Below are 114,721 nucleotides of genomic sequence, written 5' to 3'. Positions count from 1 at the left end.
TTGCATGCAAAGGCGGAAGTTTTTTTGTTTTTCGCGAACAACCTCCAAAGGACAGACATCATCTAACCAAGTTGTAGGAGTGATTACCATGCTGCGTCGCATTGTTGTCAAAATTGGAAGCAGTTCACTGACTTCATCGGAAGGAGCGTTGAACCGAAACGCCGTGGCTTATTTTGCCGCTGAGCTCGCCAAGCTGATACAAAGCGGCTATCAACCGTTGCTCGTATCCTCGGGAGCCGTTGCTGCCGGCTTCCGCGAGATCGGTTACCCCGAACGTCCGAAGTTGTTGCATGAGAAGCAGGCCGCAGCCGCCGTCGGGCAAGCCCTTCTGATGCAGACCTATCGGGAAGAACTTGCAAAACACGGTATATCCGGGGCACAGGTACTGCTCACCCGAGCCGATTTTCAAAACCGGAAACGGACCGGCAACGCCAGCATGGCTATTGAAGAGCTGTTGCAGCGAAATGTGCTACCCATCATTAATGAGAACGATACCGTCTCCCTTGATGAACTGAAATTCGGAGACAACGATACCCTCTCCGCACTCGTCGCCAACTTGATTCGGGCCGATCAACTTTTGATCCTTACGGATATGGCTGGCTTGTACACCGGTGATCCCCGCAAAGACCCTACGGCAACACGGATTAGTCATGTTCCTGAAATTACGGGCGAAATCTATGCCATTGCGGGAGGGGCAGGCTCATCGGTGGGCACTGGTGGCATGCGTTCCAAAATCGATGCGGCCAAAATCGCCTCGATCGGTGGCATTCCCATCTTCGTTGGTAGAATGGCCAAGGAAGGTGACTTGCTTGCTGCCGTGCTTGGCAACGGAGAAGGAACCTACTTTGAAGCGCACGGAGCTGCCATTCCACGGAAGAAACAATGGCTGGGCTTCTTCTCTATCCCGATTGGCACGTTAACTATTGACGCCGGAGCGGAGGAAGCCATGATCCATGGGGGATGTAGCTTGCTGCCGGTAGGAGTAAAGGCTGCCCAAGGGCATTTCCAAACAGGCGACGTCGTTGAGGTGGTGAATCTGGAGGGTGAGGTACTGGGACGAGGAATCGTGAATTATGATACGGAGCAGCTTCTTGGTATCCTGGGACTGCCCAGTGCAGAAGTGGTCAAGAAGATGGAAGTCGTTCACCGCCTGGAGGTTATTCACCGGGATGAATGGATTTCATTGAAAGCCTGAATACATTAGAGGAGGTTATATCATGAGCGAAGTGAGACAAAAAGCAATATTGGCCAAAGGGGCCGTCGCGGAACTGAATAGATTAACAACAGCGCAAAAAAACGAAGCGTTGCTGGCAGCAGCCGAAGGCTTGGTGAATGGAACGGCTGCCATCATCGAAGCAAACGCCGAGGATCTTCAGCGCGGCAAAGAACAAGGCACCTCGGCTTCCATGTTGGATCGGTTGACATTGACCCCGGACCGAATTGCAGGCATTGCCGAAGGCTTGCGGCAAATCGTCGCCTTACCCGACCCTGTGGGCGACATATTGGAAACGCTGGATCGGCCAAGCGGTCTACACATCGTGAAGCGCCGCGTACCACTTGGCGTCATTGGAATCATATATGAGGCCCGGCCTAACGTTACCGTCGACGCTATGGGACTATGTCTGAAGACAGGCAATGCCGTTGTTCTTCGTGGCGGCTCCTCCGCCCTCTCCTCCAACCGTAAAATCGTGGAGATTATCCATCAGGCGCTGGCTGCAACTGCGCTTCCACCGGCTGCGGTGCAACTCATCGAGGACCCAAATCGTTCTTCCGTCGACGAGATGCTTAAGCTGAACGGCTTGCTGGATGTGATCATTCCACGGGGTGGCAGTTCCTTGATTCAGAATGTCGTGCAGAACGCTACGGTTCCTGTCATTGAGACAGGCGCTGGCATTTGCCACACATATCTTGATGCCACCGCCCAAGTGGACATGGCCACGGCTATCGCCCTGAATGCCAAGGTACAGCGGCCCTCCGTCTGCAATGCGATGGAGACTTTGCTTGTCCATGAAGCCTTTGCCAAGCAGCATTTAGCGGATTTGGCGGAACGCTTCAAGGAGGCCGCCGTTGAACTCAGAGGGTGTGAAGAGACCCTACGTCTGGTTCCTTGGGCTGTTCCCGCTACAGAGCAGGATTATGCGACAGAATATAATGACTATATCCTGAACGTCAAGATTGTTGGCAACCTGGAAGAGGCGCTGGAGCATATCTCAAGGTATGGCACCAAGCACTCGGAATGCATCGTGACAGAGGATCATGCTCTAGCCGAGCGATTCCAGCAGGAGATCGATGCTGCAGCCGTATACCATAATGCCTCCACTCGCTTTACCGATGGCTTTGAATTTGGCTTTGGGGCCGAAATCGGCATCAGCACGCAAAAGCTTCATGCCCGGGGTCCTATGGGGTTAAACGCTTTGACTTCAAGCAAGTACATCATTCAGGGGAACGGCCAGATCCGGCAATAATGCCCGGACCGCCCCTCTGTTCATATCTTACACCCGGGAGGTTATCCATCGATGAATTCCAATGAACCTCTAGCTTCTGCTTCAATCTGCTTCTATGGAGCGGGCTCCATGGCCGAGGCTATAGTACGCGGGCTCCTGCATAAGCAAGTGGCCCAAGCTGACCGTATTATCATGCTGAACCGTTCCAATCAAGAACGGCTAGCTTTCTTATCCGAGCAATACGGCGTTGTAACCCCGCAAGATGAAGAAAGCAAGCAGCAACAATTACGACAAGCCTCCATTATCGTGCTGGCCATGAAGCCGAAGGATGCAGGCGAGGCGTTAAGCGCTCTTGGACCGCTACTCCACCAGGACCAACTGGTCGTCTCCTTGATTGCCGGCTTGTCCATCTCCACGATGCAAGCTTTGCTGGGCAGCAAGGTGGCCATTGCTCGCACCATGCCCAATACGTCCAGTTCTATTGGTTATGGGGCAACAGGAATCTCCTTCTCGCCAGAAGCAACAGCCGTACACCGGGCCCAAACGCTTTCCATGTTTGAAGCCGTAGGCATCGTCAGCGTCATTCCCGAGCAGCAAATGGAAATTTTGACTGGCGTATCCGGTAGTGGACCAGCATATGTTTATTATATGATGGAAGCCATGATTGCCGCCGGGGTGGAAGGTGGCCTCTCGCCGGAACAAGCCCGCGAATTGACCGTGCAGACCGTGCTTGGCGCTGCATTGATGATGCAGGAGACCGGCGAAGAGCCCACGAAGCTTCGTGCGGATATCACTTCTCCGAATGGCTCCACACAAGCTGCTATCGGCGTACTTACCTCAGGCGGCTTCCAGACGAGTGTCAAAGCAGCCGTACACCGGGCTGCCGAGCGTTCCCTGGAAATGGGAGAAGCCGTGAAGCAGGCATTGCTATAAGCTGCCTATCACAGCAATGAGGGGAGGAGGGGACGGATGGAGTTCGAAGCCATAATGCTGGAAGAGAAGCTACAGGCTCTAAGAAATCTGGAGGACGCCAGGGAGCAATTAATGGCTTGCGGTCAGCTTCCGGCGGCTAGCGGAAGCCTGTCTGTTCGGGTTGGAGATTACAAGCCGGACGAGTTCTATTTCGCGGTTACGGCCCAGCAAGATATCCGGGAAGAAGCCAGTTGGCCCTCCCGGGGACAATTTCTATTTGCCGATTCCACCGGCTCTCCCTGCCAATCAACCCGTCTGCTTCCCAGCGATGATATATCACTTCATGCGAAGCTGTACCGCATGACGGGCTGTCAAGCAATTATCCATGCCCATAGCGTGTTCAGCAGCGTCATGAGTAATTATTACGGGGATAATGGCTACCTCCATGCTCAGGGCTTCGAGTTGATTCAGCAGCTTGGGATATGGGAGGAAGCGGCTGAAATCCGCATACCAATCTTGTCCAACCATAGCTCCCTTCCTGCTACAAAACAGCTCCCGCAAGTGGTAGATACCCGTATTCAGGTCTTGTTGTTGCGAGGTGGCGGTATATATGTTTGGGGAGATACCATTCAACAAGCCAAATTGCGGCTTGAAGCCATGGAATTTATTTGTGAGGTACTGTATCGCTCCCTGCTGCTACCTGCCAAATAAAGTGCAAGCCAAACAAGAGGTTCGTCTCAGGGTGCTGATTACCCGAGAAGCGAACCTCTTGTTGGTTGTATGGGCAAATCGGACCTAATTGATTATCTGTCCACAAATGCCGCATACGCTTTGGCATCCATCAATCTGGACAAGGCGATGTTCGGGTCCTCCTTCAGCCGGATATGCACCATCCATCCCCCATCATAAGGCTCCTCATTGACAAGCTCCGGTGCACTTTCCAGCTCCCCATTGATTTCAAGGACTGTTCCGCTAACCGGGGTGAACAAATCAGCCACCGTCTTGACAGATTCAATCGTTCCAATAACATCATCGGCCTCGATTTCTTGTCCCAGGTCCGGTAGTTCCACAAACACAATATCGCCCAGGCGATGCTGAGCCACATCCGAAATTCCGATCTTTACGGTGCCATCCCCTAGGTCCAACACCCATTCATGTTCGTCACTGTACGCTACCTGTTCCCTGATCTCATTAGCCAAGCAATTTCCTCCTCTACCGACTGGTCTCCTCCACCCTATGCCTATTTTACGTTCAGATTATGACAAACCCGGGCTTCGTGTCAAGAATATTAACACAATTTTAAGAGGTTGGCGTCCATATAAGATCAAATTAGGGATAACAAACTATTTTTCGTAAATTTACGACATATTTCTTAACATCCAATTCTATTTTTCGACAATTCTTTATTGTCGCTTTTCTTTTTCACTGCGCTCCCGGTTCCTTAGCGTAAGCAATACCTCATACGCCTCCTCCGGGCTTTGCATGGCCTTCTCCGCCTCTTGCGGCGTTACTTCAATAGTGCGATAACGAACGAACAAGCCTCCATCATCGTAACTAAGCAAGTAACGTCCGTTTTTCTTGGTAATGAGAATGCCGTATTTGGAAAATAACACACTCATATAAACTCCCCCATCCGTTTCTCGCGATGCGCTTTTATTTTTTGCAACAGCATGGCGGTCTGCGTATTAAATGATTGGGCTGGAATCTCCCAAATAGAATATACCCTTTTGCTTCACCTTCTGAATCGGCTTTTCCCAAAGCTCAATAGCTTCATAACAGATAACTCTCTATTTGCCTATGAAGCAACCCAACACTACGTTATTAAAATTGACACAATATAAGTTTCAAACTATGAAGAAAACGTTTCACTTGTAAATAAGAGATATTTTTTGATTTTTGTGATAAGTTTCTTGACATCAATAAGGAATTTAAGTATTAATGAGATGTATATACGTCGCGGTTGAAGGCAGAAGGAGAGATTACATGCAGCAGTGCATTGTAACGCCGAAGGAGCAAACCGTCATACGACGGTGAATCTCTCAGGCAAAAGGACTTCTGCCGGACGCATCTCTGGAGAGAATTCGCACAGGACGTTGGTTAAGAGCGAATCACCCAAGGGGTAACCTGTAAGCAGACCCGTTTTTTACGTGAGTCTGGAGCAGGGTAACTCTCAGGTACAAGGGACAGAGCCGAGAAAGACCGTCATGCTTCAGGCATGCGGAATTTCTTTGCCTGTCCTTTTTGCGTTGCAAGGTAATGACCGAAAATACGGCCTGCTGGCCCATGAGGTGATGAAAATGACTGAAGCCCAATTGCTGCGAACCCCGTTGTTTCCCCGCTATGCCCGTTACGAGGGGGTCAGATGCATCGATTTTGGCGGCTGGGAGCTTCCGGTGCAATTTAGCGGTATTCAAAAAGAACATGAAGCCGTGCGTGAGCGCGCAGGCCTGTTCGATGTTTCGCATATGGGGGAATTTTACGTCGAGGGTCCTGAAGCTGAAGGCTTCTTGCAGCAGTTGACGACCAACGATGTAAGCTTGCTTAAGCCGGGCAAAGCGCAATATACCTTCCTTTGTTACCCGAACGGTGGTGTGGTGGATGATTTGTTGATTTATAAGCTGGAGCAGGACCGGTACATGCTGGTCGTTAACGCCTCCAACATCGATAAGGACTGGGAATGGCTGGTGCAGCATGTTCCCCATGAAGGGGTGGCTCTCCATAACGCATCGGCCGACACCGCCTTGCTGGCCTTGCAGGGCCCCCTGGCGAAGTCCATACTGACTCCCCTATGCGAGGAAGTACAGCCTGGTTCCTTGCGGCCCTTCACCTTTGTCTCTGATGCTCTCGTGGATGGCATCCCCGCCCTATTATCGCGTACCGGATATACCGGCGAAGATGGCTTCGAGCTATATGTAGCTGCGGAGGATGCCCCGGCCCTCTGGGATGCGCTGATGAAAGCGGGCGAACCTGCAGGGCTGCTTCCCGCGGGGCTTGGTGCAAGAGACACGCTTCGCTTTGAGGCGGGCTTACCGCTTTACGGCCAGGAGCTGAGCGCAAGTATCTCTCCGCTCGAAGCCGGGCTGGTTCGCTTTATTAAGTGGAATTGTGGAGACTTTATCGGCCGCGAAGCCTTGATCAGACAACGGGAGGAAGGAGTTCCCCGAAGTTTGGTTGGCTTAGAGATGATAGAGCGCGGAATTCCAAGAGCCCATTACCCGGTTCATGCTGCCGGAACAGAAGCCGCGATTGGAGAAGTCACGACGGGGACACAATCTCCTACCTTAAGAGCCAACCTTGGCTTGGCCCTGATCCACCACTCTTACGCCGATATCGGTCAACTTGTTGAAGTAGAGATACGTGGACGACGGCTGCAAGCCAAAATTATCCCCCTGCCCTTTTATCAAAGAAACCGTGTTACTAAATAGTGCTGAAAGGAGTTGCTTTGAACTTATGCCTAAACATCGTTATCTGCCATTAACCGAGCAGGATCGCAGCGAGATGCTCCGCACCATCGGAATTGATTCCGTACAGACCTTATTCGCAGATATTCCGGAGTCAATCCGCTTTCAGGGAGAACTCCCCATATCCTCCCGTTTGGATGAGTATTCGCTGACCCGGCATATGGCTGCCCTGGCGGACCGCAATGCTGATAGTGACCGTTACGCCAGCTTTCTGGGTGCGGGAATTTACGACCACCATATCCCTTCTGTTATTCAGCATGTGGTCTCCCGTTCCGAATTCTATACCGCCTATACTCCCTATCAGCCGGAGATCAGTCAGGGCGAATTGCAGGCCATCTTTGAATTTCAATCGTATATCTGTGAGCTCACCGGACTCAAAGTCGCCAACGCCAGTATGTACGACGGGGCGACAGCACTGGCCGAGGCCGGATCGCTAGCCGCTACAGCTACCAAACGCAAGCAGTTAATTGTAGCCCGCACTGTGCATCCTGAAGCTCGCGAGGTGCTAGCAACCTACGCCCGTGGCCTCGGCCTGGACATTGTTGAGATCGGCTGGCGTAACGGAGTAATCGATCAAGAGGCCCTGGCTTCCGCCATCTCTGGCGATACCGCCGCGGTACTGGTACAGCACCCGAATTTCTTTGGCGCTCTGGAGGATATCCAGACGATCGGTCAATGGGTCCATGAGCATGGTGGCCTGCTGGTCGTCAGTAGCAATCCGCTCTCCCTTGGTCTGCTGGAAGCTCCCGGCAAACTAGGCGCCGATATCGTTGTAGGCGATGCACAGCCCTTGGGTATTGCTCCCTCCTTTGGCGGCCCAACCTGTGGATTCTTTGCCGTAGCGGAGCCGTATATGCGCCGCATCCCTGGACGAATCGTCGGCCAGACGACCGACCGGAATGGCAAGCGTGGCTTTGTACTGACACTACAAGCCCGCGAGCAACATATCCGCCGCGAGAAGGCTACCTCCAATATTTGCTCAAATCAGGCTCTGCTTGCATTGGCAGCCTCGGTATATTTGTCAGTCATGGGCAAGCAAGGTATGCATGATGTGGCGGAACTGAACTTGCAGAAGAGCCATTATGCCAAAACCCGTCTCACCTCTATACCGGGGGTGGACTTAGCCTTTCAAACTGCAACTTTCAACGAGTTCGTCATCCGGCTGCCTGAAGGAGTCAATCCCAAGCTACTTCAACGTAAGCTGCTTGAGGAAGGCTTCATTGGGGGCTATGATCTGGACCGCAGCTACCCTGAACTACCAAATCACGTTCTGATTGCCGTCACTGAAAAACGCAGCAAAGCGGAAATTGACCAATTTGCCAAGGTTATGGAGGAATGGATATGCTCAATATGAGAGAGAACCATTCGGAAGAAAGGCTGATTTTTGAACACAGCCGTTCCGGGCGGATCGGTTATTCCTTACCCCCTTGCGATGTTCCCGCCATGCCCAAGGAGAATCTGATACCAGAGGGTATGCTACGCCAGGAAGGTTTGGCTTTTCCCGAAGTCTATGAGGTAGACGTCATCCGGCACTACACGGCCCTCTCCCGTCGCAATTTTGGCGTGGATAACGGATTTTATCCTCTTGGCTCCTGCACCATGAAGTACAACCCCAAAGTCAACGAGGATGTAGCCCGTTATGCCGGCTTTGCCAAGATTCATCCCTATCAACCGGAAGAAAGTGTGCAGGGCGCTCTGGAACTGATGTATACCCTGCAACAGGACCTGGCCGGAATTACCGGCATGGATGCCATGACCTTGCAACCCGCCGCTGGTGCCCACGGTGAATGGACCGGATTGATGATGATACGTGCCTTTCATGAAAGCCGTGGTCAGCAGCAACGGTCCAAGGTTATCGTGCCTGATTCCTCTCATGGCACCAACCCGGCAAGCGCTGCTGTAGCTGGATTTCAAACGGTAACCATCCCTTCTACAGCCAATGGAATGGTTGATTTGGAAGCCCTACGGGCTGCCGCCGGCGATGATACCGCTGCACTCATGCTCACCAACCCGAATACGCTTGGTTTATTCGAGGAGCATATTATAGAGATTGCCGATATTGTGCACCAAGCCGGAGGATTATTATATTATGATGGTGCCAATTCCAATGCTATTATGGGTATTACGCGCCCTGGGGATATGGGCTTTGATGTGGTGCATCTCAATTTGCATAAGACCATGAGCACTCCGCATGGTGGTGGCGGACCTGGTGCAGGACCGGTTGGCGTGAAGCAATGGCTGATCCCCTTCCTGCCAGAGCCTTTGGTTGTCAAGGACGATCAAGGGCATTATGCTATCTCTGGGATCCGGGCGGAGAATCACAGCGCTGAAGGAGCAGGCAATACCTTATCTACGCACTCCATCGGTCGGGTGAAAGCCTTCTATGGCAACTTTGGCATTCTGGTCCGTGCCTATGCCTACATTCGCAGCTTTGGTCCGGATGGACTGCGTCAGGTATCGGAGGATGCCGTACTGAACGCCAACTATATGATGAAACGGCTGGCGCCGTATTATGACATGCCCTATCCCGAGCAACATTGCAAGCATGAATTCGTTATGTCAGGCAGCAGTCTCACGCCCTACGGCGTGCGGACCCTCGATGTCGCCAAGCGCTTGCTGGACTTCGGTTACCACCCGCCAACCATCTACTTTCCACTGAATGTAGAGGAATGCATCATGATTGAACCGACAGAAACGGAAAGTAAGGAGACACTGGATGGCTTTATCGAGGTCATGATTGCAATTGCCCAAGAGGCCAAGACGGCCCCCGAGATGTTGCACAATGCTCCACATACAACGCCAGTGACCCGCCTGGACGAAACCGGGGCCGCACGCAAGCCCGTACTGAACTGTACCTGCGGATAGTGTTATGGATAAATAAAGGCCCTCCCCGTCATCATGCACGAGGAGGGCCTTAGCCATAGCTGAAACTTAGAAGTAAATAACCCAGATCAGGATGGCAAGCACAATGCGGTAAATCGCAAAGGGCAACAGCTTGATTCGATCAATCAGCTTCAGGAAGAAGCGGATTGACAATAGCGCGAACACAAAGGCGCTAATAAAACCGAAAATAAAAAACGGCAGAACCTCCGGCGTAAAATATTGTAGGTTCTTCATTAATGATAATGCACTGGCTCCGGCCATAATTGGCACTGCCATAATAAAGGTGAAGTCTGCCGCCGCCCGATAGCTTAAACCAAGCAGCACCCCGCCTGAAATCGTCGAGCCGGAGCGGGAAAATCCAGGCCAGATGGATATACACTGGAACAGTCCAATCATTAAGGCCTGCTTGTACGTTATTTGATCCACAGTCTCCGTATGTATACGCTTCGGTCTAAACCGGTCTGCGGCAATCATCAGCAGTGCGCCGACCACCAGACCGATCAGCACCGTCGATGTAGAGAATAAATGCTCGTCGATGAAATCCTCGAATAGTAAACCAAGAATTCCGGCCGGAATCAGGCCGACAATAACCTGCATCAGCTTAAGCCGGGGCCCCTCGGATGGACGGCTTCCAGGCATAAATCGCGATAGGCCCAGCAAGTCGATAAATCGATTGCGAAATACGACCAGCACCGCCAAAATGGAGCCAAGTTGTATAACTACTTTAAACGTATTGGCTACATATTTAGATGCCAGCAGTTGCTCGGTTTGCAACCACATATCATCAACAATAATCATATGCCCTGTGGAAGAGACAGGAGCAAATTCCGTCAGTCCTTCGACCAGACCCAATATGATAGCCTTCATTATTTCCCAAAAACTCATTGTACCTGCATCTCCCTTGCCTATCCCTGATTTTCCTGGCTGCTATTTTGCTGGGCGATGGTATTCCTGCGTTTGCGCAACCATAACAGTAGCAGGCATATTCCGCCGATGGCAATGACAATATAGGCAAAGGTGGAATAGACGTCCATGAAGTCAACGATTTGTTCCCAGGAGCCTCCAACAGCCGCTCCAACCCACACGAGCGCAATATTCCAGATCAGCGTACCCATAGTAGTAAACAGCAGGAACAAGCCTAATTTCATTTTCGCCATCCCAGCAGGCACCGAGATCAGACTCCGAATCAAAGGAACCATACGGCAGAATAGCACCGTCCAATACCCGTAGCGTTCAAACCACCGGTCTGCCCGGCGAATATCTTCCTTCTTCAGTCGCAAGAATCGTCCATAGCGATCAATCCAGCCCTCTAGCCGGTCTACATTGACCAAATAACCAACACCGTACAGAATCACGGCACCCAGCACCGAACCTAATGTCGAAGCGATAATTACGCCCGGTATCGTCAGATTAGTGTAGGTGGTCATGAAGCCTCCGAATGTCAGAATCACCTCCGATGGAATCGGGGGGAACACATTCTCCAGTGCAATGAGCAGAAAAACGCCAAAATAGCCAAACTGCTCCATAAATTCCGTGATCCAGTTATTCATGGTGTACCTCCCATGGGATTTAGCAAAAAGCAGTCTATTTTGCAGTTACTGATCACCTGCAACGATTAACATACGGGTGACCTGGCGGATAAGTTACAAATATAGCAGCTAATTCACTTCTTGCGGTGTAATAAATATCCCATGGGCATCTTCTCTCTATGAAATCCAGCCTATTACAATTCCTACAATTCCTCGTCGTATCTGCTCCGACTTTGCCGCTTATGAACAGCAAGTAACTTGATGCCTCCGCCAATCAGCAATACGGATACAATGACGGGACGAAGATACTGGTCGATTCGGAAGTACAAGCGAAGCTCGGGATACCAGGAATTCAGCCAGGGTACCACTAGCTCCATCCCGACAAAATAAATTCCCAGAATAATAAGAACAACACCCAGCCAATGCTGGTAACGTCCCCGCATCTCCATTAACGGCTGATCCTCCATCGGCAGAATTCCATACCTGCTGGTCTGCTGCAGCCCATCAAAGAAGCAATAGAACCAAATGACCGGAACCACGAATAGAAACACGGATAGTCGCAGGACATCAATAATATAAAAGCTTCCCAGAAACAGTACCATCATTTGCAAGCCCCGCTTCTGGAGACCAAGGTACATCTGTCCCGCGCCGGGAAATGCCGACAATAGCGTGGCCAGCACCTTGCTACGCCGCCCTTCCACGCGTCCTTGCTCCCATTCATCAAGCAAGGATCGATCAAGCAACAACTCACCCGCCTGCTTCCGATGCACAAGCTGTACCACATCAAACATACAGTAAAGCCAGATGATCGGCAGCAAACCAAGAAGCAGGAGGAACACCGACTCCCCGGTCACTCCGGTAATAAAAAACATCATGGTAATGACACCGAAGAAGGAAATTAGAAAAGATAATCCCCGCTGCATCAGACCAAGTTGGAAATGACCCAGCCCCGGCACAAAAGACAGCAATATGGTAAAGAACTTCTCCTGCTCCATTCCTGCATGTGAAGGAGCAATCGCCGGATCATATCCTCCTGAGGGCACTTGCGGATCACGAAGCATGGTAATTGACAAATCCAGCATCGATATCCCCCATAGAATAGCTGCACAAATCAATGTAATAAAGAAAAGCTCCTCACTCTGTGCAAGCAAACTCACTACAACGCCAAACAGCAATCCTCCAAACAGCAGGATCAGGTAGGCCGCTCCCTTAAACTTTCTTCCCCAATATAAATGCCCGAAGCCCGGGATTAAATTTAATATACATGCCAGCATTCGGCTACGTTGATAAGGCATGGTTCATCCTTCCTTTCTATGTTCAAAACACTATGCTATAGATCTTGGTTAACGTCTCCAGGTATCTACCCATTGGACGGTTATATCCAGCATCCGTTCACTCAGTGGAGCACTCTGCTGAGGACGATGTATCCACTCACTCGTTCCTGAAGACAATTGGTCAAATAAGCCACATCCCATCAGCAGCCCGGTAATGGCTGCCGCCACGGCGTAATGAAACAATGGATGCCTGCTCCATGTTTTTTTGCGCTCCGCCTGTACAGGCTCAGCTTTCTCCTGTGGTATTGCGCCTAACAGCCTTTGCAAATAAAGTTCCTCATCTTCCGGCCCCGGCAGCGTTGATTCCTGGGAAGAAAGAACGGCAGCATAGGCCTTGAACGCCTGCTCATCCTGCAACAGCAACGCCTCCAGACGCTGCTCTTCTTCCGGGTCCATAGTTCCGCTGATATAGCCATCCCACAAGACTTGTTCGGTTACCTTCTTGCCACTCATCCCCATTCCTCCTTCGGCCAATGATCTCGGATATAAGCTCTAGCCCGATATAATTTCGATTCTACCGTCTTCAGCGTTACGCCTGATTCTTGAGCAATCTGTTCATGGCTCTTGCCTTCCAGATAAAACTCCGTAACAATGCGGCGGTGTCCCTCTGGCAATCGTTCGATCTTCTCACGAAGTTCCTGGTTCCGCTCGGCTTCCAACAACCCTATGATATGATCATCCACTTCTCCGGGTAACTGCATTTCAAGATCGGCAGGGTCCCATTGCTCCTCCTGACGGCGATCCCGCTTGCGCTTGATATCGATCGACTTGTTGACAGCAATGCGAGTCATCCACGTTTTCAACCCTTGGGAACGGTAACTCGGGAGAGATTTATATATTTGCAGGAAGGTTTCCTGGGCTGCATCCTCCGCCTCTTTCGCATCATGCAGTACGGAATAGGCAACCCGGTATATATAGGTTCCATATTCACGAACCAGCCACGGAAATACGGTATGCTCGCCCCGCTGGAATTTTAATATAAATGATGCTTCGTCGATGACTCTCCCCTCCTCCCAAATAAATAGACGACACTCCTCTGCCTTACCCCTGCATATCCCGTCAAACTTTTTTGAAGCTATTGCGCCGTTCCCGTACGAATCCGAAATAGATCACCACAAATAGCAACATGCTGGCTGGCAGGACCAGGAAGCTGCGTTCGTAACCAACCAGATCCACCATTTTACCGAAGAAAATGTTAAACCCGATATCAAATAACGAAGCTACACTAATGACAGCCCCCGTCGCGGTGGAGATCATACTTGCAGGGAAAATAGACTGAAGCATCATGACCATCGTTGGGTATAAAATCGAGAAAAACAATCCACTCGCACTTAGCAACCATAGGGTAGAAGCACCGCCTAAAATTCCGACTACATACAAAAGGCTCGCTCCCAGGGTAAATATCGTAATACTTCGGTGAATGCCTAATCTATCAATAAGCGGTGAGAAAATGAATCGTCCCGCCGTAATTCCACCAAAAAAAATCGCTAGCGCATTTGCTGCCGTCCCCTTGGATAAAGCCAAATGCTGCGTGCCATAAGCTACCAGCCAATTCATAATCCCATGCTCGGCTATAAAATAAAAGCCAAATAACAGCACCACCGGTATAAAGGAACGGTTGGCTAGTATATTCCTGAATCGGTACTCTCCCGATTCATCTGCTCCTGCTTGTCCATGAATGCGATGATCAGGAACCCGATTCAGCATAATAAGCAAGAAAGCCACCAGGCCCAGCACAAGCAAGAGCACATTGGTTAGCTTCCAATCGTGGAAATCCGATGCCAAATTCCCCGTGAGACCCTGACTTCCGCTTGTCCCCACACCTTGCACAAAGAACAAGAAGTTCACCGCGAGTCCAGGGGTGGTCGCAAACAATAAAGGTGTCACAATATTGATCGTCGTGCTCAGCAAGGTGGAGGCCCCCATAGCAAAGAACATCCCAATCAAGACAACATAGAAGTTATCGCTAAAAATAAACAATAATAAGGCCAGCATCCAGATTAACAGTATGGCTAGCATCGCTGTTTTGCGTGGGAACCGGTCTGTTAATCTACCGCCAATCAGCAAAAAAACAAGATTACCGGCATAGCTGACCGTCACAATTTGTGCCGCCTGATGTGTCGTCAGATGAAAGTGTTCAGCAAAGATCACAGAAAAGACGCCTCGCAGACTATCGCTGGCGCCCAGGGTCAACATCAATATAAGAAATCCCCAAAACACAACATTTTTTTGCTTCACTACAGTCTGTCTCCTATGAGCGTATCAAAAAACCTCTCTTATACGCGATGGTAATATTCGTCATTTATTGAAATACATTTAATCTTACTCTCAGAAAATTGTATATTTCTTCAGCGATATTAACTTGACAGCAGGACTCCAAGCCTTCAAATCCAGGAGACGAATTGGCTTCACAAATTTTATAATGATCGCCGTCAAAGAGTAGATCAATGCCGGCAATATCCAGATTGAGCAATCGTGCTGTTTCCAGAGCCAGCCATTCAATTTCCGGGTTAATCTCATAAGGCTCCACAAATCCACCCCGAGAAAAATTAGCCTTAAAGCTATCATTGCCAGAGCTTCTTTTCATTGCAGCTACGGCTCGTCCGCCAATCGTCAGCACCCGCAAGTCCATGCCTCGGCTGGATTCCACGAATTCCTGCAAGATCATAGTGGCATTTTCTTTGTAGGCACTGATCATTTCTAATAAGTCCGTAAATTTGGATTTCGTTTCGGCCAGAAATACTCCACTCCCCTGTGACCCCGATATCGTCTTCACAACTACCGGAAACCCCAGATGCTTCTCTACCAAATCAACATCCACCTTTGAGCGAATAAGCATCGTCTTTGGCACGGGCAAATTATATTCAGCAAGGATTTGCAACGTAAATAGCTTGTCCTTCACAGTGTCGATGCTTTGGGCAGAGTTAAAGGTACGTACTCCCAATCGCTCCAAATGGCGGATGAGTGCCAGACCAAAGTAGTTGGTGTTCGCCCCCATGCGAGGCAGTACAAAATCAGGAAGCTGCACAACTTCCCCATCAACCATCACACTTTTGCGATCATCTCTGGTCACAATTAGCTCTAACTGCTCGGGGGAAAGCACCCGTACATCAATATCTTGCTTGTTAGCCTCTTCGACCAACCGCTGCAGCTCATACGTTTCCGGCTTGACGTCATTCACCGAGCTCTTATAGATAATCCACCCTTGCATCAACAACTACCCCCAGCTTCAAATTCGCCTAACCTCTGATTTCTTCTCCCAGCATACGATGTTAATACGTGATTAGTATATTCTGAATTCCACAAGTATGTAAAATGAACAAAGAAAAAACCAGGAACCTCCACTGCGTATTACAGTAGTCATTCCTGGTTGTAGGGTTATCGATAATTGCTACGAAAACGTTGCGTATATGCCTTGGCATCCTCGGCAGTGCGCACCCGGTTGCGGCTCCACTCCAGCAAAATCCTGTCGATATAACGAAAGTGCACCTTGCCGGCAAATACCGCTTCCTTCAAGGCTAACAGAATTAGCTCCTCTGGGTAACGGTCCTGATCGACCCAGCCGGAGATCGTTTCGAACTCCATGGGAGATAGCGTACGAGCAAATTCCTTCTCAAATATCACAAACAGGTTGCGCTCCTGCTCTTCTTCCCGGCCAACATCCTTCACTGGTTCCGCTACTTTACGCTGCCTGGAGGAAGACGAGTTCTCGGCCAAGAAACGGCCAAGTTGATCATACATTCCCGTCAAATTATAGCGCTCTGAGCGAATGTCGGTCAGTTCATCGGTGTTCTCGTCAATGCTGAGCCACCCATCCTTCAATAAGCGGCGAAGGATGGGAGCGATCATACCGGGCTCGGTCTCCATCCGGTGCTCCAGTTGCTCAATAGATGGAAATTCATTATGCTCCGCCTGTTGAAAGGTCAACAATTGAATGAGCAGCATGGCCTCCATGTCGCTCAGGCCCAGCTTGCGGTAATGAAGCAGTAGTGGGAAGGGAACCTGAACCGTTCCCGCCGCCAACCCCAAGGCGATGCCTTTGGCCCATGACTGATTGCTCTCATACATAGGTTATTCTCCCCCTGTTATCCAAATCAAGGATACAGGCGATACAGCATCCGTGGGAACGGAATGGTCTCACGCACATGATCCAGTCCGCATAACCAAGCTACGGTCCGCTCCAACCCCAGACCAAAGCCTGAGTGCGGTACTGAGCCGTATTTACGAAGGTCAAGATACCATTGGTAGGTCTCCGGTGACAATTGATGCTCCTTGAAGCGAGCTTCCATCAGCTCGGGGTCATCGATCCGCTGGGAACCCCCAATGATCTCGCCGTATCCTTCCGGCGCAATCATGTCGGCACATAATACAACCTCCGGACGATTAGGATCTGGCTTCATGTAGAACGCCTTAATTCCCGCAGGATAATGCGTGATGAAGACTGGCTTGTCATAACCTTCGGCAATTGCCGTCTCATGAGGTGCTCCAAAATCCTCACCCCAAGGAATATCAAAGCCTTGAGTATGCAAGTAGTCAATTGCTTCATCATAAGTAATCCGTGGGAACGGTGTTTGGATATTCTCCAATTTGGATACATCGCGCCCTACCGCCTCAAGCTCAGCCCGGCAATTTTTCAGCACAGACTGCACGACAAAGGTAATGAAATTCTCCTGTACCTGAAGGCTTTCCTCATGATCAGTGAAGGCCATCTCCGGTTCAATCATCCAAAATTCGATCAGATGCCGACGCGTCTTGGACTTCTCTGCCCGGAAGGTTGGCCCAAACGAATACACCTTGCCAAGCGCCATTGCCGCTGCTTCCATATACAACTGGCCACTTTGCGTCAGATAAGCATCTTCCTCAAAGTATTTCGTGTGGAACAGATTTGTAGTCCCTTCCGCCGAGGTTGGCGTAAGGATTGGCGGGTCAACCAAGGTGAACCCGTTTTGATCGAAAAATTGCTGTACCGCGCGGATAATTTCGGCCCGAATCACCATTACCGCCCGTTGCTTGGCCGAGCGCAACCACAAGTGGCGGTGATCCATCAGGAAATCAACACCGTGTTCTTTTGGCGTAATCGGATAGTTCTCGGTCAAATGAAGGATTTCAATCTCCGTTACCGTCATTTCATAGCCCGATTGGCTCCGGGGCTCCTCACGGATAACACCCGTTACGTACATCGAAGACTCCTGAGTCAAGCTCTTGGCATTGTTCCAGGTATCCTCCGATACTTCGCTTTTCACCACAACTGCCTGAATATAGCCCGTTCCGTCGCGAAGCTGCAAAAATTGAATTTTGCCGCTAGAGCGTTTGTTGTTAAGCCAGCTACCGATAACTACCGTCTCTCCAACGTGCTCATTCACTTGACGAATCACAGTTTTGACCGCCATGCCTTTATCTCTCCTCTAACATCACTCTAAAATGGTTTAAAATTCTTATGCTTATAATTCGCCGCTACTAATTCGATTCCTGCACGATGTTCAGGGTATCACGGGCAATCATCAGCTCTTCATTTGTCGGGATAACCAGAACCTCTACCTTGGAGTTCGGGGTAGAAATGCGGCGCGGATCGCCGGAACGTACTTTGTTCAACTCTTTATCAATCTCAATACCCAGGTAAGTGAGGTTCTCAAGCACTTTCTCCCGCACAATGACCGAGTTCTCGCCAACACCCGCAGTGAAGACAATAGCGTCAACGCCGTTCATGGCTGCTGCGTAAGCACCGATATATTTGCGCAAGCGATATTCATACATTTCAAAAGCAAGCGTTTCGTTCGGCTTGCCTTCTTCCCAGCCATCCGTGATGTCACGCATATCACTGCTGCTGCCGGAAATCGCCAAAAGTCCACTATGCTTGTTCAGCATGGAATTGACTTCGCTGATCGACAAGTCTTCCTTGTTCATCACGAAGGTAACGACCGTTGGGTCCAGATCGCCACTGCGCGTTCCCATCATCAGACCTTCCAATGGAGTCAGACCCATGGAGGTGTCCACAGAAACTCCGCCCTTAACGGCTGTCAGGCTGGCACCATTGCCGATATGGCAAGTGATAATCTTCAAGTCTTCGATCGGACGGTCCAGATATTCTGCTGTTATCCGGCTGACATATTGATGAGAAGTACCATGCGCACCGTAACGGCGAACGTGATGCTTCTTGTATAGCACTCTTGGAATAGGGTACAGATAAACCTTCTCTTCCATCGTTTGGTGGAAGGCCGTATCGAACGCAACTACCTGTGGTATGCCCGGCATATTAATCTCTGCCGCGTTAATCCCCATGATGGCTGGCGGATTATGTAGCGGAGCCAAGTCGAACAGACGGCGAATCTCCGCTTTCGCCTCAGGTGTTACTAAGGCTGAGCCTTTGAAGTATTCCCCACCATGCACAACACGATGTCCGACGGCTTCGATCTCACCGATGGATTCAATCACGCCATGCTCTGGGTCCGTCAGCTTATCAAGCACTTTACGAATAGCCGTTGTGTGCTCCAGAATTTCACTAACTTCTGTCACTTCTTCCTTGCCAGTTGGCTTATGGTTAAGGATCGAAGAATCCATGCCAATTCGCTCTACTAGGCCTTTGGCCAATACTGATTCGTCTGTCATGTTGTACAATTGATATTTAAGGGAAGAACTGCCCGCATTGATTACTAATACCTTCACAGTCGATCACCATCCTTGTCGTATTTGAAGAACCCTTCACCCGTTTTTACACCCAGGTGTCCGGCACGAACCATCTTCTTCAGTACAAAGGAAGGACGATATTTCAATTCGCCAAATTCACGGAACATACGCTCCAGCGCGGCAAGCACGGAATCCAGACCAAAGCGGTCCGCCATTTCCAGCGGGCCATATTGAAATTGATATCCAACGCGCATAGCTTCGTCAATCTCTTCCGCTGAAGCCACGCCTTCTCCGAGCACATGCAAAGCTTCGTTGATCATAACGCAAATAATCCGGGACGTCACAAAGCCCGGCGATTCATAGACCATCACACCGCGTTTCTCCACTACTTCTTCTACGAAACGTTTCGTTTCTTCGAAGGTCGTTTCAGAGGTTTTCAGACCACGAATGATTTCGACCAGATTAATTTTGGCAACAGGATAAATAAAGTGCATGCCAATCACACGTTCCGGATAAATGGTTCCTCCGGCAATTTCGGTCAGACTCAAAGTCGAGGTGTTGCTGGCAAGAATAATATTGCTAGGACATACCTGATCCAACTGCTTGAATACCTCTTTTTTGGCATCCAAATCTTCCGAAATACTCTCGATAACCATATCGCAGGTACCAAGTTCGGCAAAATGAGTTACTTTATGGATTCGGGATAAGATCAATTTTTTCTCAGCCTTCGTAATTGCCCATTTCTCCAATTGCTTGTCGAGGCTTGTCTCAATCATGCTATAGGCATGGTTCAGCTTCTCGGTCGTTTCTTCCACGAGCAATACGTCCAGGCCCTTGGCCGCGAGCATCTCACTGATGCCTTGCCCCATTGTGCCGCCACCGATGACACCTATTTTTTTGTAATTCATGGTTCTCTCGCTCCATCCTTTCATCTTCTGTACATAATATGGTTCCCTGGATGTCGAATAATACATCTTCCTATACCCAACATATAATAATATCTTAGCACGAAGAAAAAGTAAAAAGAATAACCGGCATAGCGAATTATGCCGGTAAATCCATACTGTCACTAAATTGGCAACGGAACTGTTCCCCCGAAAGGCGTTCCTCCTGTAGCAAAATATGCAGGGATTTGTCGAATACGGCCGCATGCTTCAGCAGCATTTCCTTGGTTCTGCCCGCAAGCTCGTCCAAAATCCGTGAATTTTCGTTCATCAGGACTTCGGTTGTCACCATCTCCATATTCACAATTCCTAGTGAAGTCAGGCCCGAAGTCATCATCGTCTGGACGATATTCAATGCCTGCTCAAAGTCATTGCTGGAGCCCGTGCTACGTCCACCGTAATAGATTTCTTCTGCGGCTGCTCCTGCTAGGGCAATCATAATTTGGCCTTCCAAATAAGGCTTCGTATACAGGTACTTCTCGTCCTGAGGATTGTGCCGAACATACCCCAGCGCCCTACCACGTGGACTAAGCGCAACCTGGCTGACACTGCCCGGCGCTACAACCTCGGCAGCAATCGCATGTCCCAGTTCATGAACCGCAACCCGGCGTTTCTCTTCTTCCGCTGCTTGACGATCGGTCTTCTCGCCCATGAGTACCTTGTCGATCGCCATCGACAAATGCTCGGGGGCAATTTGCTCCAGCTTATCACGCATCGCATAAATCGCTGCCTCGTTCATGACACTCTCAAGCTGAGCCCCGGAGAAGCCAAAGGATTCTTCGGCCACCTTGTCCAAATCGACGTTGTCCTGCATCGGCTTGTTGGCCGCGTGCAGTTCCAGAATGCTGCGGCGCCCTTTCTTGTCCGGCAAGTCTACCTGAATATGCCGATCGAAGCGTCCCGGACGCAGTAAGGCACTATCCAGCATCTCCTTACGGTTAGTCGCGGCAACGAGCAAGATGCGTGGGGTATCCGAAGAATAAATCCCATCCATCTCGGTCAGCAACTGGTTCAAGGTCTGATCATACTCGCGTTGCTGTCCGCCTTCCCGCTTGCCACCAATGACTTCAATTTCATCAATAAAAATAACAGCGTTCTCTTTGTTTTCCTTAGCTGCACGAGTTCGGGCCTCCTTGAACAGCTCACGAATCCGGCTGGCCCCCACGCCAACATACATTTCCACGAACTCACTACCCGAGGCCGCTACGAATACAGCATTGGTGTAGTAAGCAGCCGCTTTGGCCAGCAACGTCTTCCCGGTTCCCGGAGGTCCGGTAAGCAAAATCCCCTTAATGGGGCGAATGCCAAATTTGCTGATTTCCTCATGCCGCACCATAAAATCCAGTGCTTCCCTCAGCTCTTGCTTGGCGCTCTCTTGACCTCCAATTTGATCAAACGTCAATTTGGCCGGAGCGCGCTTCTTGCGTTTTCGTTCCTGACCGGCTCCGATCGCCAGTCCGCCTCCGCGCATTTTAATCGCCATCAACAATGCGCCGAGCATCACCAGCGATAACAGGAGGGGAATCATGTTCACTACGCCGGTTATCCCTAGAAATATAAGCAGTACAGGGACAAAACCAACAGCAACCTCCACCATCCATCTACGCATTAGGCCATACCCCCATCCGCTGTGGCGTACGCGGCAAAATAATAAACTTACTGCTTTGCCCGTCCGTTAATGTGATATAGACATACTCATTGTCCATTTCCGCCGTGGCTTTGAGTTCTTTATGATCTTGTTCCATTTGCTCCAGAGCTGCCGTAATCTCCGTATATTGCTTGTTCTCCATCGCCTGAGCGACAGCAAACATGGCATTCTCCCATAGCTCGTTCAATTCCGGAGAAGCATTGTCCGCCACATCTATCTTCAATTCACGGGTGCCGATTTGCTTCTTCCCATCCTGCTCCAAATGCCGAATCACAGCTCCCAAATCGGTACCTGGTACCAAATCCAGCTTGACACCAAGCTCCTTAGGCTGTATATCCAGCTGCACCTGACTCACACCTTCAACATCCTTTAACAAGTTCTCCAGCGGGCGTTCTATTGCCCATTCTTGGTAAAGGAACCAACCGCCGAACAGTACAACTCCGGAAATGACGATACTGGCAGCAACTCGTCCAACACGCAGTTTCACGCGTTTGCCTCCTTTATCTGTAATAAATTATTCCGCCATAAGGCAGCTTCAAATATAGAATTAATTATATCTTTTTGTATATCATTGTTACAAACAATAGTATATCATACCGTATATCAAAATTCGAAAAAAAAGAATGGAAAACAAAAAAACAGTTTCGAAAGATCAGGTCTGCATCCTGAACTTCGAAACTGCTATGTCATGTCAACGATTAGGTAACGTAAATACCTCTGACAAAGGTTCGCCGGTACTGAAGCTGAAGAACCGATAATAATGATGGGCTTGCTGCTTGTAGAACAATTGCCAGACCAACTGGTCATTATAAATTCCCGGCAACAGACGGACCACCTCGATATCCGGCAACGTTTCCTTGATGATCCCTCTGATCTGGTCTTCGGACTTGCCTTCAGACAACAGGCGGACTTCCGGTTTCCCGTCTTGCGGTAACCAGACCATAATCTCCCGCCCATCCTCATCCTGTCCTTGAATCACAAAGCAAACCTTGTCCCAGACCGACTTCCATACCTCATCGCTGCGGACCAGTTCTGTCTCCTGTTTGGCTTGCTGAACCGCCGCCCTTTCGGCTTCCCAAGTATCCTCGTGAATATATATGTAGAACCGGTAGAGACCGATGAGCACTATCAACAGAATAATGATGGAGAGCAGGATCCATTGGGTTCGCTTCCTCAACCTTCTCTTCCTTTCTCTAAGCAGGCAACTGTAAGCCTCTTTTATCTTTCACCATGTATACTCACAGTGTACACCTGTATCTATATCAGTTGGACGGAACGATTAACGTGTCAATAACCCGTCAAATGCCTCTTGAGCCTCATAACGGATACGCTCTTCATCAAGTGTCAGGCAAGCCCCGTTCTTCACAACTTGCTTCCCATTAACCCATACATGCTCTACATCCCCTGAACCAGCGGAGTAAACCGCATGAGATACATAGTCCGTCTTCGGAACGAAATGTGCCTGTTCCGTGTTCAGCGCAATGAAATCTGCCTTCATTCCGGCAGCAAGCTTACCCGTCTCGGGCAAGAATACGGAACGCGCTCCGTATTCGGTCCCCATCTTCAGCGCTTCAAGTGCCGGAACAGCCGTAGGATCCCCAGATACTCCTTTATGAATCAAGGCCGCCAGACGAACTTCCTCCAGCATATCCAGATTATTGTTACTAGCCGGACCATCTGTGCCGAGGGATACGACGATGCCCTTCTTCAGCATTTCCGGCACACGGGCTACTCCGCTAGCCAACTTCAGGTTACTGCCCGGATTATGCGATACCGTCACTTGATGAGCCGCCAAAATATCCAGCTCCTCATCTGTTAAATGCACAGCATGGGCTAATAGAGTAGGCCGTGAGAACATGCCCAGATTCAATAAATGTTGAACCGGACGGACTCCGTAATCTTTAACATTTTGTTCAACTTCAGCCCGGGTCTCCGACATATGAGTATGCATCGGCAAATCCAGATCATGGGCCGCCTGTACGAATTTCTGAATGAACTCTGGCGGACAGGTATACGGAGCATGCGGCGATAACATCGTCGTAATCCGTCCATCCGCCTGACCCTGCCAATTACGAGCAAAGGCAATGGCTTCGTTCAGCTTCTGATCTTGTACCTCGGGTGGACATAGACCAATGGCCCCCCGCATAAGCACAGCCCGAATACCGGATTCCTGGGCGACCTTGGCCACCTCATCCATATGATCATACATGTCCAGGAAGGTCGTAGTCCCCCCCTTGAGCATTTCCAATACCGACAATGCCGTGCCAACACGTACATCCTCTGCTGTAAATTTGGCTTCCATCGGCCACATCTTTTCTTCGAGCCAGGTTTGCAGCACCATGTCGTCACCGTAACCTCTTAGCAGTGACATAGCAGCATGGCCATGGGTATTAATCAACCCGGGAAGAAACAGCAGGCCTTTACCATCAAAGCTTTCTGCACCCTCCACACCTTCGGGGCGTTCTTCCCCAATGTAAGTGATTGTATCACCCTCAACCAGCATATAACCTTGAATAACCGGACGCTCCTGATCCAATACCGCGAACGTCCCGTTCTTTATTAACCATTTTCGACTCATACTTCAGCATGTTCCTTTCCATTTTCCAGATAATAGGCCAGACTCAATAAGTCCGTTGTAAAGTCAGCCGCATGAATCCGTACTTCCGGCGGAACCTTCAATATGGTAGGGGCAAAATTCAATATTGCTCCGATGCCTGCGGCTACCAGTTGGTCTGCAACTCGTTGGGCTTCGAAATCCGGTACGGTAATGATGCCGATACGAATTTTTTCCTTCCTGACTGTATCCACCAACTCTTCAATCGGCCGGATCGTAATATTATTGATCTGCGTTCCGATTTTGTCTGGAGAAGCATCAAACACCGCCACAATCTTCATGTTATCCTTCAGATAAGCATTGTAATTGGATAACGCATGACCAAGATTACCAGCACCCACAAGGGCTACATTGATCTGTTGGTCGAGATTTAAAATCTGTTGAATCTTCTCAATGAGATAGGCAACGTCGTAGCCGATGCCCTTACGTCCAAAGTCTCCGAAATACGCCAAGTCCTTGCGAATTTGCGCTGGATTCAAATCCAGCTTCTGGCCCAGTTCCTGGGATGATACCGTAGGAACTTCCCTCCGGCTTAATTCATTCAAGAAGCGCAGATACACCGGCAATCGACGGACCACCGCATCAGAAATTTTATCTGATTTCATAATCATTCCCCCTCATCAACTTTACTTCATTTCATCAGCTTGATCAGCTTCATCAACCTGCAGCCATTCCGAGATACGTGAGACCATTTGGCCTAGCGGCATATGCTCCATCTTCGGTCCGGGCAAAGAATATAAGAAATACTTTCCGTAGTAGGATTCCAAGATACGTGTATCATAAACAATCACAATGCCGCGGTCCTGTGACGAACGTACCAGTCGTCCAAAACCCTGCTTGAAGCGGATGACCGCCTGCGGCACAGATAACTTCATAAATGGATTCTTCTTCTCGCGTTGTAATCGTTCGCTCTTCGCCTCCACCAGCGGATGGTTCGGCGGTTGGAAGGGTAAACGGACAATCGCCAGACTCGTCAGAGCCTCGCCAGGAATGTCAACACCTTCCCAGAAGCTGCTTGTGCCAAGCAGAACGGAAGCATCTTGCCCTTGGAAGCGACGCGTCAATTTGGTTCTGCTCCCGCTATCCATCCCCTGCCCAATCACTGTAATGCCCTTCTGGGCCAGCAAGGTCTTCAGCGGCTCATATACTTGTCGCAGCATCCGGTATGATGTGAATAACACCATCATTCTTCCCCGGGTTACTACTGCGGAGTCAGCAAGAGACTGTACCAGTGTATTGACGAAATGATCGTCACCTACTCCGCCCTTGACACTAGGGAAATCCCGCGGGATGACGAGCAGCGCCTGATCACGGTAATTAAACGGCGATGGGAGCATCGTGGTGACAAGCTTGTTCTCGCTTGCCGCCTCCGCTAAGCCCAGTTGTTCCACCATATACTGAAATGATTTATCGACCGACAAGGTAGCCGAGGTCATCACCACGCTCTTCTTCTTGTCGAAGAAATATTCCTTCAGTTGGGCACTGACGTCAATAGGTACCGCGTACATCTGCAACGAACGACTACGATAGTTACCGCTCGCTTCCATCCAGTACACCGTATCATCGCTCTCCAGCTTCATGAAGAACCGCAGTGCTTCCCGTTCGGTCGCCAGATCCTTGAACAAACCGCTGATGTCAGTCAGCAAGCTCTCAGACCCGTAATCATCCTGGTCCTCACGAATTTCGCTGAGCATGCGTTCACCCTTGCGGAGAACATCCCCCAACGCAACATATATTTGATTCTCCAGAGCGGTCAAGGTATCCCATTCCTTGGGCTCCTTACCTGGCAAGAGTCGATACACGAATTGCCCCGGATCACCAGGTGCCGCGTCACTACGATCCGGCATCAATGAGAACAATTGCTCGCTTAACTTGTCCCAGTTCTCCTTCACCTCAATCAGGTTCGGGTAGATACCATCAATGACCGTACACCATTCGCCTGACTTCTCGCCTGGCGAGGCTTGTAACGCAGCCCGCAAATTAGCCAGCTGACCGGTCTTGCTGTCCTTGAATAAACGAGTCAGAGTATGAACCACTGTAAAGTATTTCATATGGATACCCAAATGTTTGCCTGCTACATCCTCCAGATGGTGCGCTTCATCAATGACCAAATGCTCATAGCCCGGTAATAATTGATGTCCTGCCTGAATGTCAGTAAACAATTTGGAGTGATTCGTAATGACTACATCGGCTACTCCGGCCTCATGCTTGGCGCGGTGGTAGAAGCATTTACGGAACCAAGGGCACGATCGACCCAGGCAGGAATCCGATTCACTGGCCACCGTCTCCCAGAAATCACCTCCGCGATTTCCCAAGTTCAGTTCTTCATCATCGCCGTTACCCGTTTGAGTCAGCCACACAATCATCTGGGCAGCGATCATCACATCTTCTTTGGGAGTGGCGAAATCTTTCCTGCTTATTTTATGTTCAAATTTGCGCAAGCACAAATAATGCTGCCTTCCTTTAAATACCGCTGCCCGGAACGGGAACGGCACGACCTCTGTCAAGAGCGGGATGTCTCTCTCCCGAAGCTGCTCCTGCAAATTAATGGTATGGGTGCTGACCATAACCTTCTCATCTTGTTGAACACTGTGGTAAATGGCAGGCAACAAATAACCCAGCGATTTGCCCGTGCCTGTACCAGCCTCCACCATGAGGTGCTTCTCCTTAGCAAAGGCCTGCATCACTTCTTGCAGCATCAGGTTCTGTGCCTCGCGTTCCTCGTATTGTGGAAGGCGTTCCCGCAGCCGCTCACGTACTTGCTCCATAAATTGCTCGAAGCTGATGTTCTCAAGCGGGTTCCCCTCTATAGGATCCCGGGCTGGCTGAATATCCATCCAGTCCTCCGCTTGCAACGCGAATTGCCGGTAATACGTGAACCCGTCGTCAGCAGGCAACGTCTCGCGTTCCTTCTCCTGCACCATCGCGTCAAAAAACCAGCCAAGGTCGCTGTCCTCGCTGGCAAATAGATCATTCAGGCGCTGCAAGGTGAGCAAAGGAAGCTGTTCGCACTCCTCCAGACATTTCTGGAAGATGAGCGCGGTTGCCAAGGCATCGCTGTCCGCCCGATGTGGACGGTCATGCTGCACTTCGAATTCGGCCGAAACCATGCCGAGCTGATAGGAGGTCAAGGACGGAAACAGGATCTTTAAGAAATCCATCGTATCCAGTATTCGACCCGTGAACGGCAGATATCCCGTTTGGTCCAAAGCGGTCTGCAAAAAATTAAAATCGAACGCTACATTATGTCCAACAAGCACAACATCATTGAGAAGCGGCACCATCTCCATCATGACTTCATCCAAGTCCGGAGCGTCCTTCACTTCCTCCTCTGTAATTCCCGTAAGTCCGGTAATGAAGGGAGGAATCGGAACACTGGGCTTGACGAGGGATTGATATACCTGTGAAATGCTTTTATCTGGCTCTATAATGGCAAGTCCCACTTGAATAATTTCATCAGAGGACTGGTTACCCGTCGTTTCAAAATCAAGCACGGCATATTTCATTACGATTATAAGTCCCTTTCGTTCCAGTCTCTCTACAGCATAACAGAAGATTGCTCATTTGAAAATTAATACAAGACGGAATTTGTAATTTAAATCACAACAGAAAAACAAGCGACGCCCCGCTTCATACGGATAGCATCGCTTGATCAAACCTAGATATGAAGTACCTATAAATTCGGGTCCACTTCCGGTTTAAAAGCCCGGTTTTTCAGCATCCATTACAAGAGAGATGTCAATTCATTGCCATAAGAGAGCTTCCCCGTACTGTGAAGGCAAGCCTCCAGATTGGCCAGGGGTTCCGTCAGAGAAGGGTCACTATGGTGTGCCAAGGTAAAATACTCCTTCGCCTTGGCGAAGATCCCCTTCTGTGCTTCAATACAGCCCAAGGCATTATAGATGATCGAACGAAGCCGCTTACTCCCCGCCCGCTCCAGCACGAACCAGAAATGCTTCGCTGCATGCTCGCCTTGTTCCATGTGCAGATGGCACATCCCTAAGCAGGTGCGAGCCAACACACTGTCTGGATACTGCCTGATGACCTGCTCGAACTCTTCGAGTGCCTGGGGGAACATCAATAATTTATAATACCCCTGTCCCTTGATAAAACTTGGCGCGTCCATTTCGGGAAGCTCCGGCATATCCTTAAAATCAGGATTCCCCAGCTTTTGGCGTACATCCCCCATTTTCTCTTCGAAGCATAGCCATTCCTCAATAATTCCATCACTCATATGCTTGAGCAGATTCCACTGTTGTGCAAGCTCTTGCTTCTGGGCATCCCCAGCTAAATGAAACTTACGGGAAATATCCTCCAACATCTCATTCATTTCCGCAAACACATGCTGAAACATCATTCGCCATCCCACCCTTCACGAAAATGAAATCAGTCCGCGCCATACGTTCATTTTTTGTTTCGGACGGACTTTTCATTCCCGCAGGCAGGAATTGCATTAACGGATCATCGCGTGAAGCTCTTGCCGAGCCTTCTCAACAGGGTGATTACTCTCATCCACGAACACAATCGTTGGTTTATGACTGCGAACTTCTTCCGGAGACATCTGAGCATAAGAGATAATAATGACATTGTCCCCTGGCTGCACCAGACGGGCAGCAGCACCGTTCAGGCAGATTACGCCGCTTCCACGAGGCCCCGGAATTACATAAGTCTCCAGCCGTGCACCATTATTATTGTTAACGATCTGCACTTGTTCGTTCTCCAACAAATCGGAAGCCTCCATCAAATCCTCATCAATCGTAATGCTGCCAACATAATTCAGATTGGCTTCTGTCACCGTCGCGCGGTGAATTTTGGATTTCATCATCGTTCTATACATCAGACGTTCACCTTCTTCGTCAGAATTACATTGTCGATCAATCGCGTACTTCCAAATTTGACAGCGACAGCCACCAGAATATCTCCGTCTCTTCCTTGGTCGTCTACACGTTCCTCCGGTCCCAGCGGCTCAAGCCCCGGAAAGCTTACAACCTCTACATAATCGATTACTGCTATAGGCTCGGAGCTAATGCTATTTCGTAATTGTTCGCGCAAAGTGGAAGCCGTCAAAACCTCTGCTGTCCCCGTAGCCGCCTGTGCACCTAATAGGCTACGCGACAGCACCAGCGCCGCTTCACGTTCCTCAGCGCTCAAATAAACGTTGCGTGAGCTCAAAGCCAGCCCATCCTGCTCCCTTACAATGGGGCAAGGTACAATCTCCACATTCCAATTCAAATCCTGTACCATCTGAGTAATGACGGCAACCTGTTGAGCATCCTTCTGCCCGAAATAGGCCCGGTCAGGTTCCACAATATGAAGCAGCTTGCCCACAACCGTCGTAACTCCGTCAAAATGCCCCGGGCGCGATGCTCCGCATAAGAGTTCTGTCAGGCCAGATACCTTGATTTGCGTCTGGGTCGGCGCAGGATACATCTCTTCTACTTCAGGCAGGAACACCAGGTCCACACCTTCCTGCTCCGCTAGAGCCAAGTCTTGCTCCGGGTTGCGAGGGTACCGCTCAAAGTCTTCACCGGGTCCAAATTGAATCGGATTGACGAAGATGCTGAGTACGACCAGTTCATTCTCTGCCCGAGCCTTCCTTAGCAGACTGGCATGCCCTTCATGCAAATAACCCATGGTGGGTACCAACGCCACCTTGAGACTCCGCCCTTCCCGGGCCGCTGCAAACCGTGCAGCTTCCAGCTTAGCCCGAAGCGTATTTATTGTCGTTAAGGTCATCATGACCGTGCTTCCACCTTTCCCTTGCCGTACAAAGTGTCCAACGTATCGGTAACGCTCTGATCTGCCCGGAAGGCATGCTCTTCGGCAGGGAACGCCCGGCTCTTCACATCTGCCACGTATTCCGAAATCCCTCGGCGAATTTCAGCTCCAATATCCGCATACGTCTTTACAAAGCGCTTGTCACGATAATTCGCACTGTATTTCAACACATCATGGAATACCAGCACCTGGCCATCGCAGCCCCGGCCCGCTCCGATGCCAATGGTCGGAATTGACAACTCACGAGAGATCGCCGTAGCAACTTCCTCTGTGACCAATTCCAGCACCACGCCAAACGCTCCCGCCCGCTCCAGCGCCTTGGCATCTTCCATCAAGCGGCGGGCATCAGTTGCATCCTTGCCTTGGACACGGTAACCACCAATTTGGTTCACCGACTGCGGTGTTAATCCGATATGCCCTATGACGGGCACCCCGGCTTGAACGATGGCTCGTACGGTCGGCTCAATCTCCGTTCCACCCTCAATTTTGACGCCATGAGCATGGCCCTCTTGCATCAAGCGGCGTACGTTCCGCAGCGTCTCGTCAATACTTCCGTGATATGTCATGAATGGGAGGTCCGCCACGATAAAAGTCTGTTGTGCCCCGCGGGCCACAGAGCGAGTGTGATACACCATGTCCTCTAAAGTGACCGGAATCGTTGAATCATAACCCAGCACTACGTTGCCGAGCGAATCGCCTACCAGCAAAATATCCGCTCCCGCCTCCTCGGCCAATTGGGCCGAGGGATAATCGTAGGCGGTAATCATCGCCAGTGGAGTACCCTCCTGCTTCATTTTCTTCATCTTCACAATATTTACAGGTTGTTTCCCTGCCATTTCCGTCATCTCCTTCGGTTAAATACCGTTGTCCGCTTGAAGTTAAAAACTGCGCACAACAAAAAAACCTTTTAGTTTGGCACTAAAAAGGTCCGAAATCCAAAGAAGAGTCACTTTGCCCGTCCCTTCTGTCTCGGTCCTCTTCGGCTCAGAGCAGAATCCAACGCATACTAAAAACTATAACTACTAACGAACGCCCAGAGTGCAGCTCGAATCATTACCGATGCCGCCTCCTGAGCACATTATAACAAATTACGTTATTTTTTTCATCCTCCAAGTTGTACTTCTCCTGAGAAAATCATGCGTGTATTCCCGCTATCCTCCAGCAGAAGCAGCGCTCCGTTCTCCGCGAGCGCGGTAGCTTGACCGGAAATTTCTCCGTCCGGAGTACGCATAGTAATTCGTCGTCCCAATGTAACGGACAGGGCTTCCCACAAATGGGCAATTGGCGCAAAGCCTTTCTCCGTATATAGCTGATAAAGCTGCTCCATCTCCATCATAACTGCCCCTATTAATTCTGTTCGCTCAACTCGGCGACCGCTGGCGATTTGCACAGAAGTCACTCTGGGAAGCAACTCCTGCGGAATATCCTCCAGTTGCAAATTTACGTCAATCCCGATGCCGGCAATAGCATACCGGATCAATTCATCCTCGGCAATCGATTCTACAAGAATCCCGCACAATTTGCGCCCATCCACCAGAACATCATTTGGCCATTTAATCCCGGCATCCACCCCGAATTTGCGAACCGCACGGCAAACTGCCACCGCTGTCAGGAGCGTTAATTGCGGGGCAATGGATACAGGCTGACGATCGGGACGTAACAGCAAGCTCATCCAGATCCCCTTACCTGGTGGGGAATACCAGCGTCTACCTTGCCGTCCACGCCCGGCTGTTTGCTCTTCGGCCACAACCAATGTGCCATGCGGAGCCCCCTCTTCCGCCAGACGACGAACCTCTTCCTGCGTGGAAGTGACTGAAGTCAGAAGCTTGATGCGGTTACCCAGACTTTGATTCCCGGACAGAGCATGCAGCAAGGCGGTCTGACTTAACCGATCCGGCTGGCTGATCAAACGATATCCTCTGCGTGGAGCGGACTCGAATTCATAGCCTTGCTCCCGTAGCTTGGCGATTTGCTTCCATACCGCCGTGCGGCTAATGGATAGTCTGCGGCTCATCTCCTCGCCAGATATATATTGCCCCGGATGCTCCAGCAGCATGTTAATCAGCTCGCTTGTCCCCATCCTCTTCCACCACCGATTCTACATATTCCATGATCGACTGCCGTTCATTAGGCAACTCGCCAAGTGCAACGTGCAGCAGCAACCGCTTCATTAACTCCCCTAGCCATGGCCCACCGGAGCGGCCACTAATCTCCAATATGTCCCTGCCGCTAACAGCAAGCTCGGACAAGGTATGTACCGATACTTCTTGATGCCACTTCAGCGCAACGGACATTCGTTCTGCTTCTTCCTGCTCGGTCATATCCCCGTACGCCGAAACTTGCAGCAAGGCGGATTGCCGGTGCAACCACCCGTGAGCTATGTCACGACCGAACTCAATTTGTAAATAAATCCATTTACGACGAAGCGCTTGTTCTTCCAATAACTCTGGCTTGGTAGCTTCCCAAGCTTCGTCGAAGCGAACGATGGCGGCCGTTTCCTCCGCGATTTGATTAGGGAACGTCCAACTCTTCAGCAACCGCGATACTTCCTCACCGGGAACCTCTAGGCCCTGAAGGAGCAAGGACCAACGTAAGACAGGATCAGGTGGTAATAGCGGCAATGCGGTAAACCATTCAGGCCGCGGCGGATTACGGTGCAGTAATCTCCAGGCCAAAACCGTAGTCTCGTCGTGTGCATGTCCCTCGTCCTTGCCATCTGCATCCAATTTATTATCCTTTGGCAGTAAGGCTGCTTTGGCATACTGTAGCAATCCGCTGCGCTGAAGTAGCGCCAGCCCGCGGAGCGGATCAGGTCCCAGCACAATCTTCTCCAATTCCACGCGAATCCGTTCCATGGCAATGTATGACAGCTTATCTCTTCCGGCAAGCAAGGCAGCCCATAGACTCTTGACCGGGCGAAATCCAAAAGTCGACGCAAAACGAACCGCCCGCATCATACGCAAGGCATCTTCGTCGAAACGCTCCTCAGCCACACCTACACAGCGGAGGATACGGCGTCCAATATCGGACTGGCCTCCGAATGGATCCGTTAATGTACCATCCAGTTCCCGGGCAATAGCATTCATGGTAAAATCACGCCGACGCAAATCCTCGGCGACAGCGTCGACGAATTCCACCGACAACGGGTGCCGATGGTCCTCATATTCAGATTCCTTGCGAAAGGTTGTCACTTCATACGCATATTTATCCATCAGCACCGTAATTGTTCCGTGCTGTATGCCGGTAGGAACAGTGCGCTCGAATAAGGCAATGACCTCTTCCGGCTTGGCTGAAGTCGCAATATCCAGATCATGCACCGGCTGACTCATCAACTCGTCGCGTACGCAGCCTCCCACAAAGAAGGCCTGATGCCCCGCATTCAGCAACGTGCGCAGCACGTTTTCCCCCTGATGAAGCATCAAGGGGTCTACCTGATTCCAATGATTCATCTCGATGTATGACACCTCCAGATCTGGCCCTTGTTCAGGAGCAAGCCGGGTCCAACGCGGGCAACCTGCGATTCAACACGCGATAATAAATTTCTTCATAGGTGGCGGTTGTCAGTTCACTGCTGAATTCCGTTCTTGCCCGATCCAGGCAGGCCTCTCTCAATTTCGCGGCCAATTTTGGATCTTGAAACATTTGAATACAATACTGCGCCATTTGTTCCGTATCTCCAATAGGAGCCAGGAATCCGGTCTCCCCATGCTTCACAAGTTCAGGAATTCCACCGGCGACCGTCCCTACGGTAGGAACGCCACAGGCCATCGCTTCCAGAGCTACCAGCCCAAAGCTTTCCTTCTCCGAAGGTAACAGAAGTACATCTGCCATGGAGATGACATGGGCGATATCATCCTGCTTACCCAGGAAATGCACACGATCCTCGATCCCCATCTCCTTAATCTTGTGTTGAATTTTCGGCAGATCAGGCCCTTCACCAACGAACAGCATTTTTGCCGGCAACTCCTGATTCACGCGATAGAATATGTCAACAACATCGTTTACCCGTTTTACCGGGCGGAAATTTGAGATATGCATCAGGACTTTCTCACCAGGATCAGCAAAGTCGCTGCGACATTCCTTGGCATCGCGTGGGTAATATACCCGTTCATCCACAAAATTGTAGGTCAGATCAATATCGCGAACGATATCCAGCACTTCCCTGGTTTCCCGGGTCAAATCCGAAGATACAGAAGTCACCGCATCACTTTCATTAATGGCCAGACGAATTAAATCCTTCAAAGATTCATCTTGCGCCAGCACCGTAATATCTGTACCATGCAGCGTAGTTACAACTTTCAAAGAATCGCCAACCATTTGCTTGGCCAAAAAGGCACACACAGCATGAGGTACTGCATAATGGACATGCAAAATGTCCAGCCCTTCGTTCTTGGCCACCTGGGCCATCTTGGTGGCCAGAGACAAATCGTAAGGCGGATAGCGGAACACGTAATAGTCGCTTACTTGCACTTCATGATAGAAGATATTCTTATGGTAACTTCCCAACCGGAAAGGAACGCTATGAGAAATAAAATGGACTTCGTGGCCCTTCTCTGCCAACAATTTGCCCAGTTCGGTAGCCACAACCCCCGAACCGCCTAAAGATGGATAACAAGTAATGCCTATTTTCAAAAATGGTTCCATATGGTGGGGGCCTCCTTTATTTGATATAGTCCTCGGCTCAGGCTTATGAGCGTACTGGACCGAATAAATGCACAGGATATGCCGTCTTGCTCATAAAACCTTCAGCAAGCGGAAGCAACATGCGTTGTCCCATCAACGAGTCGCGGGCCTTTACACGCTCAACATAACCTTGATTCAGGGGCGTAGCGGCGATATCCTCACCGGATACGCTCTGCTCAAATTGCGAGCGGTAGCAACGAAGCGCCTGCTCCTTCCTGGTATAGTATGCACCAACCTCCACAACCAAGTCCGGCGCGGTCCAGTCGTTAATAAAATAGAAATAAAGCTGTGGGGCAGGTACCGCAGGCTTGTCCGGCATATAGCGGCGTAGCTTGGCATTAAATACCGCAGCCTCTACCAGGCGGCCGCAGTCGATATGATCCGGATGGCGGTCCTCCCAATAGGGTGCGAAGACAATGCTTGGAGCGAAGTCGCGAATCACTCCCACGACAGCGGAGAGTTGCTCCTCTGATCCCGTGAGCCCGCGATCCGGCAGTCCCAGATTCACACGGGCAGACAACCCGAGCACCTCCGCTGCAGCCGCCGCTTCCTGCTTACGTAATACAGGGTTGCCATTGGAGGACAACTCCGCCTCCGTTAAATCGCAGATACCCACACGAAGGCCGGACGCGACATGCTTGGCTATCGTACCAGCCATACCGATCTCGGCATCATCAGCATGAGCTCCGAAGACCAGAATGTCCAGCTTGTCACTCATTTCGACAGCCCCGGCTTATTAAGTTCTACCAGTTCCCGCCATCCGAAATCACCACGGTCCAGCGCACGGACAAGAATCTCTGCACTAGCCATATTAGTGGCAACCGGAATGCCGTGTACGTCGCACAAACGAAGCAAGGCCGTAATATCCGGTTCATGCGGCTGAGCCAGAAGTGGATCACGCAAGAAAATAACCAGATCCATCTCATTCTGTGCAATCATAGCGCCGATTTGCTGGTCTCCTCCAAGTGGTCCCGACAGGAAGCGATGAATTTGCAGTGATGTATTCTCCATGATTTGCAACCCGGTTGTCCCAGTGGAGAACAGCCTTTTACCCTTAAAAACATGTTCATAAGCAATGGCAAAATTGACGATATCCTCTTTTTTGCGGTCATGGGCAATAAATGCGATGTTTAACATAATCTTTAGTCCCCTCTACTCATCCATAAAGTGTTCAAATCCGTAAACCATGCCTTGGCATTCCAGCACTTTCTTAATAGCCAAATTCACGCCTGGCATATACGCGGCCCGCTCATAAGAATCATGGCGAATCGTCAGTGTCTGGCCGAAGCTGCCGAAGATAACCTCCTGCTGTGCAAACACACCAGGCAAGCGGACGCTATGTATCCGGAAGCCATTGTAATACCCACCACGCGAACCCTCGATGGTCTCTTCCTCGTCGGGGTTGCCTTGACGCAGCTCTTCCCGGTTCTGGGCAATCAACTCAGCCGTTTTTACCGCGGTTCCCGAAGGAGCATCCAGCTTCTGATCTCCATGGTACTCAATGATCTCCAGATGAGGGAAATATTTAGCGGCTTGGGCAGCGAAACGCATCATCAAGATAGCTCCAATTGAGAAATTCGGGGCGATTAAGCCCCCAAGCTTGCGAGCACGACACTGCTCGTCCAGTTCTTCGATTTGCCCTTGAGTAAAGCCCGTTGTTCCAACGATCGGCGATACACCATAACGAATGGCCAGCGCCGTATTTTCATACGCCGACTGCGGCGTTGTAAAATCAACCAGCACCTGGGGCCGGGTCTCCTCCAGAGCCCGCTCCAAATTATCCGTTAATGTAATGCCGCAAGCTGGCAAACCAACCAGCACACCGGCATCAAGGCCCATATCCGACAAATTCACAGCAGCGACGAGCTGCAGCTCCGAATCCTGGAGCACCATCTTGACGACTTCTCTGCCCATACGGCCGGCAGCGCCGGCCACGGCTACTTTAATAGGTTGCGACATCTGTAATCTCCTCACATTCTCTACTATGATGATTGTCTGAGCTTGGCCTTGAATCGTTGCTCCATTTCCTTTAATTGCGCAGCCACGGCAGGCTCCAGTGGAAGGGCAGCCGCTTCGTGTACCGCCTGCAATGCCTCAGAATAACGCTCCAGCTCGCCGTAAGCCACGGCAAGCCATACCTGCGCGTCTACCGATAGCGGGTCCAGTTCCACCGCCCGCTTCAGCATCCGCGATGCCGGCTCCGCTGCTGCTGGTCTCCGGCTCTCCGCCTCTTCAAGCTGCCGCTTGGCCATCCGGGTCAACTCCATGGATTGGAGCCGATCATAATGCAACCGATATTCCTCCAGCCCAGGGTCAAGGGCAGCCGCAAGCCGCGCATGCTGGAGCGCTTTATCCAGTCGACTGCTGCGGGCGCAGGTAATTGAATATCGGTAATGTATATCCGCATGATCCGGCTGAACGGCAAGTGCTCGCTCGAACCAATGCTGCGCCTGCTCGAAATCATTATCGTAAATGCTTCGGTAGGCCTTATGCAAATAATCCTCCGCCTTCATATGCTATCCCTCCTTACTGTAGGGATGATCCTGCTAACAGCATATGAAGAATACACCTATTCGGTGTTTTTTTTCGTCCAACGGTCCGCATCACGTGTGTTAAATTTATGCATGACCTTATTATGGGCCTCTGTCAGATCAATTCCCAAAGCGTTGGCAAAACAAATGGTAATGAACATAATATCGCCAAGCTCCAGCTCAATGGAATTATCCGGCTCATCCGTCTTCTTAGGCTTCTCACCAAAGGCGTGATTGACCTCGCGGGCCAATTCTCCGACCTCCTCAGTCATCCTTGCCAGCATGGCTAACGGACTAAAGTACCCTTCTTTGAATTGCGATATGTAACGGTCTACTTCGCGTTGCATCTCCGCGAGAGATTTGTCTTTGTCTGCTTCCAAGCCGAGATCCCTCCGTCATGTGTCCCGTTTTTCCCTATGTTAACGTAAGTAAGGGGCGAAAACAAATCATTTTTTAATCCACACGTAAAAAAGGTATACTAGGAAAGGTGGTTCCGATAGACCAGTTCACGCTGGCTGGAGGAGGCCAATTTTTTAACTTGAGATGGGTGTGAGAATGGATGAAGGCAAATCGAGTAACTGTTTTTCTAAAAACACTGCCACCTATTTTGCTGGGGACGGCCATCTACGCCTTTGGACTTCTCTACTTCATATTGCCCAACCAACTGATGGAAGGCGGTTTGACGGGCGTTACACTACTGCTCAACTATGCATTCGGGATTTCGCCCTCGTTATCAAACCTACTACTTAATATTCCTTTGTTCCTGCTTGGATGGAAGATCCTCGGGGGCAAGCAAATTGTTCTGACTGGCATCGGCATCGGCTCGTTGACCTTCTTTCTCTGGGTCTTTGAGCGCCTGATTAGGCAAGGCTGGATCGTCCCGTTCGCCACCGAAACGGATTATATTCTCGTCTCCTTATATGCAGGGGTCACGTTAGGGGCGGGGTTAGGGATCGTCTTTCGCTTTGGGGGCACGACCGGGGGCTCGGATATCATCGCAAGAATTTTTGGCCGCAAATATGGCTTTAGTATGGGGCAGGTCATCCTGACGCTGGATATTATCATCATTGGACTATCGTTGTTCTATATTAGGAAGGAAAATATTCTATACACGCTTGTAGCCGTATTTATCGCTTCCAGAGTCATCGATTTCATTCAGGAAGGGGCCTATTCAGCTAAGGCATTTACCATTATTAGCGATGAAGCCCCTGCTATTGCCGACATGATCACCAAAGAGATGGATCGTGGAGTTACGCTCATCCCTGCCATTGGCGCTTACTCCAAGCAAGCCAAGCATATGGCTTACTGTGTAGTATCACGTCAGGAGCTAAGGAGGCTGCAAAGCATTGTCAAATCCATCGACCCCAGGGCCTTTGTCATTATCAGCGATGTAAATGACGTGCATGGGGAAGGGTTCAGAGAAGAATAGCCGCCATATTAAACACCAATTCAACAGAGAGGGCCAGGGATTGCATACAATCCCTGGCCCTCTCTTTGACTTCCGGCTACTACGCAAGTCCCATACGCTACTACAGGCGATATTTAAAGCCTTCTTCCTTTGTACGCCTTACCGGCGTGACGTTCTGGTTACCCATGAACTTGCGAATTCCTGCATAGCCCAAAGCAAGCACGATCCACAAACCAATCATGCCGCTCCAATACCATGGGCTGTCCGGCCCTGTAATCGGCAAAAACACCGGCTCGTCACCCCGGCGACCAAACAACCCTTTGAGCGCACCTTCACCTTGTGCCAGCGCCTCGCGTAGTGCAGCCTCGTCCCAAGTCCGCTCTTGACTCAAGCGTCCCACATAAGACAACCACGAAGTAAATTGATTGATCTCGGGTGAGGAGCGCCGGATGATGGCTGCTGGACGGATCATTTCATAATGATGTTGCAGAGTTTGAAGCGCCGCACGAAGTGAGGCTGGTTTGCCTTCGGCGCGAGCTTTGCTCATTTGCTGCAAATCATGGGCCATCACCGTATAGTATTGCTGCCATAACGCATGCTCCGGGTGCAATAGACTATTGACGGCAAGACGCAGGCGAGCAGAGGATTCCGCCCATTCCTCGGGGTTCACCTCAGCCTTGGCCAATGTCGCCTTCGTGTCCATAATCGCTTCCGCTAGTGCGTGAATGCCTTCCACCGAGGTCAATCCCTGAAAGGACAAACCCTCTAGCGTAGCGATCAGCACCCCCATATCAGCCGCAGCCTCGCTGACACTGCCTTGCTGCATATGCGTGTACAGTTGCTCCGCTGCCGCTTCCAGTTGCTTCAGCTTCTCCCCGCGATCAGGCTCCTGGGCTAACGCCGATAGGCTCCATGTCAGCAGCGAAGCCAGCAGAATGAGTACGGCGGTCAGTCCCACCCTTCTCTTGAATTTCACGGACATCCCTCCCTTACCATCATGGTATGGCAGGCTGTCCCACGTTAGAACCGAAGGTCAGACCCTTTTGGACGCCCTTAACGCTATGAAGCCGGCTACCACGCTGGCAGCCGTTAATACAACCGTGAAGACTGCTACCGCAGGCACATCATCCCACAACGTTCTGGGCAACCACGGGTACACTCCGAAGGTGTAATCTACCCAATCGTTAAGGAAGGTCCACACGCCAGCACAAGCTAGCATAAACACTCCAAATTTATACAATCTGACGAACAGCAGAGCCTCCACAGCCATGGCCAGATGTGAGGCCACCAGCATTCCATCCTGCCACACCAGAGGACCTCCCTGAAAGGCACCGGCAAAGATCATGGCCACCGCCCAAACTCCATATTTCACGCTCGTTACCACCGCCAGACCTTCCAGTAAGGTGCGGATACGAACAAACTTGCCCAGCTTCCCCGGAAAGAGCAGGAACAGCAAGGTTAAGGTGAAGAACAAGCTTGCCGTTGGGCTATCTGGCACAAAGACAATCAGCCAGCGAGGATAATGATTCCACGTGTCTAACAATTGGGCATCATACCAGATGTAGCCATAAATAGTTCCCAGCAAATTACACAGGAACAAGGTCCATAACATCAAGCGCGAGGACAAAAAGGAGGTACTCCAAAAAGTGAATAGCTTCAACAACGTTCTTCCCTCTTCTTCTATAGAAATAGCCTGGCGTCAGCATCCACAGCAGACCTCAAGCTTAAAAAAACCTGACCGCAGACTACGATCAGGTTCTCACATATTTCCTATTTTACTGTTCTGATTTTTGTTTCGCAAGCCATTCCGCCAATTGGTCGATGTCCTGGTCTGTTAACCCTGCGCTGATCGCAGCATCATACACGGCCGGCATCTTGCCATTGTAGCCTTCCTTGATGATCGTCAGGATAGCTTCCTTGTCATGCTTATCGCCGACTCCACGCAAGGACGGAGCTCCTGCTCCCTTCAAATCAACGGCATGGCAGGATACGCAAGTGGCCTTCTTGTAAATCTCCATAGCTGGATCATCCGCATCGACAATAGCCACTTCCTCTTGCCGGATGGCACTGGAGGTCGGCAAGCCCTTCTCCCGCTTCTCACGCGCCTCTTCCTCACGCTGGATATGCTCCGGTAATTGTCCTCTCGCTTCCAACTCATGCTGATAATGCGTCCAGGCAAAGTTAGTCAGATACACGACGGCTGCGAGTGATAGAAGCATCAAGGATGAAGCAATCGGGCGTTTGTAGAAGCGCCGCTCCTTTCCTCGATCAAGGAATGGGGCGAGCATCAGCCCTCCGAAAGCAATCCCGGGAATGCCCATCGTCCCCAGTACAACAAAATCTCCAGAAGCATATGGATACTTCAAGTATTGATACAAAAATAAGAAATACCAGTCCGGCATCGGAATAACCGAAGCCGCAGGATTAGCGGGATAGCCTAGCGGAGCTGGCTCTGAAATCGTCAGCACCAGAAACCCTACCAGCACCACGACCCCTACCATCCATTCTTTCAGCAAAAAGTTAGGAATAAAAGCTTCCGATTTGCCGGGATATGCCGTGTAATCCGGTGGGGCAACAAACCCCTTCCCCTTACGGACACGCGAGTCGCCAACATATACGACCTTTTCCTTCTCTTTCGAGTTGTCCACATGAGCCATGTTCTTGTTCCCCTCCCTTCTTCATTCAGAGCTATAGAGGTTATTCAAAAAGTCATTTCGACTTTTGAACCCAGTCCTATAATGGACCGGAAATCCCTTGTCTGCGAATCATAATGAAATGGCCTACCAATAGGATTAATAGCACGGCCGGAAGGAAGAACACATGGATGGCGAAGAAGCGGGTTAACGTCTCCGCACCAACAATGCTGCCGCCCTGCAACAGCTCCTTCATCACCGGTCCAAGCACAGGCACCGAGTTGGCGATTTCCAGAGTTACCTTTGTAGCAAAGTAAGCTTTGTTGTCCCATGGGAGCAAATAACCGGTTAAGCCAAGCCCGATCATTACGAAGAAAATCAGCATCCCTACAACCCAGTTCATTTCACGCGGGGCTTTGTACGATCCGGTAAAGAATACGCGCAGCGTATGAAGAAACATCATCACAATGACCAAGCTGGCCCCCCAGTGATGCATTCCCCGTACAATTTGCCCGAAAGCGACCTGGGTTTGTAAATACTCCACGCTAGCATAAGCGTTAATGATGTCCGGGACGTAATACATCGTCAGGAACATCCCCGATAAAATTTGTATAACTGTGATAAAGAACGTTAATCCTCCAAAGCAATACACAAAAGCGGAGAAATGATGTGCCGGGTTAACATGCTCCGGAACCTCGTGATCGGCTACATCGCGCCAAATCGGCGTGATATCAAGACGTTCGTCTATCCAGTCGTATACGTTTTTAAACATCCGATTCTGCGCCCCCTCTTCATTTCACGATGGTGTTCGGGATAATATCCCCCAGATATACCCAGTCGTCCTTAATCATGACCTTATACTCGTCAAGCGGACTGGATGCAACCGCAAGTTGCTTACCTTCCTTGGTATAATGCGCACCATGGCAAGGGCAATGATATTCATCTGGAAAGTTGCGGTCACTGTCCCATCCCACTGTACATCCCAAATGCTTACAAATCGGTGAAAGCGCATAAATTTTTCCGCTCGCGTCTTTACGAATCCAGGCTGTGAGCTTGGACGTGCTCAAATACCATCCGTCCTGTTGTTTTAATTCAAAGTTAAATTCCTGTGGTTCATTCGTAATCTCCCGGGCCTCAACCACTTTGACGAAGTCGCCTTCCCCTTTCTTGTGCAGGATCGGATCAACCGCAAACCGAACCATAGGAAGTGCTACCCCGCCCATCATAAATGCGGTGGCTCCACCAAGCGTGTATGTAAGAAATTGCCGCCGGGACATTTCCTTGCGAGTAGGCGGTTTATGTAAAGATTCATGCGGGTCCTGCTGATGGCTCATAAGTCTTCAACCCCCTTTGCAAACAAAATTCCTGACGGTTCAATGACATTCATCACAAACCGCGGCAGACACATTTATCATATATTAGGCTTTTAAGACCGTCAAGAATTAGACACATTTTTTCCAAGTAACATTCCCAATCTATCACGAAATTGTCGTTAATTAGTCACATTTAAACATTGACATGCCCTTGCCATAATCGTTGGATTTCCGCCTTCACCCACTCTTCTGGTGTCCCGCCATCGATATCGGAAAAGCCGCGTGGGGACAAGATAAAATCGGCATCCGGCACAGCATCCTTAGGCCAATTCTCCTCCATGACAACCACGATGGAATAGACAAATCCGTTAGACTTGACATTTCGACAAATATCGTTAACGTTCTTCTCCAAATTTTCATTGCTGTATTGTACAGCCGGATAAGTAACAACTCTTCCCCTGAAAGGAATATCAATCATATCGATTAGCTTCTGAAGCCTTCTCAATTTCTCTGTGACTTCGGCGGGCGCCTCATGTCCCGTTAATCCAGTCACCGGAAGGAGACAAGTATCCAAGTAAGGCTGCAGCTCTTCCCAGGCAGCAGGCTCAATCTCGCTGAATTTCATAGGACGACCTCTTTTCTGATATATTTCTTCCCAAATTATATACATGCAGCCAAGACAATACCACCCGCTACCAAAAAAACCGCTCCAACCCATCACACATCATGATGGTCAGAGCGGTTCATTCAAGCTAACGTTCTTCCAATGTCTTCAGTTCATCCGTCAGGAGCCGGAAGGCAACCTCATCCCCCTGCGCCAAGGCGGAGTCAATCTCGCTGTAGATTTGTTCCGAGCGGTGTTTGCGAAGCGATTCGTCCCATATCATTTCCGCTGCCAAACTGAGCATTGCTTCATAAGTAACCTTCATTTGATCCATAGGATGCACCTCCAAACTATGGTTTAAGAGATTATGTCCGGCGCTGATAACCTGCTCCTACTAAAGCATATTCACCATTATCACCACCGTTTAGGGATAACCGCCCCCATTCTGACGAATATGCGCTTGCCCATCATAACGGTACAAACCTCGATATGTACTCAGGAAAGCCCTAGCTCAGCGATAACCGTCTGTCCAAAAGGAGTCGCCTGTACGTAACGCTCCCGCTGCTGATCCTCGCCAACGCGCACAATCCCCAAATGAAGCATCATCTGAATCAGGCGTTCCTCAAATATAGATGTAGGGGTATCGTAGAAGAAAGGCTTAATCAGGCATTCCACCCTCTCATACAACGAAGACAACGTCACCCAGTCCTTGGAACAGCATAAAATCCAGTAAATCAACGAAAGCAAGTTAGGGATCGGACCTTTGTATATTCTTAACCAAAAGCGGACGAATTGCATCATCGGCTCTTGGCGCTGCTCCGTTAAATACTCTCGGCCAGCCTCCGTTAACTCCAACGCATCAGCGTTCTCGCGAATCCAGCGGCAGTGATGGGCGTAATCGTATAACAGGGCCATGCGATTCGGGTAATCCCTGAACCTCCGACCGTAGCCAAACCGCCAACCTTTCCCGATTAAAGACTCGGATACATGCAAGGTCTCCATAAGCTGCAACTGATTTCTTCGATACATCACGCCTTCCCCGTTCAGGGGAATGTCATGACCCGCTACATACTGCAAGAGAAGTAACAAATCGGCAGCGAGCATATCAGGCTCCTCACGGTACATGAGCGGCTCCGGAGCCGCTTGTATTCCGCTGACAAAACGTCGTTCCAATACTTCGCGGAAGCGCCGCTTCAAATCCTCCGGAATTTCAAACAAGTAGCGAGTATGATGGGTGGTGCCGTTAAACAGCCAACCCCTCTGCCGAAACCGTGTAATCATATCTCTTGGACTTTCCCGCTCCTTGGCGTCTTCGGTAAACCGGGCTGCCTGAGCACAAGCTACCAGTTCCTCCAGACTGAATTGTCTGCGGCCATCAAATAACAACGTATTCAAAAAACGCAGGTCTTCCGGACTCATTTCACTCACATGACGGTCAATAAAATCTCTTCGGCTCACGGTCTGCAGGATGGACTGAATCAATTCATGCTTGGAATGTCCGCTGCATTCACATTGGTAATGATTAGCGATTCTACTAAGCTGTCCAATGTCCGTATACGTCAGCATATCTGCCAGATCCATCTTTCATCCCCTCGCGCCGTTTTAATCCCATTATGGGAAGCTTTTCCGGCATTTATTCCCAAACGGAGAAATTTCTATGCAGGATCAGGGTTAAATCGCTTTCGAACCTATAAAAAAACAAAAAAAATAAACCGGGCCACTGCCGATTTATTTCTTCTCCTCTATCATTTCCTGCAAATGACGGGTGCAATTGTATAACCGCATACCCCAATGCTCCGCTTGCTTCTCCAGAACGGTTAACGACAAATTGCCAATTCGCTCCATGTAAGTTTGCTCATACAGGGCAATGTATAGCTGGGCCAGCAAGCCACCGTGCGAGACCACAAGCACCTGCTTATCCGGATATCGCTGTGCCAGATCACTCATAAACGATAAGGCTCGCTCACGAATTGCCTCATCCTTCTCCTGCCCTAAATCCTGTTGATCCCAATCGATGCCCCAAAGCGTCTCACGTTCCGTATGAGTTAAGCCCTCAGCTTGACCAAACGCTTTCTCCATCAGACGTGAATCCGGGTCATACAACGGAATCTGCAATGCCTCGGCAATAATGCTTCCCGTCTCCTGTGCACGGGACAGGCCGCTTGTGATGACAAAGTCCCAGCGATACTCAGATTCTTCCTGCAATGGCCGGGCCAACCTTCTGGCTTGGCTACGACCTTCATCATTCAGCGGAATGTCACTTTGCCCTTGTATTCTCCCGGCCTGATTCCAATCGGTTAAGCCATGACGTACCAACCCTACCAACATAAGCATCCCCCTCAACATAAATAAACGCCCCTGCCGCCTCAAAAGCGGTAGAAGCGTCTAGCCTTCTTGGTTATCGTCTACTACGGCGCAATCCCTTCCATGAGACCAGTGCCAGCAGCATACCGCCCATGGATAACATCATCCAATATTGCGGGTAAGCAGGCCCCATCTGCACAGCAAACGGCTCTACGATTCCTCTTGATTCACCAGTTAACGAAAATGTTAAATCACCGTATATTTCGGCATTGCTCTCCGCAGCCGCTACCGCCGTCGGCAGTATGCCGGTTCTTGGTTCAGCCACTTGCTGCCCAGGCGTAACCTGATCCATCAGCATAAGCGCAGAGCTAAACAGGAATACGGCCAAGAAGCTTGCCGCCCAGATCATGACGCGCCTCCGGAATCGTCGGCTCACGCCACGCTTCACGTCAGGAGCGAGCCAAGGAGATTCGGCATAGATTCGATCCATAACCCGCCGATTAACCTCTTCTGCCTGCTCTTCCGTGACTCCCATTGGAGTGTACTGCAACATCTCCAGGCTTTCTTCCCATTGCCGATATTCCGCAGCACAGGAATCACAGCCCAGAAGATGCCACTCCAGCATCCGTCGCTGAGGATCTTGTTCGGGCAAATCTCGCATCAAGCCGAACAGTTCCTGGGCCTCTCTACAATTCATCTGCTTTTCATCCCTTCATATTGCTCGTAGATCGGTTCGTAAAAGTAGGGTTCAAGCTGACTCTTGACGCTGGTTCGCGCACGAAACAACAGCGACTTGACTGCACTGACGCTCTGTCCCAGGATATTTGCAATCTCCTGATAATCCAGTTGGTCATATTCGCGCAGAATCAAGGCGGAACGCTGCTTCTCCGGCAAATTGTTGATGGCCTCTCTCACCATACCAACCTTCTCGCTCCGCAGCACCGCTTGCTCTGGAACGGCCTCACTTGAAGCAACGGGTACATAACCGCTTTCGTCCAAGGAGATGTTGCCGCTTCTTTGCTTGCGAAGTTCACTTAATACGGTGTTACGAGCAATGGTGTACAACCAGGTCGAGAAAGAAGCATCCACCTCCCGGAAGGAGTGCAGGCTGCGAAATGCTTTGTAGAACGTTTCCGAGCATAAATCTTCAGCGAGCAGCTCCAAATGAGCGCTCTTCAACATGTGATAAACGAAGGCCAGTATCTTGCGCTGATATCTTCTCATCAGTTCCGAATAAAGCTCCGTATTGCCTTCCTTGATTTCACGAATCATTTGGGAATCCGTCATTTGGGTGCGATCCTCCTCGCGCTGCCATGGGCCTCTTCCCGTTCGATTCTTGTATCCATTATTACCGAACAGGGTCCGAAAAGTTGCGGTTTTCTATGTAATATCTATATAAATATTCAGATCATGGCGAAATTGAACTTACCAGCTTAACCAAACATTGCACATATTATACCACAGGACTTGGAATTAAAAAAACACTTCTCCGGGCTCAATTCAAGAGAAGCAGATTTTCCTGCTCTTTCCCCTTCATCCTAAAGCTTGCAGCAAAAGGCAGTTCTTGTTTCCACTCAACCAAGAACTGCCAATTAAATAGATAATTCACCGTGAGGCCCCTTGCAGGCGGTAAGCAAAATGGTTCGTAGGTCCTTGTCCCTGTCCCAAAGCCAGCTCATTCTCTATAGCTGCCTGAATAAAGGCCCGGGCAGTCATAACCGCCTGTAGATCTGCCACCCCCTTGGCCATTTCCGCCGTAATGGCTGCCGAGAAGGTGCAACCTGTGCCGTGCGTATGTCGCGTTGATATGCGCTTGCCAGCAAGCTCTGTAAATTCACTGCCGTCATAATACAAATCAATGACCTGCTCCCCGAGGTCGTCATGGCCACCCTTGATGACCACCTGCCGCGAGCCAAATTCGCAAATTCGCTTCGCTGCGTCACGCCGGTCAGCCATATTGTTGATCTCCATCCCGGAGAGAGCCTCCGCCTCCGGAATATTCGGTGTCACTATAGAAGCCAAAGGCAGCAGAGCTGTCTTTAACGCCTGCATCGCTTCCGGCTGCAGTAGAGATGCTCCACCCTTGGCAATCATCACCGGGTCCACAACCACACGGCTCCATCCAAAAGCTCCGATGCGCTCCGCCACCGCCTCAATGATCTCGGCGCTGAACAGCATGCCCGTCTTTACAGCGTCCACCCCCAAATCATGGCCAACGGCATCGATTTGCTCGGCTGCGGCAATAGGTGGTAACGGGTAGACCTTGGAGACACCCAGCGTATTCTGCACCGTAACAGCGGTTAGTGCTGACATGCCATACACTCCCAGCTCCTGGAAGGTCTTCAAGTCAGCTTGTATACCGGCTCCGCCACCGCTATCGGAGCCAGCGATGGTTAATGCTCGGGCAATCCGATTCATCCTACCCACCATCCTCCGGCGCCTGTTGCTTCATTCTCTCTCACCGCAGCATGCCCTTTCAGTGAATGTGGATGCAGCCTCGCCAGTTCATCCAGAAAAGCAATCTGGAAGCTACCCGGGCCGTATTGTGCCGTTCGCTCTGCCGCCCGGGAAGCAGCAGCTCCGTAGAAGGTTAACCCGGCGGTACCCGCGAGCAGCATATCTTGCTCTACCGCCGCAAAAGCTCCCAGCACCGACGTCAGAAGACAACCCGTGCCGGTGACCTGGGTCAACAAGACATCCCCCCCGCTGATGATACGGCAGCGTTGTCCGTCGGTAATGACATCCTCGAGTCCGGTCACGGCTACTGTTGTGTTCAAGGCCCTTGCAGCCTTTACCGCAAGCTCGGCCGCTTCTGTCCCTGAGCTATCACCGGCATCTACGCCCTTGATCTCGCGGGATTCCCCCACGAGATTGGCGATCTCTGCGGCATTTCCCCGCACCAGCGATACCTCCACTTTACGTAAAATACGCAGCGCTGATTCCGTACGGAAAGAGGTCGCCCCCGCCCCCACCGGATCAAGGAGCACCGGTACGCCATGGGTATTGGCTGATCGACCCGCAACAATCATGGCATCTACCTGTGGAGTGGACAACGTACCCAGGTTAAGCACGACTGCCCCCGCTATTTTCGCCATATCAGCCACCTCTTCCGGGGCATAGGCCATTACTGGTGAAGCCCCTAATGCATACAAGCCATTAGCTGTAAAATTAGTCACGACAACATTTGTCATATTGTGAACAAGCGGCTTTGCTTTCTGTACCTTTACGAGCAAATCCGAGCATTGCTTTTCCAGTGTATCCATAGGTTCCAACCTCTTTCCCGGTTTAGAGTTCAATTAACGCACAGTCAGGTTCTCCATCGACAATGACGCAGTCAGCGGCACCGGCCATTCCTCCAGCCTGTAGGCCATCTCCCAGAACTGATACTCCAGTTGGCAGCTTTGCAAGAAGTGCTCCGTCATCTTTCTCCGTTCCAGCGCATTGGAGGTCTCCGCCCAGCGGTCCAATGCCAGTCCAAAAGCTCCGGTCGCACCACCTGCCCGGCTGCCATAGAACTGCATCCAATCGTAGAAGGGATGCTCGGGAGTAGGCTGTACCTCGGCTAGCAATCTTTGACCGATCTCTACGTATGTCCATGGACAAGGGAGCAGCACAGCATAAATTTCTCCAAGACTGCCTTCATGAGCAACTGTTAGCATATGACGAATATAGTGATGTGCCGACGGAGCCAGCGGAAAGCCTTGCAAATCCTCGAACTTAGCCCCGGCCACCCGGCAGAAATTTTGATGCGGATGAATTTCACTGTTCAGAATAAATCCGATTTGCTCATGGAATATGGCCATCTCCTCACGGCTTGCACTCTTGGATATCGCAATACCGTAAATCCGCATGTAGGCATTCAGATATTCAAAGTCCTGTTTGACATAATGAATTAATTGCTCCCGTTCCAGTTGCCCTTCAGCAATTCCCGTCACAAAAGGGTGATTGAAAATAGCCTGAAAAATATCATCTGCTTGCCTGCGCAGTTCTTGGGCAAAGCTCATTCTTCCCCACCTCCAAATAAATGTTGTTGCATCCTATTCCAAGGGGATTTTAAAGCCCGACTTCGGCTGATACTCCGCTTCAAACCCAAGCAAAAAAGCCGCTCCCGTAGAGGGAGCGGCTTATAAATAGCAAACTTGGGATGAACTCCAAAGATGCATGAACGTCAAGACCGACTCCACTTTCCTACGCTAGTACGAACTAGATCAGGTTCAAAGGGTCCAAGATACTTCTTGTCTCAGCCGTTCACGGCTCCCCCAGTGGATTTGCTATGCAATTTAACTATTACTGTACCCATCTCTACACGGGATGTCAATCCTCTTCAGGCAAAATGAAAGCGCTAAAAAAAGTTGTTGACAGAATGAAAACGGATACATATAATAAAAGTACAGTATGGTTTCTCTCCACTCCTATCCAATAACTGCATGTTCTGAAAATGAACATGGGACCGCTCATAGAGCGGTCTTTTTTTTATCCCAATAGCCTTCTCCCTAGATAAAAACAGCGACTCTCCCGGATTGGAAGAATCGCTGTCCTGCGTGCCTGCTCATACATAAACGGTGTATCCCAACGACTGCAAATGCGCTTTGCCCCGCTCCATCTCCGACTCCTGACGGAAGGATAGACGCATCACGCCCGGCACGTCCTCACGGCTCTCAATAATTTGCATATTACTCAAGTTGATGTGACGAAGACCCAATTCCGTGGCAATCTGGCCGATAATTCCCGGGTGGTCAGGTACATCGATATAAAGATCGAACAAAGAGGTAATGGCCCCCTTACGACGTTCAGGCAGCTCCCCACGGAACTGATTAGCCGTTTGGAACGCCTCTTCAATACCTTCCCCGTTGCAATCCTCCAGAAGCTGAACAAAGCCTTCAATCTCACGATTCCAATCCTTAAGGAGCCCTAGCAGTACCTTGCGGTTGCTGAGCAAAATATCACGCCAAATCAGCGGATCGCTGGAAGCAATCCGGGTAATATCGCGGAAGCCACCAGCAGCCAGCAATCGATAAAGCTCGTTGTCTCCGTTGTAGCCACGCACTTGATTCACTAATGCTACGGCAATAATATGCGGCAAATGGCTAATCGCACCGACAATTTGATCATGCATGACCGGGTCAACGCGAACGATTTGGGCTTTGGTATACGATAACAACTGGGCAAGACGTACATAAGCTTCCTCCGGCACGTCCAGAGGTGGAGTCAACACATAGTAGGCGTTCTCAAATAATAAGGTTGAGGCCGCCTCCACTCCGGAGCGTTCCGAACCCGCCATCGGGTGTCCCCCAATGAAATGCACACTGGGGCTAACAAGAGTAGCCGCGCATGAAGCTACCGATGCCTTTGTACTGCCTACGTCCGTTACGATACAGCCCGGCTTTAGCGACATTCCGGACAACCTCTGCAAATATTCCTCCAGCTTCCCTACCGGTACACATAAAAAAATAAAATCGGCATCTTGCACCGCTTCTTCCATAGACAGGGTCGCCATGTCGACGACGCCACGTTCCTCCATCCGTTTCAGCGATTCCGGACGATGGGCATGCCCCACCACCGTAATCCCGGGCTTGCCCTTGAAGCAAAGCGCCAGTGAACCCCCGATTAGACCTACGCCAAAAATGGCAATTTTCATTGTCATATACGCTCACTCATTTTCTGCAAATAAAGTAGGATTACACCCGAGCCGCCGGCTTACCGAGCACTTGCTCCAGGGCGGTGACGAACTTGGCATTTTGTTCTGCGGAACCAACAGTGACCCGAACATAGCTTGGATATTTGGCAAATCCGCCGCGAATAATGATCCCCAGCTTCAACAAAGCATGGAACATTTCGCTTGCTGGACGCTGAACATCAACCATAATAAAATTGCCATGAGCCGGAAAATAGGATAAACCGAGGCGGTCAAACTGCTGATAAAGATAAGCGATACCTTCCCGATTTTTCTTCCGACATTCTTCAACAAATTGCTGATCGCGAAGCGCCGCCTTGGCCGCCGCCTGCCCAAAACGCGAGGTATTAAACGGCTCACGTACCTGGTTAATCAGTTTGATCACACTTGCCTGCCCAACTCCGTAGCCAATCCGCAACGATGCCAGACCGTAAATCTTCGAGAAAGTCCGTAGTACGACCAGATTTGGATATTTGTTCAGCAGTGAAATGCCACTTGGGTAATCCGCATCGGTCACATATTCCGCATAAGCCTCATCGAGCACCACCAGTACGTGCTCTGGCACCCGATCCAGGAATGCCTCCAATTCAGCACGAGTGACAATCGTCCCGGTCGGATTATTAGGATTGCATATCCAGACGACTTTGGTTTTTGCTCCGATAGCTGCCTGCATAGCTTCAAGATCGTGAGTACCTTCCTTCAAGGGAACTTCGATACTCACAGCACCTTCGATATCGGCATTGCTCTTATAAACGCTGAAGGTTTGATCAGCCATCACGTTCTCATCACCGGGCAGGAAGAAGGCCCGAGCAATCAGGGCAATGATCTCATCCGAGCCGCAGCCGAAAATAATCTGCTCCTTGGTTACACCTAGTTGCCCTGCTAGCAGCTCCGTTAGTTCGGCAGCACTGCCATCCGGATACAGGCTTATATTCGCCAGTTCCTGCGTAATTGCTGCCTGAACTTCCGGCGAGGAACCAAACGGATTCTCATTGGATGCCAGCTTGATGACTTCCTCAAGGCCAAGCTCTTTCTTAACTTCTTCAATCGGCTTGCCAGGTTGATACACCGGCAAATTCACGATCTGGGGTTTCGGTAGCATGGTAAATCCTCCTCATAACAATTCACATAAGTTGAACCCATGGTTTAGGCAAAGAAGCTTGTTATATCTTTTGAGTTCAACTTATATAACGCCTATAAGTTTTTATAGCTTTAATTGTGCCACAAAGTCGCGAATTTGCAATAAGGCCTGTGGTTTCGTGTCCCGGTTCTCCAGTAAGGAGATGCTATCCTCGATTTTACGGACAATAGCACTGCCGACCACTGCACCGTCACAAAGCTCCGCAAACCGCTGCACCTGTTCCCGGCTGGAGATGCCAAATCCGACCGCAACCGGCAGGTCAGTTTGTGCTTTAACAGAAGCGATAAATTCATCCACCCCGGTATGGAAGGAGGTCCGCTCTCCCGTTACTCCAAGCGACGATACGCAATAGATAAACCCGCGGGCGCGGTCCAAAATACGTGATATGCGTCCACTGGATGTCGGTGCGACCAGCGGAATAAGTTTAATATTTGCAGTATCCGCTAATTCCAGCATCTCCTCCGATTCCTCGAAAGGCAGGTCAGGGATAATGAGCCCGCTAATCCCCGCAGCCTTAACCTTCTGCAAGAAATCTTCTATTCCCATTTGCAACACGGGGTTGTAGTAAGTAAACAGGACGAAGGGCAAGGAAATGCCTCGCTCCCGGGCCTGCGCAGCCGTACGAATACAAGAAGCAATCGTAATCCCATGACGAAGCGCTCGCTCGGAAGCGCGCTGAATGACGGGACCATCGGCAAGTGGATCAGAATACGGAACGCCAAGCTCAACCACATCTGCCCCGGCCTGCTCCAATACCTCCAAAATGTCCAGCGTTGTTTCAGGATCAGGGTCTCCTACCGTAATAAAAGGGATTAGCGCCGTCCTTCCTTCCGCTTTTAGCTTGGCAAATGCAGCGTCCAGCCCATTCATCTTCTGGTTGCTCATCACGCTTCTCCCCCTCCCGTGTAGGCCATAATCGATTCCACGTCCTTATCGCCCCGACCGGACAAGCAGATGACGATGATGTCGTCAGCAGCCATTTTCGGAGCCAGCTTGACGACCTGAGCCACCGCATGTGCCGATTCTAGCGCAGGAATGATGCCTTCTGTCCGACTTAATAATTGCAGCGCATCCAAGGCCTCCTGATCCGTGATCGGGTAATACCGGGCACGCTGAATATCCTTCAAGTAAGAGTGCTCAGGCCCAATGCCCGGATAGTCCAGACCTGCGGATATGGAATGAGCCGGCTGAACCTGGCCAAATTCATCCTGCAACAAGTAGCTCATCGAGCCTTGGAAGACCCCCTTCGTCCCCTTGGTCATGGTCGCAGCATGGAACTCGGTATCCACGCCGCGGCCTGCGGCTTCTACGCCTATCAGTTGAACGTCCGTATCCTCGATAAACGGATAGAACATGCCGATCGCATTACTTCCCCCGCCAACCGCTGCAACCAACATCTCCGGCAGTCGGCCCTCGGCCTGAAGAATTTGGGCCCGGGTCTCATCCCCGATAATACGTTGGAAATTACGGACCATCATCGGATAAGGATGAGGGCCCGTTGCCGATCCGAGAATATAGAAGGTGTCCTGCACATGGCTAACCCAGTAACGTAGCGCTTCGTTACACGCATCCTTCAATGTCCGGGTGCCGGATACGACAGGAACGACTTCCGCCCCAAGCAGCTTCATGCGGAATACGTTGAGCTGTTGGCGCTTGGTGTCCTCTTCTCCCATGAACACCTTGCATTCCAGACCCAGCAGCGCCGCTACGGTAGCAGTAGCCACGCCATGCTGGCCGGCTCCCGTCTCCGCAATCACCTTCTGCTTGCCCATTCGCTTGGCTAACAGCCCTTGCCCGATGGCATTATTGATCTTATGGGCGCCGGTATGATTCAGATCTTCACGCTTCAAATAAACCTTGGCTCCACCCAAATGCTCGGTTAGCCGCTCTGCGTAATAAAGCGGCGTCTCCCGACCGGAATATTGCTTCAATAAGTAAGTGATATCCTGCTGAAAGGCGGGATCATCCTTGTATGTCAAATAGGATTGCTCCAATTCCATTAAAGCGTTCATTAAGGTTTCCGGCACATAACGGCCTCCGAAGGGGCCAAAACGTCCATGCTCGTCCGGTACTTGCTTCATCTTCCCTTCACCCTTTCCACGAATTGTGTAATTTTAGCCAGATCTTTGACGCCTCCAGTCTCAACGCCACTTGATACATCCACGCCATCAGGCTGAAGCGTCTCGATCAACAATTCAACATTGCCCGGATGAAGACCACCTGCCACAAACAACGGAATGCGCTGGGTCTTTGTCCAGTCACGGTAAGGGTTCACGGCTCTCCAATTGAAGCTATGCCCCGAGCCGCCGCCGTATTTCGGATCATACGTATCCAGCAGAACCCCGTCCAGTACATCAGCATAAGCAGCCAGTTCTGGCCTTCCATGCACCGATCCGTCCTCCTTGACGGAAAAGGCCTTCAGTACCTGTACGCCAAAGCGAGCTTTGACTTCCCGGCAGAAGGCTGGATCTTCCGTGCCATGAAGCTGTACAACGTCCAGCGGCGCTGCCCGCAGCACATCCTCCAGTTCATCCATGGAAGGATTGAGAAACACCCCAACGCTGCGTGGCGCTATCCCGGAACGGAATGCCCGGAGAAGAGGGAGCAGCTCTGCCGCCCGCTCACTGCTGATTTGACGCTTGCTCCTGGCAAATACAAATCCGATGTAATCCACGGGTAAGTTTATCATCGATTTTAGCACTTCAACGCTTTGAAGTCCACAAATTTTTACGGCGGTTTCCTTCATTACCTGACTTCCTTCCCAAGCCCGTAATTCGCCTTGCTCCCGGTAAACAGCGGACCCATCAGTTCCTGCACGGCCTCTTCGACATGCTCACGCCGCATAAAGGTTTCGCCAATCAGTACACCCTTCGCTCCCTTGTCGCTCAGGTATTCTATATCCTTACGAGAAGCAATCCCGCTCTCGCTAATGAGTGTCACATCCGAAGGTACCTGCTTAGCCAAATTAGCTGTAGTATCAAGCGATACCTCGAAGCTACGCAAATTTCGATTGTTGATGCCGATAAGCTTGGCCGTGCCTAGCGTAAGTGCCCTTTCCAGCTCCAAATGGTCATGAACTTCCACCAATACATCCAGGCCCAGCGCCTGGGACAAGGCCAGATAATCGCGTAGCTGCGAGTCGGTCAAGATGGCAACAATCAGCAGCACCGCGTCCGCGCCCAGTAATCGGGCTTCGTAAATTTGTCGTTCGTCGATGATAAAATCTTTGCGCAATAGCGGTATGCTAACCGCCCCACGAATAGCTTCCAGATAAGCACCGCTCCCCTGGAAATACGTCTCATCCGTCAATACAGAGATACAATCGGCCCCGGCCGCCTCATAGCTCTTTGCCAAGGCTACCGGGTGAAAATCCGGACGGATTAACCCTTTGGAAGGCGATGCCTTCTTCACCTCGGCAATTAGACCCATATCCCGCTTACGCCCTTCAGTCAAGGCAAGGTGGAACCCTCTTGTCGGGTCCAGCTTCGCAATACGCTGCTCCGCCTCTACTTGTGAGAAGGTTTCAGCCAAACGCTGAACCTCCTGCTTCTTCGTCTCTACAATCCGTTCAAGATACATAGCTCAATTCTCCTGTCGTTTGAATAAGCTGTTCCAGCTTGCTATACGCATGGCCCGAATCAATAGCTTTCGTGGCGATACTCACGCCGTCACGGATACTGTCTGCCAGCCCCGCCACATAGATGCAAGCCCCGGCGTTCGCCAGCACGACGTCGCGACAAGCCCCTTTCTCTCCTTGTAGAACCTGCCTTACAATCATAGCATTCTGCAACGGATCACCGCCGATCATTTCTTCCAGCGGATAAGAGCGCAGCCCTAACTCCTCGGGACGCAGATCATAAGTGGAAATGACACCCTCCTTAAGCTCCGATACCTTGGTGACCGAAGACAAGCTGATTTCATCCAGTCCCTCTTCGCTGCTCACGACCAGCGCCCGCTTCGAACCAAGCTCCCGCAGCACTTCGGCAATGGTCGTCGTTTTGCTACGATCGTAGATACCCAGCACCTGGCGGTCCGCACCGGCTGGATTAGTGAGCGGCCCCAGCATATTGAAGACGGTACGAATGCCCAACTCTCTGCGAGGTCCGGCAGCATGGCGCATGGAAGGATGGTATAACTGCGAGAACATAAAGCAGATACCGATTTCATCCAGACAACGCTTGGCCTGCGATGCATCCAGACTGATATTTACCCCCAGTGCCTCAAGCACATCAGCACTCCCTGAACGGCCCGAGGCGGAGCGATTCCCATGCTTGGCAACCCGAACCGAGACCGACGATGCCACGATGGCAGCCGTGGTTGATACATTAATTTTATGGATTCCCGAGCCACCCGTTCCGCATGTATCCAGCAGTTGCTGTGCTTCCGTATCCACCCGGCTGGATGCACCGCGCATCGCCTCGGCAAATCCGGTAATCTCTTCGACCGTTTCTCCTTTGATACGCAAGGCCGTCAACAAACTGCCGATTTGTGCAGGTGTCGATTCTCCGTCCATAATGGCCTGCATCATGCCTCGTGCCTCTTCGCGCCGTAAGTTCTGACCTTCAATCAAGCGGCTAATCCCCGCCTGTACCGTTTGCTGTTCCATCATCATGATTCGCTCCTCTCTTTATTTTCCTGGGGTATATTCATACAGATAATCCTGATTAATTACGTCATCACAGGAGGATGGTACCGGAAACATTTGCTCAGCCGTGCGAATTGCGGTTAACAGTGCCTTCGCTTTATTGACCGATTCCTGATACTCGTTCTCTGGAATGGAATCCCATACAATGCCCCCTCCTGCTTGCACATAGGCTTTGCCTCCTTTGAATACGATCGTACGGATCGTAATGCAAGAATCCATGTTGCCAGAGAAGCCCAGGTAACCAATCGCCCCGGCGTAGGTTCCGCGAGCTTCACGTTCCAGTTCCGCAATGATCTCCATCGCCCGCAGCTTGGGTGCACCGGATACGGTCCCGGCTGGCAGGCAAGAGAGGAAGGCATCGAAGAAATCTTTATCCTCGCGAAGCTGACCCGACACCTTGGACACCAGATGCATGACATGAGAGTAGCGTTCAACTTCCATATAAGACTCGCATTTGACACTGCCGAAGTCAGACACCCGGCCAAGATCGTTACGTCCCAGATCCACAAGCATCAAATGCTCGGCACGTTCCTTCTCGTCTTGCAGCAGTTCCGTCTCCAGTGCCAGGTCACTCTCCTCCGTCTCTCCCCGAGGTCTTGTGCCAGCAATTGGACGGGTCTCTACCCGACCATTCTCAACCTTGACCAGAACTTCCGGGGAAGTTCCGACGATGATCTCTTCACCCAGCTTGAGATAATACATATAAGGTGATGGATTCATAGTCCGCAGAACACGATACACATGCAGCGGGTCTACCTCTGTTTCGATATGGAAGCGCTGGGACAATACAACCTGAAAAATGTCCCCAGCGCGAATATAATCCTTCGCTGTCTCCACATTTGCAATAAATTGTTCCTTAGTCAGATTAGAGCGGACATCCCCAAGATCGGTTACCGATGGCACCGGACGACGATTGAAGCTCTCCCCGGCCCCCTCCTCCTGCAGCAAGTCAGCAGCTTCATCCAGCTTCCGCTCTGCCAGCTCATAAGCCTGGCGAATCTCTTCATCCCGGGCGCCTGGCTTCACATGCACGTTGGATACCAGCAATATCCGCTGTTTCACGTGATCAAATACAATAATTTGGTCGCAGAACATGAATTGCATATCCTGTAAATTCAGGTCGTCCACCGGGTGAGACGGAAGCTTCTCATAATATTGCAGCAGATCATAACCGAAAAACCCGATAGCTCCACCAGTAAACGGCGGCATTTCCGGAAGTTTAGGACTACGGTATCCACGTAAGATGGCTTTCAGCTCATCTAGAGGCTTATCGGAGCGAAGCCGTTCCTTTACTCCCTCCCGCTCGATCGTCACTTCCCCTTTCTTTGCTGATATCAGCAGAAACGGATCTGTACCGATGAAGGAATAACGCGCCCATTGACTGCCACCTTCTACACTTTCCAGCAGGAACGCCCGCTCCCGCTGGGCAATTCGACGAAATATCCGGATGGGAGTCTCCAGATCAGCGAGCAGTGTACGGGTAATCGGGATTAAATTATATTGACTGGCCAAAGCAATGACCTCTTCAACTTGCGGATTTGCCATGTCTTTCACTTCCTTTTCGGATAATGGGTTCGTTATGGACAAACAAAAAAACCTCTACCGAAGTAGAGGTTTTGGATTTGCGGTTTATTTGAAAATGCCTGATTCTACATAAGTCATGATAACTGAAGAAGCCACACTTGGACATTCTGCACAATTCTCCTCGCATACCCTGAAGAAACGCGCACAACTCCCCGCTGCGGTCAACATTCATAGTTCATCTACTTATGGAACCTGCACTTACTCAACTAAACTCAGCTCATCTCGGGCTCGGCTCTACTCAGCTCTAAACAAAACAATCATCTAATCTAAAACTCACTCAGCTAAAACTATCTTTAATATAACTTATTCTCTATGAATTTGGCAACCCTGCCTGTCAGCAAATTTCTCCGTATTAAGATGAGGACACGCCCAAATCAGGACGGAGAATTCTGGCTTCATTTAAATAGACATGCTTCATATCGCGCTGCCCCTTCGTCGTGTTCACATGAATCAGCAACCGAATGCACATGGGTAACGCACCCTTCACCGGTATCTCGGTAGAACACATTAAGGGCACCATATCCCAGCCCTTCAAATCCCGAATTGCTCTTGCGGGAAAGGTAGCATCCAAATCCGGCGTTACCGTGATCCAAACGCTGCTGATGTCCTCAGGGACGATTTGATTACGTTCCACGATTTCCTTCAGCATGTCGGCCGTTGCCGCCAACATATCCTGCTCCTCATTGCGGGTGACCGTCGTTGCCCCGCGAATGCCACGGTTATACATGTGGTTCCTCCTCTTTCAACTCGGCGATGACCCGGTGGACTTCCTCCAACGTAACATCATCCACGATTTCTACTTTTCCGATGTCTACCGGCAAAACAAACACCATCTGTTGCTCCTTGAACTTCTTATCATGCATCATGGCGTGAATCAATTCGTCGCCCTTTAACTGACCTGGCATAGCGGTAGGCAAGCCGTATCCACCAAGCAAGGCGACCGTATCCTCATAAAGCTTCGGCGAACGGCCCCTGTTCACCGCTAGTTTGGCTGCAGCAGCCATCCCGATGGATATCGCTTCCCCGTGCAGGAATTCACCATATCCGCCAATAGCTTCAATAGCATGCCCCAGCGTATGGCCCAAATTAAGAATTGCCCGCAGGCCCTGCTCGCGCTCATCCACAGACACTACCTGAGCTTTGACGGAGCAGCCTTGTATCAGGCCGTAGCCCAGTGCTTCCGGATCAAGAGCCAGCAGCTCAGAGGTGTGCTCACGGCACCAATCAGCAAATTCGGCATCCCAGATCAGGCCATGCTTGACCATTTCGGACAAACCGGCACGAACATCACGGAGAGGCAGGGTTTGCAGACTATCTACGTCATACAGCACCAACTCCGGCTGATGAAAGGCGCCAATCATATTCTTCGCCAGTCGGTGGTTGACGGCGACCTTACCGCCAACGCTGCTGTCATGAGCCAGAATGGTTGTTGGCATCTGCACGAAGGCAACCCCGCGCATATATGTCGCCGCCACGAATCCGGCCAAATCGCCAACAACGCCGCCACCCAAAGCAACCACGACAGAGCGGCGGTCCAGACCGCCCTCAATCGCTGCCGTCATCAGGTTCTCATAAACCTCCAGCGACTTGGACTTCTCTCCCGCCACAACGGTTACACTGACGGTACGATAGCCTGCCTTCTGGAGCGAAGCCTCTACCACATGGAGATATAGAGGTGCCACATTATCGTCGGTTACAATCAGCACGGGGCTCTTCATCGAAAGCTTGTGCTCTATGAAAAATTCTCCCGAGCGTGCCAGCAGCCCGCTGCCGATATAGATGGGATAAGATCGCTCGCCCAGATCCACCTGCAGCGTTCTCATCAATATTCCTCCAACTGTGCCAGGTACCCCTGCACGTTACGTTCAATCTCCTGAATCGAGTCACCGCCGAACTTCTCCAGGAAGGCCTTGGCTACTTCCCAGGCTACAACATGCTCAAGCACTACACTGGCGGCTGGCACGGCGCAAGCATCCGAACGCTCCACCTGTGCTGCAAAAGCTTCCTTCGTATCAATGTCCACACTTTGGAGCGGTTTGTATAAGGTTGGAATAGGCTTCATCACACCGCGAACCACCAGAGGCATTCCGTTCGTCATGCCACCCTCGAAGCCACCCAGCCGGTTGGTAGACCGGTGGTACCCACGTTCCTTCGTATATACAATCTCATCATGAACCTGCGATCCAGGAATCGTACCCGCCTCAAAGCCAATACCGATTTCTACTCCCTTAAAGGCGTTGATCGACATCACAGCCTGGGCAATTCTACCGTCCAGCTTGCGATCGTATTGTGCATGGCTACCCAGTCCCACCGGAACGCCTTCTACGATGCATTCCACGATCCCGCCGATGGAGTCGCCTTCTTCCTTGATTTTATCAATATAAGCTTCCATCTTCTTCTCGGTCTCGCTGTCCGCTACCCGCACCGAAGAAGCCTCGGTTACGCGCGCCAGCTCTGATAGCGGCAGGTTATGGGGCGGAGCCTCAATTTCGCCGATTCGAATAACATGACCGGCAATGCGAATGCCGAAATGCTCCAAGAACTGCTTGGCAACGGCACCAACGGCAACGCGAATCGCCGTTTCCCGGGCACTGGACCGCTCAAGCACATTACGCAAATCCTTATGGTTATATTTCAAGCCGCCGTTCAGGTCGGCATGGCCAGGACGGGGACGATGCACTCTACGCTTCTCCTCATCCGTACCTTCCATCGGCTCTATGTTCATGATCTTCTGCCAGTGCTTCCAATCGTTGTTCTCTACAATCAATGCCACAGGAGCACCCGTGGTATAGCCATGGCGGACACCTCCGGCGATCTGGGCAGTATCCTTTTCAATTTGCATGCGGCGGCCGCGGCCGTACCCTTTCTGGCGACGAGCCAGTTCAAAGTTAAGCGCCTCAAAATCGAGCTGCAAGTGGCTCGGCAATCCTTCAATAATCGCAGTCAGTTGGGGTCCATGCGTCTCCCCCGCTGTTAAGTAACGTAAACTCATGATGTTGCGTTCCCCCTTTAAACTGTTAAACTGTAAAGAGCTAAAATCTAATCATCTTTGCCCATTATAATATTGATCGCCTGCTTCTGTCACGTGATGTTTGCATTTTCCGGAAAAAAGTCGCTCTGTTTGATAACAGCCAGCTTGCGAATGCGGTGCTGTCCTACCTCTCGTACAGCGAATATATACCCCCGGTATTCAAATTCGGGCTTCTCCTGAATCGTAGGAATCCGCTTGAGTCGTCCGATCATAAATCCGCTTAGCGTATCATAATCCTCTATCGGCAAAGGGATATCCAATACGTCCTGAGCATCATGCAGCGACATGGTGCCACTGAACAAATAATTCCCCTCCGCCACTTGCTCGAATTCAAGCTCTTCACTGTCATGCTCATCATAAATATTCCCGACGATCTCCTCCAGCAAATCCTCCATCGTGACAATCCCCGCCGTCCCGCCATATTCATCAACAATGACAGCCATCTGGATGCGGTTCTGCTGCATTTCCTCAAATAATTCATTCGTTTTCCTTGACATCGGCACAAAGTGAGGTGGCGTTACCATTTCCTGCAAATTCCAGTTCTCTTGCTCTCCACCCCGCAAATAACGCAGCAAATCTTTACTATGCAGAATCCCAATCACATTGTCGATCGTCTCCTCATAGACCGGGAAGCGAGTATACTGCTCCTTGTCGGCCAGTTCAGCAACCGTCTGCTGATCCGCCTCTACAGGAATACCGACGACATGAATTCGATGGGTCATAATTTCATCAACCGTCAAATTATCAAAGTCAAAGATGTTGTTAATCATCAGCTTCTCAATCGGCTGAATCGTCCCCATTTCTGTGCCGGTATCCAGCATCATGCGAATTTCTTCCTCGGACACCTCTTCATCATTGGCATTCGGGTCGATTCCGAACAATCTGACAATCAGATTCGTCGAACCGGTAAGCAGCTTCACAAACGGCGCGGTCACCTTGGACAATACCATGAGTGTAGTGGCCGCAAGCATCGCCATGCTTTCAGCTCTCTTCATCGCTACCCGCTTGGGAACGAGTTCGCCAAGCACCAATTGGAAATAAGATAACAGCAACGTAATGACAATCAATGAAATTGTACTGAGTACGGAAGGCGCAAGCGGCACACCGAGCAGAATCAGATAAGCGGCCAGATCTCCAGCAAAGCTCTCTCCTGCAAAGGCACTGGCAAAAAATCCAGCAAGCGTGATCCCGATTTGAATCGTTGCCAGGAACTTGCTGGGCTCGCCGAGCAAGCCTAGAATAATCTTCGCCTTACGATGGCCTTGCTGGGCCATTGCCCTTATTTTATTATCATTCAGGGAGATCAAGGCAATTTCCGATGCTGCAAAAAAAGCATTAATCAAAATCAAAACAAGAATAATAAAAAGCTCAACCAATCCCACACACCTCCAAATATTTCCCCGTTATTTTGCCGTAACGAATCCTTAGATATACGCAAAAAGGCACAACCCGCCGTCAATCACTTGACGCAGATTATGCCCGATCATCCGTTAAAGACGGATGTTAAAGGATTCAGTTGTATTTGCTGGCTACTCTCGGGGTCGTCCGAAGCATTCATGGATGAAACCTCTTCCTGACATTAATTATAGATTATTATAGGAAGATCCTCACCCCGCTGTCAAGATGGACCCTCTGGACCTATCTGTTCAGCGTAACGTTAACTGCCTCTTCATAACCGCTTAGCCAGAAGCCGGCTGGTTATCCAAAGGGCAAGGGCGGCTGCCCTCAAGCGGAACGTCTTCCAGCATCCGCTTCAAGTGGGTGCTTTCAATCCCCAGCACTTGCGCACATTCCTGCGGCGTCAGAAATCCCCGCTGATAAGCTTCGATCACCTTTCGCTTGTCCATGACCTGACCTCCATTGACCGTATGCTTCAAGTATAGGAAAGTTCAGGAGATAATATACAATCAGGACTTCTTGCGATAGAAGAAAGTTTCCGCTGGCTCCAGCCCATATTGACTTGGGGAGAAGATCTGCTCCGTACTGCCCACGAATAGAATGCCACCGGGGCGAAGCGCATTTGCAAATTTATGATAGAGTACCTGCTTGGCTTCTTCGGTAAAATAAATCATGACGTTCCGGCATACGATCAGGTCAAACCCTTCTTCGAACGTATCCAGCAGCAGGTTTTGCTTCTTGAAGGTAACCGCCTTCTTCAGCTTGGCATCGAAACGAAACATCTGCCCCTCCGCCGTGAAATACCGCTCGGCCACCTCCTTAGGCACATCCTTCAACGAGCGCTCCAGATAAAGCCCTTCCTGTGCCTTTGCCAGCGCTCCCTCATCAATATCCGTAGCTAGCAGATAGGTTCCACTGAGCAATCCGGAATCAGCCAGAATCATGGACAGCGTATAAGGCTCTTCTCCGGTCGAGCAGGCAGCGCTCCATACCCGCAGCTTCGGCCGTCCAGCAGATAGCTCAGGCAGGGCTTCATCCCGAAGCACCTCCCAGCGATTCGGGTTTCGCCAAAATTCAGAGACGTTAATCGTCATTTTATCCAGGAACTCGTAAAACAACGTCTTATTGCCCATCATTGCCGTATAGAAATCTGTGAATTTGGTATATCCGTTCTTGTTACGCAGCGTAGTTAACCGCCGCTTCATCTGGGCCTCCTTGTATTGGGCCAAGTCGATGCCCGTGCTCTTCTTGATGCCATGAATAAATTCAAGATAATCGGGGTCTATACCCGTCTCTGCTTGGTCTGCCCGGGGAAGTTCGGGAAAGATGCGGTTCATATCCATGAGCTCACGCTTCTCGAATACTTTACGAGCTCCGCTTCCGTAAAGAAATTGGCGATTTCCCGTTCCGCGCTTTCGCTGCCGTCCGAGCCATGTATTAGATTGAACGGCGTATGTGCGGCAAAATCCCCGCGAATAGTTCCAGGCAAAGCCTCCGTCACCTTCGTCTTGCCGATTACCATACGAGATAACGTAATGATATCATCGCCCGTCCATACCATAGCAAACACCGGACCAGAAGTGATAAAGCCTACCAGTTCATCAAAGAAGGGTTTCCCCTCATGCTCGGTATAATGCTTCTTCGCCTGAGCCTCCGTCATCTGGGTCAGCTTGGCCGCAATCATTTGGAAGCCCTTATCTTCGAACCGGCTAACGATCTTGCCCACCAATCCGCGCTGTACGCCGTCTGGTTTAACCATCAAAAAAGTTCTTTCCATGGTTCCCCTCCCGAAAAAAGTCAACATTCTCCATTCGTTTGCTAGACGCCTCGCCCGATCTTACGGAAAGAAGGCGGTTTCATCTGCATTTTACCAGATACTCACGAAATAGGTAAAGATTAATAGGCACGCTTATTGATAAAACGGGCAATGTCCTGCAAATGTGTCCGTGAAGCCGTGTCCGCCAGTCCTTCCAACGCCTTGAGCGCCTTGTCAATAAAACGGTCCGCCAGTACCTCTGCTCGTTCAATTCCCCGGCTCTCCCGAATCATCTCAATCGCCCTCTTCTCGTGTCCGGTACCATCTCCCGCTTGAATACCGCGGATTTCTTGTAGTAGGGGCTCTCTTAGTTCCCCTTCCTGCAAGGCGAAGATTACGGGAAGCGTAATATTGCCCTGACGCATATCGCTGCCTGGCGGTTTGCCAATCGTCTTCTCCGTCCCGAACAAATCCAGCAAGTCATCGCGAATTTGAAAGGCCATGCCTACATTGTAGCCATATCGGTAGAGGGCAGCGCTTACCTCATGGGAAGCTTCTGCCGCCATCGATCCGAGCTGGCAGCTTATCGCAATCAGCAGAGCCGTCTTGCGGCGAATCCGCAGCAAATAGTTCCTGACGCTCTGCTCGGTATTGAAAAAGTCACGGATCTGCTCCATCTCACCGATGGACATCTCCACCATAGCTTTGGCCAGTATTTGATGTATGTATGGGTTGTCCAGCTTCGCTACCTGCTGAAGCGCTTTGGCGTAGATATAATCACCCGTGTACATGGCAATTCGATTATCCCATTTGGACTTGACCGTAGCCTTCCCACGCCGTGTGTCAGCATCGTCAATCACATCGTCATGCACCAGCGATGCCGAATGGATCATTTCGAGTGGCACCGCGATGTATTGCAGCTTCTGCAAATCGTAATTCCCAAACTTGCCGCCTAGCAAGACGAATACAGGACGCAGCCGTTTCCCTCCCGCCTTCAGCAAATGCAAGGACGTTTCGCTCAGCAGACCATCATCGTCTTCAATTGCTAGATAGAGCTGCTTCTCGATATAATCCATATCCTTCTTTAGTGATCCAAAAATATCCAATAGTTTCATTCTTTCACCCGTGTCAACGAATTATGATTCCATATTTCCATGTCTACCCGATGATTCAGCAAGCCCATTTCATAAGCGTAATCGAAGTAGAGCGACAGACCCTTACGGCGTTCCGGTCCAAAATCATAACGTAAATTGTGAAAATAGTGCTGCCAGTATTCCCTGGTGCCGCCCAATTCTTCGCAGGCCTTCATAACCAGAGGCATCACATCAGCAAGGCTTCTCTGCTTGCTGGCTTCAAAGGCCGACGTAATCTCCTCCAGAAAGTCTTCATGACTCCGGGCAAATGACTGCTGCACAGCCCAGACGGCAAAGGTCATACCGTAACCAGTCCATGCCTTCCAGATTTCCCCAAGGTCCGTCATGATATAACCGGGATGATGCCAAGAGGCTTGAATGGCCTGATCTCCAATCAGCAGCGCCGCATCGCTGTCTTCCATCATTGCCTCCAGATTAGGGTCGCTATCCCAATAGCTTGGCTTGCCACCATAGGCCTTTTCCATAATAATCTTCAACAAATTCACCGAAGTGGCTGACGTATTTGTCAAGGCAATCCGGCCATTCGCCACTTGCTCGGGCGGCTTCCGCGAGAAGAGCAGAATGGAATTTACCGGGCCGTCGGCGCTTACCGAGAGATTGGGCAACAATACTAACCGATCACTACCATGTCCATAAGCGAAGGAAGATACCGGCGATATATGGAGTGACCCCTCCAACATCCCGCGATTCAGCTTGGATGGCACCTCGGTCACCAGTCGGCTGGGTTGCGAGAGCTTAGCCGTCTCAAAATAGTGGAATACAGGCCACACGTTGCTATATTTGATTTTACCGATGAGGATGTCTTTATCGCTCCGGCTCTGCATCGTGATCCCCCCATCTATGAAATAAGGCATGCTCAATACCGAGATTGTCCAATACCTTGCCCACCATAAACGCCACAAGATCATCGATGGTCTGTGGACCAAAATAAAACGCTGGCATCGCAGGAATCATCCGAACCCCTAAGCGGGACAGCTTCAGCATGTTCTCCAGATGAATGGCATGCAGTGGTGTTTCGCGGGGAACCAGCACTAACGGCCTCCCCTCCTTGAGCATGACGTCCGCCGCGCGGGCCATCAAATTATCGGATGCCCCCGTCGCGATCGAGGATAAGGTGCCCATCGAACAAGGCATCACGATCATGCCGTAGGTAAGAAAAGAGCCGCTGGCGATCGAAGCGCCGATGTCGGCGATCGGATGGTACACGAGCTTGCCGGGAAGTGCACCGAAGCTCGTCCGCAGCACCTCTTCCCGATTTGTCGTATCCCAGCCGAGCTCTTCCTTGATCACCCGCCAACCCGCATTGGAAATAACCAGATGGACGGTAAACTGCATGCCGAGCAGCGTCTCAATCAGCTTGACACCGTAAATGGAGCCACTGGCCCCGGTTATGCCAATGACGATTGTTTTGGTCTTATTCATCTGTAATGACGCACCACCAAGTCGATCAAAGTAAAGGAGAAGACCACGATGCTAAGTACACCGTTCATCGTAAAGAAAGCAGTCTGCAGACGGCTTAGATCCCCCGGAGACACGATATGATGCTCATAGAACAATATCAAATAAGCGATAATCATACCTGCAATATACCACCAGCCCAAATCCATCATAAGCAGCATGGCGATGAAGCCTAACGCCGTGAGAATATGGAAGGCCTGGGCAATCTTTAAGGATTTGGCCACTCCGAAGCGCACCGGAATAGAATGAAGACCCTCTTTCTTATCGAATTCAACATCCTGGCAGGCATAAATAATATCAAAGCCGGCAATCCAGAACGTAATCGTAGCAAAGAAAATCATTGCCGTCCAATCGACCTTACCGGTCACCGCAGCCCAGCCTCCCAGTGGGGCCAGAGCAATCGTCAGACCTAGCACCACATGGCAAAGCCAGGTAAAACGTTTCGTGTAGGAGTAAAACACAAGCATCACTACAGCGATAGGCAATAATTTGAGCGCCAGTGGCTCAAGTTCGGCCGCAGCCCAGAACAATAGCACAAAGGAAACGATAATAAATATGAGGACTTCGCCAATCTTGAGTAAGCCTGCAGGGATGGCACGACCCGCAGTTCGTGGATTCTTGGCATCACTGACCCGGTCAATCAACCGGTTAAGCCCCATAGCTGCACTGCGAGCTCCAAACATGGCTAGTAATACCCAACCAATTTGTGCCCAGGAGGGCAGCGTATTATTGACGACCTCGGAACCAAGGAGCGCCCCCATAAATGCAAAGGGCAGTGCGAACACCGTGTGTTCAAATTTAATCATTTGCAGAAAAATACCGATTTTCTTAAACATGCCTACGTCTCCTTCGTTCCGATGTGCAGAGCGGCAATTCCACCGGTCAAAGGATAGGCTTCAACCCCGATTAATCCGGTCTCCCGGAAAATTTGGGCAAGCTCTGCGCGCCCTGGGAACTGAACCAGTGACTCCGGCAGCCACTTATATTGCTGATACCGCTTGGCCACTAGCTTGCCGACCATCGGCATAATTTGCTGGAAGTAAAAATAATAAAGTCCCTTGAAGGGCTGCCAGGTCGGCTTGGACAATTCCAGACAAACGACCATGCCGCCCGGCTTCACAACCCGCTTCATCTCCCGCAAGACTTGGCGCAGATCAGGCACGTTACGTAAGCCGAACCCGATCGTCGCATAATCAAAGGTATCATCCTCAAACGGCAATGCCATCGCATTTCCTTGAATCAAGGAGATTTGCGATTCCAACCCGCTCTCCTCGACCTTGCGGCGTCCAAACTCCAGCATATTCTCACTGAAGTCGAGGCCGGTAATCGTCCCTCCGCTGGCCTGAGCCATACTGATCGTCCAGTCGCAGGTCCCGCAGCATAAATCAATAGCTGTATCCCCAGGGGACATCTTCATCTTGGCCATCGTAAATTTACGCCAGGCCTTATGGCGTCTAAAGCTAATTAAATCATTCATCATATCGTATTTTGGAGCAATGCTCTCAAAGACGGAGTGTACAAACTGTTCCTTGTTCTCCGATGAAGTCGATGGACTCATTCGCAAATTACCTACCCTTCTTGCACGGAACGGCGCACAGGCGACAATACGGCGGCAAACGGCTCAACAATCGCCCGCAGTTCGGCCCGCACCGTTTCTTTGTTGCATTCATGGAGCAGTGATTGCACATGGTCCACCGATTGGTGGAGCATGGATGTCAGTTGCTCTCTGATGTTATATTTGGCTAATAGTAACGTCCAGTCGCGTTCCCCGATCTTGCGTTCGGAGAGCGTCTCCCGTTCCTCGGAGGTTGCGGCTTCCATGATTCGCAGGTAGGCGTAACCTTTGCGCTCCTGCGGCAATTGTCCAGCCAGGCGAATCTCGTCCATTACAACCTCGCAATGACTTAATTCCGCCAGTAAATGCTGCCACACGCTTTGGGCCGATTGGTCCAGCAAATGCGTGAAAGAAAGAAAAAGCCCCATCCTCACATGGACGCATTCCTTCACATATTCCTCCGCCGGAAGCACCATCCGCTTGAGCCGGCTATACAAACGTGCCTTCAGCCGGTTCACCTCGCAAATGGCCGCACTCATCCGGGACACCATACCAATCTCTCCGGCCTGGGCCAGCAACTGATAGAAGGCGCCGCTGAAGTAATCCCCCGCCAGCACCTTAAGCTGCCTTGCACGCATCTCAGGCGAAGCCTCGGCTAAGCCCTGCTCCAAATCAATCTGATCATGGGTATCCATGCCTAATTGCACGAGGAAAGCAGCGAGCGAACAAGTCTCCGCCGTCGAAGCCGAGCCCTCCTCCCGATCGTTTAGAAAGGTATAAAGCAAGCGAACACGGGGCACCGGAAATTCCGGAAGCGCCGTGTATGCGGTAATCATGTCATAGCTGACATATTTATGTGCCAATTCAGTTATGCGATAAGGTTTCATCCTTTGCCTCCGAGCCGCTAGTCCTTTATCATTCATTGATTCACAATAATTCTGTCACAATCTTGTCTATTATAGCATATGTTATTTCACTGCGCACAGAGGAGAACGGTGATCCGCAAGAGAAATATGGACACTACTCATTCAGAAAACGAGACTTCCATAGCTGCGTCTCCGTGATATGCATTTTTGACTGCAAATCCTCCGTTAATGGACCGTTTCCTGTATCACGCAAGCCGGACAATTCCTCGGTTGATACTTCCTCCCGCTTCACATCGGCGGCAATAAGCAGATATCTCGTTCCCAGCCAACGGTCCTCGGCTAGCACACGCAGTAACAATTGGTCTACGTTGCTAGTATGCTCGAAGGCAAAGGAGATCAACTCGGCCATTCCCTGGTAGACCTGTTCCGTGCTTGCCGCCTCATCCGTCACCTTCAAATCAACAGACAGGATGCCCGCATTCAAATCTACCTTGGCAAGTGGTAACGGAAGCGGCAGGGTGGACAACCCATCGACCAAATTATCCTCGGTTAACCTGGCAGGCTTTTGTCCGGCAAATACGGTGGTTGCATGTGATGTCTGCTCCCTTTGCGGATGGCCAAGTGCAGATATCGCTGCCCACAAAATAGCACAGCTCATGGCCAGCAGCACAGCGCGGAAGACTATTTTCCCATACATGGGGCACTCTCCCTTCTGATGCGCTCGGGCAGGCAGAGTTATCCTATCCTGTCCGAGAGTCCTATACCCCATTGTACATAGAAAAAAAGCAGGCTATGCCTGCGATTTAAAAAATCATTCTTCCGTATCGATAATTCCATGCTTGGTGTACACGAGTGCTTTGCCGCGGACCTTGACCGCCGACGTATGATCCGTGAATTGAGCGATTAACACTTCGCCTTTGTCCAGCTTCTCCGTATGGTGAAAGCGAGTATCTTTCCCCCGGGTCAGACCGATCACCGTAATTCCTTGCTCCTTGGCCTTGACGACGAAGTAATCCCCGCCCGTAACCCCCGGTTCATTGCCGCCTACGTTCTGATTGTCCACCATGGCTGCGCCTCCCTTTGCATATTTAATCAGGCTGCTCTCTACTCTACAACCTTCCGTGAAAAGAAAAAGCCGTGAACGGAAAGCCCACGGTCTTTTGCACGGAAAGATATATAGAAATCTTTATTTAATTCCGTCTTTGAGCGCCTTGCCTGGTTTAAAGGCAGGAATTTTGCTCGCAGGGATTTCGATTTCCTCTCCGGTTTGCGGGTTACGGCCTTTACGAGCGGAACGTTCACGAACTTCAAAGTTGCCAAAGCCAACGAGTTGAACTTTGTCTCCACTTTGGAGCGCTTCGGAAATAGCTTCGAAAACAGCATCAACCGCTCTCGTTGCATCCTTCTTGGACAATTCCGTGCTTTCAGCCACTTGAGAAATCAAGTCGGATTTGTTCATTTCTGATTCACCTCCCTGTCAAGGAAAATTATACCACTTGTTATTTGTGTTTCCGTTTTATCGCAGAATATACGCGAAATGAGCCCTATTGGCATATTTTATGGGGCGCGGAACAAACTTATAGTAATACAGCCAGGGCATAATTTCAAGTATTTCAACCCGGAGCGGTATTTTGGCAACAAAATAACCGCACGCGGCCAGCCTGGCACACGCACGGTTATTTAAAGAGGTTGCTCAAATGCACTTAAAGTAAAATCGGTTTTAAAGAATGATCGCGATCAGCCCTCCCGAACCCTCGTTGATAATGCGACCCAGTGTTTCCTGTAGCTTGTAGCGAGCGTTATCCGGCATCATGGCAATCTTGCCCTGAATACCCTCGCGTACAATGGAATGTAGCGAGCGACCGAAAATATCAGACTCCCAGATCTTGATCGGATCGTTCTCGAAATCTTGCATCAGATAGCGAACCAGTTCCTCGCTCTGCTTCTCGGTGCCGATAATCGGGGCAAATTCCGACTCCACATCGACGCGAATCATATGGATAGATGGTGCTGTCGCTTTCAGTCTGACGCCAAACCGCGAGCCTTGGCGAATGAGTTCCGGCTCATCCAGAGCCATCTCTGCAAGCGATGGTGCAGCGATGCCGTAACCGGTCGTCTTGACCATTTCCAGCGCTTCGGCGAACCGATCGTATTCCCGCTTGGCATGAGTGAATTCCTGCATAAGCTGGAGCAAATGGTCTTTACCGCGAATCTCAACGCCCACCACTTCCATCAGGATACTATCATACAGATCGTCCGGTGCGTACAGGTCGATTTCTGCTACACCTTGCCCCATGTTCAGGCCGCTAAGTCCCGCCCGGTCGATGAATTCATATTCCATAAAGTTGCCCACAACCCGGTCCACATCGCGCAATCGGCGGATGTCCTTAACCGTATCGCGAACCGAATTCTCATAATTACTGCGTAGCCAGTGGTTCTCATTCAGCACCATCACCCAGCTAGGCAAGTTAACGTTCACTTCATGCACAGGGAATTCGTAGAGCACCTCACGAAGCACGCCCGTTACATCTTCCTCGGTCATGGTTGCCGCGCTTAGCGTAATCACCGGAATATCATACTTCTCGGCCAGTTCGCCGCGAAGCTGCAACGCTTCCTCGCTATTAGGTCTTGTAGAGTTAATAACTAGGACAAATGGCTTGCCTACTTCCTTCAGTTCCTCGATAACCCGCTCCTCTGATTCCACATATGAATAGCGCGGAATATCGGCGATTGTACCATCGGTGGTCACGACAACGCCCAGCGTAGAATGCTCCTGAATGACCTTGCGCGTACCGATTTCAGCCGCTTCCTGGAACGGTATAGGCTCTTCGAACCATGGCGTCGAGATCATCCGAGGACCATTTTCGTCCTCATAACCTTTTGCGCCTTCCACGGCATAGCCGACGCAATCGACGAGTCTGACATTCACCTCTAGTCCTTCAGCCACCTTGATTTGCACCGCATTGTTAGGCACGAACTTGGGTTCCGTCGTCATGATGGTTTTGCCAGCGGCGCTTTGCGGAAGCTCATCCACTGCGCGAACCCGATCGGCTTCGCTAGCGATGTTAGGGAGCACAACCGTTTCCATAAAACGTTTAATAAAGGTTGATTTCCCTGTTCGTACCGCCCCGACGACTCCCAAATAGATATCGCCTCCGGTGCGTTCAGCAATGTCTTTAAAAATGTCCACTTTCTCCAATACCAATGATATCCCCTCCTCAAATTTCGCCGAAGGAAAAATGCCTTGAGAGCATCCGCTTCGTTATTCACCATTCCTTCAGAACCACTGCTACGAACAGGAGCGGCAGCCCCTCTTGCCCGTGTCCGCCGCCGCCATCCAAGGTGGAAAGAACCTGAACGAAGCGACGTTAACTCGTACATGCATTTGGACTAGTAACATCTTATGTACCAGATGCGCAAATATGACGGAAATAACCGTACAAGCCCACTTTTTTTGCAAAGCCGCTCGTTCAGCCCGAACCAGGCGGGCAATAAACGCCACATTTTCATTTGTATGACTCTAGTGAAAAGAGTATTCCGCCAATGGTATAACAACAAAAGCCCTTCGGATCTCTCCGAAAGGCAGGATTGAGGCAAATGGACAACATTTGCAGTCTATAATTATTGATCCGGAGTAAGCTGAGCCAGTGGAGCGCCATCTGCCCAACGGTAGGGCAGCGATTTTACCGGCACCTGAGATGAGCGGTCTGTTAACCATTGCCGCAAATCCTCTTCCCCTTGAGGCATACGTCCAGATTGATCGATGGCCTGCATGATATCATAGGCATAGTCTACATAGACATGTCCAGCTTGATCTACAAGATAAGGCAGAGCCTGGTTAGAATATACGCTTAGCAGCTCATATTGCGAGGCTTGGGCCAGTGATAGATCTACTTCGTACAGTCCGGGATAGGCCTCTCCTTCCGCCTGGCCTGGGAGCTGTCCTCCATGCTTGGAACGGTAGAGATCTACCTGACGCTGTACATCGTTAACCTTTTGCACCGTATTCAAATCCATGACTTTCACAGCAGGATCAATCTCTTCGTTGATGACCAGAAAATAAACACTGCCCCCTTGTTCGAAGGCGGCGGCCGGGATATCGTCCAGATAACCCAACTGCTTCATTTGGCTCAAATTCAGGCGAAACTTCTCATAACGTGGGGTCTCTTCCCCTGCAGTGAAGATGGGCAAAATCCCCCGTTCCTCCTGAAAGCGGTCCAAGGCTTGCTGAACACGTTCCACGCTCTCGGCATAGGATACGGGGCCGACCTTCTGCTGTTCCTCCCGGTACATACAACCGGTGGAGAACATCAATAGCAAAGTGGTCAGGCCAAGCCAGACGACAGGCCTGCTCCACTTGCGCATTAAACTGCTCACTGCCAGCATCACTAATCCTCCTACCACAAGCTATCCTCCTGCTGCTGCTCTAATTGTTTACGGATGGCCGCCTTAAGAGGGTCTTCAGGCACTCGCACCACGCCTTCTCCGCATACTTTCGCCTGGCAAGCCAGCCGATAACCCTGTTCGATCTGATAGCCAAGCTTCCGCCGCTCCGCCTCCGTAGGCGAGGTCAGTGCAGCAGCTTGATCGGGTTCCACCAAAATTTTGCACATCAGGCAACCCGCTTTCCCTCCGCAACGGGTAGAGATAGGAACTTTCGCTTCGCGCGCGGCCCCGAGGACCGTAGTTCCCGGGCGTACCTTGACGGACTTATCCAATGGTTGAAAAGTTACCATTATTTTCTCCATAATTTAATCCTCATTTTTCCTATCCATGGTACTCCTGCCATGGCTGGGACAGAAGCGGCCGATCCAGCAATTCGGCCATACGTCCCACTAAATCAGAAGTCCAAGCATTTCTTTTTAGTAATTCCAGCAACAAGGGCAAATGCCGTTCCGGCTCCTTGCGCATGACCGCAGCAATTGGCAAATAACGATCATGCCGCTCACGCAGCAGATTGAATATAAATTCATGGGCCAGAGGCATGACTTGTATGACTGCCTTCTCCAAGGCAACCTGATGTGAAGATCCGGCCAACAGCTCATTTACCTCTGTACGGTAGTAGGCACGTGCGGTGCGTATTTCGAACCCTCCGGCCATTTCCACCTCCAATTCACCCAGTCGATAATGGCTAAGTACAGAGGCATAACGCTCGTTGCGATCATAGGCAGGCTTGTCTATAGCCAGCGAACCTAGCCGTTCATGCAAGCTGTGGGCTGCCTCCGTATCGGCATAAATATCTATATCCCTTGGGGGGGCCTCCAGCGGTACACCCTGGAGCCACAAGCCACAGCTTCCGCCTAACAGCCAGGCCTCCGGCGAGCCCGCAAGCTGATCCGCAAGCTCCTGGAGCGCTACAGTCAACCGGGCATACACCGCGCTTTGTGATTCAACCATATCAATTCCTCTTCTCTATTCACCAATGTCTACAGAGCTTATGTGATGGATACAAGACCCGCCAGAAATCCCGTCAGCATGATGATGAAAGCAATGAATGACAGGACCCATTTCACAATCCCTTTAGTTTTTGTCCGTGCAAACGTAATCAAAAATACGGATATACCCATAATTAGAACCGCCGCGATCGACAACCACATCTTCGTCATAGCATCCATCGTTCAATTCTCCCATTTTCTATCGTTTAATATGATCCATATTATAGCATTTTTCCGCCGATGAGGCTACGTCATGAAAGCGCAACCAGATCATGCAAAACCAAATAAAGCCCTGCGACACTATGCCGCAGAGCTTTGGAGTTCCAAGGAAGCATCCTTATTTCTTCATCATCAATTTCATCAAAGCTTCCATATTGGACGGATTCATACCGCTTTTCTTCACGGCATTGACAATTTCCGAAATGGTGCTTTCCGTAACCGGCACTTTGGCCATGGCCGATACTTGTTTAATCAGCTTGCGCAATTCAGCTTCATTCTTCATCGTAGACGGTTTGACCGTACTAGCCAGCTTCTTGACCGAGCCTTCCGAGATCGTCTTGCCGGTCTTCTTATTAATGGCATTCAAGGCCTCTTTGGATATTTTGCTCACGCTATCGCCTCCTCCGCTGTCCTCTTCAACCAATGTATGAGGAGGACAAGCGAAAGGTGACGACGTCCCGGAAAACAGGCTTACGTGTGCCATTGCTCCCAGGTTTCCAAGGATATAACTTCCATCTCGGTCTTCCGGTCCCGGCCCATCAGTGTTTCAACAGCAGTGCGCGGGTCCATTCCCTCGAACAGAACATGGTACAATTGGGCAGCAATAGGCATCTGCACTTGATATTTCTCAGAGATGGCATGGGCGGCCTTCGTGGTACGAATTCCCTCCACGACCATCCCCATAGAGCTCAGCACCGTTTCCAAAGAATTGCCTTCACCCAGCATAAAGCCAGCTCGCCAATTACGGCTATGCCGACTCGTCGCCGTGACGACCAAATCCCCGATACCAGCCAGTCCGGCAAAAGTAAGCGGGTTAGCCCCCATTTCGACTCCGATTCGCGTAATTTCCGCAAGCCCACGCGTCAATAATGCCGCCTTGGCATTATCGCCATATCCGAGTCCATCGGACATCCCGGCTCCCAAGGCAATGATATTCTTCAAGGCCCCGGCCAGTTCTACCCCAACCCGGTCACGATTGGTATATACTCGGAAATAAGGATTCATGAACAGATCCTGAGCCAGATCGGCCTGAGACTCGTCTTCCGCAGCAACCACTACCGTTGTGGGGCAGCGCTTAACGACTTCTTCGGCATGGCTCGGCCCGGATAACACGACAATCCTGCCCTCATCGCAGCCTAATTCCTCGGCAATAACCGTAGACACCCGCTTCAAGCTTTCCGTTTCAAACCCCTTTGTCGCATGAACAACCAGCATGTCCTCATGCCAATAGGGCTTCAGGGCTCTAGCAACCTCACGGACCGCCGAAGACGGGGCAACTATAACTACAGCCTTGGCACCGCTTACGGCGGCTTCAAGGTCCGTAGTCGCCTTCAAACGAGGGGATAACTCGATATCTGGCAAGAAACGTTCATTGCGATGCTTGGTATTAATCTCTTCTTTTTGCGTTTCGTTGCGTGTCCACAGGGCCACATCCATGTCCTTGTCGGCGAGCACACTGGCTAGTGCCGTTCCCCAACTGCCCGCCACCAATACGGCAGCTTTATTAGACAACGCGATCTCCTCCTTTGGAACCCAGCTTATTCTCCTTGCCATGAACAAGCTTATCTATATTGGTACGATGTCTCCAGAACGCGAACACACAAATAATCAGACTCATCCAGAAATAAGGTCCCAGTTCTCCGGAGATCGCCACCAGAAATAGGGGCGTCAGCAACACAAAGATCAATGAGCCCAGCGACACGTAGCGGGTGAATACGATAGAAAGAATTGCAACAACCCCAGCGTACAATGCGGGCAGGAAGAATAGTGTTGCCATGACGCCGATCGTTGTCGCAATGCCCTTTCCACCTCGGAAGTGGAAATACAATGGCCAGTTATGACCGATAATCGCAGCAATACCGCAGAGCGAAGCTGTCCATGGATCCCCTGCGCCCAGCCAATGACCAAGCCAAACTGCAGCAATCCCCTTCATTACATCAAGTAGCAGAACGAGAATGGCCGGTCCCTTGCCAAGCACGCGCAGCGTGTTCGTTGCTCCGGCATTCCCGCTTCCATGTTGCCGAATGTCAATCCCCTTCAAGCCTTTGGCCAGCACGACACTGAAGCTGACCGAACCAAGCAGATAGCTAATGATAACCGCAACAACAGGTAAAATCACCTTATTCTCCCCTAACCTTCATCAGACTTGCGCCGTGTGAACAGACGGATGGGCGTACCCTCAAAATCAAATGCCGCCCTAATTTTGTTCTCCAGGTAACGCTCATAAGAGAAATGCATCAGCTCCGGATCATTAACAAACACCACGACGGTAGGCGGCTTAACCGCTACCTGAGTGACGTAGTTGATCCGTAAGCGCCGTCCTTTGTCGGTAGGCGGAGGATTGATCGCGATAGCATCGGACACCACGTCGTTCAGCAAATGCGTTTGTACGCGTTTGGTATGCTGATCGGCAACATGCTGCACAACGGGCAACAGCTTATGCAGGCGCTGCTTGGTCTTGGCCGACAGGAACACGACCGGTGCATAAGTCATGAACAGGAAGTGATCACGAATTTTTTGCTCGAACTGCTGCATCGTCTTATCATCTTTCTCAACAACATCCCATTTGTTAACGACAAAAAGGGAAGCCTTGCCTGCTTCATAAGCATAACCGGCAATATGCTTGTCTTGCTCAATAATGCCTTCTTCTCCGTTAATCAGCACAAGTACCACATCCGCACGCTCAATAGCCTTCATAGCGCGCATTACGCTGTACTTCTCCGTTGTCTCATACACTTTGCCACGTTTGCGCATCCCGGCAGTGTCAATGAGGACATAACGTTGTCCATCCTTCTCGAACGGAGTGTCGATTGCATCGCGGGTGGTTCCGGCAATATCGCTGACAATAACACGTTCTTCACCAAGAATAGCATTGACGAGCGAGGACTTGCCTACATTCGGGCGACCAATCAAAGCTACACGAATAACATCCTCATCATACTCATCGTCCGCAAGCTCTGGAAGGTTATCCGCAATCGCATCAAGCAAATCACCGATACCCGTGCCATGGCTGCCTGAAACACCGATAGGCTCACCAAATCCCAAGTTATAAAATTCATAGATGTTATCAACCCGGCCGATATTGTCAACCTTGTTCACGGCCACTACGATCGGCTTGCCCGATCGGTATAACAGGGTTGCCACCTCTTCATCTGAAGAGGTCACCCCCGCCTTCGCATCGCACATAAATACGATGACGTCTGCCTCTTCAATCGCTAACTCCGCTTGCATGCGGATCGATTTCAGTATCGGCTCTTCATCATCAAGCTCGATGCCGCCAGTATCAATGATACTAAACGCCTTGCCGTTCCATTCCGAGGCCCCGTAAATCCGGTCGCGCGTAATCCCCGGCTTATCTTCGACGATTGCAAGTCGATCACCGATGATTCGGTTGAAAATTGTGGACTTCCCCACATTTGGCCGTCCAACGATAGCCACTACGGGTCTTGCCATAGACATACCTCCTATTGCTGATCATTCCATCCACCCACATCTTTGATCTATGTTTAATGGTTTTATTGACCGTAACATGTAAATCATCATAGCAAAAAAACGTTGGCTTGGCTAACCTCAGCCACGCGTTCAAGTGCCGTTCTTGTAGATGTTGGAATGGCTATATTTATTTATTAAAAAAACGGCGAACCCGCTTCTTCAGGGTCCGCCGATGTTCGAGCCACAAAAAACCTGATTATTTCAATTTGCTAAGCTTATCGCCGAAACGCTCACCCAGCGTGATGCTCAATCCTTGGTTGTTCAAGGATACGTTAGGGTTATCACCCAAATCTTCTTTTCTCACGCTGCTGCCTTTGGACGGTTTTTCGCTTCTAGGCGTTGGAGCCGGAGCTTCTTCCGTTTCCTTGATGCTGAGGCTAACCCGTTTCTCCGAAGTATTTACGTCAAGAACCTTCACTTGTACCGTTTGGCCTTCCTTCAACACTTCATGCGGAGTACCGATATGCTTATGAGAGATTTGAGAGATATGAACGAGTCCTTCCACTCCAGGAGCGATTTCTACAAATGCTCCGAAGTTCACCAGGCGTCTTACTTCACCGCTGACGATATCCCCAGTGTGGAATTGCTCAGCCGCTGTATCCCAAGGACCTGGGAGCGCTGCTTTGATGCTCAGGCTGATTTTGCCCTTCTCAGGATCAACCTTAAGCACTTTAACCTTCACTTGGTCGCCTTCGGACAAAGCGTCGGATGGCTTCTCAACATGGCTCCATGCGATTTCGGAGACGTGAACCAAACCGTCAACGCCACCCACATCAACAAATGCGCCAAATTGAGTCAAGCGTTGAACCGTGCCTTCAAGCACTTGGCCTTCGCTCAATTCGCCCATAACCTTCAGCTTGTTAGCTTCGAATTCTTCGTCAAGCACGTCTTTTTGCGAAAGGATAACCTTGTTGTTCTCACGGTCCAGTTCTTTCACTTTAACGCGAAGTGTGCGGCCTTTGTAGTCGCTGAAATCTTCAACGAAATGACGTTCTACCATGGATGCAGGAATGAATCCACGTACGCCAACGTCTGCAACGATTCCGCCCTTAACGACATCGGCAACAGTCACTTCAAATACTTCTCCACTCTCAAAGCGCTTCTCAAGCTCTTCCCAAGCGTTTTCACTATCGATAGCACGTTTGGAAAGCACCAGTCTTTCCTTCTCGTCGTCGATGCTAACTACCTTGGTTTCTACTTCCTGACCAACGGCAACCGCGTCCGAAGCGTTGTCCAGGTGGACAGAAGATAGCTCGCGAATAGGAATCACACCGTCATATTTATATCCAATGCTTACATAAGCTTGGTTATCTTCGATTTTTACGATCGTTCCTTTGACGGTGTCCCCCTTTTTCAAGGAAACGATTTGTTCCAATTCATCCTGATTTGTTACTTCTGTGTCCTGAACATTTTTTGTTTCTTCCGACATGTCAATAACCTCCTCAATTCAAAAAACCATTTATTTAAACCCGCTTGAAGCGAAGTTCAAAACTTGCCTGTAACCTATTAAAGGTTATTTTCCCAAATATCCTCTGTCTTCATGCATGCTGAGGGGAAACTTCAAAGCCTACTGCTTCTTCAGTTCTCCGATGCTTGCCATGATTCTTGCAGTGGCCAATTCCGCTGCATCCGGGCCGCCGTTCTCCTTGAACTCCGTCAGGTCAACCGGTGGACCATACACAACGCGCATTTTTCTGAACCAGCGGTAATTACCGATGATCGCCACCGGAACCACTGCCGCATCACTGCGAAGGGCAAAGGTAGCCGCGCCTCTCTTGCCAACTGCCTGATCTTCTCCCTTGGAACGTGTACCTTCCGGGAAAATACCCATAACATGACCATTTCGCAACAATAATAACGATTGCTTAATGGACTCTTTGCTGACTCCACCCCGTTTGACCGGGAAAGCGCCAAGCTGCTTAATTAGCCAGCCAAAACCAACGATATCGAACAATTCCTTCTTCGCCATAAAATGCACTTTACGTTTTAACATAATGCCGATGGTGGGAGGGTCAAACAGACTAATGTGGTTAGAACATAGCAATACGCCGCCCTCTTGCGGAATATGCTCCAAGCCGATAGGCTCCAAGCGGAACACCAATTTGTAGAAAATGCGTAGCACACCTCGACAAAAATTGTAAATCATCTCTGGTCAACTCTCACTTCCGTAGGTTCTGCACAAGAAAAATGATGTGATCCACGACTTCATCCAAAGACATGTCCGTGGTATCGAGCAGTATAGCGTCCTCGGCCTGGCGCAACGGTGAAACTTCCCGTTCCTGATCCAGTCGATCACGCTCCGCAATCGAACGCACCAATTCTTCGAATGAAATTTCGTCTTGCTCCTTCATTTCCTTGTAGCGACGACGCGCTCTCTCCTGGACGCTGGCGGTCATGAAAATCTTCAATTCCGCATCGGGCAGAACCGTGGTGCCGATATCGCGCCCGTCCATCACGACGCCTTTGCGCAAAGCCATTTGCCGCTGCAGAGAGACAAGCCTGCTACGCAGCCCCTCGATTTGCGCATATCGGGATACCTGGGCGTTGACGGCTAGAGAACGGATGTCCTCCGTAACGTCTCCACCGTTCACCCGAACCTGCTGCCCTTGCTCGCCGGGCAACAACTCAATGTCCAGATCCGGCAAAATGTGCATGATTTGCTCCACGTTATCCGAATCGATGTCCCTTTGCAGAAAATACCATGTTGCCGCTCGGTACATTGCCCCGGTATCGACATATACATAAGCCAATCTGCGGGCCACCATTCGGGCTATCGTGCTCTTCCCGGCTCCGGCAGGACCGTCAATTGCAATGTTGATGTTGTCATGAGCTGTAGACGCCTGACTTGCCAAAGGGGTACTCCTCCTCAAACACATCCTCAATAAAAAAGCAGGCATTGCCTGCGACGTGAAAATTATACCACATAACATAGAGGGATGCAAAAGAATCAATATTGGATATTCCAAAGCTTAATTGCTTTCTTGGCCTGCATCCCTGAGGATGGGCACCCCCTCATATCGATCTGCCGAAGCGAGATAATAACGTAATGCCGGAATGCGCAATAGCCCCTGGAACAAGCAAAGTCCTATCAGCAATATCAGAACCAGTCGCCTCAGCCATTTCTCTATTCCATCAGAGAATTGCAGAAACAATCCGGTAAACGCCTCAGCATCCTTGATATCGTCAGCATTTTTCACCTTGATCCCTCCTAGCTCAGCCTTGTTAGCTATATAACTATAGCTTATCCAATTATGAGCAGCAGGAACCGAATTCTAACGGCAATCAATGGTCCTTCAAATTAAGCCGCTGCCTCTCGAAGCTAAAGCGAACCAGCTTCTGGCGTTCTGCATCCAGAATGGTAATAAAGCTGAGCATAGCCACGATTCGGCCATTATCCAGTTGCTTGGTGCGAACGACCTCGGCATCAAAAGGGACATTATCAATCAGCCCATTCTTGAAGGGCACGCGCAGCCAGCAGAACATCCGATCTCCCTCAGAAATCGGATAGAAACTGTCACACTTGAAGGAGACACCTCCTCCGCCAACATCCTCCGTATAGGTCACGAAGCGCGTCTCATCCCTCAACTCTATCGCGAGTTCAAGTTCAGCGGCCACACGCAAGTAATTGCGCCGTTGCACCTTCGTAATGGCGGCCTGCTCTGGCCGCTGTATTCTGACCAAGGGAATGCCGTCCTCGGCAAAACCCAAAACATATGTATTAAAATATCTGAGTCCCGATTCCGTAGTAAAGGATATCGATAGCTCCTCCCCAATGCCGGGTTTTCTCATCCGTCCGCTTCCGATTTCAATCGGCATTTCTATCAGGAACGCATCTTCCTCCACATCGGCAATCCGGGACTTTCCGGCTTTGTCCGCATCTCCGTTGTCCTGGGATACGACTTGGATGTGCACAAGGTCGTTCACTTTTGGAAACAAACTACCCACCACCTGAGTTTTATTAAGGCGCGCCACCTTTTCCCTGATTATAGCACGGCTTAAGGCCTCCAAGTTCGCGAATATTGTTAAGCTTTGTAACGCAAAAAAAAGAATGCTCCGGCAAGCAGACCGAGAGCATCCTTAATATCATTTAGGAGCCTCAGGATTGGATAGCCTCTTCCTTACCTGCTCTAATCTCCTCCACAATCTCTTCATTTCCGTTATCGGCATTAATGTAAATTCGGTACTGAGACCCGTTGACTGAGCCGCCGAATTCATACGTCAATACCTTTTCCGACTGTTCATTTTCAATCAAGGCCAGACGCTGATACTTTTCTTTGTATTGCGTATTCAGAAATTTACGGGCTTCCTGCACGGTGAGCTTGGGCTTACCAACCTCATTCTGATTTTCCCGCTCGTAAACATAATCGCTGGCTTGCATGCCGGTTACCTCACCGTTATCCAATGCGACTCGCAAGGTCACTTTCTCAGGATAAATCAGCACCTCACCTTGCTTGGTGACATACGTAAAGTTCCCTTCATTATCGAACTCGTCGAAGGAAACGGCTGTCAGCCCCTTATACCCTTTATCTGCTAAAAACTTGTCCGCCTGGGCTCTGGCCTTATTTGTGTCCACCGCTTTCTTTCCGACTTCACGATTGTAGGAGTAGGAGATTAAATGTCCACCGTTCCGTGTAAAGTCAAGACTCCACGACTCCCCTTTCCCCTTATCCTGGACATTTGCTGTATAAGAAGCCCATTCCGTTCCTTTTCCGTTCTCAATTACTTCAATATTGGCTGCATCCTTAACGCCAACAAATGCTGCTGCCTTCTTCTTGATATCCTCTGTCGTGATGGGCTGGCCGCCAAGCTTCTTGACGGAACGCTTGTTATACATACTGGAGATCGAAGGACCCCAATCCAATTCAGGATATTCTCCCACCTTCTTGTCAACGGTCTTGAACCCGTCGATGATGGTGTTATCATTGGGCTCCTTCTGGCTGACAAGCGCCGTTTCAACATCCATCCAGCGCAACCGATTGGAAATGACCTTATCCTGTACCTCAACTAAATCCTTGGAAATCTCCGCTGAATTTTTATAAAGCTCCTGCAGGTTTTTCATCTCATTTTCGCTCAAGGGCTGCTTGGTCAAGTCACGGATGGCCGTCTGATACGAAAATTTTGCAATTCTCGACAGGAACTCCTCCGTTTTATTGAACGGTAGCAAGGTCAATGGAAGCTGGTTAATTTCATTTTGGGCTTCACTCGTAATCCGCCACACGTTGACAAGACCTTTGCGCTGCGAGCTGGTCGAAGCCGAGTTCAACGCCAGCGTAGTCCCAAGCTCGCTGTGTAGTTTGTCCACATGATAGGACAAGTCATGGAACGCACGCTGATATTGATTTTCCGCCTTGATTAGAATCGCATTTTTCTCCTGGTTCTCCTGATAACCCCAAACAAGGGAACCGATCAGCAAAAGCGCCGTCACCGGAAAAAGAATGGCACTCAATCTTTTATACATCGGCTAGAAGCACTCTCCCTTCTTCAACTAGATTGGGATTAGTTTGACATGAAGGAAGGAAGTTTATACACGTCCTCTTCGATTTTGAAATGCTCACGATTGTTGCACAAGCATTGCTTGAAGCCGGTCTCGATTCTTCCGTTCTGCTTGTTGCCCCTCAATATGAAATGCTCGCCACAGTATTTGCACGTAATCTTTACTTTGACACGCACGAAAAAGGCACCCCTTTCCCAACTTCACAGCGACGATAACCGCCACCTAATATTGGAATCAGGATGCCCTATTTTTACCTAAATTAGTCCTGCCCCTTCGCTCCAGTTAACCGGAACGGGGAACGCTTGTTGGCCCGATACATCTTGCCCAGACCGCCATACCAGAAAAATGCCATCAACGGGACGATGAACCATATCCAGTATTGCGAAACATTGTTCAAGAACCAGTCGTAAACACCATGCCAGAACCAGGGGAACAACAACGAAAACCAGATAAACTTCCGGCTTCCCCAACCGGTAGAAAATTTAGCCCGCCCCAGGTAATACCCCATCATCACGCCAAACATGGCATGACCGGAAACAGGGAGCAAGGCGCGAACCATCATCGTTCCGATGGAAGCCTGGCTGGCGAAGGCATAAAGCACGTTCTCCACCGTAGCGAACCCCAGTGAAATCGCCGTAGCATACAGGATGCCGTCATACGGTTCGTCAAACTCAGTATGATTGTAAATCATATGGAATAATACAAACCATTTGAGCGTTTCCTCTACACCCGCCGAAATACCAAAGGCTGTAACCAGTGAACCATCACCGAGCCATAAGGTTAAGCCACGCTGAAAGATCATGACCGGCAAAACAATCAGGAATCCCAGCAGAAACACCTTAATAACCATATGCAAAGGCTCAGCATCATACTTGTCCTTGAGATAAAAGTACGTAAGCAGAGCAATACCGGGAGCTACCGCTGCGCTTGCAATTGAGAAAAAGAGCAACGGTTATCCCCCCTTATTGACCCGCTTGCCGTTCCGCGTTTCTCTTCCCTATCAGACTCGTGCCCGCTACATGGGTGCACGAGGTTAGTCTTGACGTTTGAAATAGCCGCAAATAGTGTCAATCGCATTCTCGGCCATCACCAGATTACCATATTCCTCAAGCATGGCTGTGGTGACAGAGGTCGCCTCGCCGAATTCGGCCAACACTGCAATCAATGCAGGATGCTTGCCTTCCTCCAATTCCTCCGGCTCCAGTTGAAGAATCCATTTCCCATTATATTTATACAGTCTGCCGGCATTTTGAAGCATCGGCCGCAACACATGTGCCGCTTCAATCAAATTCTCAAAATCTTTAAAGGAATAGAGAATGGTATCGCTCTGCTCCAGCGTAACTTCCATCTCGTAAACTTCTTCCGGCAGCTCATCCTCATAGGGCGATCCCACACCATGGTGATGGTGATCGTACTTCCCGCGCGTTACGATGACGACCATTCCCTGAGCAGGAAGGGCGAACACTTCAACGGCCAGAGGCCCGGTGGCATCAAAGCCCACTTCATTGTAAGCCTGATCCATCATTTCAGTGAACAAATCATGGACCTTAGGAATTTCCTGCCACATGTCCTCTTTCTGAATACCGCGTTCGCTTAAATCGTCAAACGTGAGGAAAATCCGTACCTTATCCTGGCCAAGTCTTTCTATCTTCATATACAGGATCCTCCTCTCTCTATACCGTATTATAACAGATTATGAAACCTGCTGTAATGTGTGATGGAAATGGTTCTTTGTATGTATGTTATCATTTATTCCCCCTAATTGCACGTAAATAAAATAGACAGAAAAGAATCATTTTCCACTGCCCTGAAGGGAGTAAAAAATGATTCTGATCCTCGTCTTTTTGTACCCGTTTACAGACCGGGAATTACGGTATGAGTTTCCTTGAGAATCGCTTCAACCTCGCGCCGCACATTGGCATCGCTCTTAATGAACTGAAGCAGTTGCTTCATATCGTATTCCTTCGAATGATGCGAGTCCGCTGTGGAGCCTGGACTGGGATACACCCGGGCATTTTCAGCCCCACCCGATGCCAAATGTTGATCCGTCTTAGCGGTATCCGTCGCACATCCATTGCTTTTGGCCGAGGATAGTCCGGCAAATTTCAGCATACTACCGGCTCCCCCCATGGCCGACATTAACCCCCGCTTCCTTTTGGAAGCCCACATTGTCGCAAAAGCACCTACCAGCACACCGCCTAAAAATGAGGAAGATTTCACGCAAACGCCCTCCTTGGATATGTTAAAATCATCTGTAGTGTTCACCTCTTGCAGCAAACTCATGCGGCATAAATACAGGAAAGCGAGTTGACCCCATTGTTGTACAAAAAGCTTTTGCTTATGATTACCTTTGGCCTGGTTCTTGCTTCGTGCAGCCAGCCCGTTGCCCCCACAGGGCAAACTACACCTGAACTGCCAGCGCCAGCTTCCACCCAAGCTAACCAGGAAGCAACGGATACAATCCCTTCTGTTAACCCTCAGGAGGAGAACTCAGACAACGCCAATATAGAGGAGGCTCCGCCGGAACTGTTGTACCATATTAATAAAGCCTACCGCGTAGTCCCTAATGAGGAGATTACCAACAAGCAAGTTGTGCTGCTAACCTTCGATGACGGCCCCAAAGAGAAGGAAATGATCGATGGTCTGATCGATACACTGGACAAGCATGAGGCCAAAGCCATTTTCTTCGTCAATGGTTACCGGGTGAAGGAGCATCCTGAATTGCTTCACCTGATTACGGAACGCAACCAAATCATCGGGAATCATAGTTGGGACCATATTGACTTGAAGAAATCAAGCAACGAAGAGATGCGCAAGCAAATTGAAGACGTTCAAGCGATTGTAAAAGAGACGACCGGCGAAGCTCCCCGCTTCTTCCGCCCGCCCTTCGGGTCCGGCAACACCATGACCCATCAGATCGCAGAGGACAACGACCTGATCTATATGACCTGGTCCAACGGTTCGCTGGACTGGGATAGCAAGAATAAAAATAAACCGGATGCAGTGATCGCAAATGTTCTGGAGCAACTACATGACGGTAGTAACATTCTGATGCATGAGCTCCCCTGGACAGTGGATGCGCTGGATGAATTGTTGACCAGACTTGAGCAGAAGGGCTATGAGTTCGTTGATCCACGCAGCATTGGTCCTGCCCCATCTGAAGGGGATTCCTGAATCAAAGCCCGTACTTGTCGCCCCACGGAGAGTCGCTGACTCCCCACCATAATAAATAAATTAGAATGATGACAAAAATGTACAATAGCGAGTTGTAAAACCAACGTGTCCACTTAAGCCGCTGCGAAGGGAACAATTCCTTTCGCGTCGGCATTTTCTCTACATCCATAACCTCAGGTTCAAACTCTTCCAAATCTGGCAAATGAGCCGCCAAAGGTTCAACCCTCTCTTCACTACTCACTATAGTGCGGGAACGGGAAGACTTTGACCTGCTACCTCGCTGCGTCTTCGTTCTATTACGCTGACCATATCGGTCCATTCGACTTAATCGTTCGTTCATGACTCCCTCCGAAACTTAATCACTAAACCCGACACCAAATCAATGAGGAAATGACATAAAATAGGTGCCCACAACGTGCCTGTATGTATATAAATGAAACCCAATCCATAGCTACTGGCAAATACCCACGCGGTTGGAAGCCAATGCTTCAGGTAACGGACATGGATGACAGCAAACAGGATACTTGTCCAGTAAGGCCCAATACCATGCTGGATCGCTCCTCTAAACAACAACTCCTCGCAAATAGCAACTATGGCTGCGATCACCACGATATGCCAAATCGGTCTTCCACGAAATAACATCTCATTAATTCCGCCATCATCCATACTATCTTCAGAGCCAAAGTGTGACAATATCATGTCGGCTCCGAACATAATGACAGCCAAACCGGCACCCCAATACAAAAAGTTCACATTTTCGGGCCAATTTAACAGAGAAACAGGGTTTCTCTTCTGAAAAAACAAAATGATTAGACCGATAAATAGAGTAAGTCCTTGTGTCAGATACAAATTAATCAGTAGCATACGGTCGTTAAGCTGACTCGGGTCGACTTTTTTTATTTTTATGTCCCTTAGATTGAATTTTTTCATAGTTTTTGTCAAACCCTGTCCTTTATTATTATTCTAGCTCATGCAAATACAAATAAAAATAGTAAGGAGCATAAATGATGATCCGAAAAAGCAACTCCAAATTTGAAATGATGTTTGTCCTCGGCTTTTTGTTAACGCTTATTATCTCATTCGGTACTTTTTACTTCGGTCTTAATATCGGAATTGAGAAGACGGAAGCCCGGTACGCTTACCTTAAGGAAATTCCGCCCGGACAGGAGACCGCATTATCTTATCAGCAACAAGACCTGGTCACTTTCTACTACGTCGTGTTCCAGCCTTATCAACAGTTTAAAGAAGACTATCTTGCCCTGGTTGATGAAATGGCCCGCAGCAATTCGAACGCCGTTGCCAGTGATGCCATCAAGCAAATTAGCGAGAATGCCAGCACACAATATGCTCAAATCGCCGGACAGTACATCAGTGACTCATCGCCACTGTTAAAGCAAGCGCAAACCGATTACTTAAAAAGCTTGAAACTGTTTGAAGAAGGAACGAGTCAGGTCAAATCTGCCGTCAAAGGCAAAAAAGGCAACGAGTTGATTGAAGCCCTGGCCGCGGATGAGTTCACTAGCAATGCACAAAGCTTTGGTCTGCAAGCACAGCAGAAGTATTACTCCTCTATCCTGAAGTGGACGGCAAAGACTAATCAAGAAATTCCGGATAATCTGGTATACAAGGACACCCTCACTATTAAGGAATGGTCTCAGTACCCCCTTGCAGTGAAGAATAAAATAGTCACCGATATGATGACTAATGAGAAGATTTATGCCTCTTATCTACCGCAAGACTTAACCGTGAAGATCGATCAAATGATCGACAGCAGCAAAGCCGAGACTCTTCAGCTCAAATCTGTCGCTTCCATTGTGAAAGTTCTCACAGAAACCCAAGCTGTGAAGGAACAAGAGTTCGTAAAATGGAGAACGGCTTACTATGCTTCCGAGTCACTCCCTCAGCTTCCGTTCTTTACTGGGGAATAAGTAGAATCATAACTAAAATTTAAGGCGGATTCAAGCGCAGCCCGTGGGGTCAACTCGGCACAGCGCGGATTCCGCCTTTTTTTGCAGGTGGGTGTTGACACCTTGCCGGGGCCGTGTTACATTATGACAAATTACATCCAATGAAACACGTTGAAGGAAACAATGCATTCGAGGAACTCCCAGAGAGCCGGTGGTGCTGCAAACCGGTAGTGAAACGAATGTCTTTAGCGCTCCTGAGTAGCTGCGTTGAACTTGTAGTAGGCGCAGTCGGTGAACTCCGTTATCGTTCTGTCAGCAATGACAATGAGGCTGCCCCTGCAAAGGCGCAGTGAATTAGGGTGGTACCACGAACAACTCTCGTCCCTTACTACGCAAGTAGTGTGCGGATTGAGGGTTTTTTTGCATCCTTTTTTAGCCGCTCCGCCTATCAAGGGAAGTTAATACGTCTCTCGTTCTACCTTTGTCCTTTGATGCAGTATAACGGTAATTGAACACAGTGCTAATGCTTTCTAAGAGAGTTTTGTACGTAGAACTCTCAAGAAGCCTTGCTATACAAAACTTTTAGGAGGGTCAAGAATCATGTTTAAAGTGTTAGTATCGGATCCAATCAGCGATTTGGGAATTCAACAGTTAATGGATGCAGCGGACGTTGAGGTAGAGAAAAAGACAGGGCTTAGTGAGGATGAGCTGGTAGCCATCATTCCGCAATACGATGGGCTTCTCGTCCGTAGTCAAACGAAAGTAACCGAGAAAATCATGGAAGCTGCGACCCGCTTGAAAGTGATCGGCCGTGCTGGCGTTGGGGTCGACAACATTAATCTGGAGGCGGCAACCAGCCGCGGGATCATTGTTATCAACGCGCCGGATGGCAACACCATCACTACCTGCGAGCATGCTTTTGCCATGATGATGGCCCTGGCTCGCCATATTCCCCAAGCTTATGCCAAAACAATCAAAGGCGAATGGGACCGTAAGTTCCTCGGTGTGGAGCTGCGGAACAAAACGCTGGGCGTGCTGGGCATGGGCCGAATCGGAAGCGAGGTAGCCAAACGGGCTAAAGCCTTCGGCATGGATATTCTCGGTTATGATCCGTTCCTGACCGAAGATCGCGCCGAGAAGCTGGGCGTCAAGCTGGCGACCGTTGAGGATATCGTTAAGAATGCCGACTTTATGACCGTTCATACACCGCTTACGCCAGAAACCAAGCATATGATCGCTCGTCCTCAATTCGAGATTATGAAGAAAGGTATGCGCATCATTAACTGTGCCCGGGGTGGCGTCGTTGATGAGATGGCGTTAATCGAAGCGATTGACCAAGGCATTGTAGCCGGGGCTGCCTTTGACGTATTCGAGAAGGAACCGCCAGAAGCCGACCACCCGTTCCTGAACCATCCGAAGATTATCGTTACTCCGCATCTGGGAGCTTCTACCGTAGAAGCCCAGGAGAACGTAGCCATCGATGTATCCGAGCAAGTGCTGCATATTCTGCGCGATGAGCCGTTCAAGAATGCCGTGAATATGCCTCCGGTTGCCGCAAGCGTGATGAGCAAGCTACAACCTTACTTCGAGCTAGGCGAGAAGATTGGCGTATTCCTGACTCAATTGAACAACCAGGCTGTCAAAGAAATCCACGTTGACTATGCTGGAGATCTGGCAGAGGTTGATACTCAACCACTGACCCGCTACATTATCAAGGGCGTGTTATCCCGTCACTTCGGCAATGACGTCAACATCGTCAATTCCATGCACTTGGCTAAAGTTCGGGATATCAATATCGTGGTGTCCAAGGCGGTAGCCACCAAAGGCTTCACCAACCTGATCACCGTGACACTCAAAGCTCAAAACGGTACTGAACGGCGTACCGCGGGAACGCTGCTCAACGGGTATGGTGCACGAATTGTACAGATCGACAAATTCTCCGTAGACGTAGCTCCAGAAGGTCATCTTATCTTCATCTCCCATAACGACAAACCGGGAATTATTGGTAACGTGGGAACCTTGCTTGGCAAGAATGACGTCAATATCGCTTCCATGCAAGTGGGACGTAAACTCGTTGGCGGTGAAGCTATCATGGTCCTCACCGTGGACAAAGACGTTCCGAAGGAAGTCCTGGATGAGTTAACCCGTCTGGCTGAGCTCAACAAAGCATTGCCTATTACTTTTATCTAAGAAACTAATGTTCTCCTGATTACTGAACAAGCCGCCGGAATTCCCGGCGGCTTGTTCTAATATCAAGAATTGTTCCACGGTGAACAAGATTTATCTGCGGCATTCAACAAAAAAACATCCTTCACGCGAAGGATGCTGGCTTGTTTTTACGTAGTTTGTTGCATTTCGACAGGTAATCTAAATTGAAAGGTTGTTCCCTGCCCCATCTCGCTATCGGCCTTAATGGTCCCATGATGAGCATCCACAATATTCTTCACAATGGACAAGCCAAGTCCCGTTCCGCTATTCCCACCACGTACACGAGCCTTGTCGGCCTTGTAGAACCGCTCGAAGATAAAGGGAAGGTCATCTCCCGGAATACCTACGCCATTGTCCTGTACAGCCACGTGAAGCTCCCTGGCCCCCTGCTCTGTTCGCTGTATCACAGCGCTGAACACGACTTCACCGTTCTCAGGGGTATGTCTGAGCGCATTATCCAGCAGGTTCGTCAACACCTGCTCCAGACGGTCCTCATCGGCCTGCACCACAAGATCTTCAGATCCCAGCTCCAGCTTAAGCTCCACGCCGCTCTCCTTGGCCCGCACCTGAAATTTACGATAAACCCGTTCAGCCAGCTCACGGAAATCCACTGGATGCATGGTCATATCCGTATGCCCTGCTTCCATTCGGGCCAAATCCAGCAAATCCCGAACAAGACGACTCATTCTGAGTGATTCCTCGTGAATGACCTGGGCCAGCTCAGCGCTTTCCTCCGGCGAGGAGGCCATACCATCCAGCAGCGCTTCACTATACCCCTGCATCATCGAGAGTGGTGTACGAATCTCGTGGGATACATTAGCTACAAAGTCGCGGCGCATCTTCTCAAGACGAACTTCCTCCGTAACGTCGCGTAATACCGCAACCGCTCCACGGATCTCCCCATCCGAAGCTAAAGGAGCCATATGAACCGACCACACGCCCTTCATAACGTGGACGTTCATCTTCTGGTCCCCCTCCTGCTCCAGGACACGACGAAACATCGGTAGCAGCGGCTGAAGCACAGATTGGCCTTCTCCTGTGGCAACGGCCTGCTCATCCGCTTGCTCCTCAGGAAGGTTGCCCCACATCTGCATAATTTGATCCCCTGGAGGATTTGTCAATATGACATATCCCTCTCGGTCCAGCGTAATTACCGCATCATTCATGCTGCGTAGCACGCTTGCCAGATGCTCCTTCTCATGCTTCAAGCTGCGAATGGTATTCTCAAGCTCTGCTGCCATATGGTTGAACGCAATCGCCAGCTCGCCAATCTCATCGCTGGTCCGAAGAGACACACGGGTATCATACTTACCTTTGCGTATGGCATCCGTTGCCTTAATGAGCCGCTGCATCGGCTGCGTAATCTTGGTAAACAGAAACAGAGCAAAGAAAGTCGTAAGAGAGAAGCCTATCATGGCAACAATCACGAACAGCCGTTTGACAGCTCCCGAATTTGTAAAATTCGTATCGATATACGGCAACAGGAACAAGCCCATCAGCATCATAACGCAAGCTACCAGACAAATGATCGTAATCCATAGCTTACCGACAAGCGTTCTCCAAAAGTTCACGTTACTTCGCTACCTCCAGCTTGTAGCCCACGCCCCAAACGGTCGTAATCATGGCCGCTGATTCGGGAGATACTTTATTCAGCTTCTCACGCAAGCGTTTCACATGAGTATCCACCGTCCGCAAATCACCGAAAAATTCATAGTTCCATACGTCCTTCAGCAGCTCTTCCCGGGAAAACACCTTATCCGGCGATACAGCCAAATAATGCAGCAGTTCGTACTCCTTCGGTGTCAAGCTAACCTCCTGACCACTTGCCGTAACCCGGTGAGCATCATGCTCGATGACGAGATGGGGAAATACGATATTGTTACTGGTCCCACTTTCCTTGGACAGGTACGCAGTGGCCGAGGCACGCCGCATAATAGCCTTGACCCGGTAAATGACTTCCCGCGGGCTGAACGGCTTCACGACGTAATCATCCGCTCCGACTTCAAAGCCCTGAACCCGGTTGATCTCCTCTCCCTTGGCCGTCAGCATCAGCACCGGCGTTGACTTGACCTGTCTGAGACGATTGCAGACCTCTACGCCATCAATTCCCGGCAGCATGACGTCAAGCAGAATCAATCCATAATCCCCGGCAGTCGCTTTTTTCAAAGCTGTCTCACCGTCTTCCGCTTCATCGATTTCGTATCCTTCTTTTTCCAAGTACATCTTCAGCAGCCGGCGAATCCTCTCCTCATCATCGACGACCAGAATACGGTTTGCATGATCTGACATATAACAACAACCCCTTCATCATCTTACCCAAAGCACTTGAGCAGTCCATATGGTTTTGTGATTCTGTTAATCAGTACCCGCGTAGGAATGTAGACCGGCAATAATCAGGTTTACCCCCACGAGCGTAAACATAACGACCAGAAATCCCAAGACGGCAAGCCAGGAGGCTTGTCGACCCTGAAATCCCCGGGATAAGCGAAGATGCAGGTATGCACTATAGAAGAGCCATGTAATCAATGCCCATACCTCTTTCGGGTCCCAACCCCAGAACCGCCCCCAGGCCTGCTGGGCCCAGATCATCGCGAACACCAGCGCCCCGAGAGTAAAGATCGGAAAGCCAATGGCTATCGCCCGGTAGCTGATCTCATCAAGATCATCGGGATCGATTCCGCGCAGCACCGGAGATAATGCCTTGCCTAATGGCTTGCGAACCATTAGTCGAAGCAGCAAATAAAGCACGATACCTGTTAGTATTGCCCAAATGACCGTATTCAGTTTACGTCCCGCATTTTGCCCGTTCATCCATGATGGGGCTTCGAACAAAGGCTGCGAAATTCCCAAAAAAGGCTGTATCTCCGCAGGTTTGCTGTCATGTGGACCTACGATCGGCGGAAGCTTATAAACTTCTTTATCCTCTATTGTACTATCTTGATCTACTTGGCTGTCAATCACTGTCTGATTTTGTATGAAAATAGCTTCATATCCGGCTGCCCGAAAAGCAAAAACGGAAACAATAAAGCCCACTACTATAATAATAGAAAAAAGCGTAAATTCAACCCATCTTTTTTGCCTGCGGCCTGACCGGTCTTTAGCTCCAAAGTCGACGGACCGCAGCAAATACATCAATCCGGCAATAAAGCCCACTGCGAAGAAGGCTTCCCCTGCCGCAGCAAGGGTGACGTGAATGTATAGCCAGATTGAACGAAGGGAAGGAATCAGCGGTTGCACGTCCTGTGGAAACACAGCGGCATACGCCATAATCATAATCGCCAGAGGCAAAGCGAACATCCCGAGCAAAATTTTGCGATAGATGAGAAATACAATCGTAAAAGCAATCATAATCATCATCGATAAGAAGGTCATAAACTCGTACATGTTGCTAACAGGTACATGGCCGCTATAGGCCCATCGCGTGCCACAGTAAACCAGATGAGACAGCAACCCAAGCGAGGATACAGCAAAAGAGATGCGCCCCCATTTCCGTTCATGACGGTACGGGTCGCGACCTCGCCACGTTCTTCCCGTCACGGCAACCACATATAAGATGAAAGCAGCGCAGTATAGCAAAAAGGCAGTCATAAAAGCAGTTCTGCTAATTTCCAAGAAATTCATGGACGTTTCCCCCTGTTTTCCAAAGACTTCTCATCCGCTTCCACGCCCATAGCAGCCAGAAATGAAGCTACCTCTCGGCGCATGCCAAACCAATTCTTGGCGGTATGTCCCCCTAGCGTTAGCTTTCCGTCATCCACCCGCAGCCATATCCGGCGATGCTGCCAATAGAAGCCAAGAATCAAGCCCAGCATCACAATGCCAAGCCCCAACCATACAAACGGCATCGCCCGATCAATCCGGATGTTCAAGTAACTTGATGAGGCTATAAAATCCACATCCTCCATCCCTTGTACATCCAGTGTAACGATCGCTTCTTGACCGCTTAACTGCCGATTGATGGCATCTTGTTGAAAACGTTCCTTGTCGATTTGCTTGGGAAAGTACAAATACTGTACACCCTCTGCGGGTAATTCCGGACCTTGAATCAGAAATAAGAAGGCAGGTGCATTGGGCTGCCCGGAAAGTGAAACCGGCTGACCCTGTTCATTCAAGGAGAAATCCATATATTTGTTATGAAGTGTTAACTTATATGGTCCTGCTTCATATTCACGCTGTGGATTCTGCATGTCCAGCTTGAATTTACCGTAAGACTCCCCAGTCTTGGTATTAACCACCGCTGGTTGAACCGCTCTAAGCTTGGGCGTTAGATCAAAATCAAACTGATACGCCTTAAGCCCTTCATACACCAGGGGATTGTTCACCTGGATGGGATGACGCGCTACCTCTTCAAGCTGCGGTTCTTTGGAGGGGTCCTGGCAGTCGGCTACGCACTTATACAAGATGGCCTTCGTTTCATACAGCTTCGGAACAATCTTTCCTGTCTGCTTGAAGTCCTCGGACATTTCATCCTCAGTATAGTATTCCACCGTAAATTGCTCATTTTCCAGGTAATAGTCCGTGCCCGGAATTCGCGTAGCTTCCCCTTCAGGGAACCAATGGTGTTCGTCCATATGAAGTCCCGGAAATCCCCGGAACAAGACGGCCAGCAAAAATATAATCAGTCCGATGTGGATGACGTAAGGCCCCCAGCGACTGAAACGCTGCTTCTCCGCCAGCAGAGCATTTCCGTCTGTATGAACACGGTAGTGCCGCTTGCGCAAGGGTTCAACAGCCTGCTGCACGAAGTGTTCACCATCTAGCTCTATATCCCCTTGATAGACCACCTTTTGCCTTGTCAGGAACTCCATATGCTTGCGTATCTTTTGTTTTGAAAGCGCTTTGTATAATGGCAACACCCGGTCCAGACTGCAAATGACCAGAGAGGCCCCGATCATAACCAGTAGCAGAATAAACCACCAGGATTCATAGGTATGAGACAAACCAAGCCGATAATAAATCTCCCCGATAGTGCCATATTTGTCTTTATAAAAGGTAGAAGGATCAAACCGGACAAAATTGCTCTCCTGCTCGAAAATCGTCCCGAACATCGCACCGATCAGCGTAATGATAATTAAATAGACCGCAACCTTGACCGAAGAGAAGAAATTCCAAATGCGGTCGATGATATTGGGATTCACTCGTTGCGATCTGCGGGCAACCCCGTCATAGCGCATTTCCAGCAAATCCCCGGCGGTATCTTCCTCTAGCAGTGGCTTGCCACAGGCTTCGCAAAGGACGGTGCCTACCCGATTCTGATGGCCGCACTCGCACTTCGTATTCTCAATCAACGTCCGCTTCCTCCTCCCGCGCTCAAGGATTCACCAGTTGCCTGATTTGATCATCTAACGTGTCCAGGTTAAGCTCGCCTTGATGTATAGAGGATATCTTCCCGTTCCTGCCCACAAAAAAAGTCGTTGGCATCGGCACAATGCCGTAATCACGCGTAACGGTATTATCGGAATCATAGAGAATCGGGAAGCTCACGCCTGTCTGCCTGACGAAGCTCTCGACCGTTACCGGGTCTTCGCCCGTATTGATGCCAAGCACCACCACGCCTTGATCGCGCCACTTCTCCCACTGAGCTTGCAAAGCTGGCATTTCCTTAACACAATAAACACACCAGGTTGCCCAGAAATTGAGCACTACCACCTGATCCTTGTAATCTTTCAAGCTATGTACTTCTCCGTCCAAGCCTAGCAGCTTGAAGGCCGGCGGTGTCCCGCCTTGCACCGGCTTCTGTGCTTCGCCACCGAATACTGCTGTGCCAATAGCATATCCTCCCAGCACAACAATGAGCAGTAAGACAACAATCTGGATCGGCCTTCTCGCCTTCCCCATAGTCCTCTCCCTTTCCACGACAATTGTCATAAGTGTTGAACAAATCGTGAACACTCTATGAACATTATAACGAAATGCGCGCTCATTTCAGCCAGAATAAATGTGAATATTATGTGACATCCATAATTGACGGTCCAGCAAGGAAGACGCCGCAGGTTTACGGCGTCCTTCCAATAGCTATTAAAGCCGGACACATCATACATGGTGGAGCTTAGCGGATATTAACGTTTCTTGGGTGTGGATCGTCTCGTTTTTGCAGGTCTATTTGAAGGGCCTGGTTTTCTCGGTTTGAGGGGTCTCCCCGATTTATCCACCTTCGTCTCGTTTGTTGTCTTTCTTGCTGGTTTTGCTGGTTTTGCTGGCTTGTCGGTCGAAGTTACCGGATTCGTAACCGTAACGGGTCTCGCTGGTCTTGGCACACCCGCCAGTTTATAGAAGCTTTCAATTTCATCCTTGGTCAGATGTCGATACAAACCTCTCTTCAAATTACCTAAGAACAGTTCGCCAAAGGAGATTCGTTTCAACTTGATCACAGGGTGGGAAATAGCCTCAAACATCCGGCGTACCTGACGGTTTCTGCCCTCATGAATCGTAATGGTGATCGTTGAGGATTTCCCGTCGCTATCGAGATCGTGATATTCTACTTCTGCCGGTGCCGTCATCCCGTCCTCCAGCATAATTCCTTGCTTCAGCTTGTCCAGAGCTGTGCCATGCGGCACACCCTTGACAGTAGCCAGATAGGTCTTGGGTACATGGTGCTTGGGATGGGTCAACAAATGGGCAAATTCCCCATCATTCGTGAGCAATAGCAGTCCTTCCGTATCGTAATCAAGCCGGCCTACCGGATATACGCGTTCGTTAATTCCATTTAGATAGTCGGTGACAATTTTTCTGCCCTGTGGATCGGATGCACTTGTGATTACTCCCTTAGGCTTGTTGAAGACGAGATAAAGCTTCTTCTCCACGCCGACGGTCTTCCCGTCCACCGTAATCGTATCCACAGCAGGATCGGCTTTCGTGCCCAGTGTGGTCACAGTCTCACCATTCACCTGCACCTTACCGCTTAATATCAGTTCTTCGCATTTGCGGCGAGAAGCAACTCCTGCGCCAGCTAAAATTTTCTGCAATCTTTCCATATTCAATAAGTCACCTCATAAACATGATACCTAGCCGCAAGCAAAATCACAATAGCCACAGGATGCCAATATAAAAACCGCCCCTGGCAGCGTGGGTGCAAGGGGCGGCTCTTCTTAGGATGCCGAGCTGAATTTAACCGAACAGGAGCAAGCAAACGGCAAGGGCAGCAATAAAACCAATCACATCAGAGAACAAGCCAACCTTTAAGGCATAACGTCCATTGCGAATGCCTACGGCCCCAAAATAAACGGTGAGTACATACAGCGTTGTATCTGTACTGCCCTGGATGGTGGAAGCCATCCGGCCAATCATGGAATCAGGGCCGTAGGTCTTGATCAAATCTGTTGTGAAGGCCAGCGATCCCGTTCCGGTCAAAGGTCGAAGGAAGCCTAGTGGCAGCACCTCCGCCGGGATATGTAGAGCCGCCAGAAACGGCGTCATCCATCCTACAAGAAAATCAAGGGCTCCAGAGGCGCGAAATACGCTAATGGCTACCATCATGCCAACCAGATGCGGAATAATGCCGATAGCCGTTGAGAAGCCATCCTTGGCTCCGTCCACAAATGATTCATAGACCGGGACCTTTTTAAAATACGCATATAGAGGAATGAAGGCGATCATCACCGGTACGGCCCAAGCCGATATCACATTGATCCAGTCCAGCACGTTCCCCTCACCTCTTTAGCGAAAAAGTTGGCGGTATTGTTCGCTGTGGTGGCGTACGGTAGCTACTCCGTGCACGATACCACCGGTCCGCCATGATGGCTGCTGCGGTGGCGATAGCCGTCGCCAGTAATGTAGAGCCTACGATTTCAGCCGGATTGGCGGACCCGAAGTTGATGCGGATGGCAATTAATGTAGTTGGGATGAGCGTAATGCTCGCCGTATTCAAGGCCAGAAGCGTACACATCGCCGGAGAAGCAGTCGTCTTGTCGGGATTGAGCTCTTGCAGCTCTTGCATGGCCCTAATTCCCATAGGCGTCGCAGCGTTGCCCAATCCTAACAGGTTGGCGCTCATGTTCGACAGAATATACCCCATGGCTGGATGATCCTTAGGCACATCCGGGAACAAATAAGCAACGACCGGCCCAAGCCAGCGGGAAATGGTCTGAACCAGGCCCGACTCCTCAGCGAGCCGCATGATGCCAAGCCAGAACACCAGCACGCTGATCAAGCCGAAGCATACCGTTACCCCCGTTGCAGCCCCCTCAAAGGCTGCTTGAGTGACCGTACTGATATCCCCCTTGATCGCGGCAAAACCGAATCCGATTAATATCAGTGCGAGCCATATTTTATTGACCATTTCTGTTCCCCCTCCCTTACCCTCACCTTGGCCAATTGCTCTTCTCTCTCCTATGCACCAAGCAACAGGGATCGCAGCACCTTCTGCACCGAGCTTGGCCAGATGCCGCTGTCCAGAATATCAAGGCTCCCTCCCATTGTGGCTAGGGCGCTCCCGTCTTGCTCTCCTCGCCTATCCACACCAGGCTGGTAGTTCTTCTGCTCATAAATGGGCACCGAGCCGATAAGCTGTTCATTTAAGGTGATCGAGATTTCCCCGCGATAGCCGAAGGATGCCGTCCGGCTCTCCTTCAGCTTCAATCTCTTCTCCACATGAACAACTTCCTCTGGAGCTAACGCATATTGAAAGGCAGCGCCTGTCACCAATCCACCTTGTACCTGCTGCCCTTCCTTAATGATTGTGGCCAGCGGATAGTTGGCAAAGCCAAAATCCAACAGCTTCCGATGATCATTCCAATCATCTCCATCGTTCAGTGTGACCACAACAAGCTGCTGCCCGCCTCGGGAAGCGGAACTTACGAGACAACGCTTGGCGATCTTCGTGTAGCCTGTCTTGACCCCGTCGGCCCCCTCGTAAAAACGCAGCATTTTATTTTTGTTAAGCCATTTGTAGTCCCAGGGATCATTGGGGTTAGGTGCCGTCTTGTCCGGGGTGCGCACAATTTCCTTGAAATATGGATTTTTCAGAGCGTAAGCGGTCAGCTTGGCCAAATCATTGGCCGACGAGTAATGACCCTTGGCATCCAGCCCATGAGGGTTTTGAAACTGCGTGTTGGCCAGTCCCAGCAGCCTGGCTTTCTCATTCATTAGGTGGACAAAGCCTTCCTCCGAACCGCCAACATGCTCCGCAATCGCCGAAGCCGCATCATTGCCAGAGCGAAGCATCAGGCCATACAGCATGTTTTCCAGGCTCATCTCTTCCCCTAAATGCAAATAGATGGAGGAGCCTTCTTTGGCATAAGCATTTTTGCCTACCTTGACTATGTCAGATAGCTTGCCATGCTCAATAGCTACAATAGCAGTCATAATCTTCGTCAGACTGGCGATAGGCAGCTGCTCGTCCCCTTTCACATGAAAGATCAAGCGCTCCGAGGTCACATCGATGACGGCTGCAGCTTGAGCATGAATAGATGGCGGAACAGGGGCAGCTTGTACGGCTTGTGGCAGCCACAGCAACGACAAGATCAATAGGCCGACAGTTGCGCGACGGAATGCACGCAGAATGCCAGATGGTTGTCTATTATAGGTCATAAGTAAATTCCTCCGGTAGAGTACAGGCTTCTTATATAACTTATATGCGGTGGCAAAAGGGAGTATGTCCCACTCAAAAAAGACCCCTCCCGGTCAACCGGAAGGGATCGGTACATATACCTAAGCAGATCGGTTAAATGATCGGCCCTGACGGCTCGCCCGGCTCATGATCTACGGACGAGGCTACATGCACATGATGTTCGCCCGGGAACATGGACTGGATTCTGTCGATGACCCCAGGAACAGCATCGATAATTTTCTCTACGAGATGGGTCTGATTGTCCAGAGGTACGATGTGTACGCCCGGCTTGCCGACAACAAGGAACGCAATCGGATTAATTGAGACCCCGCCGCCACTACCACCACCGAAAGGTCTGGATGCACGGTGTTCCTCTGTAGACGAGCCAGAGGTATGCTTCTCATGTCCATCATCAATGTTAAAATCGCTACCGCCGGCAGCAAATCCGAAGCCCACACGGCTGATCGGTAAAATAACACTACCGTCCGGCGTTTCCACCGGTTCGCCAACAATGGTGTTGACGTCAACCATATCCTTGATGTTCTCCATAGCCGTTTGCATTAGCCCTTGAATAGGATGGTCAGCCATTTCTTCACTCCTCCCTTCACTTTTAACACGCGAACTCCAAGCAATAGTCCAGCATATATAGCATAACCGCAGCGAATTTGCGCTATGCAACGGACTTCCGTGGAAAATAACGGCGCACGGTCAAACACGGGAACAACAAATAGCTTGGGGCGTTGCTTTAACGAAATATAGCAGGTTAGCCAACCAATCAGAGTGGCCTTGACGCCCCATAAAGCCCCGGTCAAGGTAGCCGTATGGGCTGCGTCCTGCAAGCCAATATTGGTAGACCATTCCAGCTTGTGAAAGGTAATATGCCTCAGCGTAGTCTTGATCCAAACGCGAAAGCCTTTGGTCGCCTCAAGCACCCGCTGAACCTCATCCATCCATTTCTCTACTTTCTCCCGGTTCACCTTCGGTTTGGTGCTCGAAGAATCTTGCTGCAAAATATTCTCCGGACGATCCCGCTCGATCTGCAGGCCTTCCTTCCAATTTTTGAGCCGAATGGAGGGAACCTGATAATGGATATGGACAAGTCCGTACAACAAGTAAATATCGAACAGAATCAGGTCGTCCCGGTTCTGCTTCCTCATCGTCAAATGAATCGTAATGGTAGACAGCAAAATCAAAGCAGCCAGAATCAGCAGCAGGATCAGGATGCCTCCGAGCCAAATCCACACGGGAAAGCCCTCCATCCCTATCAGATAAAATGCTCCCGTATAGTATGGCTTGCCAAATAGGAAAAAATGCAAAAAACTGCCTCATTCTACTGACCGAACGGTCAGACAGAAGCGAGACAGCTTAACGAATTCAATTTTCAATTTTCACCAATTCCTCTGGCAACGGCTGAGTTTCCTCATCAACATCATCGAACGTTAGCTGCTGCTCCTCCAGCTTCTGGAAGAGCAATTGAGTCTCTTCTTCGAGCTGATCCGTACTCTCATAGTCAGCCAAATCAGGTAAATCCTTGAGCCCGGCCAGCCCGAAATAATCAAGAAAAGCCTTGGTGGTTCCGTACAGAATGGGCCGACCAATTGCTTCAGCACGGCCAACCTCCTCAATCAAATCCTTATTGACCAGGGAATGAATGGCGCGTTCTGATTTGACCCCGCGAATCTCTTCAATCTCTACCCGGGTAATCGGCTGGCGATAAGCCACGATGGACAAGGTCTCAAGTGCTGCTTGGGATAAGGAGGATCTGGATGGTGAGTAAGCCAATCGTTCAAAATAAGGCGCATGATCCGGCAACGTAGCTAGCTGATAATGACCGGCAATCTGTACAATTTGCAATCCCCGACCGGTCCGTTTGAAGGAGTTCTTCATATCCAGCAGTGCATCTGTAATTACGTCCTGACGTTGCTCCGTGACTTCAGCCAATTGTTTAAGACTTAAGCCCTCCTCTCCGGCCAGAAACAAGAGCCCCTCAATAATCGATTTCAATTCCTTGAAATTCATCAGTCTTTCCTTCCCCTCTCCACTCCATAACAATATCGTCAAACAGCTTGTTCTGGAAGCAAACAATCTGTTTCATCTTCATTAGCTCCAGCACGGCCAAGAAAGTAACGACGATCTCATGCCGATACATCTGCGGATGTAGCAGCTTGGAGAACAACAGTCTGCCGCCCTTACCTGATTGCTCCAGCGCCGAGACAACATCTTTGATCCGGTCCTTGACCGATATTTCGTCGCGATGAATGCGTGCTACCGTGTTACGCTTGGATGCCCTACGCAATGCCTTCTGAAATACTGCGATCAAATCGCCCGCATGCAGCCCCTTCACCGGATTCTCCTGTACCTCCGGCATAAATGGCGTTAAATCGTCAGGCTCCTTGGAGAAGATTAAGCTCCGTTCCCATTCGCGTTCATGAAGATGCTCGGCGATGCCTTTATATTTGCGATATTCAATCAGCTTGCGAATGAGCTCGTCCCTCGGGTCCTCCTCATCCTCCAGCAAATAATCGAATTCATTGTCGAGTTCAATGACAGGTGGCTTGGGCAGCAATTGTTTGCTCTTGATGGACAGCAGCGTTGCTGCCATGACCAGAAATTCGCTGGTCACCTCCAGCTCAAGCTCCTGCATGTCATGCAAATATTCGAGATACTGGTCCGTGATCTCACTGATGGAGATCTCATTGATATTAATCTCCGCTTTATCAATAAGATGCAATAATAAATCAAGCGGGCCCTCGAAGGTTTCCAGCTTGTACGTTACTGTCGTCAATGAACATCCTCCACCCATAGCCAAACATATATGTAACTAATTTTACCTTAAAAAACGGAGTTGCAAAAGATGCGATTCTTTACTCCTTTACCCACTGAGCTCATTTACTCAAAAAAAATGTAGTGCCCTGAAATCGGACACTACATTCAAGTAAGCATTATTTCAGTTGATTCGTCAAGTTGGCCATTTCAATCGCCGCCATCGCTGCGTCCCAACCTTTGTTACCGGCTTTGGTGCCGGCGCGTTCAATCGCCTGCTCGATGTTCTCGGTAGTTACTACGCCGAAGATGGTTGGCACGCCAGTCTTCAAGCCTACCGCAGCCACGCCCTTGGCAACTTCGTTGCAGACATAATCATAATGGGTCGTTGAACCACGAATGACTGTGCCTAGAGTAATGACCGCATCGTATTTACCACTCTCGGCCAATTTTTGCGCTGCGAACGGAATTTCAAAAGCCCCCGGAACCCATGCTACATTAATCTCCTCTTCCTTCGCCCCATGACGCTTCAGAGCATCCAGAGCACCGGACAGTAATTTGCTGGTAATAAATTCGTTAAATCTTCCTACAACAATTGCATAATTTAATCCTTCGGATACTAAATGTCCCTCAAATACGTTTGCCATCTCTCATCATACCTTTCTGTATATAAAATAATAATTAAGCTACTAAATTTGGGAAGACTCGTCTTGCTCCAGATCATCGAATTGAAGCAAATGGCCCATCTTGGCTTGCTTTGTATGCAGGTACTTGGTGTTATCTTCGTTTTCCTTCATTTGAATCGGCACGCGTTCAACAACTTCCAGGCCGTAGCCCTCCAAGCCTTTGATTTTGCGCGGGTTATTGGTCATCAAACGAATCTGGCGAACACCCAGATCCTTCAATATCTGCGCCCCGATGCCATATTCACGTAAATCCGCGGGGAAGCCGAGCTTGAGGTTGGCATCCACCGTGTCTAATCCCTGCTCCTGCAGCTTGTAAGCTCGCAGTTTATTGATCAGCCCGATGCCTCGACCCTCTTGTCTCATATACAGCAGTATCCCCCTGCCAGCCTCTTCAATTTGACGCAAGGCGGCTTCGAATTGAGGACCACAGTCGCAACGGTGGGAGTGGAACACATCCCCGGTCAGGCACTCCGAATGCACCCGTACCAGCACCGGCTCGTCACCGCTAATGTCGCCTTTAACCAAGGCCAGATGCTCCTTCGTATCCACATCATTCGTATAAGCTACTGCACGGAATTCACCGTAATCGGTTGGCATACGAACCTCAACCTCACGGTTCACCAGCTTTTCCTTCTCGTTCCGATAATGAATCATATCCTTGACACTGATCAGCTTCAGGTCGAATGTCTTGGCAAGCTCGACCAAATCCGGCAAGCGGGCCATGGTTCCGTCTTCCTTAACCACTTCGCAGATCACTCCGGCAGGGTAAGCTCCACACATGCGGGCCAAATCTACAGCCGCTTCGGTATGACCAGCGCGCCGCAGCACGCCACCCTTCTTGGCAATCAGCGGGAACATATGCCCTGGACGTCGGAAATCTGACGGCTTGGCTTTGGGGTCCATGATGGCTTGCACCGTCAAGGAACGCTCATAGGCCGATATCCCCGTGGTTGTATCCTTATGGTCAATGGATACGGTAAAGGCCGTGCCATGATTGTCCGTGTTCTGAGCTACCATCGGCTGCAAGTCCAGTTCCTCTGCCCGTTCGGACGTAATCGGAAGGCATACCAGACCCCGCCCTTGTGTAATCATGAAATTAATAACCTCAGGCGTCGCCTTTTCAGCTAACGCAATAAAATCTCCTTCGTTCTCCCGATCCTCATCGTCCACAACGATGATAACCTTGCCCCGCATCAGATCATAAATCGCTTCTTCAACGCGGTCCAATTTAATATCGCTCATGGCGGTCCCCTCCTATATTTTCATAAGTGAGATGAACGCTAGTCGCCTAAGGCTACCACTCACCACACCTTGGTTAAATCTTTACATGAAGCCATTGGCTGCCAGGAACGACAAGTCAATGCCTTCCGTCTTCTTTTCTCCGTCCTGCTCCGCTTCGCTCTCCGACACTTGGCCAAATCGCAGCATATGTTCCACGTATTTACCCAGAATGTCGCATTCCAGGTTCACCGTGTCCCCGGCCTTCTTGAAAGCTAACACCGTTTGGGCCAGCGTATGCGGGATAATGGAGATGGTAAAACTCCCGCCTGTTGCCTCCACCACGGTCAGACTTATGCCATCCACCGTAATGGAGCCCTTGGGAATAATGTATTTGAACAAGGAAGACTTACTAGGCTTGATTTCATACACCACTGCATTCTGATCTCGGCTAATACTGCGAATCGTTCCCGTTCCATCAGCATGCCCCTGGACGATATGACCGCCAAAACGGCCCCCCGCTGCCATGGCCCGCTCCAGATTGACCCGGCTTCCCGGCTTCAAATCCTTCAAATTCGTATTACGGTAAGTTTGCGGCATCACATCTACGGTGAAAGAAGTTGCGTCAAAGGAGGTAGCCGTCAAGCATACGCCATTCACAGATATGCTATCGCCCAGCTTCATCCCTTCTGTAATCACGGTTGCGGAAATGCCCAGCAACATCGCTTCACCCTGGCGGTTAATTGATTTCATCGTTCCGACCTCTTCTACGAGTCCCGTAAACATCAAGCATTCACTCCCTTACTTCTTGGTCGTCCAAACCGGAATGCCACGTATACAGACATTATCCCCGATTTGCTCTACTTCGATGTCCCGTAGGGACACAGCATCCTGCATCAGATCGAAGCCATCAAAGGTGAAGCTTCCAGCCGCTTCGCGGCCGCCAACCAGCTTAGGCGCAAAGAACAGTACAATCTCATCGACTAATTGCTCTTCGACCAAGGAGCCGTTCAACCGACCGCCACCTTCCACCAGCACCGAGGAAATCCCTCGCTGACCCAGCAGAGTGAGCGCAAGCCTCAGGTCCACCTGAGGGCCGTCCCCGCACGGAATGACTTCTATCCCTCGTTCCACCAGGCGAGCTACCTTGTCCTGCTCTGCCTGCTCGGTCGTGAGTATCCACGTAGGTGCCTTGCCGTCGTTCAACACGGCCGCCGTCTCAGGAATCCGAAGCCGGGAATCCGCTATAATCCGAATCGGAGACAAGCCCTGAACAGTTAAGCGAGTAGTAAGCTGCGGATCATCGGCAATCAGGGTAGATACACCAACCATAATTGCCTGGTGGCGGTGGCGCATCGTGTGCACGATTTCCCGGGAACGCTCACCTGAGATCCATTTGCTATCGCCCGTCCGGGAAGCAATTTTACCATCCAGGGTACTGGCTGTTTTGATCGTGACGTAAGGAAGGCCTGTCGTAATGTGCTTGATAAACCTGCGATTCAGCCGGATTGCCCGTTCCCGAAGCACACCTACCTCCACTTCAATACCGTTGTTACGCAAAAGGTCAATCCCTTTCCCCGCAACCAATGGATTAGGATCTTCACAGGCAACGACCACCCGACGTACCTTCTCCCGTATCAAGCGTTCTGCACAAGGCGGTGTAAGTCCCTGATGGCTGCATGGCTCCAGGGTCACGTAGACCGTGCTCCCCTCTGCCAATGCACCAGCCATGTTCAGAGCATGTACCTCAGCGTGGGGAGTTCCCCGCTGCAAGTGGGTTCCCAGACCGACCAAGGCACCACTCTGGACGACCACAGAGCCGACGACCGGATTCGTTCCAGTCTGCCCCAAGGCCCGCTCAGCCATATCCAGTGCCAAGCCCATGTAATACTCATCATCGATGACCTTCATCCGTCCCACTCCTCTTTCTCCTTACAAACCCTAACAAGCAAAAACAACCCTGCCGTAATCCGGCAGGGTTGATATGAGAGTGATCCTACGCAAGTCAAAGAGCGTTGCTGTTGTCCTGTCTAATCCTGTCTCTTAACGAGACCCATCGACAAATTCAACGAAGCAAGCTACTACTTCACCAGCCCACCTCTCACTTTGTGAAAAGTGGAACTTTGTCAAGTAAAGCCCTTAGTTCCTGACACATCCGGCAATATAGCCCCATGTATCTCTTGCGTTTTCCTTCTCCCATCCAGACTATACTGTCGGTCCCGGAATCTCACCGGCTCAGCCGCATATGCTTGGTTCAAGCATCATACGGGTCACGGACTTGTGCTCAGAAGAGCCATCACCGTCGGTGGGGAATTGCACCCCGCCCCGAAGGATTACAAATATTTTGTTAGTTGCTTTCGGGGTAATGTTACCATCCCGATACAGAAAATGCAAGAGGCACTAGTCAATCTAGCACACCTGCGAAGGGTGTCTAACGCGTAACAATATTCATTTCGTATTCACGCATCCGAGTAGGATGCGACGATGGATGAACTTCAGATCACTATCCACGCATCCGCGAGGATGCGACAAGCTCCCTGTGATATAGATGGATACCGTGCGATTATTTCAATCCACGCATCCGCGTAGGATGCGACATGATCGCCTGAGAGCCGCAGCTATGGCGCTGGATATTTCAATCCACGCATCCGCGTAGGATGCGACATAGTTTTGGTTCTGTTCCCAAGTCCGTTTGTTAGATTTCAATCCACGCATCCGCGTAGGATGCGACCGTCCCCTCAGTTTCCATGAGTCGTAATTTCTTGATTTCAATCCACGCATCCGCGTAGGATGCGACGTACCCCGACCACTCTGCTACAGTACGCGCTGGACGATTTCAATCCACGCATCCGCGTAGGATGCGACGTTGCCAGCTTCGCCTATATCTGGCTATTTTTCATTTCAATCCACGCATCCGCGTAGGATGCGACAAGGTAATAGGTGTCATAAAAAGCCCCCATATTCCAATTTCAATCCACGCATCCGCGTAGGATGCGACGGGAAGAGTATGACAAATCCGTAGAGGCTGTGAAATTTCAATCCACGCATCCGCGTAGGATGCGACAATACCAATCAAATAACGAAATCGTTGCTGGTGGAATTTCAATCCACGCATCCGCGTAGGATGCGACTGATGCGTCAGTCAGGAAAGCGCATATTGGATGATTTCAATCCACGCATCCGCGTAGGATGCGACTAAATCAATGGGCGCGTTAAAACGCAACGTAATTATTTCAATCCACGCATCCGCGTAGGATGCGACATCCAGCTCAGACATTTGCGTGGATATTGGCAGCAATTTCAATCCACGCATCCGCGTAGGATGCGACTGGTTACTACGATCCAGCTAACAGCCGCTTTGCAATTTCAATCCACGCATCCGCGTAGGATGCGACAAGGCTTTATCTTACGACCAGCTAAATCCGCTGATATTTCAATCCACGCATCCGCGTAGGATGCGACGGGCAAATCTCGCAAATGCCGGTTACTATCGCTGATTTCAATCCACGCATCCGCGTAGGATGCGACTCATTGCTCCTCAACCTCCTTTGCAGTTAGCCAAATTTCAATCCACGCATCCGCGTAGGATGCGACATTTTTCATCGATTCAAAAGATTATTCAACTTACTGATTTCAATCCACGCATCCGCGTAGGATGCGACGAGATATGACCCATAATAGCAGTATACAAACGGATGATTTCAATCCACGCATCCGCGTAGGATGCGACGAAAGGATGGCCGCAGCACTTCGTGACCTGGACGATTTCAATCCACGCATCCGCGTAGGATGCGACATTGTGAGCACAGCTTGGAAACAGAGTTTGCTAATTTCAATCCACGCATCCGCGTAGGATGCGACAATCGTAGTGATCAGCGTTACCCAGTGCGTGCCGAGATTTCAATCCACGCATCCGCGTAGGATGCGACTCCGATTTTTAACATAATAAGGGTGTTTTCCTGCTTAATTAGCTAGTTTCAGTCCTTATAAAATCAAAAATCGCTCGAAAAATTGTATAATTATTACATAAAACCAAATGAAAGTAACTTATTTTAGTGCGAATCCCCCAGGGAAATCATGTTCGCTTCACATTCGCACCAGCAATAAACTAACTTTTCCACCTGTTTTACACCTCTGAATAACTTGAAATCCTGTTAAAAAGAGTCTACCACAGTCAACCACAAAATCACACACTTCTTACTGTGATAATGTCCATATCCAGACACAAGAAATACCGCCCAGACGGGCGGTATTTAGTGAAAGGATTAGTTTTCCTTATACTTGTTTTAAGCTTCGTCCCAAACTGTAACTTCCTTCATCTTGTCGCCAGGACGGACGTTGTCTACCAGTTCCATCCCAGAGGTCACTTGTCCGAACACGGTATGAACGCCGTCCAAATGTGGCTGTGGTTCATACACGATGAAGAACTGGCTTCCGCCTGTATCCTTGCCGGCATGAGCCATCGACAGTACGCCACGGCCATGCTTCGTTACATTGGTAGCTGTTTCACACTTGATGGTGTACCCTGGTCCACCTGTGCCTGTACCATTAGGGCAACCACCTTGGGCTACAAAGCCTGGAATAACGCGGTGGAAGGAAAGTCCGTTATAGAATCCCGAATTTGCCAGCTTCTCGAAGTTGGCAACCGTTCCTGGCGCTTCTTCAGGCAGAAATTGAATTTCTACCTCGCCGCCTGTTTCCAATACAATCTTACCTTTTTTCATATCGTACACACCTTTCTTATTAACGTCACTTTGACAAACCTCTTACAGTGTACTAAAAAATCGGGTTGCAAGCAAAAAAACAAGGCCGAAAAAAACCTACGCCGCAGCGGAAATTTCCTCTCAGCCTTGCCGATACTTAATATATTAGTGGACAAGCTTATTTAAGAGAGGGTTCCTTGGCAATCCGCTCTGGGATCACATCGCATGAAATCAAGTCTTCCAGCGTCTCCCGCTTCACGACCAGATCGCTATGTCCCTCTTGTACGAAGACCACGGCCGGACGACGAATCCGGTTATAGTTGCTTGCCATAGCATAGTTATAAGCTCCGGTGCATGCAACAGCCAGCAAATCCCCGCTGTTCGTCTTCGGCAAATCAACATCCCAGATAAGCATGTCGCCGCTCTCGCAGCATTTGCCGGCAATGGAGACCGTCTCTTCGTTTTCCTCATTGGCCCGGTTGGCGAGCATCGCTTCATATTTGGAGCTGTACAAAGCTGGACGAGGGTTGTCCGTCATCCCGCCATCTACGGCCACATATTTGCGCACGCCAGGGATTTCCTTGCTCGTTCCTACCGTATAGAGCGTCGTTCCTGCATCACCCACAATGCTCCGGCCCGGCTCTACCCAAATCTCCGGCAATTGCGGATAAGAGGCAAAATGCTGCTTCACCGCATCCGTAATAGCTCCAACATAATCGGATACCAAGAGCGGAGTGTCTCCCTCAGTATAACGAATACCGAACCCGCCGCCCAAATTCACGACTTTGAAGACTACGTCCAATTGCTCCTTAACCTGCATGGCAAAAGCCGCTACCCGCTCAACAGCCAGTTCAAAGCCACCGACCTCAAAGATTTGCGAACCGATATGGGAATGAACTCCCAGAAGCTGCAGATTCGCGCTGCGGTTGGCCAGATCTACGGCTTCAAAGGCCGAGCCATTTCCGATATCAAAACCGAACTTGGAATCCGTTTGTCCCGTCGACATGTATTCGTGAGTATGTGCTTCTACCCCTGGAGTCACACGCAGTAATACATTCACTGTAATGCCCTTCTCGGCGGCGATCGCCTGCAACAGGTGCAGTTCAACGAAGTTATCCGCTACGAAGCAGCCGATTCCGGCAGAAATGGCCATTTCCAGTTCTTGAGGCGTCTTGTTGTTGCCGTGAAAGTGGATTCGCTGTGCGGGAAAACCCGCTTGAAGAGCCGTAAACAATTCACCCTCGGAGACGACGTCCAAGGACAAGCCCTCCTCCTCGGCCAGCCGGCACATCGCCATGACACAAAATGCCTTGCTCGCGTAAGCTACCTGAAAGGTCAGGCCCGACGCACGGAAAGCATTCATATATTCACGGCATCTTTGCCGAACAAGGGCTTCATCTACGACATAAAGCGGCGTGCCATAGGTTTGTTTCAATTCTACCGCATCGCAGCCGCCAATCTCGAGATGGCCGTTTGCATTAATCTTGCTGGTACCGTGTAAATACATCCTAAGTCCTCCACTTTTAAATTTTACACCAGTATAGCAAATAACGGCGGATGTGAGAAATGGATTTTTCGGAATAACATTTGTGTTATTTGTAAGACATGCTGCAGGCCACTATTTTTTGCCCGGCATTCTTGTATCATCTCTTGGCTTGTTATATGACGGTCTTTGCTTCGAAGTCATCACCGGAACACGCAGCAGGACAGCGGCCATCGCCTTTGCATTAAAAGGTATAAATGGCCACAAATAAGACGAGTTATTGGAACGGCGCAACGTTAGCAGTACGATAAAGGCTGTCGTTCCAATGACGAAGCCAGGACCACCGAATATCGCCACAACTAGCAGTAATCCCAGTCGAACAACGCGATTAGCCAGCCCGAGCTCATAGCTTGGGGTAGCGAACATCCCAATGGCAGCTACGGCCATATAGAGTACCACCTCATTGACGAATAGTCCCGTTTGCACGGCAATATCGCCTATTAGAATAGCGGCTATCAAGCCCATGGCCGAAGCTAATGGGGTAGGGGTATGCACCGCAGCCATCCGCATCAGGTCAACACCGAACTCTACTAGCAGAAACTGGGCAATCAACGGGATCTCCGCTTGCTTCTCTGGACCAATAAAGGCTAATGAGGCGGGTTTGAATTCCGGATGGACAACAATTAACAACCATAGGGGTAGCAAGAACAGCGAAGCGAATACGCCAAAAAACCGCACCCAACGCAGGTAAGTTCCCATGAACGGGGTTTGCCGATTCTCCTCGGCATGCTGGCATAGATCAAAGAAGGTCGTCGGTAATATCATGACACTAGGCGAAGTATCCACAAATACCACCGCACGCCCCTCCAGCAAATGAGAGGCAACCACATCAGGCCGCTCAGAGTAACGAACCAAGGGGTAGGGATTCCAGCCCCGATGGATGATGGCTTCCTCCAATTGCTTGTCCGCCAGTGGAATGCCGTCGATGTTGACCGCCATAATCTTCTCACGGATGGAATCCACCAAGGTCTTATCCACAATGTCATCGATAAAAGCAATACACACATCCGTTCGAGTCCGGCGCCCCACACCCATCATCTCAAATTTCAGGCCAGGGTCGCGCAGGCGGCGACGAACCAAGGTAATATTCGTCACCAAGGTCTCGGTGAAGCCATCGCGCGAGCCACGAACAACCCGCTCCAGTGACGGCTCCTCCGGGCTGCGGACCGGATATTGCCGGGTATCCATGACTAGTGCCGTCTGCTCGCCCTCCAGGAACAATACGCTATTTCCTGTCAGCGCTTTGTTAATCGCATCGCTTAGCTTGTCCGTCTTGTCCACCTGAATGTGAGGAATGTACAGCTCCAAGAACGAGCGAAGCGCCCCTGTTGACAAATCCTCGGGCGTTAAATAAGTCAATCGCTTGATGATCTCCACCATCACATCAGCTTGAGCGAAGCCGTTAACGAAGAACAATCCTGTCTTTTTGCCACCAAAGGTCATTTCACGGAAGACAATATCGAAGCTATCGCCCAGGCCAACAACCTCTTCAAGCGTATGTCTTGTCGTCGACAGACTGCGGCTGATATTATCGCTCTTCTGCCAATACCTTACCGATTCCTCTACGGAATCAGACATTTCCTGCTCACGTTTGCGCTGGGCTGGATCTTTTTCCGAGGAATCCTTCTCCTGAATACCAGCCTCTTCTCCCGGATCAAAGTTTGGGATGTCTTGCATATGCTCCAGCTCCTCCTGAGAGCTTTCGTGGGTGTCATGATCCATCATGCTGCTTACTCAACCTCCATTACTTCCATATTTATGGCCTGTACCAAAACCATTCGAATAGCGATCCTGCCGTCTTGCCGACTACCATGGCTAACAGCAACCCGAATAAATACCGCTTCATGTGCAGCCTCTTGGCGAGAATAGGCAAGACATTCAGCACCTCGGTCAATGCAGCCGCCAGCATACCGACAAATACACCATTGAACAAGCCAACGACCCCAGTCAAGATATGAGGTCCTGCCAGACGCCAATTCCAGAAATCCGCTATAGTCCCAAGTACGGCACCACTAATCATCGCGCCTTCGTACCAATGGACCCTGTTATAGCTTCGTGTCACCTGTGCCAGCCGGGGAATCATGTCAAGTACAATGAACAAGGCAATCACCCCGCCGCCTACGGCAATGCCTCCAGCCAATCCCAGGAATATGGCAAGCCCCGCTGCGACGGCTGCCATCAATAGCTCTTCTCCACAGCTTCAGCTTGTTGCTGCATTTTTTTATATTCCTCGGCCACCACGTACTGGTTCAAATTCTCCTGATAAAGGAACATCTCCACTTCCAGCGGGGTTGGTTCCTCATTCCATTTCTTCTTGAACAAATGATTGAAGAAGACGATCATCCCGAACCCAATACCCAAGGAGTAGGCGGCCTGAAATAAATAAGGATGCTCATCCCGCTCACCTGTAATCATTTCGACAA

The 114,721-nt window shown here is 50.2% G+C and carries 122 protein-coding genes, 1 CRISPR repeat array, 4 riboswitches and 1 other annotated feature (1 of these 128 only partly in view); of the genes, 11 read left to right on the top strand and 111 right to left on the bottom strand.

Translation table 11 applies throughout. From position 1 onward, the window contains the following. The first annotated feature begins 88 nt into the window (after positions 1-88). The 4 genes from proB to AC1VOR_RS09885 are packed head-to-tail and all read left to right on the top strand — an operon-like array spanning position 89 to position 4,067. Positions 89-1,195 carry a glutamate 5-kinase gene (gene proB / locus AC1VOR_RS09900; RefSeq protein ID WP_482617448.1) on the top strand — a complete coding sequence of 369 codons (1,107 nt, stop codon included), beginning with the start codon at positions 89-91 and terminating at the stop codon, positions 1,193-1,195. A 22-nt stretch (positions 1,196-1,217) separates the two neighbouring features. Further along, entirely contained in the window at positions 1,218-2,465 is a 1,248-nt protein-coding gene (locus AC1VOR_RS09895) for a glutamate-5-semialdehyde dehydrogenase (RefSeq protein ID WP_482617447.1), read from the top strand. Between the two features lie 51 nt (positions 2,466-2,516). After that, entirely contained in the window at positions 2,517-3,377 is an 861-nt protein-coding gene (proC, locus tag AC1VOR_RS09890) for a pyrroline-5-carboxylate reductase (protein WP_482617446.1), read from the top strand. Between the two features lie 36 nt (positions 3,378-3,413). Then, entirely contained in the window at positions 3,414-4,067 is a 654-nt protein-coding gene (locus AC1VOR_RS09885) for a class II aldolase/adducin family protein (RefSeq protein ID WP_482617445.1), read from the top strand. 92 nt (positions 4,068-4,159) lie between these two features. Here AC1VOR_RS09885 and gcvH read toward each other — a convergent pair whose 3' ends face one another. Both gcvH and AC1VOR_RS09875 read right to left on the bottom strand, forming a co-directional pair. After that, entirely contained in the window at positions 4,160-4,555 is a 396-nt protein-coding gene (gene gcvH, locus AC1VOR_RS09880; RefSeq protein WP_059052618.1) for a glycine cleavage system protein GcvH, read from the bottom strand. A gap of 204 nt (positions 4,556-4,759) precedes the next feature. Next, positions 4,760-4,975: a hypothetical protein gene (locus AC1VOR_RS09875; protein ID WP_482617444.1), complete on the bottom strand. Its 216-nt coding sequence runs from the start codon at positions 4,973-4,975 to the stop codon at positions 4,760-4,762. Between the two features lie 341 nt (positions 4,976-5,316). Then, positions 5,317-5,421, top strand: a riboswitch (glycine riboswitch). A 3-nt stretch (positions 5,422-5,424) separates the two neighbouring features. Continuing rightward, positions 5,425-5,545: riboswitch (glycine riboswitch) on the top strand. 108 nt (positions 5,546-5,653) lie between these two features. Here AC1VOR_RS09875 and gcvT point away from each other — a divergent pair. From gcvT to gcvPB, 3 genes are read left to right on the top strand one after another with little or no spacing between them, the layout of a single operon-like run. Further along, the gene (gene gcvT / locus AC1VOR_RS09870) at positions 5,654-6,781 is read left to right on the top strand and encodes a glycine cleavage system aminomethyltransferase GcvT (protein WP_482617698.1); all 1,128 of its coding nucleotides are present in this window, start codon (positions 5,654-5,656) and stop codon (positions 6,779-6,781) included. Positions 6,782-6,806: 25 nt separating this feature from the next. Beyond that, positions 6,807-8,171, top strand: coding sequence for an aminomethyl-transferring glycine dehydrogenase subunit GcvPA (gene gcvPA / locus AC1VOR_RS09865; protein WP_482617443.1), 1,365 nt, complete (start codon positions 6,807-6,809; stop codon positions 8,169-8,171). Next, the gene (gene gcvPB, locus AC1VOR_RS09860) at positions 8,159-9,682 is read left to right on the top strand and encodes an aminomethyl-transferring glycine dehydrogenase subunit GcvPB (protein ID WP_482617442.1); all 1,524 of its coding nucleotides are present in this window, start codon (positions 8,159-8,161) and stop codon (positions 9,680-9,682) included. The genes gcvPA and gcvPB overlap by 13 nt, the downstream gene beginning before the upstream one ends. Before the next feature lie 66 nt (positions 9,683-9,748). On the opposite strand, the gene AC1VOR_RS09855 is transcribed toward gcvPB, so the two are convergent. From AC1VOR_RS09855 to AC1VOR_RS09715, 29 genes are all read right to left on the bottom strand, one after another. Beyond that, positions 9,749-10,585 (bottom strand): undecaprenyl-diphosphate phosphatase, encoded by an 837-nt coding sequence (locus tag AC1VOR_RS09855; RefSeq protein ID WP_482617441.1) that lies wholly within the window; start codon positions 10,583-10,585, stop codon positions 9,749-9,751. A gap of 20 nt (positions 10,586-10,605) precedes the next feature. Beyond that, a complete protein-coding gene (locus AC1VOR_RS09850) occupies positions 10,606-11,250 on the bottom strand; it encodes a DedA family protein (RefSeq protein WP_482617440.1) in 645 nt (214 codons plus the stop codon). A 182-nt stretch (positions 11,251-11,432) separates the two neighbouring features. Further along, positions 11,433-12,524, bottom strand: coding sequence for a hypothetical protein (locus AC1VOR_RS09845; RefSeq protein WP_482617439.1), 1,092 nt, complete (start codon positions 12,522-12,524; stop codon positions 11,433-11,435). Between the two features lie 48 nt (positions 12,525-12,572). Continuing rightward, positions 12,573-13,016 carry a hypothetical protein gene (locus AC1VOR_RS09840; protein WP_482617438.1) on the bottom strand — a complete coding sequence of 148 codons (444 nt, stop codon included), beginning with the start codon at positions 13,014-13,016 and terminating at the stop codon, positions 12,573-12,575. Continuing rightward, on the bottom strand, positions 13,013-13,453 hold the full coding sequence (locus AC1VOR_RS09835) for an RNA polymerase sigma factor (RefSeq protein WP_482617696.1): 441 nt from the start codon (positions 13,451-13,453) through the stop codon (positions 13,013-13,015). The genes AC1VOR_RS09840 and AC1VOR_RS09835 overlap by 4 nt, the downstream gene beginning before the upstream one ends. Positions 13,454-13,622: 169 nt before the next feature. Then, positions 13,623-14,801 carry an MFS transporter gene (locus tag AC1VOR_RS09830; RefSeq protein ID WP_482617437.1) on the bottom strand — a complete coding sequence of 393 codons (1,179 nt, stop codon included), beginning with the start codon at positions 14,799-14,801 and terminating at the stop codon, positions 13,623-13,625. A gap of 64 nt (positions 14,802-14,865) precedes the next feature. Further along, positions 14,866-15,774 carry an ATP-grasp domain-containing protein gene (locus tag AC1VOR_RS09825; protein WP_059052600.1) on the bottom strand — a complete coding sequence of 303 codons (909 nt, stop codon included), beginning with the start codon at positions 15,772-15,774 and terminating at the stop codon, positions 14,866-14,868. Between the two features lie 167 nt (positions 15,775-15,941). Then, entirely contained in the window at positions 15,942-16,631 is a 690-nt protein-coding gene (locus AC1VOR_RS09820; protein ID WP_482617436.1) for a DnaD domain-containing protein, read from the bottom strand. A 26-nt stretch (positions 16,632-16,657) separates the two neighbouring features. Next, positions 16,658-17,953, bottom strand: a complete 1,296-nt coding sequence (gene asnS, locus AC1VOR_RS09815; RefSeq protein WP_482617435.1) for an asparagine--tRNA ligase — start codon at positions 17,951-17,953, stop codon at positions 16,658-16,660. Between the two features lie 67 nt (positions 17,954-18,020). Then, positions 18,021-19,226, bottom strand: a complete 1,206-nt coding sequence (locus AC1VOR_RS09810; RefSeq protein ID WP_482617434.1) for an acetate/propionate family kinase — start codon at positions 19,224-19,226, stop codon at positions 18,021-18,023. Continuing rightward, positions 19,223-20,095, bottom strand: coding sequence for a 3-hydroxyacyl-CoA dehydrogenase family protein (locus tag AC1VOR_RS09805; protein ID WP_059052593.1), 873 nt, complete (start codon positions 20,093-20,095; stop codon positions 19,223-19,225). Before AC1VOR_RS09805 ends, AC1VOR_RS09810 begins: the two co-directional genes overlap by 4 nt. Before the next feature lie 136 nt (positions 20,096-20,231). Further along, positions 20,232-21,740, bottom strand: a complete 1,509-nt coding sequence (locus AC1VOR_RS09800; protein ID WP_482617433.1) for an AAA family ATPase — start codon at positions 21,738-21,740, stop codon at positions 20,232-20,234. Further along, positions 21,733-22,266, bottom strand: coding sequence for a hypothetical protein (locus AC1VOR_RS09795; RefSeq protein WP_482617432.1), 534 nt, complete (start codon positions 22,264-22,266; stop codon positions 21,733-21,735). Before AC1VOR_RS09795 ends, AC1VOR_RS09800 begins: the two co-directional genes overlap by 8 nt. Before the next feature lie 204 nt (positions 22,267-22,470). Next, positions 22,471-22,956 carry a cell wall elongation regulator TseB-like domain-containing protein gene (locus tag AC1VOR_RS09790; protein ID WP_482617431.1) on the bottom strand — a complete coding sequence of 162 codons (486 nt, stop codon included), beginning with the start codon at positions 22,954-22,956 and terminating at the stop codon, positions 22,471-22,473. A 102-nt stretch (positions 22,957-23,058) separates the two neighbouring features. Then, positions 23,059-24,357, bottom strand: coding sequence for an amidohydrolase (locus AC1VOR_RS09785; RefSeq protein WP_482617430.1), 1,299 nt, complete (start codon positions 24,355-24,357; stop codon positions 23,059-23,061). Next, a complete protein-coding gene (locus AC1VOR_RS09780) occupies positions 24,354-24,998 on the bottom strand; it encodes a redox-sensing transcriptional repressor Rex (protein ID WP_059052583.1) in 645 nt (214 codons plus the stop codon). Before AC1VOR_RS09780 ends, AC1VOR_RS09785 begins: the two co-directional genes overlap by 4 nt. Positions 24,999-25,019: 21 nt before the next feature. Continuing rightward, positions 25,020-27,899, bottom strand: coding sequence for an ATP-dependent DNA helicase DinG (dinG, locus tag AC1VOR_RS09775; RefSeq protein WP_482617429.1), 2,880 nt, complete (start codon positions 27,897-27,899; stop codon positions 25,020-25,022). Between the two features lie 218 nt (positions 27,900-28,117). Further along, entirely contained in the window at positions 28,118-28,750 is a 633-nt protein-coding gene (locus tag AC1VOR_RS09770) for a tetratricopeptide repeat protein (RefSeq protein ID WP_482617428.1), read from the bottom strand. Between the two features lie 96 nt (positions 28,751-28,846). Continuing rightward, on the bottom strand, positions 28,847-29,230 hold the full coding sequence (gene panD / locus AC1VOR_RS09765) for an aspartate 1-decarboxylase (RefSeq protein WP_482617427.1): 384 nt from the start codon (positions 29,228-29,230) through the stop codon (positions 28,847-28,849). Then, positions 29,230-30,132: a pantoate--beta-alanine ligase gene (gene panC, locus AC1VOR_RS09760; RefSeq protein ID WP_482617426.1), complete on the bottom strand. Its 903-nt coding sequence runs from the start codon at positions 30,130-30,132 to the stop codon at positions 29,230-29,232. The genes panD and panC overlap by 1 nt, the downstream gene beginning before the upstream one ends. After that, positions 30,129-31,007, bottom strand: coding sequence for a 3-methyl-2-oxobutanoate hydroxymethyltransferase (gene panB, locus AC1VOR_RS09755; protein ID WP_482617425.1), 879 nt, complete (start codon positions 31,005-31,007; stop codon positions 30,129-30,131). Before panB ends, panC begins: the two co-directional genes overlap by 4 nt. A gap of 266 nt (positions 31,008-31,273) precedes the next feature. After that, positions 31,274-32,251: a biotin--[acetyl-CoA-carboxylase] ligase gene (locus tag AC1VOR_RS09750; protein ID WP_482617424.1), complete on the bottom strand. Its 978-nt coding sequence runs from the start codon at positions 32,249-32,251 to the stop codon at positions 31,274-31,276. Further along, positions 32,229-33,620, bottom strand: a complete 1,392-nt coding sequence (locus AC1VOR_RS09745; RefSeq protein WP_482617423.1) for a CCA tRNA nucleotidyltransferase — start codon at positions 33,618-33,620, stop codon at positions 32,229-32,231. The genes AC1VOR_RS09750 and AC1VOR_RS09745 overlap by 23 nt, the downstream gene beginning before the upstream one ends. A 34-nt stretch (positions 33,621-33,654) precedes the next feature. Next, entirely contained in the window at positions 33,655-34,815 is a 1,161-nt protein-coding gene (gene bshA / locus AC1VOR_RS09740; RefSeq protein ID WP_482617422.1) for an N-acetyl-alpha-D-glucosaminyl L-malate synthase BshA, read from the bottom strand. Positions 34,816-34,858: 43 nt separating this feature from the next. Then, positions 34,859-35,572 carry a bacillithiol biosynthesis deacetylase BshB1 gene (gene bshB1, locus AC1VOR_RS09735; RefSeq protein WP_482617421.1) on the bottom strand — a complete coding sequence of 238 codons (714 nt, stop codon included), beginning with the start codon at positions 35,570-35,572 and terminating at the stop codon, positions 34,859-34,861. Beyond that, positions 35,569-35,991 carry a methylglyoxal synthase gene (mgsA, locus tag AC1VOR_RS09730; RefSeq protein ID WP_482617420.1) on the bottom strand — a complete coding sequence of 141 codons (423 nt, stop codon included), beginning with the start codon at positions 35,989-35,991 and terminating at the stop codon, positions 35,569-35,571. Before mgsA ends, bshB1 begins: the two co-directional genes overlap by 4 nt. Before the next feature lie 15 nt (positions 35,992-36,006). After that, positions 36,007-36,813 carry a 4-hydroxy-tetrahydrodipicolinate reductase gene (gene dapB / locus AC1VOR_RS09725; RefSeq protein WP_482617419.1) on the bottom strand — a complete coding sequence of 269 codons (807 nt, stop codon included), beginning with the start codon at positions 36,811-36,813 and terminating at the stop codon, positions 36,007-36,009. 23 nt (positions 36,814-36,836) lie between these two features. Beyond that, a complete protein-coding gene (locus tag AC1VOR_RS09720) occupies positions 36,837-37,367 on the bottom strand; it encodes a tetratricopeptide repeat protein (protein WP_482617418.1) in 531 nt (176 codons plus the stop codon). Positions 37,368-37,423: 56 nt separating this feature from the next. Continuing rightward, a complete protein-coding gene (locus tag AC1VOR_RS09715; protein ID WP_482617694.1) occupies positions 37,424-37,732 on the bottom strand; it encodes a nucleotide pyrophosphohydrolase in 309 nt (102 codons plus the stop codon). Between the two features lie 212 nt (positions 37,733-37,944). Here AC1VOR_RS09715 and AC1VOR_RS09710 point away from each other — a divergent pair, with 212 nt between their 5' ends. Beyond that, complete coding sequence (locus tag AC1VOR_RS09710) at positions 37,945-38,814, top strand: YitT family protein (RefSeq protein WP_482617417.1); 870 nt, start codon at positions 37,945-37,947, stop codon at positions 38,812-38,814. A gap of 100 nt (positions 38,815-38,914) precedes the next feature. On the opposite strand, the gene AC1VOR_RS09705 is transcribed toward AC1VOR_RS09710, so the two are convergent. The 56 genes from AC1VOR_RS09705 to AC1VOR_RS09430 all read right to left on the bottom strand — a co-directional run bounded on the left by AC1VOR_RS09705 (position 38,915) and on the right by AC1VOR_RS09430 (position 86,769). Further along, positions 38,915-39,775, bottom strand: a complete 861-nt coding sequence (locus AC1VOR_RS09705) for a sporulation protein YpjB (protein WP_482617416.1) — start codon at positions 39,773-39,775, stop codon at positions 38,915-38,917. Positions 39,776-39,826: 51 nt separating this feature from the next. Next, on the bottom strand, positions 39,827-40,453 hold the full coding sequence (locus AC1VOR_RS09700) for a DUF1405 domain-containing protein (protein ID WP_482617693.1): 627 nt from the start codon (positions 40,451-40,453) through the stop codon (positions 39,827-39,829). A gap of 115 nt (positions 40,454-40,568) precedes the next feature. After that, a complete protein-coding gene (locus AC1VOR_RS09695) occupies positions 40,569-41,450 on the bottom strand; it encodes a c-type cytochrome (RefSeq protein WP_482617415.1) in 882 nt (293 codons plus the stop codon). A gap of 76 nt (positions 41,451-41,526) precedes the next feature. Further along, positions 41,527-42,198 (bottom strand): menaquinol-cytochrome c reductase cytochrome b subunit, encoded by a 672-nt coding sequence (qcrB, locus tag AC1VOR_RS09690; protein WP_059052549.1) that lies wholly within the window; start codon positions 42,196-42,198, stop codon positions 41,527-41,529. 19 nt (positions 42,199-42,217) lie between these two features. Then, positions 42,218-42,760 carry a Rieske (2Fe-2S) protein gene (locus AC1VOR_RS09685; RefSeq protein WP_482617414.1) on the bottom strand — a complete coding sequence of 181 codons (543 nt, stop codon included), beginning with the start codon at positions 42,758-42,760 and terminating at the stop codon, positions 42,218-42,220. A gap of 172 nt (positions 42,761-42,932) precedes the next feature. Beyond that, positions 42,933-43,364 (bottom strand): DUF2487 family protein, encoded by a 432-nt coding sequence (locus AC1VOR_RS09680; protein ID WP_482617413.1) that lies wholly within the window; start codon positions 43,362-43,364, stop codon positions 42,933-42,935. Between the two features lie 127 nt (positions 43,365-43,491). After that, a complete protein-coding gene (locus tag AC1VOR_RS09675) occupies positions 43,492-43,677 on the bottom strand; it encodes an IDEAL domain-containing protein (RefSeq protein ID WP_482617412.1) in 186 nt (61 codons plus the stop codon). 161 nt (positions 43,678-43,838) lie between these two features. After that, the gene (locus AC1VOR_RS09670; RefSeq protein ID WP_482617411.1) at positions 43,839-44,924 is read right to left on the bottom strand and encodes a hypothetical protein; all 1,086 of its coding nucleotides are present in this window, start codon (positions 44,922-44,924) and stop codon (positions 43,839-43,841) included. 147 nt (positions 44,925-45,071) lie between these two features. Next, positions 45,072-45,671, bottom strand: coding sequence for a histidine phosphatase family protein (locus tag AC1VOR_RS09665; protein WP_482617410.1), 600 nt, complete (start codon positions 45,669-45,671; stop codon positions 45,072-45,074). A 70-nt stretch (positions 45,672-45,741) separates the two neighbouring features. Next, complete coding sequence (locus AC1VOR_RS09660) at positions 45,742-46,344, bottom strand: anti-sigma factor (protein ID WP_482617409.1); 603 nt, start codon at positions 46,342-46,344, stop codon at positions 45,742-45,744. Next, positions 46,341-46,934, bottom strand: a complete 594-nt coding sequence (locus AC1VOR_RS09655; protein ID WP_482617408.1) for an RNA polymerase sigma factor — start codon at positions 46,932-46,934, stop codon at positions 46,341-46,343. The genes AC1VOR_RS09660 and AC1VOR_RS09655 overlap by 4 nt, the downstream gene beginning before the upstream one ends. Before the next feature lie 318 nt (positions 46,935-47,252). Continuing rightward, entirely contained in the window at positions 47,253-48,065 is an 813-nt protein-coding gene (gene thiD / locus AC1VOR_RS09650; RefSeq protein ID WP_482617407.1) for a bifunctional hydroxymethylpyrimidine kinase/phosphomethylpyrimidine kinase, read from the bottom strand. Beyond that, positions 48,062-48,910: a hydroxyethylthiazole kinase gene (gene thiM / locus AC1VOR_RS09645; protein ID WP_482617406.1), complete on the bottom strand. Its 849-nt coding sequence runs from the start codon at positions 48,908-48,910 to the stop codon at positions 48,062-48,064. Before thiM ends, thiD begins: the two co-directional genes overlap by 4 nt. A gap of 33 nt (positions 48,911-48,943) precedes the next feature. Next, entirely contained in the window at positions 48,944-49,651 is a 708-nt protein-coding gene (gene tenA, locus AC1VOR_RS09640; protein ID WP_482617405.1) for a thiaminase II, read from the bottom strand. Positions 49,652-49,815: 164 nt separating this feature from the next. Next, a riboswitch (TPP riboswitch) is annotated at positions 49,816-49,918 on the bottom strand. Between the two features lie 278 nt (positions 49,919-50,196). Then, positions 50,197-51,285: a prephenate dehydrogenase gene (locus AC1VOR_RS09635; protein ID WP_482617692.1), complete on the bottom strand. Its 1,089-nt coding sequence runs from the start codon at positions 51,283-51,285 to the stop codon at positions 50,197-50,199. Positions 51,286-51,325: 40 nt separating this feature from the next. Further along, on the bottom strand, positions 51,326-52,423 hold the full coding sequence (hisC, locus tag AC1VOR_RS09630; RefSeq protein WP_482617404.1) for a histidinol-phosphate transaminase: 1,098 nt from the start codon (positions 52,421-52,423) through the stop codon (positions 51,326-51,328). Between the two features lie 102 nt (positions 52,424-52,525). Continuing rightward, on the bottom strand, positions 52,526-53,347 hold the full coding sequence (trpA, locus tag AC1VOR_RS09625) for a tryptophan synthase subunit alpha (RefSeq protein ID WP_482617403.1): 822 nt from the start codon (positions 53,345-53,347) through the stop codon (positions 52,526-52,528). Further along, positions 53,347-54,543 carry a tryptophan synthase subunit beta gene (gene trpB, locus AC1VOR_RS09620; protein ID WP_482617402.1) on the bottom strand — a complete coding sequence of 399 codons (1,197 nt, stop codon included), beginning with the start codon at positions 54,541-54,543 and terminating at the stop codon, positions 53,347-53,349. The genes trpA and trpB overlap by 1 nt, the downstream gene beginning before the upstream one ends. Further along, the gene (locus AC1VOR_RS09615) at positions 54,540-55,208 is read right to left on the bottom strand and encodes a phosphoribosylanthranilate isomerase (protein ID WP_482617401.1); all 669 of its coding nucleotides are present in this window, start codon (positions 55,206-55,208) and stop codon (positions 54,540-54,542) included. Before AC1VOR_RS09615 ends, trpB begins: the two co-directional genes overlap by 4 nt. Then, positions 55,208-56,041: an indole-3-glycerol phosphate synthase TrpC gene (gene trpC, locus AC1VOR_RS09610; protein WP_482617400.1), complete on the bottom strand. Its 834-nt coding sequence runs from the start codon at positions 56,039-56,041 to the stop codon at positions 55,208-55,210. The genes AC1VOR_RS09615 and trpC overlap by 1 nt, the downstream gene beginning before the upstream one ends. After that, positions 56,031-57,071, bottom strand: coding sequence for an anthranilate phosphoribosyltransferase (gene trpD / locus AC1VOR_RS09605; protein WP_482617691.1), 1,041 nt, complete (start codon positions 57,069-57,071; stop codon positions 56,031-56,033). Before trpD ends, trpC begins: the two co-directional genes overlap by 11 nt. 18 nt (positions 57,072-57,089) lie before the next feature. Continuing rightward, positions 57,090-58,652, bottom strand: a complete 1,563-nt coding sequence (gene trpE, locus AC1VOR_RS09600; RefSeq protein WP_482617399.1) for an anthranilate synthase component I — start codon at positions 58,650-58,652, stop codon at positions 57,090-57,092. A gap of 391 nt (positions 58,653-59,043) precedes the next feature. Beyond that, positions 59,044-59,418, bottom strand: a complete 375-nt coding sequence (aroH, locus tag AC1VOR_RS09595) for a chorismate mutase (protein ID WP_482617398.1) — start codon at positions 59,416-59,418, stop codon at positions 59,044-59,046. Further along, on the bottom strand, positions 59,411-60,514 hold the full coding sequence (aroB, locus tag AC1VOR_RS09590; RefSeq protein ID WP_482617397.1) for a 3-dehydroquinate synthase: 1,104 nt from the start codon (positions 60,512-60,514) through the stop codon (positions 59,411-59,413). The genes aroH and aroB overlap by 8 nt, the downstream gene beginning before the upstream one ends. Next, positions 60,514-61,683 carry a chorismate synthase gene (aroC, locus tag AC1VOR_RS09585; RefSeq protein ID WP_482617396.1) on the bottom strand — a complete coding sequence of 390 codons (1,170 nt, stop codon included), beginning with the start codon at positions 61,681-61,683 and terminating at the stop codon, positions 60,514-60,516. Before aroC ends, aroB begins: the two co-directional genes overlap by 1 nt. An 89-nt stretch (positions 61,684-61,772) precedes the next feature. After that, entirely contained in the window at positions 61,773-63,098 is a 1,326-nt protein-coding gene (locus AC1VOR_RS09580; RefSeq protein WP_482617395.1) for a hemolysin family protein, read from the bottom strand. A 303-nt stretch (positions 63,099-63,401) separates the two neighbouring features. After that, on the bottom strand, positions 63,402-63,569 hold the full coding sequence (locus tag AC1VOR_RS09575) for a hypothetical protein (RefSeq protein WP_482617394.1): 168 nt from the start codon (positions 63,567-63,569) through the stop codon (positions 63,402-63,404). Between the two features lie 60 nt (positions 63,570-63,629). Continuing rightward, complete coding sequence (locus AC1VOR_RS09570) at positions 63,630-64,463, bottom strand: CheR family methyltransferase (protein ID WP_482617393.1); 834 nt, start codon at positions 64,461-64,463, stop codon at positions 63,630-63,632. Further along, positions 64,454-64,897, bottom strand: a complete 444-nt coding sequence (gene ndk / locus AC1VOR_RS09565; RefSeq protein ID WP_482617392.1) for a nucleoside-diphosphate kinase — start codon at positions 64,895-64,897, stop codon at positions 64,454-64,456. The genes AC1VOR_RS09570 and ndk overlap by 10 nt, the downstream gene beginning before the upstream one ends. A gap of 119 nt (positions 64,898-65,016) precedes the next feature. After that, a complete protein-coding gene (locus AC1VOR_RS09560) occupies positions 65,017-65,991 on the bottom strand; it encodes a polyprenyl synthetase family protein (protein WP_482617391.1) in 975 nt (324 codons plus the stop codon). Continuing rightward, positions 65,988-66,854, bottom strand: coding sequence for a menaquinone biosynthetic enzyme MqnA/MqnD family protein (locus AC1VOR_RS09555; protein WP_482617390.1), 867 nt, complete (start codon positions 66,852-66,854; stop codon positions 65,988-65,990). The genes AC1VOR_RS09560 and AC1VOR_RS09555 overlap by 4 nt, the downstream gene beginning before the upstream one ends. Beyond that, a complete protein-coding gene (locus AC1VOR_RS09550) occupies positions 66,835-67,452 on the bottom strand; it encodes a UbiX family flavin prenyltransferase (protein ID WP_482617389.1) in 618 nt (205 codons plus the stop codon). Before AC1VOR_RS09550 ends, AC1VOR_RS09555 begins: the two co-directional genes overlap by 20 nt. Continuing rightward, positions 67,449-68,324: a UbiA-like polyprenyltransferase gene (locus tag AC1VOR_RS09545; protein WP_482617388.1), complete on the bottom strand. Its 876-nt coding sequence runs from the start codon at positions 68,322-68,324 to the stop codon at positions 67,449-67,451. Before AC1VOR_RS09545 ends, AC1VOR_RS09550 begins: the two co-directional genes overlap by 4 nt. Before the next feature lie 2 nt (positions 68,325-68,326). Next, positions 68,327-69,046: a demethylmenaquinone methyltransferase gene (locus AC1VOR_RS09540; protein WP_482617689.1), complete on the bottom strand. Its 720-nt coding sequence runs from the start codon at positions 69,044-69,046 to the stop codon at positions 68,327-68,329. An 11-nt stretch (positions 69,047-69,057) separates the two neighbouring features. Further along, positions 69,058-69,930: a heptaprenyl diphosphate synthase component 1 gene (locus tag AC1VOR_RS09535; protein WP_482617387.1), complete on the bottom strand. Its 873-nt coding sequence runs from the start codon at positions 69,928-69,930 to the stop codon at positions 69,058-69,060. Between the two features lie 133 nt (positions 69,931-70,063). Further along, on the bottom strand, positions 70,064-70,606 hold the full coding sequence (locus AC1VOR_RS09530; protein WP_482617386.1) for a hypothetical protein: 543 nt from the start codon (positions 70,604-70,606) through the stop codon (positions 70,064-70,066). Positions 70,607-70,720: 114 nt separating this feature from the next. After that, on the bottom strand, positions 70,721-70,975 hold the full coding sequence (mtrB, locus tag AC1VOR_RS09525; protein ID WP_482617385.1) for a trp RNA-binding attenuation protein MtrB: 255 nt from the start codon (positions 70,973-70,975) through the stop codon (positions 70,721-70,723). A gap of 120 nt (positions 70,976-71,095) precedes the next feature. Then, positions 71,096-71,368, bottom strand: coding sequence for an HU family DNA-binding protein (locus AC1VOR_RS09520; RefSeq protein ID WP_482617384.1), 273 nt, complete (start codon positions 71,366-71,368; stop codon positions 71,096-71,098). A 261-nt stretch (positions 71,369-71,629) separates the two neighbouring features. Continuing rightward, positions 71,630-73,108, bottom strand: a complete 1,479-nt coding sequence (gene spoIVA / locus AC1VOR_RS09515) for a stage IV sporulation protein A (protein ID WP_482617687.1) — start codon at positions 73,106-73,108, stop codon at positions 71,630-71,632. A gap of 422 nt (positions 73,109-73,530) precedes the next feature. Next, positions 73,531-74,313 carry a hypothetical protein gene (locus tag AC1VOR_RS09510; protein ID WP_482617383.1) on the bottom strand — a complete coding sequence of 261 codons (783 nt, stop codon included), beginning with the start codon at positions 74,311-74,313 and terminating at the stop codon, positions 73,531-73,533. Further along, on the bottom strand, positions 74,307-74,657 hold the full coding sequence (locus AC1VOR_RS09505) for a 2Fe-2S iron-sulfur cluster-binding protein (RefSeq protein ID WP_482617382.1): 351 nt from the start codon (positions 74,655-74,657) through the stop codon (positions 74,307-74,309). The genes AC1VOR_RS09510 and AC1VOR_RS09505 overlap by 7 nt, the downstream gene beginning before the upstream one ends. Positions 74,658-74,676: 19 nt before the next feature. Beyond that, positions 74,677-75,306 (bottom strand): nucleotidyltransferase family protein, encoded by a 630-nt coding sequence (locus AC1VOR_RS09500; RefSeq protein ID WP_482617381.1) that lies wholly within the window; start codon positions 75,304-75,306, stop codon positions 74,677-74,679. 38 nt (positions 75,307-75,344) lie between these two features. Beyond that, complete coding sequence (locus tag AC1VOR_RS09495) at positions 75,345-75,524, bottom strand: DUF2768 family protein (RefSeq protein WP_482617380.1); 180 nt, start codon at positions 75,522-75,524, stop codon at positions 75,345-75,347. Positions 75,525-75,681: 157 nt separating this feature from the next. Continuing rightward, entirely contained in the window at positions 75,682-75,954 is a 273-nt protein-coding gene (locus tag AC1VOR_RS09490; RefSeq protein WP_482617379.1) for a stage VI sporulation protein F, read from the bottom strand. Positions 75,955-76,034: 80 nt separating this feature from the next. Further along, positions 76,035-77,075, bottom strand: coding sequence for an NAD(P)H-dependent glycerol-3-phosphate dehydrogenase (locus AC1VOR_RS09485; protein WP_482617378.1), 1,041 nt, complete (start codon positions 77,073-77,075; stop codon positions 76,035-76,037). Next, a complete protein-coding gene (gene plsY / locus AC1VOR_RS09480; protein WP_482617377.1) occupies positions 77,068-77,682 on the bottom strand; it encodes a glycerol-3-phosphate 1-O-acyltransferase PlsY in 615 nt (204 codons plus the stop codon). Before plsY ends, AC1VOR_RS09485 begins: the two co-directional genes overlap by 8 nt. An 11-nt stretch (positions 77,683-77,693) precedes the next feature. Beyond that, positions 77,694-79,016 (bottom strand): ribosome biogenesis GTPase Der, encoded by a 1,323-nt coding sequence (gene der, locus AC1VOR_RS09475; RefSeq protein WP_482617376.1) that lies wholly within the window; start codon positions 79,014-79,016, stop codon positions 77,694-77,696. A gap of 235 nt (positions 79,017-79,251) precedes the next feature. Continuing rightward, positions 79,252-80,484, bottom strand: coding sequence for a 30S ribosomal protein S1 (gene rpsA, locus AC1VOR_RS09470; protein ID WP_482617375.1), 1,233 nt, complete (start codon positions 80,482-80,484; stop codon positions 79,252-79,254). Positions 80,485-80,622: 138 nt separating this feature from the next. Then, positions 80,623-81,201 (bottom strand): lysophospholipid acyltransferase family protein, encoded by a 579-nt coding sequence (locus AC1VOR_RS09465; RefSeq protein ID WP_482617374.1) that lies wholly within the window; start codon positions 81,199-81,201, stop codon positions 80,623-80,625. Positions 81,202-81,214: 13 nt separating this feature from the next. After that, positions 81,215-81,907: a (d)CMP kinase gene (cmk, locus tag AC1VOR_RS09460; protein ID WP_482617373.1), complete on the bottom strand. Its 693-nt coding sequence runs from the start codon at positions 81,905-81,907 to the stop codon at positions 81,215-81,217. Between the two features lie 117 nt (positions 81,908-82,024). Further along, positions 82,025-82,252: a hypothetical protein gene (locus AC1VOR_RS09455; RefSeq protein ID WP_482617372.1), complete on the bottom strand. Its 228-nt coding sequence runs from the start codon at positions 82,250-82,252 to the stop codon at positions 82,025-82,027. 85 nt (positions 82,253-82,337) lie between these two features. Further along, complete coding sequence (locus AC1VOR_RS09450; protein ID WP_482617685.1) at positions 82,338-83,000, bottom strand: flagellar brake protein; 663 nt, start codon at positions 82,998-83,000, stop codon at positions 82,338-82,340. Positions 83,001-83,151: 151 nt separating this feature from the next. After that, entirely contained in the window at positions 83,152-84,513 is a 1,362-nt protein-coding gene (gene ypeB, locus AC1VOR_RS09445; protein WP_482617371.1) for a germination protein YpeB, read from the bottom strand. 295 nt (positions 84,514-84,808) lie between these two features. Then, positions 84,809-85,498, bottom strand: coding sequence for a glutamic-type intramembrane protease PrsW (prsW, locus tag AC1VOR_RS09440; protein WP_482617370.1), 690 nt, complete (start codon positions 85,496-85,498; stop codon positions 84,809-84,811). Positions 85,499-85,582: 84 nt separating this feature from the next. After that, on the bottom strand, positions 85,583-86,203 hold the full coding sequence (locus AC1VOR_RS09435) for a genetic competence negative regulator (RefSeq protein WP_482617369.1): 621 nt from the start codon (positions 86,201-86,203) through the stop codon (positions 85,583-85,585). 200 nt (positions 86,204-86,403) lie between these two features. After that, positions 86,404-86,769 (bottom strand): hypothetical protein, encoded by a 366-nt coding sequence (locus tag AC1VOR_RS09430; protein ID WP_482617368.1) that lies wholly within the window; start codon positions 86,767-86,769, stop codon positions 86,404-86,406. Between the two features lie 96 nt (positions 86,770-86,865). On the opposite strand from AC1VOR_RS09430, the gene AC1VOR_RS09425 reads away from it, so the two are divergent. Then, positions 86,866-87,723 (top strand): polysaccharide deacetylase family protein, encoded by an 858-nt coding sequence (locus AC1VOR_RS09425; protein ID WP_482617367.1) that lies wholly within the window; start codon positions 86,866-86,868, stop codon positions 87,721-87,723. A gap of 1 nt (position 87,724) precedes the next feature. On the opposite strand, the gene AC1VOR_RS09420 is transcribed toward AC1VOR_RS09425, so the two are convergent. Together AC1VOR_RS09420 and AC1VOR_RS09415 are read right to left on the bottom strand one after the other, a co-directional pair. After that, positions 87,725-88,063: a hypothetical protein gene (locus AC1VOR_RS09420; RefSeq protein WP_482617366.1), complete on the bottom strand. Its 339-nt coding sequence runs from the start codon at positions 88,061-88,063 to the stop codon at positions 87,725-87,727. After that, positions 88,060-88,653 carry a CPBP family intramembrane glutamic endopeptidase gene (locus AC1VOR_RS09415; RefSeq protein WP_482617365.1) on the bottom strand — a complete coding sequence of 198 codons (594 nt, stop codon included), beginning with the start codon at positions 88,651-88,653 and terminating at the stop codon, positions 88,060-88,062. The genes AC1VOR_RS09420 and AC1VOR_RS09415 overlap by 4 nt, the downstream gene beginning before the upstream one ends. A gap of 74 nt (positions 88,654-88,727) precedes the next feature. On the opposite strand from AC1VOR_RS09415, the gene AC1VOR_RS09410 reads away from it, so the two are divergent. Both AC1VOR_RS09410 and serA read left to right on the top strand, forming a co-directional pair. Beyond that, positions 88,728-89,651 (top strand): hypothetical protein, encoded by a 924-nt coding sequence (locus tag AC1VOR_RS09410; RefSeq protein ID WP_482617364.1) that lies wholly within the window; start codon positions 88,728-88,730, stop codon positions 89,649-89,651. A gap of 141 nt (positions 89,652-89,792) precedes the next feature. Further along, positions 89,793-90,019: a binding site (T-box leader), on the top strand. A 211-nt stretch (positions 90,020-90,230) separates the two neighbouring features. Next, the gene (gene serA / locus AC1VOR_RS09405) at positions 90,231-91,820 is read left to right on the top strand and encodes a phosphoglycerate dehydrogenase (protein WP_482617363.1); all 1,590 of its coding nucleotides are present in this window, start codon (positions 90,231-90,233) and stop codon (positions 91,818-91,820) included. A 146-nt stretch (positions 91,821-91,966) separates the two neighbouring features. Here the strand turns inward: serA and AC1VOR_RS09400 are convergent, their stop codons facing one another. The 22 genes from AC1VOR_RS09400 to AC1VOR_RS09295 all read right to left on the bottom strand — a co-directional run. Further along, the gene (locus tag AC1VOR_RS09400) at positions 91,967-93,409 is read right to left on the bottom strand and encodes an ATP-binding protein (protein ID WP_482617362.1); all 1,443 of its coding nucleotides are present in this window, start codon (positions 93,407-93,409) and stop codon (positions 91,967-91,969) included. A gap of 1 nt (position 93,410) precedes the next feature. After that, positions 93,411-94,127: a response regulator transcription factor gene (locus AC1VOR_RS09395; protein WP_059052459.1), complete on the bottom strand. Its 717-nt coding sequence runs from the start codon at positions 94,125-94,127 to the stop codon at positions 93,411-93,413. Between the two features lie 66 nt (positions 94,128-94,193). Beyond that, positions 94,194-95,459 carry a cytochrome c biogenesis protein CcsA gene (gene ccsA, locus AC1VOR_RS09390; protein WP_482617361.1) on the bottom strand — a complete coding sequence of 422 codons (1,266 nt, stop codon included), beginning with the start codon at positions 95,457-95,459 and terminating at the stop codon, positions 94,194-94,196. Beyond that, positions 95,456-97,126: a cytochrome c biogenesis protein ResB gene (resB, locus tag AC1VOR_RS09385; protein ID WP_482617360.1), complete on the bottom strand. Its 1,671-nt coding sequence runs from the start codon at positions 97,124-97,126 to the stop codon at positions 95,456-95,458. The genes ccsA and resB overlap by 4 nt, the downstream gene beginning before the upstream one ends. A gap of 22 nt (positions 97,127-97,148) precedes the next feature. Beyond that, positions 97,149-97,676, bottom strand: a complete 528-nt coding sequence (locus AC1VOR_RS09380; protein WP_059052453.1) for a peroxiredoxin family protein — start codon at positions 97,674-97,676, stop codon at positions 97,149-97,151. A gap of 221 nt (positions 97,677-97,897) precedes the next feature. Continuing rightward, positions 97,898-98,812 (bottom strand): pseudouridine synthase, encoded by a 915-nt coding sequence (locus AC1VOR_RS09375; RefSeq protein ID WP_482617359.1) that lies wholly within the window; start codon positions 98,810-98,812, stop codon positions 97,898-97,900. Between the two features lie 133 nt (positions 98,813-98,945). Further along, complete coding sequence (locus tag AC1VOR_RS09370) at positions 98,946-99,479, bottom strand: spore maturation protein (RefSeq protein WP_482617358.1); 534 nt, start codon at positions 99,477-99,479, stop codon at positions 98,946-98,948. Between the two features lie 7 nt (positions 99,480-99,486). Then, positions 99,487-100,116 carry a nucleoside recognition domain-containing protein gene (locus tag AC1VOR_RS09365; RefSeq protein ID WP_482617357.1) on the bottom strand — a complete coding sequence of 210 codons (630 nt, stop codon included), beginning with the start codon at positions 100,114-100,116 and terminating at the stop codon, positions 99,487-99,489. 50 nt (positions 100,117-100,166) lie between these two features. After that, complete coding sequence (locus AC1VOR_RS09360) at positions 100,167-101,366, bottom strand: D-alanyl-D-alanine carboxypeptidase family protein (RefSeq protein ID WP_482617356.1); 1,200 nt, start codon at positions 101,364-101,366, stop codon at positions 100,167-100,169. 133 nt (positions 101,367-101,499) lie between these two features. Next, positions 101,500-101,973, bottom strand: a complete 474-nt coding sequence (gene ytfJ / locus AC1VOR_RS09355) for a GerW family sporulation protein (RefSeq protein ID WP_482617355.1) — start codon at positions 101,971-101,973, stop codon at positions 101,500-101,502. Then, on the bottom strand, positions 101,946-102,629 hold the full coding sequence (locus tag AC1VOR_RS09350; RefSeq protein ID WP_482617354.1) for a DUF2953 domain-containing protein: 684 nt from the start codon (positions 102,627-102,629) through the stop codon (positions 101,946-101,948). The genes ytfJ and AC1VOR_RS09350 overlap by 28 nt, the downstream gene beginning before the upstream one ends. A 130-nt stretch (positions 102,630-102,759) precedes the next feature. Continuing rightward, positions 102,760-103,404: an SMC-Scp complex subunit ScpB gene (gene scpB, locus AC1VOR_RS09345; RefSeq protein ID WP_482617353.1), complete on the bottom strand. Its 645-nt coding sequence runs from the start codon at positions 103,402-103,404 to the stop codon at positions 102,760-102,762. Continuing rightward, complete coding sequence (locus AC1VOR_RS09340) at positions 103,373-104,188, bottom strand: segregation and condensation protein A (protein ID WP_059052439.1); 816 nt, start codon at positions 104,186-104,188, stop codon at positions 103,373-103,375. The genes scpB and AC1VOR_RS09340 overlap by 32 nt, the downstream gene beginning before the upstream one ends. Before the next feature lie 139 nt (positions 104,189-104,327). Next, positions 104,328-104,795 (bottom strand): 6,7-dimethyl-8-ribityllumazine synthase, encoded by a 468-nt coding sequence (gene ribH, locus AC1VOR_RS09335; protein ID WP_059052437.1) that lies wholly within the window; start codon positions 104,793-104,795, stop codon positions 104,328-104,330. Positions 104,796-104,837: 42 nt separating this feature from the next. Continuing rightward, positions 104,838-106,076 carry a bifunctional 3,4-dihydroxy-2-butanone-4-phosphate synthase/GTP cyclohydrolase II gene (locus AC1VOR_RS09330; protein ID WP_482617352.1) on the bottom strand — a complete coding sequence of 413 codons (1,239 nt, stop codon included), beginning with the start codon at positions 106,074-106,076 and terminating at the stop codon, positions 104,838-104,840. Positions 106,077-106,157: 81 nt separating this feature from the next. Beyond that, entirely contained in the window at positions 106,158-106,838 is a 681-nt protein-coding gene (gene ribE, locus AC1VOR_RS09325) for a riboflavin synthase (RefSeq protein ID WP_482617351.1), read from the bottom strand. Positions 106,839-106,853: 15 nt separating this feature from the next. After that, positions 106,854-107,963, bottom strand: coding sequence for a bifunctional diaminohydroxyphosphoribosylaminopyrimidine deaminase/5-amino-6-(5-phosphoribosylamino)uracil reductase RibD (gene ribD / locus AC1VOR_RS09320; protein ID WP_482617350.1), 1,110 nt, complete (start codon positions 107,961-107,963; stop codon positions 106,854-106,856). A gap of 273 nt (positions 107,964-108,236) precedes the next feature. Then, positions 108,237-108,389: riboswitch (FMN riboswitch) on the bottom strand. 228 nt (positions 108,390-108,617) lie between these two features. Next, positions 108,618-109,981: a CRISPR direct-repeat array (repeat unit 32 nt; unit sequence ATTTCAATCCACGCATCCGCGTAGGATGCGAC). 357 nt (positions 109,982-110,338) lie between these two features. Continuing rightward, entirely contained in the window at positions 110,339-110,776 is a 438-nt protein-coding gene (locus AC1VOR_RS09315; RefSeq protein WP_482617349.1) for a peptidylprolyl isomerase, read from the bottom strand. A 157-nt stretch (positions 110,777-110,933) separates the two neighbouring features. Then, positions 110,934-112,262 carry a diaminopimelate decarboxylase gene (gene lysA / locus AC1VOR_RS09310; protein ID WP_482617348.1) on the bottom strand — a complete coding sequence of 443 codons (1,329 nt, stop codon included), beginning with the start codon at positions 112,260-112,262 and terminating at the stop codon, positions 110,934-110,936. Between the two features lie 111 nt (positions 112,263-112,373). Continuing rightward, positions 112,374-114,020 (bottom strand): spore germination protein, encoded by a 1,647-nt coding sequence (locus tag AC1VOR_RS09305; RefSeq protein ID WP_482617684.1) that lies wholly within the window; start codon positions 114,018-114,020, stop codon positions 112,374-112,376. A 34-nt stretch (positions 114,021-114,054) separates the two neighbouring features. After that, on the bottom strand, positions 114,055-114,477 hold the full coding sequence (locus AC1VOR_RS09300; RefSeq protein WP_482617347.1) for a stage V sporulation protein AB: 423 nt from the start codon (positions 114,475-114,477) through the stop codon (positions 114,055-114,057). Beyond that, positions 114,477-114,721, bottom strand: the end of a protein-coding gene (locus AC1VOR_RS09295; RefSeq protein WP_482617346.1) for a stage V sporulation protein AA. 406 nt of this gene lie beyond the right edge of the window; 245 of the gene's 651 nt are visible here — the last part of the coding sequence; its start codon lies off the right edge, out of view — the gene reads right to left on this strand; it ends in the stop codon at positions 114,477-114,479. The genes AC1VOR_RS09300 and AC1VOR_RS09295 overlap by 1 nt, the downstream gene beginning before the upstream one ends.

It is taken from the genome of Paenibacillus sp. 1SOY10 (genome assembly GCF_056836745.1).
This window is presented reverse-complemented; position numbering and strand designations above follow the sequence as displayed.

Excerpts from the sequence above, each read along its gene's own strand:
- AC1VOR_RS09380 (WP_059052453.1), bottom strand. The coding sequence starts at position 97,676 with ATGGGGAAGGCGAGAAGGCCGATCCAGATTGTTGTCTTACTGCTCATT.
- mgsA (WP_482617420.1), bottom strand. The coding sequence starts at position 35,991 with ATGTTAAACATCGCATTTATTGCCCATGACCGCAAAAAAGAGGATATC.
- AC1VOR_RS09495 (WP_482617380.1), bottom strand. The coding sequence starts at position 75,524 with ATGGATGCTATGACGAAGATGTGGTTGTCGATCGCGGCGGTTCTAATT.
- AC1VOR_RS09685 (WP_482617414.1), bottom strand. The coding sequence starts at position 42,760 with ATGAGCCATCAGCAGGACCCGCATGAATCTTTACATAAACCGCCTACT.
- AC1VOR_RS09540 (WP_482617689.1), bottom strand. The coding sequence starts at position 69,046 with ATGAGTCCATCGACTTCATCGGAGAACAAGGAACAGTTTGTACACTCC.
- AC1VOR_RS09545 (WP_482617388.1), bottom strand. The coding sequence starts at position 68,324 with ATGTTTAAGAAAATCGGTATTTTTCTGCAAATGATTAAATTTGAACAC.
- AC1VOR_RS09855 (WP_482617441.1), bottom strand. The coding sequence starts at position 10,585 with ATGAGTTTTTGGGAAATAATGAAGGCTATCATATTGGGTCTGGTCGAA.
- aroB (WP_482617397.1), bottom strand. The coding sequence starts at position 60,514 with ATGAGAACGCTGCAGGTGGATCTGGGCGAGCGATCTTATCCCATCTAT.
- qcrB (WP_059052549.1), bottom strand. The coding sequence starts at position 42,198 with ATGTTTAAAAACGTATACGACTGGATAGACGAACGTCTTGATATCACG.
- trpC (WP_482617400.1), bottom strand. The coding sequence starts at position 56,041 with ATGTATCTTGAACGGATTGTAGAGACGAAGAAGCAGGAGGTTCAGCGT.
- AC1VOR_RS09465 (WP_482617374.1), bottom strand. The coding sequence starts at position 81,201 with ATGATTTACAATTTTTGTCGAGGTGTGCTACGCATTTTCTACAAATTG.
- dinG (WP_482617429.1), bottom strand. The coding sequence starts at position 27,899 with ATGAAATATGCCGTGCTTGATTTTGAAACGACGGGTAACCAGTCCTCT.
- AC1VOR_RS09785 (WP_482617430.1), bottom strand. The coding sequence starts at position 24,357 with ATGAGTCGAAAATGGTTAATAAAGAACGGGACGTTCGCGGTATTGGAT.
- tenA (WP_482617405.1), bottom strand. The coding sequence starts at position 49,651 with ATGAGCTTTGCCCAAGAACTGCGCAGGCAAGCAGATGATATTTTTCAG.
- panC (WP_482617426.1), bottom strand. The coding sequence starts at position 30,132 with ATGATGACCTTAACGACAATAAATACGCTTCGGGCTAAGCTGGAAGCT.
- AC1VOR_RS09675 (WP_482617412.1), bottom strand. The coding sequence starts at position 43,677 with ATGGATCAAATGAAGGTTACTTATGAAGCAATGCTCAGTTTGGCAGCG.
- AC1VOR_RS09530 (WP_482617386.1), bottom strand. The coding sequence starts at position 70,606 with ATGTATGGGAAAATAGTCTTCCGCGCTGTGCTGCTGGCCATGAGCTGT.
- AC1VOR_RS09410 (WP_482617364.1), top strand. The coding sequence starts at position 88,728 with ATGATGATCCGAAAAAGCAACTCCAAATTTGAAATGATGTTTGTCCTC.
- AC1VOR_RS09670 (WP_482617411.1), bottom strand. The coding sequence starts at position 44,924 with ATGGATCTGGCAGATATGCTGACGTATACGGACATTGGACAGCTTAGT.
- AC1VOR_RS09535 (WP_482617387.1), bottom strand. The coding sequence starts at position 69,930 with ATGAAACCTTATCGCATAACTGAATTGGCACATAAATATGTCAGCTAT.
- AC1VOR_RS09375 (WP_482617359.1), bottom strand. The coding sequence starts at position 98,812 with ATGGAAAGATTGCAGAAAATTTTAGCTGGCGCAGGAGTTGCTTCTCGC.
- trpA (WP_482617403.1), bottom strand. The coding sequence starts at position 53,347 with ATGAGCAACCAGAAGATGAATGGGCTGGACGCTGCATTTGCCAAGCTA.
- AC1VOR_RS09555 (WP_482617390.1), bottom strand. The coding sequence starts at position 66,854 with ATGCAGAGCCGGAGCGATAAAGACATCCTCATCGGTAAAATCAAATAT.
- der (WP_482617376.1), bottom strand. The coding sequence starts at position 79,016 with ATGGCAAGACCCGTAGTGGCTATCGTTGGACGGCCAAATGTGGGGAAG.
- ccsA (WP_482617361.1), bottom strand. The coding sequence starts at position 95,459 with ATGAATTTCTTGGAAATTAGCAGAACTGCTTTTATGACTGCCTTTTTG.
- AC1VOR_RS09875 (WP_482617444.1), bottom strand. The coding sequence starts at position 4,975 with ATGAGTGTGTTATTTTCCAAATACGGCATTCTCATTACCAAGAAAAAC.
- AC1VOR_RS09820 (WP_482617436.1), bottom strand. The coding sequence starts at position 16,631 with ATGTATGAGAGCAATCAGTCATGGGCCAAAGGCATCGCCTTGGGGTTG.
- gcvPA (WP_482617443.1), top strand. The coding sequence starts at position 6,807 with ATGCCTAAACATCGTTATCTGCCATTAACCGAGCAGGATCGCAGCGAG.
- AC1VOR_RS09800 (WP_482617433.1), bottom strand. The coding sequence starts at position 21,740 with ATGCGTAGATGGATGGTGGAGGTTGCTGTTGGTTTTGTCCCTGTACTG.
- AC1VOR_RS09635 (WP_482617692.1), bottom strand. The coding sequence starts at position 51,285 with ATGAAAATTGCCATTTTTGGCGTAGGTCTAATCGGGGGTTCACTGGCG.
- AC1VOR_RS09615 (WP_482617401.1), bottom strand. The coding sequence starts at position 55,208 with ATGAAGGAAACCGCCGTAAAAATTTGTGGACTTCAAAGCGTTGAAGTG.
- AC1VOR_RS09550 (WP_482617389.1), bottom strand. The coding sequence starts at position 67,452 with ATGAATAAGACCAAAACAATCGTCATTGGCATAACCGGGGCCAGTGGC.
- AC1VOR_RS09895 (WP_482617447.1), top strand. The coding sequence starts at position 1,218 with ATGAGCGAAGTGAGACAAAAAGCAATATTGGCCAAAGGGGCCGTCGCG.
- AC1VOR_RS09435 (WP_482617369.1), bottom strand. The coding sequence starts at position 86,203 with ATGAAGATAGAAAGACTTGGCCAGGATAAGGTACGGATTTTCCTCACG.
- AC1VOR_RS09715 (WP_482617694.1), bottom strand. The coding sequence starts at position 37,732 with ATGCAACGCGAAGTAGACCGTTACATATCGCAATTCAAAGAAGGGTAC.
- AC1VOR_RS09300 (WP_482617347.1), bottom strand. The coding sequence starts at position 114,477 with ATGGCAGCCGTCGCAGCGGGGCTTGCCATATTCCTGGGATTGGCTGGA.
- ndk (WP_482617392.1), bottom strand. The coding sequence starts at position 64,897 with ATGGAAAGAACTTTTTTGATGGTTAAACCAGACGGCGTACAGCGCGGA.
- AC1VOR_RS09720 (WP_482617418.1), bottom strand. The coding sequence starts at position 37,367 with ATGAAGGCGGAGGATTATTTGCATAAGGCCTACCGAAGCATTTACGAT.
- AC1VOR_RS09745 (WP_482617423.1), bottom strand. The coding sequence starts at position 33,620 with ATGAATCATTGGAATCAGGTAGACCCCTTGATGCTTCATCAGGGGGAA.
- AC1VOR_RS09315 (WP_482617349.1), bottom strand. The coding sequence starts at position 110,776 with ATGAAAAAAGGTAAGATTGTATTGGAAACAGGCGGCGAGGTAGAAATT.
- trpE (WP_482617399.1), bottom strand. The coding sequence starts at position 58,652 with ATGGCAAATCCGCAAGTTGAAGAGGTCATTGCTTTGGCCAGTCAATAT.
- ypeB (WP_482617371.1), bottom strand. The coding sequence starts at position 84,513 with ATGTATAAAAGATTGAGTGCCATTCTTTTTCCGGTGACGGCGCTTTTG.
- AC1VOR_RS09750 (WP_482617424.1), bottom strand. The coding sequence starts at position 32,251 with ATGGGGACAAGCGAGCTGATTAACATGCTGCTGGAGCATCCGGGGCAA.
- trpD (WP_482617691.1), bottom strand. The coding sequence starts at position 57,071 with ATGATGGAACAGCAAACGGTACAGGCGGGGATTAGCCGCTTGATTGAA.
- AC1VOR_RS09885 (WP_482617445.1), top strand. The coding sequence starts at position 3,414 with ATGGAGTTCGAAGCCATAATGCTGGAAGAGAAGCTACAGGCTCTAAGA.
- AC1VOR_RS09560 (WP_482617391.1), bottom strand. The coding sequence starts at position 65,991 with ATGAAACTATTGGATATTTTTGGATCACTAAAGAAGGATATGGATTAT.
- panB (WP_482617425.1), bottom strand. The coding sequence starts at position 31,007 with ATGGCAGGGAAACAACCTGTAAATATTGTGAAGATGAAGAAAATGAAG.
- scpB (WP_482617353.1), bottom strand. The coding sequence starts at position 103,404 with ATGAATTTCAAGGAATTGAAATCGATTATTGAGGGGCTCTTGTTTCTG.
- AC1VOR_RS09805 (WP_059052593.1), bottom strand. The coding sequence starts at position 20,095 with ATGAATTACAAAAAAATAGGTGTCATCGGTGGCGGCACAATGGGGCAA.
- AC1VOR_RS09570 (WP_482617393.1), bottom strand. The coding sequence starts at position 64,463 with ATGGATATGAACCGCATCTTTCCCGAACTTCCCCGGGCAGACCAAGCA.
- panD (WP_482617427.1), bottom strand. The coding sequence starts at position 29,230 with ATGTATAGAACGATGATGAAATCCAAAATTCACCGCGCGACGGTGACA.
- AC1VOR_RS09845 (WP_482617439.1), bottom strand. The coding sequence starts at position 12,524 with ATGCCTTATCAACGTAGCCGAATGCTGGCATGTATATTAAATTTAATC.
- AC1VOR_RS09360 (WP_482617356.1), bottom strand. The coding sequence starts at position 101,366 with ATGACCTATAATAGACAACCATCTGGCATTCTGCGTGCATTCCGTCGC.
- bshB1 (WP_482617421.1), bottom strand. The coding sequence starts at position 35,572 with ATGAGTGACAAGCTGGACATTCTGGTCTTCGGAGCTCATGCTGATGAT.
- AC1VOR_RS09665 (WP_482617410.1), bottom strand. The coding sequence starts at position 45,671 with ATGTTGGTAGGGTTGGTACGTCATGGCTTAACCGATTGGAATCAGGCC.
- serA (WP_482617363.1), top strand. The coding sequence starts at position 90,231 with ATGTTTAAAGTGTTAGTATCGGATCCAATCAGCGATTTGGGAATTCAA.
- AC1VOR_RS09710 (WP_482617417.1), top strand. The coding sequence starts at position 37,945 with ATGAAGGCAAATCGAGTAACTGTTTTTCTAAAAACACTGCCACCTATT.
- AC1VOR_RS09340 (WP_059052439.1), bottom strand. The coding sequence starts at position 104,188 with ATGGGTGGAGGATGTTCATTGACGACAGTAACGTACAAGCTGGAAACC.
- AC1VOR_RS09305 (WP_482617684.1), bottom strand. The coding sequence starts at position 114,020 with ATGGATCATGACACCCACGAAAGCTCTCAGGAGGAGCTGGAGCATATG.
- aroH (WP_482617398.1), bottom strand. The coding sequence starts at position 59,418 with ATGTATAACCGTGGCATTCGCGGGGCAACGACGGTCACCCGCAATGAG.
- AC1VOR_RS09680 (WP_482617413.1), bottom strand. The coding sequence starts at position 43,364 with ATGAAATTCAGCGAGATTGAGCCTGCTGCCTGGGAAGAGCTGCAGCCT.
- rpsA (WP_482617375.1), bottom strand. The coding sequence starts at position 80,484 with ATGTCGGAAGAAACAAAAAATGTTCAGGACACAGAAGTAACAAATCAG.
- lysA (WP_482617348.1), bottom strand. The coding sequence starts at position 112,262 with ATGTATTTACACGGTACCAGCAAGATTAATGCAAACGGCCATCTCGAG.
- AC1VOR_RS09655 (WP_482617408.1), bottom strand. The coding sequence starts at position 46,934 with ATGACGGATTCCCAAATGATTCGTGAAATCAAGGAAGGCAATACGGAG.
- aroC (WP_482617396.1), bottom strand. The coding sequence starts at position 61,683 with ATGAGTTTACGTTACTTAACAGCGGGGGAGACGCATGGACCCCAACTG.
- dapB (WP_482617419.1), bottom strand. The coding sequence starts at position 36,813 with ATGTCGCAACCTATTAAAGTAGCCGTGGCCGGCGCTGCCGGCCGTATG.
- thiD (WP_482617407.1), bottom strand. The coding sequence starts at position 48,065 with ATGAATCGGATTGCCCGAGCATTAACCATCGCTGGCTCCGATAGCGGT.
- AC1VOR_RS09660 (WP_482617409.1), bottom strand. The coding sequence starts at position 46,344 with ATGAATTGTAGAGAGGCCCAGGAACTGTTCGGCTTGATGCGAGATTTG.
- AC1VOR_RS09850 (WP_482617440.1), bottom strand. The coding sequence starts at position 11,250 with ATGAATAACTGGATCACGGAATTTATGGAGCAGTTTGGCTATTTTGGC.
- AC1VOR_RS09695 (WP_482617415.1), bottom strand. The coding sequence starts at position 41,450 with ATGGCTCATGTGGACAACTCGAAAGAGAAGGAAAAGGTCGTATATGTT.
- AC1VOR_RS09840 (WP_482617438.1), bottom strand. The coding sequence starts at position 13,016 with ATGAGTGGCAAGAAGGTAACCGAACAAGTCTTGTGGGATGGCTATATC.
- ribH (WP_059052437.1), bottom strand. The coding sequence starts at position 104,795 with ATGGCAAACGTATTTGAGGGACATTTAGTATCCGAAGGATTAAATTAT.
- AC1VOR_RS09575 (WP_482617394.1), bottom strand. The coding sequence starts at position 63,569 with ATGGACAAGCGAAAGGTGATCGAAGCTTATCAGCGGGGATTTCTGACG.
- trpB (WP_482617402.1), bottom strand. The coding sequence starts at position 54,543 with ATGAAGCAAGTACCGGACGAGCATGGACGTTTTGGCCCCTTCGGAGGC.
- gcvPB (WP_482617442.1), top strand. The coding sequence starts at position 8,159 with ATGCTCAATATGAGAGAGAACCATTCGGAAGAAAGGCTGATTTTTGAA.
- AC1VOR_RS09780 (WP_059052583.1), bottom strand. The coding sequence starts at position 24,998 with ATGAAATCAGATAAAATTTCTGATGCGGTGGTCCGTCGATTGCCGGTG.
- thiM (WP_482617406.1), bottom strand. The coding sequence starts at position 48,910 with ATGGATACACTGGAAAAGCAATGCTCGGATTTGCTCGTAAAGGTACAG.
- ytfJ (WP_482617355.1), bottom strand. The coding sequence starts at position 101,973 with ATGGCTGACCATCCTATTCAAGGGCTAATGCAAACGGCTATGGAGAAC.
- AC1VOR_RS09395 (WP_059052459.1), bottom strand. The coding sequence starts at position 94,127 with ATGTCAGATCATGCAAACCGTATTCTGGTCGTCGATGATGAGGAGAGG.
- AC1VOR_RS09705 (WP_482617416.1), bottom strand. The coding sequence starts at position 39,775 with ATGTCCGTGAAATTCAAGAGAAGGGTGGGACTGACCGCCGTACTCATT.
- bshA (WP_482617422.1), bottom strand. The coding sequence starts at position 34,815 with ATGGAACCATTTTTGAAAATAGGCATTACTTGTTATCCATCTTTAGGC.
- gcvT (WP_482617698.1), top strand. The coding sequence starts at position 5,654 with ATGACTGAAGCCCAATTGCTGCGAACCCCGTTGTTTCCCCGCTATGCC.
- AC1VOR_RS09415 (WP_482617365.1), bottom strand. The coding sequence starts at position 88,653 with ATGAAAAAATTCAATCTAAGGGACATAAAAATAAAAAAAGTCGACCCG.
- ribD (WP_482617350.1), bottom strand. The coding sequence starts at position 107,963 with ATGAAGGTCATCGATGATGAGTATTACATGGGCTTGGCACTGGATATG.
- AC1VOR_RS09770 (WP_482617428.1), bottom strand. The coding sequence starts at position 28,750 with ATGATGTTTCAGCATGTGTTTGCGGAAATGAATGAGATGTTGGAGGAT.
- AC1VOR_RS09420 (WP_482617366.1), bottom strand. The coding sequence starts at position 88,063 with ATGAACGAACGATTAAGTCGAATGGACCGATATGGTCAGCGTAATAGA.
- asnS (WP_482617435.1), bottom strand. The coding sequence starts at position 17,953 with ATGGCGGTCAAAACTGTGATTCGTCAAGTGAATGAGCACGTTGGAGAG.
- proC (WP_482617446.1), top strand. The coding sequence starts at position 2,517 with ATGAATTCCAATGAACCTCTAGCTTCTGCTTCAATCTGCTTCTATGGA.
- AC1VOR_RS09825 (WP_059052600.1), bottom strand. The coding sequence starts at position 15,774 with ATGCAAGGGTGGATTATCTATAAGAGCTCGGTGAATGACGTCAAGCCG.
- AC1VOR_RS09365 (WP_482617357.1), bottom strand. The coding sequence starts at position 100,116 with ATGGTCAATAAAATATGGCTCGCACTGATATTAATCGGATTCGGTTTT.
- AC1VOR_RS09520 (WP_482617384.1), bottom strand. The coding sequence starts at position 71,368 with ATGAACAAATCCGACTTGATTTCTCAAGTGGCTGAAAGCACGGAATTG.
- AC1VOR_RS09505 (WP_482617382.1), bottom strand. The coding sequence starts at position 74,657 with ATGGAGAAAATAATGGTAACTTTTCAACCATTGGATAAGTCCGTCAAG.
- AC1VOR_RS09500 (WP_482617381.1), bottom strand. The coding sequence starts at position 75,306 with ATGGTTGAATCACAAAGCGCGGTGTATGCCCGGTTGACTGTAGCGCTC.
- ribE (WP_482617351.1), bottom strand. The coding sequence starts at position 106,838 with ATGTTTACGGGACTCGTAGAAGAGGTCGGAACGATGAAATCAATTAAC.
- proB (WP_482617448.1), top strand. The coding sequence starts at position 89 with ATGCTGCGTCGCATTGTTGTCAAAATTGGAAGCAGTTCACTGACTTCA.
- AC1VOR_RS09330 (WP_482617352.1), bottom strand. The coding sequence starts at position 106,076 with ATGAGCGATATTAAATTGGACCGCGTTGAAGAAGCGATTTATGATCTG.
- hisC (WP_482617404.1), bottom strand. The coding sequence starts at position 52,423 with ATGCTACCGAAACCCCAGATCGTGAATTTGCCGGTGTATCAACCTGGC.
- mtrB (WP_482617385.1), bottom strand. The coding sequence starts at position 70,975 with ATGGTGGACAATCAGAACGTAGGCGGCAATGAACCGGGGGTTACGGGC.